This is a genomic window from Aeromonas sp. SG16 (genome assembly GCF_024436135.1).
GTDB classification, from domain to species: domain Bacteria; phylum Pseudomonadota; class Gammaproteobacteria; order Enterobacterales; family Aeromonadaceae; genus Aeromonas; species Aeromonas jandaei.
The window spans coordinates 1,038,012-1,153,354 of record NZ_JANFNW010000001.1; the positions used below are offsets into that span (position 1 = coordinate 1,038,012).

Here is a 115,343-nt window from a genome sequence, read left to right on the forward strand (position 1 = left end):
ATTTTGGTTGGCGGAAAACCATCATGGTCGGTTCCGATATTACCAACCTTGGCTGCATTCTTAGACACGTAAAATCCTTTTGCCCCAAATGGAAATCATCATATCGAATGATTCTTTGCTTTTGAAGCGTTATGTCCATATGGCTCCTCTATAAACTGATATATCAGTTGCTTGAAGCTATCTAAGCAGCCCACTCACCGCATTTCACAAAACAAAAAGCCAAGGATCACTCCTTGGCTTTTCAACTTCCTAGCGCCTTAGATCAGGAAGCTTTCAAGAGCGGTACCGTTCTCTACCGCATGGGCAATCGCCTTGGGCATACGGCCTTGGCCAGTCCAGGTTTTCTCTACACCATCTTCGGTGTATTTGTACTTGGCAGGACGAGGAGCCCGGACGCGCTTAGCTGAGGTCTCCTTGGCGCCTTTACCTTCACCAGCACCCAGCAGTTCGCTCGGGTCAATACCGGCTTGCTCCAGCATTGCTTGGAATTCGGCCAATTTAGCCTGGCGCTCTTCCTGCTCTTGCATGACTTTGAGCTCAGCTTCCTCGCGCTCCTTGAAAAGCATATCCAGCTTTTCCTTTGCTTCGGTCAATTGCTCAAAGCTCAGTTCACGCAAAGCAGCACGCAGACTACGTTGATTCAAAAAAACCTTGATAAAATCGCTCATGTTTTCTCTCTTAAGATGATCGTCTTGTAATTAAGTTGTACTTGCGATTGGTTGCGTCATTAGTCTTCATTGACGGCAATCATAATAGTTATCTTATGATAATCGCAACGGTAAAAAATGAAAGATGCTTATATATTTAAATATGGGATGCAGATGCGTCATATCTCGCCACTTCAGCTAACCATTCAAGCGGCCCCATCCAAACACCTGCTGTTACTGATTGTAGATAGTCTTATCTGCTGTGTAGAAAGAATGCCAGTCATGTATAGCATGCTGGCATTTATGATGTTAATTTCTCGTCTAGTAACAAGGTATCCGTCGTGGACCAACTATGGTGTTATGGCTATACGTTTTCTCCAATGTGATACTAGTAATGCAAGGAGACACAAAGGTCCTAGCAGAAAAATTAGAATCAAACTCGCCATCATCTTCATGAACTTGCGATCTAAGGTTGCTTCTAGGGAGCCGTCATACACTACCCGCTCACTCCCATACCAGTAATCAATGATCCGCTGAACCGCATATCTGCTGTATGGATAAAGCAGAGCCACTCCAAACATCACCATCACTTTGCCCAAGAAATGGAAGCTTGGCACAATGTGTATTGGTTTGGTTGAAAACAAAATTAGGACGGCTGGAAGGATTACAAAGATACAGCTCGATACAATAAGCTGTCGCTTAATAAACCAACGGGGTAGTAGTAGAAGTGTTTGGTTTTGTGTCATCTCATCTTCCTGTATCGCTCTACCTGCTGCAAAAAGTAGGTTTGCATTTCCCCCTTGTAATTCCCGGCCTCGCTCTCGGCAGGAGTCTTGATTTCAGGGTTCTTCTCCTTCCACACGGCATAGGCGGCAGCCTTTTCTACCTCTACTCTGAGTTGTTCATCTTTCGGCAAGACACACAGATTGAAAGACATTGATGGCTCCAAACGCAGAATGTGGCAACAGCTTACCTGATCCGGAGTCATTTGCTCCACGGTGATCTTCATCATGGGTGCAGCTATACTGTATTTATATACAGCACAATAGAGTCCTAACCATGTTTGCAGTACCTGAACTCGATTCGCCAACACTTGAGATCCCCTTATATCTGTCCCCTGCGGCCTGTGGTTTTCCATCCCCTGCTCAGGACTATATCGAACAGACGATCGACCTGAACCAACTATGCGTGGAGCATCCGGCAGCCACCTTCTATGTCCGAGCCAGCGGGCACAGCATGGTGCAGGCAGGAATCAATGATGGTGATCTGCTGATCGTCGATAGGGCACTCAAAGCACGTCATGGCGCCATTGTGCTGGCCTGTCTTGATGGCGAGTTCACAGTGAAGCGGCTGCAGGAGCGTCCGTATCCTGCGCTGATGCCTGCCAACCCGGACTTTGCTCCCATCTATCTGCAAGAGGGACAAGAACTCGAGATATTCGGGGTCGTTACCTTCGTCCTGCACAAAACCAAGCTGGGGTAAGCCATGCCCCACGTGATTGCCCTGGTCGATGTGAACAACTTCTACGCCTCCTGCGAGCGGCTATTTCGCCCCGACCTCAAGGGGGTGCCGATCGTCGTACTCTCCAACAACGACGGCTGTGTGGTATCCCGCAGCCCAGAAGCCAAAGCCATTGGCATAAAGATGGGAGTCCCCTACTTCCAGATCCGCCAGTTCTTTGAGGCGATGGGTGGAGTCTGGTTCTCCAGCAACTATGCCCTCTATGGCGACATGTCGAACCGAGTCATGACCGTGTTGGAGGGGATGGCGCCGACAGTTGAGGTCTACAGCATTGATGAGGCCTTCATTGAACTGAGCGAAAGCTGGGCTGGCGACCTGCTGGAATATGGTCGCCAAGTGCGGGCACGTGTGCAGCAATGGACCGGGCTCACCGTTGGTGTTGGCATTGGCCCCACTAAAACCCTGGCTAAGCTGGCCAACTACGCCGCCAAGAAATGGCCAGCCACCGGTGGAGTGGTCGATCTACGTGATGAGGCAAGGCGGGCCAGGTTGATGGCTATCACCCCGGTCGAGGAAGTTTGGGGCATAGGCCGGCGGCTGACAGCCAAGCTGGAGGCTCAAGGCATCAAGACGGTCGCAGACCTCGTTGCTGCCGACCCCAAGAGTCTACGGAGCCGGTATGGCGTAGTCGTCGAGCGGACAGTACAGGAGCTGCGGGGGATCCCCTGTGCAGACCTCGAGCAAGTAGCCCAAGCCAAACAGCAGATCATCTGCAGCAGGAGCTTCGGCGAACGCATCACAGCAATTGGCCCTATGCATCAGGCTCTCGCCGGTTACATGGAAAGAGCCGCGGAGAAGCTACGGGCTGAGGGCATGTGCTGCAGCCATGTCACCTTGTTCGTTCGCACCAGTCCCTTCAATGAGAATGAGCCCTACTACGGCAAGCACATCAGTACCAGGGTCGCCATCCCTACCAATGATACCCGAGCACTGCTGGCTCTTATCCCCCCTCTCCTCTCACAAGTCTGGAGAGATGGTTACCGGTACCAGAAAGCCGGCGTCATGCTGGCTGACTTCACTCCCTCAGGAACCCAGCAGGGTGACCTGTTTGCAATGGAGCAGCAAGAGCCTCGCAGCGGGGCACTGATGCAGGTTATCGACAAGATCAATCAGGAAGGCTTGGGGAAAGTCTTCTTCGGTGCTCGAGGCAAAGATAACCGAGAGTGGATGATGAAGCGGGAACACCTTAGCCCCCGCTATACAACAAGCGTCCGCGAACTTCTCGCAGTTAAAGCATAACTCATGACCTGGCTATGAAATCGCCAAATGCTACTTGCATAAACCAATCTTCTAAACATAAGATTCCACTGCGCACAATGTGCCGCACAATGTGCAAAACCATATGCATGACAGGGACGATTTTACAGAGGCATGGAAAAAATGAATCCAAATGAAGAATTCATGAGGCAGCAACGACTTTCACAACTCATCCACGGATACTTCGGGGGGGACAATGATTACGTTGTCGAGGCCATTGCTGAGATGACTGGACAGAAGGTCACCGTTCGCAGTATCCAGGCTTGGCTGATTTCACCAAAAAAAGTGAGCTATCGCCGAGTACCAGATTGGGCGTTAAATGGACTTGAAGAGTACGTTCAACAACCAGGAAAAGCGGAAAAGCTGAGGGAATATAGAGAACTGTTGAATACTCGAAGATTTCAGGGGGGTGACCCAGTCACTGAAACGAGAAGGAACACTGCCGTTGAGTGTGCGACTCGCGAGATTGAGCTAAGTGAATATCAACAACGACAATGGGTTGACACATTTGGGCAATCTCAAGGAAAAATGCTGTATGAGCGATTCAACAAGCTTGAGAATGACCTGTCGTCACTTTCAAGTGCTTTCGGCTTAGTACTGCGGGCGATCGATGAAAGCCAAGATATCGAGCAGCTGAAAACCAAGGTTAATGACTACATCAGAACAAGAAGCCTATCCCAGCATTACGTCAGGCTGGCGCGTGAAGATATCGAACGTGGTTCTGCTGAATTCAGCAACGCTGAAGGGATTCCTACGCCAAAAACAGCATAATGGTTCGGGGGTTCCAAGCCCCCGAAATCTATATCTGCCCGGTCATTCAGACCGAACTCATCTCCCTCACCTGCCGGTCCATGATCCGCACCAAGTCCGACGCCTGGTGAATCACCTCGTCTACCAGTCGCTCTATTGCTTCGCTCATTGCCATTCCAAAGCGCCGTGACACGAGCTCAGCATCCGGGACCACTCGCCCGGTACCGTGACACTTCGGACACTCATCACCCAGTCGCAGACGCCTGCCGGTTCCCTTGCACTGCGGGCAGCGTCCGGTTTGCAGGATCTCATCGGCACAACGATCCCGGGCCGCACTCAATATCCCGTTACGCTCTGCCAGCAGGCGTCGGTACTCATGGTCGTTACCAGCCCGGTGAGCCCGCTTCGCTCTTTCCATCACCACCGATGCTCTGCGCCGCTCCTTATCAAAGTAAGGGTGCGATGACACCAGCCGGTCTAACTGTTCAGGCAGTGGGCGCCGAAGCAATATGGCCAGGGCCATGCCTGCAGCCTCTTCACTCCCCAGCTCACTCTCGAAGAAGGTAAGCAGAGCAACGATAGACTGCGGGTCAACAAGGTGATCGGCCATCAGGTATTGCAGCCCCTGTTCGTTTGACTTGGCCGCCACCTGCAGAGCGCCGATGAAGTCATCACGACCCAGGGCATTGAAGCTGCCGCTGGTTGGCTCATGGAGCGCCCCCTTGGGGGAGAACAGTCGCAATGCCATTTCCAGTGAGTTACTCATGAGTTGGTCCTCGTGTGGTCTTGGTCCTGATTAAAAGCAAATGGCTTATGCTGCGCCCTTGATACTGATAAGCCCCCGCACAACCCAGCTGTGCAGCTGGCGGGTCAACGCCGAATAAATCACCTCCTCTCGCTCCCCTGGTTCCCAGTCATAGGGAAGTCGGCCATCGATGGCATCATGGCAGGCAGAACATGCCTCAACCGCCACCAGGTCATCCCCCTTCAGGGCCATGCCATGCGGGGCACTCGGAAGGTGAGCCAGAACGGTAGTGTCGGTGCCACCAATACAGACACCGGGCAGTTGAAGCTTACAGAGCTGGCCGCGGGCGCCATCACGGAGCGCCTGAGAACGGATCGGGCTCGTCTCAAATCTCATCAGGCAAATCCCATTAGTTGAGTCACGGCCTCCTCGGCCTCGGCTTCAGAGCTGAACTGCAAACTGAGGACATAACGCCAGCAAACACCGAAGACTGCGCGATAGAGATCTGCAAATTCCTCCTGCCCCATCTTGGCGAAGCTAATGCTCTTGGCTTCCTTCCGTATGCCCCCATCCGGGAGTATCACGATGCTGTAATAGCCAGCCTCGACGGTGAGCCATTTACGCATCACCTCGAATGACTTCTCGGCCTGGGGGCCATGGCGTTCGACCCGGATACTGGCAAGCTGGTCTATGAACTCTTCTTTGGCTTGGTCTAGGGTTTGGGAAGCACCGAAGCGTGAGAGGTAACGAACGAAGCGATCTAAAATCCCCTGCTCTGCTGGCGAGACTAAGCCGCCAGTTGGCTCCCAGTAGTCGAAGGTCAGATTGAGCAAGGCAAAGAAGCGGCGGTGAAAGGCGGGATTACGGCGTCCCCTACCCTGTGCCTGGATAGTGGTACCAATAGGCATCAGCCGAATAACTTCTGCATCTGCCGGGGTGGATGGAACCAAAACCCCGCCAGACATCCTCAGCAAGGTCAGATCCACATCACCTCCTGCGGCTTATAACCACGGGGGGCCTATTGAGAATGCAGGAATTTCCGCAGGAGCAAACTGCGGATAGATCTCGGGTGTGTTGCCTGGTCATTGTCTGGGTCCTGTTGGTCATAAAAGCCGGGTGGTCTAAGTCCAGCAGGACCATGTTAAGGCGAAATAACGAGCAATGTCACGCTCTAGAGGGATAACCATTTGAAGCCCAACAGAAAATGGTAGATTATAGAAGCGTCTATTGGTTTGAAAAATGATGGAGTGAACATGCTCGATAAATTAATGACCTACATTGAATCAGAAAATTATATATATGCTCTCATAGCGATCGTAATAAGTCTTGGCTACAACTCATTAAAGTTTCTTGATGCATACCACATACAAAGAAAACGTCGTGTAGCTGATCTAGAAAATACAATAAAGAGCAAATATATAAGCCATACATTCAAGAATAAATTAAAGGAAGAAATCGAGTGTGAATACTTCAGACTTTCTTATGGCGTCAGGGCTAGAAAGCCACTGATAGATAAAGCATTTGAATTACACAGTGAAATCAACGATAAAATATCATTTGATCATTTTGCTAGAGCATTGAGGTTGACCCCTACGATTATCAAGAAATGCAATACATTTCAACTTAAAACCACAAAACTAGAATATGCATTTGGTCTATATCATGCATTTTTTGGTCTTATGTTTGTAGTTTTGGGGGTCACTATGTTTTTCAATCAATTATATACTGGCCCAATGACATTAGGATGGAAACCTCTATTTTTATCAGGAATAATAACTATAAGTGGAGTATACCTGATATCTATGAGTGGCCCGATAATATCTCTCATGGTAATAAACAAAGAGTTAAAAAGGCGGCATTGTAAATGCTTGAATGTCTCTTGATAAGAGCTAGTTGAACATAGCAACACAATAGCAATGCATGCTACCTTGCTTCATGTGTATGACAAAACCACACATTGTTTGATTTTCAAACAAAAAAGAGATCCTGATAAAAATCACCTATGAAAACACTCTGCCGTGGAGTTAAGATCATAGTCTACATCGCTAGTATTTATGCTTTGAGCTAAGTGACCAGAAACCTATGAATGAAATAAAACTTACCCGGATCTGCTTCAATACTGAACAATGGAAGCGTCCTAGCGGCGCATTTTGCAAAGGCACAGGTGATAAATTATTCGAATCTAAACACGGTTACGGCCTTGAAGAATGGCTCAGCAATGAGCTATTTGATCTTGGTGACTATCGTTATGGTTTTATTGAAGGAGTAAGAAATGCAGGGGAGAAACATATAGGAAAGGTATACGACCTAATATTATTCACATATTACGATAGAAAATATCATGTTGTAGGCAAGATAAAATCAGCTGAGATATTAAAACCAAGTGATATTAAATCGGCTACTTTGATGATAAAGAACAATGATAAGAATGGAGAAATAAAAAAACATTTAAATGGAATATCTACCTCTCCATACATGAGTGAGTTTAACACGGTATTTAAAGTTAATATTAGATTCAAACCGGAGAATTTAATTTGGTTTGACGAAAAAAGTGAAATTAATCTCAACCCTGGCTCTTGGCGATACAAGCTATACAGTCCAAATCAAGCCACCATAGAAACAATAAATCACATACACAGCGACCCGAAAGAAGTAGTCGGCGACCTACTCGAAATACTAAATCGAGAGTCAGACATGAGTGATTCAGAACGAGAGACCTTAGTTCTTGCTAGAGTAGGACAAGGAAAATTCCGTGAAAATGTAATTGATTTTTGGGGTAATGGTGAGAAATGTGCTGTTACGCTGATGGACATAAAAGACCTCCTAGTTGCATCACACATTCAAGCATGGCGAAATTGTGAAAGCACTGATGAGCGATTGGATGGAGCAAATGGTATACTTCTCTGTGCACATATAGACAAGCTTTTCGATAGACATATAATTACCTTCTATAAAAGAGGTAATGACTTTGTTTTGGTTTTATCAAAACACTATCAGAGATACAAAACAGACTTTCCTAAGTTACAGATTAAAATCGGCGAATCTCTAGCCACCACTAACCTAACGCCAGATCAAATCAAAAGATTAGACAGATATATGGAGAAGCATAATGCTATTTTTGAAGATAAAGAGAATAATAGTATCATGTAATCTTTTTATGCACATAAAGTAATCAGTGGGCATTTTTGAGTTGGCATCGCAATATTTGTGATGATATTTGTTTCCTTACATGTACAGATCTAGTTATCACCTGACACCGGCCTCAGGTCGGTGTATCCCCCAACCTTCTCAGCCAAACCTTGAGTCCGTAATCCCGCTTTCTAGTAGAGCGACTGGTGAAGCTGTATCAGTTAGCCACATACCAGTATAACGACAAGGCATAAGCATACTCGAACATTGACTGGTAGACATTCTGTCAGCATCTGGGCTCCCTGCTAAAAGCCATAGAACCTAAATGCATGGTCACCTTGCGTAACCAATAAGGCACAACTCATTGCAGCCAAATCAAACCTTGGAACGTGTGCAACAACGCAGAACACCTGAATGGGAACAACGGCCTGCTGCTCTCCCCTCAAATCGATAAGCTATTCGATCGTGGCTGGATTACCTTCACTGACACCGGCGACCTGCTGTGTGTTAAGTCCTGCATCGAGCGGGCCCTTCAGCAGTGGGGCATTCAGCTACCAATAAACGTCGGCCCCTTCAAACCCAAACAGAGCGAGTATCTCGCTTATCACAGAAGCGAAATTTATAGATCTGACCCAAGCGCGCAGTAAAAATCTGGCTGGCATAAACTTCAATGCAGATGAAAAAAGGGAGGCTCAGCCTCCCTTTGCTTACTCTCCGCTTACTTCACTACCACCAAACTTATTTGGTTGCCGGCGCTACTTTAACTGCCGGTGCCTTGGCATGATGCTTGGTTTGATGATGCTGCTTCTTGACTACCTTGGTCTGGACCGCTTGCGGTGCCGCAGCCTTGGCTGGGGTAGCCGCCATGGTGAAACCAGAGGTCAGGGCGAAAACTGCAGCTACTGCCAGGGGGATGATTTTTTTCATGGTCTCAATCCTTATTGGGTGATGGAGCCGTTCTCCATGACTTCATCCTACGACTGGGTTCAGCAAACTTCCGTGTGTAGTTGGTGACGGTTTGTATCCGAATGTACGTCCCCAAAACAATTACTAATTAAGACCTCGAATCTCCAGTAGTCAAAATAGAAATTTGATCTAGATTCACATTAATGTTTTTTAAATCTGGAAATGAAAACTGACTCAGATCAAAGCTAGTTTTTATTCATAGCAAAAAACAAACCTCGACTCACAAAACCAGACATACCTACCAATATCATATTGACCCCGCTCCCTCACATTTTTAAATTCAGGGCACTGAAAACAATAATAACAGTGACCTCTGATGGGAGTTATATATGAGTAAGTTAGTAATTCCAGCTATTTTACTGGCCAGTTCAACTCTGGCTTACGCAGACTCAGACACAGACACAATGATAAACGGCTTGGATTTTGGCCCCCTCGCCCAGTTGGCAGGAACATGGAAAAGCACTGATACAGGTGGTGTAGATGTTGCGCCAGGGCAGGAAGGAAGCAAGGTAGGCAAAGGTGGCCCTGCTGTAGAGCCATTCTATGAAACGATTACCTTCGAACCTGCTGCAGATGCGAAGAATGCCAGTGAGCAGTACCTTGTAGCGATGTACTACAAGCAGGAGGTATTCAGAAAAAGGGATAATGGAAAATTCCACGATCAACGTGGCTACCTTATCTATGACAAGAAAAATCAAGTTGTCTATAACTCATACTGCATTCCTCGTGCAGTTTGTGTTGTGACCGAAGGCAAAGCTGGCAACAAGATTGACTTCAAAACAGGGAAGCGCGGCATTGCTGAAAGCACCTATATGACAGCCAATGACACGACGACAGACTTTACATTAACGCTCGATTTCTCAGAAAAAGACAAACTCAAGTACAACCAAACCACTAGCTTGCAGGTCTATGGCAAGCCATTTGCCCACTCTGATAGTGGTTCACTCACCAGAGTAAAATAGTATGACTGGCCAAGGTGATCAGCACCTTGGTCTTTTTACTCTACGAAATGACGATTACAGCAAGTCAGCCCTAAGCTCCACCTCATCACTCGCCCAATGGGTATTCAGTACATTTGCGTACCATAGTGTCAGAACGACATCCATCTGATTGTTGTGCTTCAGTGTGGCTGCAGCATCACAAGCACTAATGACCTCTTGCCATAAATCATCAGGGTTAATCGGTGTAGCTTTGTCTTTAGAAGAAAGGATATCAAGGGCAGTGGTGACATACATCTTAGTCTTTGCGGCTGCATCATAATAGATTGGCATGATACAGCTAATCGCACTCAAACTGCATAGGGTCAGAAATGTAACCTTAGGGTTGTTTTTGAACTTTTTAACGCCTAGGTCTTCTCCGAATGCTTCGAACATCGCCATATCCCAAGCACTGACATGGTCATAATTGTTCTGCACCATTAGGTGTACTGCTCGCAATGCAGCACCGCCATACTTCCCATATATGATCATAAAGCCCCCTGTTTTTCGCTATGATAAATTACATCCATAGAGACCGGGCTGTATAAATTCCTATTGCGATTATCTAATTACTCTATTGCTGATTTGCAAACCATTAACTGAAACGTGAATTGATTTAGATCAATTTAAAGAGCTACTAAATATAGATATTCCGGCTCTGCACCCGACTCAATATGTTCCCAAGCAAGCACTGAAGCCGCCAAGACAACGGCTCACTCAATCACCAAGGCATTCTCGCCACAAGCTCTTTGAGCCTGCCCACGACCTTCTCATCTTTATTGGCTGGGATAAGCCCGAGGATGAGTTGGCTTACATACCTTGGCCGGCTTCAGTAGCCCCATGGGCTCTCTGACAACCTTGGTCACCCGAACCATTGGCATCACCTGGGCCTTCGTATCTTTGCGATACACGTCTCGCGTTTAGCTTCTGCAGTGACAGGGGATGAGTGATTAGCTTTCGGATCATCCGGGCTGCCATGGGAAGGGAAATAACACCATACAGAACTGCTATCTATTATTTAGCTCAGAATTAAAACAGCAACGAAATATTGAAAACAACCCAAAATAGATAGTTAACACGGTAATAATCGAACAAATGTAGGCAACTGTATTAGGAAATCCTAACCCCCACCCAAAGAAAAATGCCAAGCCGTGGACATAAGAACCCATGTCAATTTTATCTAGAAGAGATGCATTATCTGGCTCCCCAGAAGTAGCTACCATTAATAGTAGAAACGAAATCAAAGCACAGAGTAAAGACAATATATTTCTTTTCATTTATTAGCACACCTCACATTACTTTCATGGTTAATTTATAACGGTATTCTGGTCGGATTCATATTGTATAAGCAAGGTGTTTTTCTTTCTCACCCTCACTGTACTTTCCCAACCTCATACTTACAATCTATAAGGCACACGCATTGACATCTCTAGATTATATTAATTTTTTACCAAACACTGGCGTTTTAGATGAAGTTTAATACACATACATTTAAGCCAAACCAGCAACAACTTTATTATACTCCTTCTTTTTGGGCGCAACGACAGTAGAATGGCAGCATGAGGATCATCACCTTTTAGCCAATGATGATGAGTGTACATATGGTTGTTCATTATACTCTCCTACTTTGGTATTTCCGCATAATGAACAAAAAAATGATGTAGAAAAATTGAAGAAGTGATAAAAGAAATTTCACCTTTTTCGAGAGAGCACGATGAACCAAAGGCATCGCTTACTACAACTTGAGAGTACATTAGGTCCCTATGGTGAGGGAGACATTACTCTTGCTGAGTTGGAAAAAATCTTCTGCTGTTCTCGGCGAAATATTCAATTGATACTCGCGGCACTGGTTGAGGAAGGCTGGATTCACTGGTCACCGGGCCGCGGAAGAGGTAACCGCTCCCATATTACGTTACGACATGCTTATCGTCAGCTCACATACCAAGAAGCTCTTGATGCCTGCCAGTCCGGCCAACTGGATCTGGCGATGACTTTACTTGGCGAAATTGGGGCTGAGCACAACTTTTCTGACTTGCTCAGTCAGATGGTCCAACAACGCAATTGTGTAGATGGCATCATCATTCCCGTATCGTGTCCAATTGTCGAGCTTGATCCAATGGTGGCTACCACAAGCAGTGATCTACACATCATTGAACACCTCTATGATGGACTGCTTGAGGTTTCTCCGTCAGATGGCTCCCTACGTCCTGGGTTGGCGCATCACTGGGAAGAACAAGAAGACGGATATTGTTGGTACTTCTGGATCCGAAGTGGTATTCGCTTTCACGATGGATCCCAACTAGATGCTAATGATGTCGTTCGCACGCTTAATCGACTAAGCCACCCATCAAGCCAGCAGTACACACTCTATATGCACATCAGCAGTGTTGTGGCTCTCTCTCCGTTAAAAGTAGAAATCCGTCTCACCACTCCTGATCCTTTTTTACTGCAACTCCTTGCTAACCCGCGTAGTAAGATCGTTGCCTGTGACGGCACCAGTGACCCGCTTGGCCGTTTCACCTTTTTTGGTACTGGTCCATTCAAGTTGCAACAACGCAGCACCCATCATCTGATTCTGAGACGACATGAATACTATTGGGGGGTGTTGCCGCAGTTGGAGCAAATTGAAATCTGGCATCTGCCACCATCAGAGCGTTCGCCCAGTCTCTGGCTTCACTCCAAGGTAGAGCAGCCACTCCTGCCTAATGAAGTCCATCAGCCCCATGAAACGGCAGGCTGTCTCTATCTCATCTTTCATCATCTGAGCCCTCTCTGGGATGATGACAAGCTTCGTTGCGCAATCTGGCATCATCTAGAACAAGACCGACGCCACGTGATGGACATGGTGCCGGCATATTCAATATTTCCTAGTGGCTACATACTGCCACCAATTAACCCCGATCCACCCCATAGACTGCAGCTTGATCACCCCCTGCGCATCTTAGCTTCGGACATTGATAGCCAACGATCCCAAAGGGATTGGCTAGCGCATAGCTTGGCTAAGCTCGGGATTGAGTGTAAGTGGCATCTTATTCCTGTATCAGGAATCGACAGAGCCGCTCAAGAAGACGTCGATCTAGTACTACTGGGTGAGGTCCTTGATAGCAGTGGAGAATGGGGGTTATTTGAACTGCTGCTTTCCAGCGTTGGCGTGACTATGGCTTTGGGCCATAAACAACACAAACAAATGGCACAGACCTTAAGAGCTCACCTCTCCCACTGTCGACCGGAAGAACGTCTTAGTCTCGTTCTACAGCAGGAAACACAACTCTGTCACCAATACAGGTACCTTCCTTTATTTCGTCAGGTCGAACATGTCACTTTTGACTCACGCTTGAAGGGGGTAGTTGTAAACCCTCAGGGCTATTGTTCCTTCAAACATCTCTGGCTTGATGCTCCAGAACTGGGAGTTAATATCTGTCCCCCCAACTGAATAGTCCTAATTTGGGGGCATGTGGAGAACCAGTTTCTTCAGTTTCTCTATAACTACATCATCTTTAGGATTAGGAAGCACCGCAACTTTTGGGCACTTCGGTGGCCCCATGGGCTCTCTGACAACCTTGGTCACCCGCACCATCAGCATCGACTGGGCCTTCGTGTCATTTGCGATACACGTCTCACGTTTAGCCTCTGCAGTGACCCGGGGATGGGTGATTAGCTTTCGGATCATCCGGGTGGCCATGGGAAGGGAAATGTTGAACTCGTCGCAAAGATGCAGGCTGGTGATAAACCGGTCCTGCTGGAGCGCCCAAGTAGCGATCTTTTCAAATAGCTCTGCTGTTGACATCCATGCCCTCTTAAGTAGGAAGCTATCTTGCTCCAGCTATCGTTATCCCTCTTGCCTACCCCGCCATTCACTGACCATCTCGTCCGTTATCTCTTCCTTGTAGCAGATCGGCGCATAGCCACCGGCCCTGCTCCAGGCGCTGCGTTTGCCACAACGGCTGCCGTTCCTGGCATAGTTGTATGGGCACGGACAGTTCCCAGGGTAGCTCTCGATGGACTCTTGGATAATCTGCTGCTTCACCTGCTCATCTACAAGCTTGGCGTCAGGCACTTGCTCCTTGGCGCTGGCGGCACATCCGATGCTCAACAGAGCCAGTAACAGTAATCGTTTCACAACCGATCCTATCTAGTTCTCTTATGAATACCACTGGTTCTACCATATCGTTAATTAATAATTAACCCACTATTGATTAATTAATGATTTGCATCAAAAACATGCCTGATATCACAGAGTTAGCGGATAAATCGCTCAACTTTAAGAGATTCGATTGGTAAGCTATTCGACTGATGCCCATGTCTCACTCAGGGCCTTAGGATGGTGATCTTCAATGCCGTCAGACAACTGGTCAAAAGCAGCAATCTGGGGGCTGTAACTTAGGGGCGGTAGCGAATCCAACGCGTAGAGATCCCTCCCCCACAACAACAGCATCAGAACGACTCGGTGCTAACAACTGACAAGGATAGACGAGCTGATGATAGATGTTTGCCTGATACCCTTCATTGGTGCTCTGCCTATCTATTAAATTCAGAGTTTTAAACTATGCATTTCCACACCACGTGCGGTGAACTCTCACTCAAGCTCCTTCATGCCACCCCATCACAAAACTCATCACACCCAGACCTGCAAGTTGAAATATCAGCAACCGTGGGTGCCTATTCGGTACAAGGGTTAAAAGCATGGCTTGAGTGGCCTGAGATTGAGGCTTTTATATTGGATCTCACAGTCTTGGTTAGGGAGCTCAAAGGCGAGGCGAAACTCATTGCTATGTCACGGGAGGACTTCCAGCTTGAGCTCTCAAACCTAGATGAACTGGGCCACTTTGGGCTCAATTTCACCGTAGGATCACAGTATCTAGCAGGTAATGGTCATTTCAAATGTGGCCTGCAAGCAGGCTTTGAAGTTGAACTAAGTGACCTTGAATTATCGCTTCAGTGGTTTGATGCCGTGATCGGCCCCGAGGGGTAGTGCTTGACTCAGGTATTGCAAGCCATGAATCAGGCCCTCCCCGACCACAACAGCATCAGATGGACTCGATGCAAACAACCGACAAGGAGAACCCAATGGGTGAATGGTCAGATTATTTTGAGGATTTTCCTGAACAGAACCCGGCAAACTGGATAAACGGAGGATTAAATCCTCTTTTGGCTCAGAAATCAACACCGTGATCATGAAGGCGTGGTTCGGCGCTAAGAAAAATAATTCGCACTTATCAAATAGCACTCTCAGCACGATGTTCTGATAAACGGAAGGTTCACTTTCCATACAGAAAGTACATGCATGAATTGAGATTCACCTCTATCAGCTTAATATATAATAATTGAATGCAATATATAAACAGATGGGATACCAATATGAATGCTCCAGCAAAAATAGCGGAAGAGCAAAACAAAAAAACACCCCTTCAAACACCTTTAATTCAAAATATAAAGTCAAAAAAGGCTAGAAATTTAATTAGAGGTATAAGTGATGGTGAGAATTATATAATTGCAAAAAATGCTTTAAGTAAAATAAAACTGTGCAGCAGTAAATCTGATTTCAAAAAATCGGTTTTATTTATCAAAACAAACCCTTTATTTTTAGGAAATCCCATTGGACAGTTATTAAATGAAACATGTCCGAAGGGAATTCCAGATAAAATAGAGTTTAGCTTAGAGGAAATATCCCAGCAAATAAACTCCTGCTCCAATGAATTGATTAGCATTTTAGAAAAGTCGATAGAACTCATTCATTTATTAAAAGAGAACAAGTTAAACAGTTCGCTTGATAAATGCTTTGATATAGTTGAATGCCGAGGTGTATCGATATTTCTAATTCGAATGATATCATTTATAACAGTAAGATACCAAACCCTTGAACTCGAAAACAAAGAAACATTAGATAAAATTGAGTCGCTCAAAACTAAAATATCACTATCAAATTCACCAATAATTGAAGAGTCAATTAATCAATTAAGCAACCTTAGAACATCACATCTCGCAATACACAAAAAAATCAATGAGATGGAAAGTACCCACTCATACATTGAAATAGTAAAATCATTTGTCAGACCTATACCAGATAACAACCAAGACTTTATTAACAAACTTAATGGTTACTTTTCATTTTCTGTTTTGGATGCTTTTTTATACTTAAAAACAATCAACGAACTGCATCTTGATTTTATCGAAAACAAATGCGATACATCAGCGGATCTGAATAGACTATTCGACACTATCAAAAATGTCGATTTTATACCAGAAAAGATGTACAAGAAGATTAATGAGGATTCCGGCTATCATTATCTTAGGGAAAGTTTCCTATTCATTGAGCAAACAAAAGCATTCAAATTTTTAGCGATACATGGTCATTACTATTCTGACATAAAAAGTAAAAAGAAAAGCTCTTTATATTCAAAAAGATTGCTTAATGAATATTTCAAGGGGATAAATTCATTATCCGACATTCGATGTTCAGAAATGAAGACTGTAGCATTAAATAGAGACGTCTATGATAGCACTCTCTGTGGAATGCTAGAAAACTCAAATGCATTAGTACATATTATTAATAAGTGTGAAGGCGATATAAGTGGCAATGATGAGGTGTTATTTGTTAAGTTGATGTCATACACACGAGATATAGGTGAAATTTGTGAGCCAGAATATCTTGAGCGAATCGCATCATCAGCTACAGAGCTATCACTTAAATTAGTAATACGTTGCCTCATATCAATTAACAATAAGAAACAATATGCAGAATACGAGCTACGAAACACCATTCAGGAATGCTGCATAAATGAATTTAACAGAGATCTTAACTCGCTATTTAAATATCTTTTTGAGCTTTCCCCAGCAGTTGCTGAACACTTTCTTTTAATTTGTAATGAAACGTTTTTAATAACTCTATTTCATCTTGTTGAAAAGCCTGTAGATGCACTAAAAATGAGAGCAGATATGCTTCATTGGTTCGGTGAGGCTACAAACAATGAGCGATACCTAGACCGAGCAAAAACTTTAAGAATTGACATCCAAATTAATAAAGAAAGAGATACGATCGATGACTCAAGAATATATGTAGACCCATTTAAATACAGCCAATGGTTTGAAGATAACATGGTTAGCAAACTAACTATGGCTATCGATAATCTCATGATAAGCAACAACAGAGGGTTGACTTTAGATTGGGATAAAAAAAATCGAGGTGTTGGTGCGACTGAGACAATTATTGATCATTTACTCGAGTGCTATAATGAATTTTGCAATAATAGCATGTTTGGTATTGCATCTTATTTGGGGCGTAGAATACGACACGGAACATTCCGTGGCACAGCAATAACTGAGCTCTCAGATTTATCCAAGAAAGATGAGTACAAGGCTCTATTTGATGACAAGGAGTTCAAGGGTAAGTTCGATTCATGGCTTAAAAATTATGAAGCAATGATCGGTCGATTAGAAAAGACTTACCTCCAAATTAAACAAAGGAAAAAACCATATGGCATTATAACTACAGATATTGACTCGCCTTATAAAAAGACACACGCAGACCAATTAGTATATGATATTCTCAGTGTTTACTCTTCAAAAATTGGTGTTGCTAGATTGCCATCCCTTATCATTGATTATTGTTGGCGACTTGTCGAAATAGACTTAAGGGCTACGAGAAAATTATTAAGTGAGATGAAATCGATCCATGGCGTATTTTCTTACCTACCTAGAGTTGCTAGTGACAGCCGCAAAAGAAGATACTCAAAATTCAGTCGTGAAATAAATCTTGTTGTCAGTAAGAAATTCACATTAATGTCATCTTGGTTTAACAAGCCATCTTATGCGTCGCCTTCAACGGACATTTATTTGTTGTTTAGAGCTGTAATTTCAGAGGTAAAAGGAAACGTTAGTCATTTCGACCCCAAATACTCTATTGAAGACCTAAGCTTTCCTATAGTTGGGGGAACATACTATGTAATTTACGATGCGCTTTATGTCTTAATACATAATGCGGCCATACATGGTAAACTTGATGGCGAAATAATATTCGACGTGAGAAAGCCAGATGAAAGAAATGCTCTTTTAATTACACTGACCACTGAGTTATCTTTAAGAGAAACATATACCGAAACGAAAAATAAAATTGAAGCGGCACTTGCAGATCAAGATGATGACGCACATATTGTAGAGGGAAATAGTGGAATTAAGAAACTGAAAAAAATGGAGAGAGATGGTAGCATAAGCAATATACAATACCATATAGATCCTAACAAGTCCGCTTTGATATTCGAATTTAATTTTGAGTTGACCAGTCGAGGTAAATATGAAAATCCTGATTGTTGAGGATGATGAGCACAAGTCTTCTCAAATAGTTGACTTGATAAATATGGAATCAACTGAATTTGAGTCAACCATTGTTGACAACGTTTCCTCTGCAGTCTCATTCCTAAAGAATATTATTCCAGACAAAATAATTCTTGATATGTCTCTTCCTAGCCACAAGGCTTTACCTGGACAAGGAGCACCAGCACCGTTACCAACAGGAGGCATTGAAGTATTATTTGAACTAAAAAAGAGAAAGCTTGAACAAATGCCTATATTAATACTAACACAATATCATGAAATTGAAATTGAAGGCGAGCCATATCCTGTTGAAAATTCAGCTCGGGCATTTGAGGAAGAGTATGGCTTCAGAACAATAGATGCATGCTATTATGACAATGTTGATCAAATGATTTGGAAAAAACGAACAATTGAATTTTTGAGGTCATAAATGAAAATCCTTTTAATAGAAGATGACATTAACAAAAGAACTGCAATTGAAGAAGTTATTTTGTCTAAGCTCGCTCCCAAAGTACCGGCACCTGAAATCACTTATGCAATGGATCTGGCTGTAGCTAGAAGGACACTGTGCTCAGATACTTTTGATTTAATTATTTTCGACATGCTTCTTCCAGAGTCTAGCGCTTCAGTACAAGCCATAGATTGCTCTGAAGATTTGATAAATGAATTTTCAGCTAGTCGAAATTATAAAACTGAGGCAATTGCTCTTACGCAATTTGAAGTCAGTGAACTACGTAATATTCGTTCATTCAATTCCGCGGGGATTACCGTTGTCACTTATGATTTGTCAAATAAATGGGTCTCTGCGCTTTCAAATAAATTAGAACGAGTAGTGCAAAATGTTAAATATGACTTCTTAATATTCTGTGCTTTACCAAAGGAAAGGAGTGCCTTTAATAACACAAATTTAAAATTAGGTGAAGTCAGAAAAATTTCAGGCATGGACTGTTTAGAGGTCAGCATTGATAGATTTCATGGCCTGATAATAAAGCCGCAAAGAATGGGATTGGTTAATATGGCAATCATTGCGACAAAAGCCATTGAACTTTTTCAACCTAAAATAGTAGCAATGAGTGGTATATGCGCAGGAGTGAAAGGAAGCTCGAATTATCTTGATGTTATTGTCGGGAGCACTTGTTGGGAATATCAAACAGGAAAGTGGAAGGATGGTGAGTTTAAGCAAGAGCCATACCAAGTAACACTACAGCATGATTTTAGCATTGATTTATGCCAGTCTACAGAAGACGTAAAGCTCATGGACTATATTCGGAGCGGCCTCTATTATAAAGAATTAAAGGACTTTAAAGTTACTGTAGCGCCAATATCTTCCGGCTCAGCTGTTATCGCTGACGAAAATATCATGAGGGAAATAGGTAATCAGCAAAGAAAAATGGCAGCACTAGAAATGGAAATGTATTCTCTATATGAAGCTGCGATTCAATCACTATGCAAACCATTATATTTTGGGGCAAAATCAGTTGTAGATCTAGGTGATACCATTAAGAATGATGACTACCACGAACCAGCTTGTATATTATCTGCTAGATACGTGGAATCAATGCTTTATAAGAAACTGAATGAGTTATCTCTATAGTAATATCCCTTCTTATATATCTGTCTATTTTATCCAACTCGGCCAGGTGGTACCACCTGGCTATTTCTTTTAACGAAATAAAAGCACAATGTCTTATTACTACGCTTCCACTATAACTCGTTGTAATATCAACCATCAGGTCTCTGCTACTGCTCAAAACTGTATATCGCAAATGCCTCCCCTGAGTTGATAGTACTTAAGCCTTCTCCCCCCCTCAACAGCTCAACTTCCTCCACCACTTGCTCGGTAGGCGTATCGACAACCAACCAGTGCCCTGCCCCGCGCAGGCAATCCGTGTGCCCCAATGCCGAAACCTCATCTGCCACCTCCAGCACTACACGCTCGGCACACCAGCCCATAACGGCCGGGTAGACCACCACCCTGCAGAATTTCGCGGCCTTGACTGCGGCGATCACATCTTGGTTGAACATCCTCAAAGCCCCCCTGTGATGATGTAACCACGCTCTCGACGGTCGGCGAGGATCCTCTCCATCTCAACCTTCACCGCCTCACAAGTAACTTCGCCGTCACGTTTTAGCACGATCACAGTCGCCTCCATCTCGCACGCTCCTATGGAGAACAGGAGCTGGCGTGGCTCAGGAGGCAATCTGCGCAGTATCTCTGCCCTCACTTCTGCTGGGCGCGGTGCAAACTGGCGCTCGATGTCGGCAGCCATATCAAGCACCACCTCCCTGATCTGGGCGGGAGTGAACCCACGCAACACACCTCCCCAGGCAAGTACTACGCCGCGGGCATTCGCATCCAGGTAGTTCGCACTTGCCGGCCAGCTGCCAGCCATCATCGGCAACAGCTCCTCTGCCATAAACGCCGCCATACGGTCGCTCACTAATGGCCGTTCCAGCATCCCTGGCAGTGTTGTCACGTTAGAGGGGCGTGTTGTCGTCATAGAACCCCCTCCCCGACTCTCTGAGTGTCTGTGCTGCGTTCTGGGCCGCCTGCAGGTTAGCCAATGGCTTTCGCTGTGCTGCCGTCCTAAACGAGCTGGCAGCGCGACGCACCCAGTTTCGCCATGTTTTCTCCCAATCCAGCTTGGTTGCTTTGGCCCCTGGCAGTGACTGCCAGTAATCGGCAAACGTAGCGGCCTCGAGGAGGATCCGCTCTCGTGGCCATCCAGTTTCTTGGCTGGCCCACCTGCCCCACTCTGCAGGTAGGAACCAGTCATTCGGCAAACGAGTTCCTCGTCGTGGAGCTGAGCTTTCGGCAGCGCGCTCCCCTTGGGGGGATATAGGGGGGATCTTTGGATCAATGACTGGATCTAAAGAGTGACTGATTCTATGTGCAGCTCCTGCACTATGAGTCTGTGCAACTCCTGCACATGCTATGTGCATCTCTTGCACATCTGGATGTGCAGGAGATTCACCATCAAGTGTCAGCATGTAGACATTTGACCTCTTCCCATTGGGGCCTCTTCTGGCCTCCTTAATCAAAAGGCCCGCCGCGCAGAGCGCATCGATATGACTGATCACTGAGCGACGCGAAATCTCACATTGGTCAGCGATATGTTGATGCGAAGGCCAGCACTCGCCGGTGTCACTGGCGTTGTCTGCCAATTTGATAAGCACCAGTTTACGTAGCGGATTACCCACTTTGATGTTCATCGCTTTAACCATCAGCAGCATGCTCATAGCTCAGTCCTCCGATGTGTCTTGCTTTCCCGAAAGAGGACGAACTGCACTATGCAGCCGAAAATGGACGCAAATTTAGGTAATAGTGAGCCCCCAAGGGCTTTGATTGACTTGGTCATGGTCGGGTCCTGATTTTAAAAATGCCCAGTGGTCAGCTGGGCAACAGTTGAGAGTTATGCGCTACCTTGCTTCTCCGCACGTTCAACTTGGTAGGCCATTAGCTGGCGCGACAGGCGTAAAGCAGTCCTGTCTGTACCAGCTGCCTGCGCAATGGTGATCGACGAGTCATCCTCCAGAAATAACGCCAATTCGTGCATGACGGATTTCAGGATGATGTTGTCACGCTCATCCACATGCTTCGGGGCCGGGCGTGTCAGTCTTGCTACGGTAGACATGGTCTTATCTCCCTAAAACAACATTGATTAGTCCAATCAGCTTCTGTACCGGCGTCTTGCGCCGCTCTTCTTCGTATACGGCCTCATCTTCAGAGGTAAACGTGAGCAGGCCGCGCTCAGGTAACCCCTCCCCCTTCAAGATCTCCTCAACTGTGACCGGCGGGTACCCCTGCTCGATAAGAGCCAGGTTCGCCCTTTTCACGGCCCTAGCCAGGATCTGCGGCTCATATTTAGATATGGTGTTGAGCAGGATCAGCAATGAAGTGCGGGCAAATGCGGTCTCTGTCATGCCGAACTCGGCACTAACTTCTCTCCACATATGGCGCTGGGCAGGTGTAGCACGTGTCCTTAAAGGCGATAGCGTGTCGAGCTTTTGGTGATCAGGAAGTGCTTCTCTTCCCATGCGGTAAGCCCTCTCGTTGTAATGCGGCAGATCAATAATCAGGCGGCTCGCTGGCCTGAAACTTCCAAAGTCTTACTTAAGGGGTAATCCTCCAGCCCAAGACGCAGCTCGCCATTACTGGCTATAACAAAACTAACCGCATGCTGAGCTGGGATGACCTCCCCCCATTTCACTGCGAGACTGCGCGAGATACCTATAGCCTTCATAGCTCGAGCCATACTGCCAAAATACTTAATCACAGCTTCTTTCTTCATGGGCCAGCTCCTTGTCTATAAACAAACCAACGTTCACCATCGTAAACGCCATAAGTTAAGTATTCAACAACCAATGAGAACACCTCACGTCATAAAATTTGTTCACCATTGAAAACTCACAGTAGGCGGCATGAAACCTTCATTTAATGAACGAGTCCGGGCTAGGATGGAAGATCAAGGCCTTAGCGTGTCAGAGATTGCTCGACGTGCAGGTATATCTAAATCTTTAGTGTCGAATCTACTGAGTAATCCTCTGAAAGACGTTCGGGTTTCTACGTTATTCGGTCTAGCAAAGGCTCTTTCAGTAGATCCGATCGAGTTATATACCGGGCGCCCTTCCATCGAGGTAGTTAACGACTTGGTGAACAGTGTTTACCGAGTGCCCGTGTTCTCTATCGATGAAGTGTTGCTGCACCCGACGGACTCTCTCCCATTGGTAAGTGCCGACAAAACGCTGCTCACAGAAATGCCAGGGGCACTGATAGGCGTAGAAGCGCCAAACAATCAGCTATCCAAGCAAGGGATAGTGCAGGGAGATGTGTGCTTAATTGACTTAGGAATCAATGCTGTTGAGGCAGATGCCATATTGCTGGTTCAAATCTCTCGGGCTAACCAAGCTAAACTTCTTCGCGCCATACCAGCAATAGAAGGATGGGTCTTTGGTGTGGATGACGAACGCCTTCCCGTTATTGCGTCAAAAGATGTAATTGTTCTAGGGAGAATGGTGGAACGTAGAGGTTGAGCTAGCTGACACGTCCCTCCCTTAGCAACCGTTCTTTTGCAAACCCGCCTAGGCGGGTTTTTTATTTTGATGAAGTTCACGATCATGGATTGACTAAACGTTCTCGATCGATAACAATTATTTTCGTCAACTATCGAGAACAGTCTGGTGATGAACTTTAGGTTTAACCACTACCGAAGATCTGCTCATACATGCGTAGTTGAAAGGAACTTTAAGTATCGGCAATCAGGACCCGCCCCTAACCAGGGCAGAAGTGAAGCGCCTGACCAGCGCGTAAGAACGACAAAGCCCGCGCAGGGCGGGCTTTGAAGGACTGAGGGGACCAACCCTCAATCGGAATGCCGGGGGACCAACCCCAGCAATCAGGACCCCGACCAGCCAAAGCTTGCGGGAATTAGCGAGGACCACCTCGCCAATGGGAGTAAATGTACCATGACCAAGCGCATTTTTTCCAGGGCCGCCAAACGAGCAGACCAGCTCATAACCCTCATTGCAGACCGCCTGAATGGCAATGCAACACGCCGCCGAGCCATCAAGCAACGCCTCCATTTGGCAATGCTTGCCTCAGAGCAACACCGCCTCGTTGCTGTTCGTGCAACCCAGCTGCGAACAGCCCATGTACCCAAACCCAACCTACTCCTCCACTGGCGAACTGATTACCGCCGTAACGCTGTATAGCCAGGGGTTGGCGCTTCCCTCATAGCGCCATAGCCAAAGCCTTTTTTCCAAGCACCGCAAGGATGCTTTGGCTTCGCTCACGCCAGATTCGGCCAAGCGGGCTCTTTAACAACCAGGTATGGGCTGTCACCACTCGAAATTTGCTGGCCCGGCAGATCCCCATACAACCGTTGGAACCGGAATGTGGGGCTGGAAGGTGACGAGTTGCCTCCTGAAATCAGGAGGCATCCCAGAATATTCCATAGAGTATTCTGGGATGCCAAACTCAAAAATGCGCCTGCTCAAGGCAGGCGCATCAGGTTTAAAGGTCAGTCTACGTACTCGCAGTTACAGCTGCTGTAGTCCAGATTCTTACCCGTGTATACGTGGCATGATTTCTCATGCGTATTGTTTTTATAGAGCCGCACCGTCAGGTGGGTCTTTTTATCTGTCGGGGTCTCATGAGGTCCAGCGACAACCATCGCACCAGACTTGTCTCCGGCCATGTTGCTGTAGGCCGCAACGGTCTTGCACTGCATGACCACGTTCGCTGCGGCTTTCTTGCTCATTGGCTTGGTGGCTGGCGCGCTCCAATTTGGAGAAAAATCCAAATATGAGGCCAACGCACTTTGAGAACACACCATCAACATGACAGTGATGACTGCAGAGATAATTGATTTCATCCTTGCAGACCTCATTTTGCCATTGCCGCAGCTTTCAATGCCTGCGAAGTGACGTAGGCAGAGATATCGCGGACGTTGGCACCAAAGACAACGGGATTTCCCGCCGGGAGCGAGGTTTTCACCGTCATCTGACCTTTATCGTTAAAGGTCACATCAGTGTCATGGCCACCGCTGGCGCTGGCTGAGAAGAACGGCCATATGCCCCCTTTGGCTTGTGTTTTGATCGAGGTCTGCTCCTCGGAGCTGTAGGTGGCATCGGAGGTCATGACGATATCGATACCGTCAACGATGACCAATCCTTCGATGATCCGCTGGAGGTTACCGTCCGGGCCAAACGTGCTCGCCCAGGTCATCGGGTTGCCCGCAGACCAGGCCGTATCTCCTCCCTTGTAGGCGTAGTTCAGGAAGGCAGAGCTGTACCAGTCACCCGGTTTGAAGGTTTCCAAAGTGACAACATGTTGGAATGTTGCATCAATGGTCACTTCAGAACTGGTAAATTTGCTGGTTGTGCTGCTGTAGCTACCACCGCCCCCGAGGGAGAAGATATCAAAGAAGCCACTGACCCCACCTTTGGCCCAGGTAGTGGACACGTCGGATGACGAAGTCTTGCTGTCCATATGCACTGACTTCGTCGGACCGTGTGCCATCAGCCCACCGGTGATGTCATCGATCTTGATGTTGTACAGGGTGTCTTTCTTGGGATCGAACGGATGGTCAGCATCGCTATTGGCGTAATACTTCGACGATGCAGCGTTCACCACATTGTGGACGTCCTTGTTCATGATTGAGATGGCAGACGTTGCCACGTTGTCCGGCAAGTTCTGACCAGCCCAGAGCGCAAACACTCCCGGCCAACCGCCAGCATCTTTCAGAGCAGATGCTGTGACAGTTTTTTTGTAGTCCATCCAGTCGCTCAGGTTGTCACCCATCACCCGCTTGAAGTCATCGCTGATCGGTGAAATGACCGCACTGAACAAACCACCGTAGTCCTGGTAGAAGCTGTTGAGCGAGCCCAACGACAATACCGATGTCAGAGCCTTGGGCGGGATCGAGTCGATCAACTGCCAGAATGCACTGGTGGTATAGGGCAACTGCGCACCCGCCTGCAGAAGCATGAACGAAGACTTGTCCAGACCCAAGCCATCAACAGCAGCCAGGTACCACATGTCTTGCAAAGTCGCTACAGCCTTGTCTACTTCAGCCATTTTCAAACTCCTTTTGGATTGTTTGCTGCGGTGAAATACCGCCCGAGAAAACTAGCTGGAGTAAATAGGCCCCTCTAGTGATAGATCTATCAGTAGAGGGGTTTTAGCTTTGACACTACCCAGTTCAATCAGGTGAGAAACAACAAGATAGACCCACTCAGCATCTCTCACCTTGGGTGATCCTGGTCTCAAAATTCCGTTTTCATGTCCCTTGGCAACCGAGGGGCGATTTTCCCAGCCCATTCAGACCTATCTGTAAGCATCTGTATTGAATCAACTTTTATTTAGTGGGTCACAGATCTGACCTCCTACCATCTGGCGAGCAAAAAGCGCCATCTCCTCCAACCGTGTTTGTAAACCAACCAAGGACATCACCATGAAAAATCACTCCGACCAATCCAACACAACCATCACCCAGCTCAACGACGAATGCCGAAAGCGCTTACGTACCCTGCGTGAAAACATGGGGCTGAGCCGCCCCAAGTTCGCGGACTTACTGGGGATCCCCCCAACCACACTGAAGAACTACGAACTGAACTACCGGGAGATCGGTGGTGGGGCCTTGTTACTGATTGCCCAGCATCCTGGGTTGTCGGTTCACTTCCATTGGCTGACCACTGGTCAAGGCAACCCTCCCCCCGAGACCAAGTCAGAAGCGAAAAGAGCTGAGGCGCCAAACCTTATCCAGTGAATTGAGCGCCTATAGGCATTGCGCTGATGACCACAGCGCATATCAACACCCCGACCAAAGCAGAGGACCTACAACGTGCAAGCTGAAATAACTGATGTCGAAAATTTCGTACCAATCGCCCCGGCTATATACCGAAAGTTACCGAGCGAGGTTTATCACGGCAGTAAGGGCGAATCGAAAAGCAGTTTGGACTTGGCGCTGATCTCCGGCCAGCACTACCGCTACTACAAGATCGACGGCAATCCCCAGAAAGAGACCATCCCGTTTCGTGAAGGGAAGATCCTGCACAAGATCGTACTTGAGTTTGCTGATTTTGAAAGCGAGTACGCCATCGAGCCGCAGTGGCCAGAGGACGCCTACGCTGGCGCCGAGCAGATGAAAGCCACCATAGAAGCCTACAACGCATCCCTTGAGAAGCGCCCGGACCAACAAGAGCTGGTCGATGCTATCGAAGCATACAACCGGCAGCTAAGCCCCCCTGTTGAGCTGGGAACGAGCCTTGCGGATGCAGAAGTGGCTTACTGCCAACTGTCCGATGAGTTCCAAACTCTCGGGGAAGATGACAAGCGAACCGCGACGGCCCTGAGAGCATGTGTCAGGGCCTATAACGACAGCTTGCCTAAGCCACTCAAGACCAAAGGTAGTTACCAGGCTGTGCTGGAAAGCTACGCCCAGATTGGCCCTAAAGAGCTGGAGCGGGCCAAGCATATTAGCACCCTGCCAGACCCTCTCCCCTTGAGCGGTACCAAGGCAGAAATGGCAGAGCGGATCCGCAGTTTTAACCCGGCAGCCAAATTCCTGGATGAGATGAAGGAGCAGTTCCGCGAGGCGGCCGGTGAACGGACGATCGTCACCCACAACGAGTACATCCATGCCCTGCGCTACCGTGAAGCGGTGTTTAACCACCCTGAAGCCGCGGTATTGCTCGACGAAGGTGAGGCTGAGACCAGTATCTACTGGCACCATCCAGAAACGGGTGAACTGCTGAAGTGCCGGCCCGACTGGAAGCGGCCAGACCATGTGCTGGTTGACCTGAAATTCGTCCGCAGCGCCAGCGCTGCTGGATTTGCTCGCGACGCTTCAGCCCACAACTACCACATACAGGATGGCCACTACACCGACGGGTATGAAGCTGTCACCGGTCATCCGGCAACCCTCATCTTCATCGCGGTTGAGAAAGATGGACCACTGGGCCAGGACGTCTACAAACCCATCATGGTCGGCGTCTACTACTACGGCCAAGAAGACCGGCGCCGTGGCCTCGAGCTGCGAGACATGGCCCTGCGCAACATCATCACCTGGCGAGAACGCGACTACTACCCGGGCCACGATGGTATGGGGGAAATCGCGGTACCGCCGTATCAAGCCGCTGCAGAGCGCCATCGCATCGACCTCGAAGAGCCTTTCGTCCCAACTCTGGTTGAAGCCCAGGAACCGGCTGAAGAGCTTCCCGCAAACCTCTTTTAAGGAACCTCGATATGCAAACCACTGTATCGACTCAGACCACCGCCCCGGTGCTGGCCAACGAACGGGGCCAGGCCAACATACTGAACCTCATGATGAATGCCGACTTCATGGCGAGTGTCGACAAGCTGGCGGCACTGATGGCAAGCGGCAAAGCGACCATTCCCCAACACCTGCAGGGCAACCATGCGGACTGCTTTGCCATCTGCCTGCAAGCGCTGCAGTGGGGTATGAACCCCTTCCCTGTAGCCCAAAAGACCCACCTTGTGGGTGGTACCCTGGGATATGAAGCGCAGCTCGTCAACGCCGTTGTCGTCAACTCAGGGGTGATCAAGGGACGCTTTGACTATGAGTTTTTTGGACCGTGGGAGCAGGTTCTCGGTAAGTTCAAAGAGGTCCCGAGCAAAGACCCAGCGAAAAAAGGCGTAACGTACCGCTCACCAGACTGGACCTTTGCCGACGAGAAAGGCTGTGGCGTGATAATCAGTGCAACCCTCACCAGCGGTGAAGTCCGCACGCTCAAGTTATTCCTGCAGCAGGCAAGAACCCGCAACTCAACGCTCTGGGCAGATGACCCGAAGCAGCAGTTGGCTTATCTGGGAGTGAAACGCTGGGCTCGCCTCCATACCCCGGACGTCATCATGGGCGTCTACTCGGTAGACGAGCTGGAGGAGCGTGAAATCAACCCGGACTTCACCCCTCGAGGCCCTGATGATGGCAATAAGTCGGCGACCGATAAGCTTGCAGAAAGAGCCGCAGCCATGCGCGCCAAGCAGCAGGATCAAGCCAAAGCCGGCAGCGTTATCGAAGGAGAAGTAGAACAGATAGTCCCCACTGAAGAACTCGTGGACCCTCTTCCAGAAACAGCAGTAGTTGACCCGGAGATCGCCGATCAACTGGCGGAAGCCCTGTTCAAACTCGATATCTCCGAATCGGCTAAAGAACTGCGGGCGGCCTTGGACGAAATCTCCCTGCTTGGGGAAAAGCTCACTGAAGAGCAGAAATCCCAAGCCAATGAGATTTACCGCAAAAACCTCGCCCGCCTAGGACTCGATAAGAAACGAGCTGCCTAACCCCGATACGAAAGTCGGGTTCAGCCTGGCTCTACAGTAGAGTCGCTAAGGGCTACAGCCTGATACCCCCAAACCATCCACTGCTGGCCTCACAGAAACGGTGGATAAGTCAGAGGTTATACATGAAGACATTCGAAAGCCCCTACTGCGGTGCAGTAGTCATGGGGCTGGGCGTAGTCATGCCTCACCCCAGGCTCCCCGGTAAGTTCGTCCTACCCGGTGGAACCATCTGCGATCTGCAGCAGGCCGAAGCTGCGGCCAAGAAGCTCCACGAGCTGCAGGTAAAACCAACGCCTCTCAAGCCACGACTATGAGGAGCCAGGCAATGCATACAGACCCCAACAAACTGCTGGCTCTTGAGCGAGCACTCAACCAGATAGACCAACTGAAGGCCCGCCAGCCAGCGGGCTCATCGGTCACTCGCGTCGATCCTCGTCCTTCATTTCGCTGTAAAAGCATCGAGAAGGAGAACAGCCGGTATGTATACCGAACCCAGTGCCCCTATGTCGGGATCCAGATCAGCATGAGGGATGTGAAATAACCATGAACCGTGACGAAGAGAAGTCGGCCCAATAGCGGCTCTTCCATCACCCCAACCGGCGCTCCATCCTCCTGACAGGAGGGCCACGCCATGCATCAACTACAACTGATCGACCAAGACAGCCGGCTGCTGGACGACCTGGTAAACACCGTTATCTCCCCTACTCTTTCCCGCTCAGCAAAGCTCGCCGAGATCGGCCGCATCCTGGCTCACTTCGATCTGCCTATCGAAGCCCCCTCGATTAGCGGCCAACTCTGGAGCGCTACTGCGCTTGGCAAAGAACTGGGGGTGAGCGCCCAAGCCATCGGCAGGCTGGCCAACCAACACAATCTGAAGGTCCCTGAACTTGGAGAGTACCGCCTTGACCAAGCGGTTCACTCACGCAAGCAAGTGCAGACCTTCTACTACAACAAACTCGGGCGTCACCGGCTTGAGTCTCTTTTAATCGCGAGGACCACATGCAAAGAAATTACATCTATCCGTGCGCAAGATGGGTAAGGCCGCGTCTTTTTGAAGCACTGACAGGTATGACTGAAAAGGCAGCAGAGGGACGCCGCCTTAAGGGGGAATGGCCCGAAGGAATAATTTGGAAATATGGTCCTGATGGTCAGGTTCGCTACAGCATCGAGGAGTACGACAAGTGGGTAGAGTCAGCACAGTAGAAAACCACGCCTCGCTGATAGCGGGGCTGACCGGGATCGAGTTGCATGGCAACAAGATTCGGCTCTGCTTCAGCTACAAGGGGCGCCGGTGCAGAGAGACCTTGGATGTCCCCATCACGAAGGTAAATGTCAAATTCGCAGCGAACAAACTCGCTGCGATCAAACATGAAATCGCCCTTGGTAACTTTGACTATGCAAAACACTTCCCCAACTCCAAGGCGTTGGCCCGCCTGGGGGGGCGTACAACCACCAAAATGACACTGGCTGAGGCCGCTGTCGCCTTTGCTGAGAGCGCTGGGCCAACGATAGGCATATCGACAAAGCGCTCATATGGCAGCGCATTCAAAAGGATGACCGAGTTTCTCGGTCGCGATATGCCAATAGCTGACTTGCTGCCAATGCATATTGAGAGACTGCGCAACCAACTGCTCATCGATTGCCGGCCAAGAACAGTAAGAACCTATCTTGGCCATATCGGGAACCTGCTGAAATGGGCTGCGCGAAATGAGCTTGTTGAACGGGCATTCGACGTGCGAGTGTCCGCTGCCAGGCTGAACACCGAAAAGAGCGCAGACCCTTTCGAGCATTGGGAGTTCCAAAGGCTAATCGAGGTCACCACGAATCGGCAATTTAAGAACATATTGCTGGTCCTCGCCTACACCGGGCTCCGTCCCGGTGAGCTGAGGGCATTAAGCTGGGGTGACATCGATTTTGAGAAAAAGATCCTGCACGTGCGCCGAAACCTTACTCAGCAAAAGATGCAATTCAAGCTACCGAAGACAAACCGGACAAGAACAGTTCACCTTTTGCCTCCTGCGCTGAACGCGCTGCAGGATCAATTCAAGATAACTGGGGCACTTTTGGACGCAGAGATTGACATGCACCTACCAGGTGGCATGATCGTGCGCCAAACATTGCGCCCAGTCTTCCGACCAACCAAAGTTGTGCCGGACAGGCCACCTTTTTACTCTGGTGTTTTCCTGGTGGCCCCATGGCAGGCAGCAATCAAGAAGTCTGGGGTTCGTTATCGCCGGGCCTACCAACTTAGGCATACTTTTGCCAGTTGGAACATCACCGCTCACGGAAACCTTGCGTTCATAGCTGAACAGATGGGTCACAACTCTGCAAGAATGTTGCAAGAGGTCTATGGAAAATGGATCGAATCGGCCAGCCGAAGTGAGGTCGATTCTATCTGGAGTTCGATGCAAAAAAATGGGCATTTGCCCCAATAGCGCCCCCGAATTTTCAACCAGTGCAGTAATGCGCTGATAATTAAGGAATTTTTTAACACACTATGCTTAGCAGCAACAACATCACCATGCAGTTCGGCGCCAAGCCGCTGTTTGAGAACATCAACGTCAAGTTTGGCGGCGGCAACCGCTATGGCCTTATCGGCGCCAACGGCTGTGGCAAGTCCACCTTCATGAAGATCCTCGGTGGTGATCTGGAGCCCACTGGCGGTAATGTGAGCCTGGACGTCAACGAGCGCATCGGTAAGCTGCGTCAGGATCAGTTCGCCTACGAAGAGATGCGCGTACTGGACGTGGTCATGATGGGCCACACCGAGCTGTGGGCAGCCATCGCCGAGCGCGATGCCATCTACGCCAACCTCGAAGCCACCGACGAAGACTATATGAAGGCCGCCGAGCTGGAAGGTCTGGTTGCCGAGTATGACGGCTACACCGCCGAAGCACGCGCAGGCGAGCTGCTGCTGGGTGTCGGCATTCCGCTCGAGCAGCACAACGGGCCGATGAGCGAAGTGGCGCCGGGCTGGAAACTGCGGGTGCTGCTGGCACAGGCGCTGTTCTCCAACCCTGATATCCTGCTGCTGGACGAACCGACTAACAACCTGGATATCAACACCATTCGCTGGCTGGAGCAGGTGCTCAACGATCGTGAAAGCACCATGATCATCATCTCTCACGACCGTCACTTCCTGAACTCCGTCTGTACCCACATGGCGGATCTGGACTACGGCGAGCTGCGCGTTTACCCGGGCAACTACGACGACTACATGCTGGCCGCCACCCAGGCGCGCGAGCGCCTGCTGGCCGACAACGCCAAGAAGAAGGCCCAGATCGCCGATCTGCAATCCTTCGTCTCCCGTTTCAGCGCCAACGCCTCCAAGTCCCGCCAGGCGACCTCCCGTCTCAAGCAGATCGACAAGATCAAGATTGAGGACGTCAAGGTCTCCAGCCGCCAGAACCCCTTTATCCGCTTCGAGCAGGACAAAAAGCTCTATCGCAACATCCTGGAGATCGAAGGCGTATCAAAAGGCTATGGCGAGGCACCGCTGTTCAAGGGCCTCAACATGATGATGGAAGTGGGCGAGAAGGTCGCCATTCTGGGTACCAACGGTATCGGTAAATCCACTCTGATCAAGACCCTTGTCGGCGCACTGGCTCCGGATACCGGCACCATCAAGTGGTCCGAGAACGCCCAGATCGGTTACTACGCCCAGGATCACGCCGAAGACTTCGACACCGACCTCAACGTGTTCGACTGGATGGCCCAGTGGAAACAGGAGAACGAAGACGAGCAGGCTGTACGCTCCATACTGGGCCGTCTGCTCTTCTCTCAGGACGACATCAAGAAGCCGGTCAAGGTGCTCTCCGGTGGTGAACAGGGCCGCATGCTGTTCGGCAAGCTGATGATGCAGCGCCCCAATATCCTGATCATGGATGAGCCGACCAACCACCTGGACATGGAATCCATCGAATCCTTGAACATGGCACTGGAGCTTTATCAGGGCACCCTGATCTTCGTCTCCCACGACCGCGAATTTGTCTCCTCTCTGGCGACCCGCATCCTGGAGCTGACCGAAGATGGCATCCGCGACTTCGGTGGTACCTACGAGGATTACTTGCGCACTCAGGGCGTGGTGTAACCTCAGTCCTGCACAAACTCGCAATGAGAAACCGGCACTTATGTGCCGGTTTTTTTGTGTCCCATGTTTATGGCGACTGATATGGCTTACGGCTGTGCAGCGATCACTGTGAGCTGTGAGCTGTGAGCTGTGCTTGATTATCCCCCTCGCCCACAGATAAAAAACGGCTCCATCAAGGAGCCGTTTTCACTGGATTGAACTGACGATTACTCGACAGTCGCTTCCACGCTGGTGAAGTACTCGATCTTGGCTGCTTTGCGCAACTCGTCGATCAGAGACTTGTAATCCACCTGTGCTTTGCCCTGACCCAGCTGACCTTGCAGCATGGCAACCATCTTGGAAGGCTCGGCAGGTACGTTCACCTTGTCCAGCGCAACCACGACGCGGTCACCGTTGCTCTCGGCAACCAGTGCCACGCTCGGCTTGCCATCCTTGGGATGGGGCAGCGTGAAGGCTTCGGTAACCAGATTCTGATCCATCTCGCGATCGAAACGGGACACCCCTTTGTGGGTTTGTACCTTCAGACCCAGCGCAGCCAGATCGCCATCGATGCTCTTGCCAGCCTTGAGCTTGTCCAGCAGGCCCTGGGCCTTGCCACGAGCAACTTCACCGGCCTTGTCATGCTTGATGGCGGCAATCACCTGCTCTTTCACCTCGGCCAGCGGCTTGACCGCTTTGGACTTGTGACCGGTGATGTGCAGCACCAGCGCCTTGCCGTCAGCCAGCTCGATCACGTCGGAGTTGGTGTTGTCATCACGCAGCTGCTCGGAGAACGCCACGGAGAGTACCTTGGGATCGTTAAGCGGAGCAGGAGCAGAACCCTGGCTGAAGTAGTCGGAGGACTGTACCTTCAGACCCATGGCCTCGGCGGTCATGTCCAGCGAGTCCGGGTTTTCGAAGCTGTTGTCAGCCATCTTCTGCTGCTCGGCAAAGAAACGCTCTTTGGCCTTGTCGCTCTGCAGACGGTTGATGGTCTCTTCCTTCACATCGGCAAACGGCTTGGTCTGAGCTGGCTCAACACCCAACAGCTTGATGATGTGGAAACCGAACGGGCTCTTGACGACGGCGGAGAGATCGCCGGCCTTGTTCAGGGCAAAGGCAGCCTTCTCGAAGGACGGATCCATCACCCCTTTCTCGAACCAGTCCAGTTCGCCGCCTTTTTTGGCGGAGAAGGTGTCGGAGGAGTCGGCCTTGGCCAGCGCGGCAAAATCATCGCCCGCCTTGGCTTTGGCCAACACGGCTTCTGCTTTCTGCTCGGCCGCTTTCTCATCCTTGCCGAACGGGATCAGGATATGGGCAACATGACGACGCTCGGGACGCTGGAACAGGTCCTGATGCTGGTCGTAGTAATCTTGGGCATCCTGTTCGGTGACCTTGATATCCTTGGCGAGGCTGGTCGCATCCAGCAGCAGGTAGTCTACTTTCACCTGCTCGTCATTCATGAAGTGAGCGCCATTGGCCTTGTAGTACTGCTCCAGCTCGTTGTCGGAAACCTGTACGTCAGCCACGTAGTTGGCAGCCGCCAGACGCACCAGACGCAGATCGCGAGTCTGGTTGTAGAGCTTGTCGAGCTGCTCGGCTTCACCCTTGAGGGAGAACTCGGTACCCAGCAGGGCACTCATCAGCTGTTGGCGCACCATGTCCTGACGCAGGGAGTCGCGGAACATTTCGGGAGTCATGCCGGCACGACGGATCAGCTGCAGGTAACGATCATTGTTGAACTTGCCGTTCTCGGCAAACTCGGGCATGGCAACGATGGCCTGTTTGATCTGCTCATCGCTGACACGCAGACCCAGCTCGCGAGCCTTGCTGTCCAGCAACGCCTGATCGATCAGGCGATCCAGCACACCGCGGCGGAACTGCTTCATGTAATCGGGGTTCGCGGCCAGCTGGCTGAATGCCTCTCCCATCTGGGATTCCATGCGGGCACGCTCGTTGCGGTAGGCGTTCTCCAGCGCGGCTGCACTGATATCTGTGCCGTTGACAGTGGCGGGGGCGGTACGGGCCGGACCATTCAGGTAACTACCTACACCAGCCAAAGCAAAGGAGAGGATGATCAGGCCCAAGATAACCTTGGCTACCTTGCCTTGCGCCCCTTCGCGTAGTTTATCCAACATCATGTTTGTACTTATGCTCCCGAACTCGATGGGCGTAAATAATGAAAAGGCGCACCGATTGCGATGCGCCTTGGTCAATCAGTATGAGAGAGGACTCTCTAACCTGTCTGGTCTGCGACCAAGGACGGTAGCCGACATATCATCGGCGCCCGACTTAGTTGACCGCGTCTTTCAGGGCCTTACCGGCTTTGAAGGCAGGAACTTTACCAGCAGCGATTTCGATGGTCGCGCCAGTTTGCGGGTTACGGCCAGAACGGGCAGCACGCTCGCGTACAGCGAAAGTACCGAAACCAACCAGAGCAACCTGGTCACCCTCTTTCAGAGCTTCACCTACAGCGTCAATGAAGGCATCCAACGCACGGCCGGCAGCAGCCTTGGAGATATCAGCACCGTCTGCAATCTTGTCAATCAGTTGAGATTTATTCACTCTTATATTCCCCTTTTATCGAACACCGCTGCGGCGCTGATTTCCCTGGCCACAACAAGTGGAGGTTTTATAGCAAGCCTCCTGACCAGTTGCAAGTGACAATCTGGCGCAAACCCGCGCCACACAACGCATTGCGACTTATCACGAGAACCCGATCGGTGGTCAAGGCTACTTCCGTTATGGGATGCATGCAAGCCTTAACCACCCCCCGAATGCGCCAAATTTGCGGCGCATCAAAATTTACACGACAGAAACGCGCTCAAACCCTTGCGGATTGTCCTGCAACGCCAGTTCCAGCACCTCGTCTATCCAGCGAACGGGATAGATTTCAAGGTCTTGTTTGACGTTTGCCGGGATCTCCTCGAGGTCACGTTCGTTCTCTTTCGGGATCAGCACACGCTTGATACCACCACGGTGAGCGGCCAGCAGTTTCTCTTTGAGACCACCGATGGGCAGCACTTCACCACGCAAGGTGATTTCACCTGTCATGGCCACATCAGCACGAACCGGATTACCGGTCAAGCTGGAGACCAGCGCAGTACACATGGCGATACCGGCGCTCGGGCCATCTTTCGGGGTCGCCCCTTCCGGTACGTGCACGTGAATGTCACGCTTCTCGTAGAAGTCAGCATTGATGCGCAGCTTCTCGGCACGGGCACGTACGACAGTCATGGCTGCCTGGATAGACTCCTGCATCACATCACCCAAAGAACCGGTGTAAGTGAGCTTGCCCTTGCCCGGCATGTTGGTGGTCTCGATGGTGAGCAGGTCGCCCCCCACCTCGGTCCACGCCAGACCACACACCTGACCAATCTGGTTCTGGTCAGTGGCCTTACCGTAATCGAAGCGCTGCACCCCGAGGAACTCCTTGAGGTTCTCCTGATTGACCTGAACATGCTTGATGCTCTTGTCCAGCAGAATGCGCTTGACCGCTTTGCGACAGATCTTGGAGATTTCGCGCTCCAGACTCCGCACCCCTGCTTCACGGGTGTAGTAACGGATCACCCCGACCAGCGCCGAGTCCTCGATGGTGATCTCGGAGGCTTTCAGGCCGTTGCGCTGGATCTGCTTGGCAACCAGATGCTGCTTGGCAATGTTGAGCTTCTCATCTTCGGTGTAACCGGAGAGGCGGATCACTTCCATCCGGTCCAGCAACGGGCCCGGGATGTTCATGGAGTTGGAGGTGGCCACGAACATCACGTCCGACAGGTCATAATCCACTTCCAGGTAGTGATCGTTGAAGCTGTTGTTCTGCTCGGGATCGAGCACCTCCAGCAAGGCAGAGGCAGGATCGCCACGCATGTCCGAGCTCATCTTGTCGATTTCGTCGAGCAGGAACAGCGGGTTCTTCACGCCAACTTTCGCCATCTTCTGGATGAGCTTGCCGGGCATGGAACCGATGTAGGTACGACGGTGACCGCGGATCTCCGCTTCGTCACGCACCCCACCGAGGGCCATCCGCACATATTTGCGGCCGGTCGCCTTGGCGATGGACTGGCCCAGCGAGGTCTTGCCCACACCGGGAGGGCCAACCAGACAGAGGATGGGCCCCTTGAGCTTGTTCACCCGCGCCTGCACCGCCAGATATTCGAGGATGCGATCCTTGACCTTCTCAAGACCATAGTGGTCGGCATCCAGCACCTCTTGCGCCTTGCCCAGGTCTTTCTTGACCTTGGAGCGCGCCTTCCACGGCACCTGTACCATCCAGTCCACATAGCTGCGAACCACGGTAGCCTCGGCAGACATGGGAGACATCATCTTCAGCTTGGCAAGCTCGGCCTGGGCCTTTTCACGGGCATCTTCCGGCATGCCGGCCTCTTCAATCTTGCGATTGAGGGCTTCGAACTCATCCGGGCTATCTTCCAGCTCACCCAGCTCTTTCTGGATGGCCTTCATCTGCTCGTTGAGGTAGTACTCGCGCTGGCTCTTCTCCATCTGCTTCTTGACGCGAGTACGGATGCGCTTCTCGACCTGCAGCAGGTCAATTTCCGACTCCATCATCGCCATCAGGAATTCGATGCGCTCGGAGACAGAGACAATCTCCAGCACCTTCTGCTTGTCTTCCAGCTTGAGCGGCATGTGAGCGGCCATAGTATCGGCCAGACGCGCAGCATCGTCGATCGCCGAAATCGAGGTCAGAACCTCGGGCGGGATCTTTTTGTTGAGCTTGATGTAACCTTCAAACTGGCCGATGGCGGAGCGAACCAGAACTTCCTGATCCTTGTCGTCAATGGCCTTGGAGGAGATGTACTGGGCCTCGCAGACAAAGAAGTCCTTGTCGTCGATCATCCGCTCCAGGCGAGCACGCTGCCCACCCTCTACCAGCACCTTGACGGTGCCATCCGGCAGTTTGAGCATCTGCAGAATATTGGCCACTGTCCCGACGGTGAAGATCTCCTCCACGGTCGGCTCATCGGTTGACGCATCCTTCTGGGCCACCAGCAGAACTTTCTTGTCCTGCTCCATGGCCGCTTCCAGACAGCGAATGGATTTTTCCCGCCCCACAAAGAGTGGAATGACCATGTGGGGATAAACCACCACGTCACGAAGAGGCAGGACGGGAATCTCGATGCGTTCTGAACGCTCTAGGTTCATATATGTCCTCTCGGCTTGTTATACCGTTGGCAAAGCGCTTGGCTGAGTATATGGGGGCGCTCCAACGAGATTCAATCGTCTAAACCGCAAAAAGCATGAAAGGGGCAAAAAGCCCCTTCCATTTGATTAAAAATCAGACTGTTACTCTGATGCGGCAGCTTGAGTCTCGGGATTTTCGTAGATCATCAAGGGTGCGGAGTCCCCTTTGATCACGGTCTCGTCGATCACCACCTTGCTGACCCCTTCCAAAGAAGGCAGGTCATACATGGTATCGAGCAGCACAGCTTCCACGATGGAACGCAGACCACGAGCACCGGTTTTACGCTCCATCGCCTTGCGGGCGATAGCGTGCAGCGCATCTTCACGGAACTCCAGCTCAACCCCTTCCAGATCGAACAGCGCGGCATACTGCTTGGTCAGCGCGTTTTTCGGCTCTTGCAGGATCTGGATGAGGGCAGCCTCGTCCAGTTCGGTCAGGGTAGCCACCACCGGCAGACGGCCGATGAACTCGGGGATCAGACCGTACTTGATCAGATCTTCCGGCTCCACCTTGGCGAAGGTTTCGCTCAAGGAGGCCTTGGCATCCTTGGACTTCACCTCGGCGCCAAAACCGATACCGGTTCCCTTGACGGAACGCTGCTCTATCACCTTGTCCAGACCGGCAAAGGCACCGCCACAGATGAAGAGGATCTTGGAGGTATCAACCTGCAAGAACTCCTGCTGCGGATGCTTGCGACCACCTTGCGGCGGCACGGAAGCGATGGTCCCCTCGATCAGCTTGAGCAGGGCCTGCTGCACCCCTTCCCCGGAGACATCGCGGGTAATGGAGGGGTTGTCCGACTTGCGGGAGATCTTGTCGATCTCGTCGATGTAGACGATGCCACGCTGGGCCTTCTCCACGTCGTAGTCGCACTTTTGCAGCAGCTTCTGGATGATGTTCTCCACGTCCTCGCCCACATAACCGGCTTCGGTCAGGGTGGTCGCATCGGCCATGGTGAACGGCACATCCAGCAGGCGAGCCAAGGTCTCGGCCAGCAGGGTCTTGCCGCTACCGGTCGGGCCAATCAGCAGGATGTTGGACTTGCCCAGCTCCACACCACTGTTTTCGCCGCTGTTGCGCAGGCGCTTGTAGTGGTTGTAGACGGCAACGGCCAACACCTTCTTGGCGTACTCCTGCCCGATCACATAGTCATCGAGATGAGCGCGGATCTGATGAGGGGTCGGCAGCTCATTACCATCGCGCTTGGGAGAGATCTCGCGGATCTCCTCGCGGATGATGTCGTTGCACAGCTCGACACACTCATCACATATGTAGACGGAAGGGCCAGCGATCAGCTTACGCACTTCATGCTGGCTTTTGCCGCAAAAAGAGCAGTAGAGCAGCTTATCACCCTCACCCTTGCGTTTTTCTGTCATTCAGCAACCTCGTTTTATCAATAGAGGATGGGTCGGCCCGTTGAGTTTACAACAGACCGGGACACCCTGCTCAGCCGCGCTGAGTCAAGACACCGTCGACCAGACCGTAAGCGACTGCCTGCTCGGCAGACATGAAGTTATCGCGGTCGGTGTCGCGCTCGATGGTAGCCATATCCTGACCGGTATGGAAAGCCAAACGCTCGTTCAGGGTATTTTTGATCTTCAGGATCTCCTGGGCGTGGATCTGGATATCAGATGCCTGGCCCTGGAAACCGCCCAGCGGCTGGTGGATCATCACGCGGGCATTGGGCAGGCAGAAACGCTTGCCCTTGGCACCACCAGCCAGCAGGAAGGCGCCCATGGAGCAGGCCTGCCCCATGCAGACGGTGCTCACGTCCGGCTTGATGAACTGCATGGTGTCATAGATGGACATGCCGGCAGTCACGGAGCCGCCCGGAGAGTTGATGTAGATGTAGATGTCCTTGTCCGGATTCTCGGACTCGAGGAACAGCAACTGGGCAACCACCAGATTGGCCATGTGATCTTCAACCTGACCGGTCAGGAAGATCACCCGCTCTTTCAGCAGACGGGAGTAAATATCGTAGGAACGCTCACCCTTGGCAGTCTGTTCGACCACGATGGGGACCAGCGCATTGCTGGGAGAATCGGTCACATCGTTATAGTTCTTGTACATAAGGCATTGTCCCTAAAATAAAATGGCCCGAGTGGAGATCACACGAGCCATTATACTTAACAGTCTTGACCTTAAGTCAAATGTTCTTAGGCAGCGGCGCCAGACTTGTTGATCACTTCGTCAAAGGCAACTTCTTTTTCGGTCACTTGCGCTTTGGAGAGGATCAGGTCGATAGCTTGATCTTCGATGGCCAGGTTACGAACGCCGTTCAGCATCTGTTCGTTCTTCTGGTAGTACTCGATCACTTCTTTCGGATCTTCGTACGCAGTGGCCATGGATTCGATGATGCTGGTCACGCGAGCATCGTCAGCCTTGATTTCGTTGGTGCGGATCACGTCGCCCAGCAGCAGACCTACGCGTACACGACGCTCGGCCTGAGCCTGGAACAGCTCAGCCGGCAGCTCCGGAGCGTTGCCGCCCTGGAAACCACCGAAGCGCTGCAGAGCCTGCTGGCGCAGAGCGTCAATCTCTTGCGCAACGGCAGCTTTCGGCAGATCGATTTGGTTGGCTTCAACCAGACCGTTCAGAACCTGCTCTTTCACGCTGTTTTTCAGGGCTTGAGCCAGTTCGCGCTCCATGTTCTTGCGCACTTCGGCTTTCAGCTCTTCAACGGAACCGCTCTCGATGCCGAAACGCTTGACGAACTCTTCGGTCAGCTCGGGCAGGATCTGCTCTTCAACCTTGTTCAGCTTGGAAGCGAACTTGGCCGCTTTGCCTTTCAGGTTTTCAGCGTGGTAGTCAGCCGGGAAGGTTACTTCGATGGTGAACTCGTCGCCAGCTTTCTTGCCCAGGATGGCATCTTCGAAGCCAGGGATCATGCGGCCGGCACCCAGTACCAGGTTGAAGCCTTCAGCCTTGCCACCTTCGAACTCTTCACCGTCGATGGAACCGACAAAGTCCATGGTCACACGCATGCCATTGGCAGCAGCTACGTCAGCTTCAGCCCAGGTAGCGTGCTGCTTGCGCAGGGTGTCGATCATGTTGGCCAGATCTTCGTCCTTCACGGTAGCAACCGGCTTCTCAACCTTGATGCTCTCCAGACCGGCAACTTCGAACTCCGGGTACACTTCGAAAGTGGCGGTGAATTCGAAATCTTCGCCTTCTTTGATCTCTTTCGGATCCATGGTCGGCGCGCCAGCCGGGCTCAGTTTGTTTTCGATGATGGCTTTGATGAAGTTGTTCTGCATCATTTCATCGGCAACACGGGCGTGAGCCATGGCACCAAACATCTTCTTGATGATGGCAACCGGAGCCTTGCCAGGACGGAAACCGTCGATGCGACGGGTTTTGGCCAGGCCGTTCAATTCTTTGCGCACAGCGGCGTCTACGGTAGCAGCCGGTACAGTGATGGTAAGACGGCGTTCCAGACCCTGGGTTGTCTCTACAGAAACTTGCATTCTTCTACCTCGTTCAACTCAGCACTGTGTGCTGACCCTTTATTGCCTCCGGGCAAAGCCGGAGTCTTCCTGTTTATAAAGACAACAATATGTCTTTGTGATGAGAAAATATGACGCGGCATTATAGCGGCGCACTCTGGTCGAGTCGAGCCACACAACCCCCACATTGGGCGCCGCAGAGGCACAATTCGTGCAAAAGTGCTCTTTATATGGGGAGTTGCAGCCCGAACTTCAACTGGCATTGCGCGATATTTTTGCGCTTGCTCACCTTTTTCTGCGCAAATTTGCCTGAAACGCCGATCTATTGGTCAATATCCGGCAACTGAATACCCGCTGCCCATAGGTGGTATCACGACCCAGGTTGACCGGCCCGATGCATCAGGGCCAATCAATCGTTGCGTCCCCTGCCCTGCCTCGTTATGGTGGCAACCAACTTGATAAGTCTGGAGTATCCCACATGGCCTTTTTCCGCTTCTTGTTCAATCTGCTCTGGTTTGTACTGGGAGGTGTCTTTATGGGCCTGGCCTGGTGGCTGGCCGGTCTGCTCTGCTTTATCTCGCTGGTCGGCATCCCCTGGGGGCGCGCCTGCTTCGTCATCGGCACCTTCACCTTCTTCCCTTTCGGCAAGCAGGCGGTCAGTCGCAAGGCGATGACGGGTCAAGGTGATATCGGCACCGGCACCCTCGGGCTGATTGGCAATATCATCTGGTTCGTGCTGATCGGGATCTGGCTGGCTATCGGCCACATTGCCTCTGCTCTGGCCTGTTTCATCACCATCGTCGGCATCCCGTTTGGCATCCAGCATCTCAAGCTGGCCATCATCAGTCTGGCCCCCATCGGCCAGATGATCGTAACCAATCAGGAAGCCGAATCAGGCCGCTATATCCGCTGAGCGGGTTAAAAATCGGATGGCAGGCGGTGCCTGTATTGCAAAAAAAGGGCAGACTAGGGTCTGCCCTTTTTCATTGCATCCATTCGAGGCATCCCATGCTCCCCAGCCACTTTTTTGCCAATCTCGCCCGCATGAAGCTCATCTACCGCTGGCCACTGATGCGCAACATCCAACCGGAAAACATCGCCGAGCACAGCCTGCAGGTCGCCATGGTGGCCCACGCCCTCGGCATCATCAAAAACCGGCTCTTTGGCGGCACTGTGGATGCCGACCGCGCAGCAGTGATGGCGCTCTACCACGACAGCAGCGAGGTGCTGACCGGCGATCTGCCCACTCCGGTCAAATACTTCAATCCCGAGATCGCCCGCGAATACAAGAAGATTGAGCTGGCCGCCGAGCAGCGCCTGCTTGGCATGCTGCCAGCGGAACTGGTGGAGGACTTTCGCCCGCTGCTCGATTCGGCAGCCCAGGATGGCGAACTGGCCAGACTGGTCAAGGATGCCGACACCCTCTGCGCCTATACCAAGTGTCTGGAGGAGATCAACGCCGGCAACCGGGAGTTTGAACCTGCTCGCAAACGCCTCGAGGCGATGCTGGCGGCCCGGATGAGCGAGGAGATGCGCTACTTTATCGACACCTTCGTTGCGAGCTTCTCCCTGCCGCTCGATGAGCTGAACGCCCACTAAGTCCGCTCACTACATCGACACACAGACAGAAAAACAGAAGAGCCCGCCGGTTTAACACCGGCGGGCTCTTCGTCTTTATCAGCGGATCAGATGCAGCGCATCAGTGACCCAGCTCTCGAGACGGTACCAGACCGCTCGCCCGCCAGGCGGGATAGAGGGTAGCAACCAGACTCATCAGGATGGCCGCCCCCGTCACGATAAGCAGATCCTGCATATGCAATTCGGTCGGCAAGAAGTCGATGAAGTAGATATCCGGATTGAGGAAGCGGTGGCCAATAAGCTTCTCGATGACACCCAGGATCTGGGTTAGCTTGCTGGAGAGCAGGCCCCCCAGCAGCGCCCCGAGCAAGGCACCGGCCACGCCGTTGACCATCCCCTGAATGACGAAGGTAAGCCGGATCTGGCCCGGGCTCGCCCCCATGGTCTTGAGGATGGCGATCTCGCTGCGCTTCTCGTTCACCGCCATCACCAGGGTGGAGACGATATTGAAGCAGGCCACTGCCACCACCATCAGCATCACCACATACATGACGGTACGCACCATCTGGATGTCCTGATAGAGATAGCCCTGACTGTTCATCCAACTGCGGATATAGACGTGATGGGGGAAGCGCTGGGCCGCCGCGACCGTGATGGACTGCGCCTTGAGCACATCGCTCACTCGCAGGCTGAAACCTTCCACATCGCTGCCCATGCCGGTGATCGCTTGCGCATCGGTCAGGTGCATGAAACCGAGCAGGCCATCGAGCTGGCCGCCGATCTCCAGCAACCCGACCACGGTCAGGGTTTCCCGGCGGGGATTCTTGATCCCCGTCTGATCGCCCCCTTGCGGCAACAGCAGGGCAAGGGTGTCGCCAACCTTCACCCCCAGCTTGTCGGCGATGGTCTTGCCGAGGATCACCCCCCGCTCGCCGGCCTGCAGCTCACGCAGGCCACGGCCCGTCATGTATTTGCCGGCATCGGAGAGATTGGCTTCCAGATCGGGCAACACAGCGCGCAGTTGCACCCCCTTGAGGGCTGAGCCGTGCTCCAGCAAGCCGTTGAGACGAATGACGGGGGCGGCAGCTTCCACCCCGGGCTGCGCCAGCAGGTAGTCGCGCAGACGCGGCCAATCCGGCAGCGGCCGCTCGACCGCATCCAGCTCCCCTTGCGGCACCACGGAGAGCACCCGGTCTTTCAGTTCACGCTCGAAACCGTTCATGGCGGAGAGGCCCAAAATCAGCGCCATCACCCCGAGGGCGATACCGATCAGCGAAGAGGCGGAGATAAAGGCGATAAACCCGTTGCGACGACGGGAGCGGCTATAGCGCAGGCCCAGAAAAAGGGGCAGCGGTTTGAACATCAGGCAACCTCCGCCATCACGCCGCTCACCAGCGTGACCCGGCGATGGAGCTTGGCCGCCAGACTCAGATCGTGGGTGACCACCACAAACGCAGTGCCCAGCTCACGGTTGAGCTCACAGAGCAGCTCGTAGACGGCGGTAGCGCTGGCGTGATCCAGGTTACCAGTCGGCTCGTCCGCCAGCACCAGACTCGGTTCGTTGACCAGCGCACGGGCAATCGCCACCCGCTGGCGCTCACCACCGGAGAGCTCGGACGGTCTGTGGTTGAGACGGTGGGAGAGCCCTACCCGCCCCAGCATCCGGGTCGCCTTCTCGGTAGCGACAGCTACCGATTCACCGGCGATCAGCAGCGGCATGGCCGCATTTTCCAGCGCACTGAACTCGGAGAGCAGGTGGTGGAACTGATAGACGAAACCCAGCTCCTGATTGCGAAAACGGGCCTGGGTACGGCTATCCCAGTGGTGAATATCCTCCCCCTTGAACAGCACGGCACCGCTGGAGGGGTTATCGAGTGCCCCCATCAGGTGCAGCAGGGTGGTCTTGCCGGAGCCAGAGCTCCCCACTACCGCCAGCATCTCGCCCGGTGCGACGCTCAAATCGATCCCCTTGAGTACCTGGGTCTCCAGCTCGCCCTCTTTGTAGACATGGTTGAGGGCCTGGCAACGCAGCAGAGGCTCACGGGATACGGCTTCATTCATAAAGGGGGCTCCACTTGCTCCAGTAATCGCATCAGAGGTAACAACAGAAGATGAATTATTCATAACGCAGCGCCTCCGCCGGCTTTACCCGCGCCGCGCGGGCTGCTGGATAAAGGGTGGCGCTGAAGCTGAGCAGCACGGCGCCCAGCAAAATGGTGACGACCTGAGCTGGCTCGACGATGACCGGCAAGCCGCTGCCACCCGCAGCCATATAGAGGTTGAGCCCCACCGCATTGAGCAGCGGGTTGAGACCCAGGGTCAGGCCAAGCCCCGCCAGCCCACCAAACAGGGAGCCAATCACCCCGCTGGAAGCGCCGAGCACCATGAAGATTTTGACGATCCCCGACTCGCTCATGCCCATGGTGCGCAGGATGGCCACTTCGCCCTCCTTGTCCGTCACCACCATCACCAGCGCGGAGAGAATGTTGAAGGTCGCAACGGCGATGATCAGTACCAGCATCAGCCCCATCATCCGTTTCTCCATGGCGACCGCCTGGAACAGCTCGCCCCGCTCACGGCGCCAATCCTGCCACAGCAGCCCATCAGGCAGCGGCGTCTTGATCACCTGATCAGCGGCAAACGGATCATCGAGCCAGAGGCGAATGCCACCGACGGTTTCTGTCGGCAGCCGCAGCAGACGCTGGGCATCCCCGAGCGCAATGAACGCAATCTGGTTATCCACATCGGCACCCACTCCGAAGATACCGGAGACGGTAAAGAGGCGCTGGGCCGGCACCCGGCCAAAGGGGGTAAAGCGGGAGCCTTCGGTCAGGATCAGACGAACCTGGTCACCGATGGTGACATTGAGGCGGCGCGCTACCCCCTGCCCCAGCACGATGCGGTAGTGACCGGCCTGCAAGGTATCGAGGCGCCCCCCCAGCATCTGGGAGTGCAGGATGTCATCCTTGGGCCAGAGGGCGGGATCGATCCCCTGCACGCTGACGCCGGTGAGCTGACCGGGGCTTTGCAGCATCCCTTCGCTGTCGAGCATGGGGGCCGTGGCCACCACGTGAGGCAGCTTGGCCAGGTCCGGCAGCCCTTGCGGCGCGGCATCAATGCGGCCAGCCTCGTTGGTGACCACCACATGGGGGATCACACCGAGGATGCGCCCCTTGAGCTGGCCTTCGAAACCGTTCATCACCGAAATGACCACCATCAGGGCCGCAACCCCGATAGCAATGCCGAAGGTGGAGAACAGGGAGATAAATGAGACGAAGCGGTTGCTGCGCTTCGAGCCTGCATAACGCAGGCCGATGGCCAGCGAAAGGGGCTGAAAAAGTCCGGTCTTCAAGGATATCTACGTTGCCAACAAAATAAGATACCGGATAATAAAGGGAAACCGTCCATGACAACAAGGGATAGCCTCCATGCAGGAACAGTTCTTCAGCGTTACTCATGCCATGCCGGTCAATGTGATCCCCATGCCGGCAGACTTCCATCTCCCTTCGCTCACGGAGCTGGACGCTGAGCTGCCGGAGCCTTTTCGCATCTCCTCGGCCATCACCTCCATCGACATGGTGACCAGCCGGCTGCTGCGCAATCAGAACGAATCGATGCACGATCTGGTCGAGATCGTCAATCAGCAGTCGCGCAAGATCGACATGATCATGGGCTATGTGCTCTCCATGCAGGATCACCCCGAGCAGCGCTTCCACACCCTGCGCTTTGGCGCGGGCGAGCTCACCTACCTGCACCCTTATCATGGCCACGGGGATGCGCCGCATCCGCACCAGATAGTGCGCCTCAAGATCTTCCTGCGCGAAGAGGCCGCCGCCATCTACTGCTATGGCCAGGTCAGGGAGGTCACCCCGGGCGAGCATGGCACCCATGTGGTGCTCGACTATGTACGGATCCGTGAAGATGACCGTGAACTGCTGGTACGTGCCAGCCTCCATGTGCAATCCAAACAGCTCAAACTGCGTGCCCAAGAGCGCCAACAACGTTAAAAGAATCGAACGATGCCAATGACACTCCCCGCCTTGCCCGCCAAAGCGGGCCAAAAGATCACGCTCGGCCAACTGGTCGGCAGCAGCCTCTCGCTCATAGCCGCTCGCCTCATTACACAAAACAAGGGGCCCGTCCTGCTGCTCACCGCAGACACCCCGAGTGCCCTGCGCCTCGAGCAGGAACTGCAATACCTGCTGGCCGACAAGGGCTGCCCGGTGCTGCTGTTCCCGGATTGGGAGACGCTGCCCTACGACACCTTCTCCCCCCATCAGGACATCATCTCCCAGCGGCTCGAGACCCTCTACAAGCTGCCGCAGATGAGCAGTGGCGTACTGATCGTCCCCGTCTCGACCCTGATGCTGCGTTGTGCGCCGCGCGCCTATCTCGACAAATACAGCCTGATGGTGAAAAGCGGCCAGCGCCTCAACCTGCAACAGCTGCGCGGGCGCCTCGCCGAAGCGGGTTACGTGGCGGTGGATCAGGTGCTGGAGCACGGCGAGTTTGCCGCCCGCGGCTCCCTGCTCGATCTCTTCCCCATGGGCAGCAGCAGCCCCTATCGCATCGACTTCTTCGACGATGAAGTGGACTCCATCCGCCCGTTCGATCCGGAAACCCAGCGCTCCAGCGAACCGGTCAAGAGCGTCAGCCTGCTGCCAGCCCGGGAGTTTCCGACCGATGAGGGGGCCATCGAGCTGTTTCGCGGCCACTATCGCGAGCAGTTCGAGATCTCCCGCGCCGAGGGCTCCGTCTATCAGGAGGTGAGCAAGGGGCGCTGGCCTGCCGGCATCGAGTATTATCTGCCGCTCTTCTTCGACCAGACAGCCTGCCTGTTTGACTACCTGCCGGCAGAGACCCTGCTACTCACCGTTGGGGATATCTACCCCGCCGCCCAGCGCTTCTGGAACGACATCGAGCAGCGCTACGAGGACAGGCGCTGGGACAACACTCGTCCCCTGCTCCCCCCGGTCCAGCTCTACCTGCCGGTGGAGCAGCTCTTTGCCGCCCTTGGTAACTACGGCGCCGTCAGGTTGCAGGAGGGGCCGACTGCCGGCGATGCGGGGCAACACGATATGCCGGCCAGCACGCTGCCGGACCTGCAACTCGACCACAGCAAGGAGCAGCCGCTGCTGGCGCTCAACCAGTTCCTGCAAGGCTTTGCCGGGCGCACCCTGTTTGCGGTGGAGTCCGAGGGTCGGCGTGAAGTGCTGGGCGAGCTGCTGGCGCGCATCGCGCTGCAACCCAAGGAGTTTCCCTCCCTCGACTCCTTTGTGGCGAGCCAGGATCGCCACGGCCTGCTGGTTGCCCCTCTTGAGCGCGGTTTCCTGTGGCAAGAGGCCGGAGCTGATGCCAGTAATCAGCCACTGGCTCTGATCACAGAAACCGAGCTGTTGGGCGGCAAGGTTCGCAGCAAGCGGGCACGGGAGAAGAGCAAAAACTTAAGCTCCGATGCGGTGATCAGAAACCTCGGCGAGCTGACCCAGGGCCAGCCGGTGGTGCACCTCGATCACGGGGTCGGCCGCTATCTGGGGCTTGAAACCATCGACGCCGGAGGCCTGCCCACCGAGTTTTTGACGCTGGAATATGCCGGCGGCGACAAGCTGTTTGTGCCGGTTACCAGTTTGCACCTTATCAGTCGCTACACCGGCTCTGACAACCCGCCCAGCCACAAACTCGGCGGCGAGGCCTGGAGCAAGGCGCGGCGCAAGGCGGCGGAAAAAGTGCGCGACGTGGCGGCCGAGCTGCTCGATGTCTACGCCCACCGCGCCGCTCGCGCCGGCTTTGCCTTCAAACACGACCGCGAAGCCTATCGCCAGTTTGCCGCCGGCTTCCCGTTCGAGGAGACCGAGGATCAGCTCAACGCCATCAATGCGGTGCTGGGGGACATGTGCCAGGCCAAGAGCATGGATCGGCTGGTGTGCGGCGACGTAGGCTTTGGCAAGACCGAGGTGGCGATGCGGGCGGCGTTTGTGGCCGTTCATGGCGGCAAACAGGTCGCCGTGCTGGTACCCACCACCCTGCTCGCCCAGCAGCACTACGACAACTTCCGCGACCGCTTCGCCAACTGGCCGGTGCGGGTCGAAGTACTGAGCCGCTTCCGCTCTGCCAAGGAGCAAAACAGCGTCATGCAGGAGCTGGCCGAGGGCAAGGTGGATATCATTATCGGCACCCACAAGCTGCTCGGCTCCGAACTCACCTTCAAGGATCTGGGGCTGCTCATCGTCGATGAGGAGCACAGATTCGGGGTACGCCAGAAGGAGAAGATCAAGGCGCTGCGGGCCGACGTGGATATCCTCACCCTCACCGCCACCCCCATTCCGCGCACCCTCAACATGGCGATGTCGGGCATGCGGGATCTCTCCATCATCGCCACCCCGCCCGCCAAGCGGCTCGCCATCAAGACCTTTGTCCGCCAGCACGAACCGGCGGTGGTGCGCGAGGCGGTGTTGCGGGAATTGAAGCGTGGCGGGCAGGTCTACTACCTGCACAACGACGTGGAGAGTATCGAGAAGTGCGCGGCAGACCTTGCCGAACTGGTACCGGAGGCGCGCATCGGCATCGCCCACGGCCAGATGCGCGAGCGCGAGCTTGAGCGAGTGATGTCGGACTTCTACCACCAGCGCTTCAACCTGCTGGTCTGCACCACCATCATCGAGACCGGCATCGATGTACCGAGCGCCAACACCATCATCATGGATCGGGCGGATCACCTCGGTCTGGCCCAGCTGCACCAGCTGCGGGGCCGGGTTGGCCGCTCCCACCATCAGGCTTATGCCTACCTGCTCACTCCCCATCCCAAGCTGATGACCAAGGATGCGGCCAAGCGGCTGGAGGCGATCGCCTCCCTCGAAGACCTTGGCGCCGGCTTTGCGCTGGCCACCCACGATCTGGAGATCCGTGGCGCAGGTGAGCTGCTCGGCGACGATCAGAGCGGCCAGATCGAATCGGTGGGTTTCACCCTCTACATGGAGATGCTGGAGCAGGCAGTCGAGGCGCTGAAATCGGGCAAGGAGCCGTCTCTCGAGCAACTGATGAGCCAGCACACCGAGGTGGAGCTGCGCCTGCCAGCGCTCTTGCCAGACGACTACATCCCGGACGTCAACATGCGCCTCTCCATGTACAAGCGGATCGCAAGCGCTGCGGACGAACAGGAGCTGCGCGAACTCAAAGTGGAGCTGATCGATCGCTTCGGCCTGTTGCCGGAGGCGACCAAAACCCTGCTGGAGTTGGCGGCCTTCCGTCAGCGCGCTACCGCCCTTGGCATTCGCCGGGTGGAGATGAGCGAGCGCGGTGGCTATCTCGACTTCACCCAGGAGACCAAGGTCAACCCGACCTATCTGGTCAAGCTGCTCTCCGAGCAGCCGCGCATCTACAAGATGGACGGGCCGACCCGGCTGCGCTTCCAGGTGCCGACTCAGGACAGGGCCATGCGCCTCAAGCTGGTGGATGGCTTGCTGGCGGATCTGGCCAGTCATAGCCAGTAACGGCTGCGAACGCCAAAACGGAACGGGAGCCACAAGGGCTCCCGTTTTTTATTCACTCACGATAACTCAGAGAATTACCCCTGACTGGCCGGGTCCTCGTGGGAGGAGAATTCGCGCATAAAGGCCTCTGCCCGCTCCACCATCTTGGTTGAACCGACGAAGTAGGGGGTGCGCTGGTGCAGCGCGGTGGGCTGGATATCCATGATGCGGTTGAAGCCGTCAGAGGCTTTGCCGCCTGCCTGCTCCACCAGAAACGCCATCGGGTTGCACTCATAGAGCAGGCGCAGCTTGCCGTTCGGCGAGTTGGTGCCGGACGGATAGATGTAAATGCCACCCTTGAGCAGGTTGCGATGGAAATCGGAGACCAGGGAGCCGATATAGCGGGAGGTGTAGGGTCTGTGGGTCGCTTCATCCCGCTCCTGGCAATATTTGAGGTACTTCTTCACCCCGTCCGGGAACTTGATGTAGTTGCCCTCGTTAATTGAGTAGATCTTGCCCTCCTCCGGAATGCGGATGTTTTCGTGGGAGAGGCAGAAGCAGCCGATGGAGGGGTCATAGGTAAAGCCGTTGACACCAAAGCCTGTGGTGTAGACCAGCATGGTGGAGGAGCCGTAAACCACGTAACCGGCCGCAACCTGACGATTGCCCGGCTGCAGGAAATCCTCGAGGGTGACGGGGGAGCCCTGCGGACTGACCCGGCGATAGATGGAGAAGATGGTCCCGACCGAGACGTTGACGTCGATATTGGAAGAGCCGTCGAGGGGATCTATCAGCACCACGTATTTGGAATTTTTGGAAAGCGGCGAGTCAAAAGCGACGAAGTCCTCCTCCTCCTCGGAGGCCATGCCGCACACCTCGCCGCGCGCCTCCAGCGCCGCCTTGAAGCGCTCGTTGGCGTAGACGTCCAGCTTCTGCTGCACCTCGCCCTGCACGTTTTCAGCCCCCATGGAGCCAATAATATCGGCCAGCCCGGCCTTGTTGATCTCCCGGTTCACCACCTTGGCGGCAAGGCGGATTGAGCTCAACAGCGAGGTCAGTTCGCCGGTCGCGGTAGGGTAATCAGCCTGCTTTTTGACGATGAACTCGCCCATGGTGATCATGTTTCGCATTTTTGGTCCTTTAAGATCGTTTCCGTTGGCGTTGAAAACGTTTGCAAGCATCGACAAAAAAAGAGCCGATCCTCGGCCGTGTTGTTTTGTAACTTAATGTAACGTCTGTTTTTTGTTTTTGCAGCGAATTAAGCGGGCTAATAAAACGGCAATTTGAACCCGATTTGTACTCGTTTCGGTCATAAAAAGGGGGCCATACGGTAACTTTCAGCCTCTTATTTTGCGCCAAAAAACGGCGCCAAACAGCGACCTTACTGACATTTCCCCCTCTTTGGCCTGTCGTTTCGCCCACCAGATACGTGGTGGCCTCTCCCCTATTGAGTTCCAAACGCCAATCACGCACACTCGTTTTCCGTTGGAAGCAAAAACATAAGGATTATCAATGAACAAGACTATCATTGCCGGCACGGTAGCCGGATTGCTCTCCCTGCCCGTCTGGGCTGCCGAAGTGCCGGCCGGCACCAAGCTGCTCCCCCCGGAGCAACAAACCTTTGTCACCAATATCGGCACCGAACCCACCACCATAGATCCGCAACTGGTGGAAGAGAGTGCCGGCAGCGCCGTCGTCAACGATCTGTTCGAAGGTCTCTATGTGCTCGATGCCAGCGGCAAGACCCAGCCTGCTGGCGCGCTCAGCTACGAGCTCGACAGCACCGGCACCGTCTACACCTTCAAGCTGAGGCCGGAGGCCAAGTGGTCGAACGGCGAGCCGGTTACCGCCGCCGACTATGTCTACGGCTGGCAGCGGGCGGCCAATCCCAAGACCGCCTCCAACTACGCCTGGTTTATCGAATTGATGGGTATCGCCAATGCCAGCGAAGTGATTCAGGGCAAGAAGAGCCCCGATGCATTGGGAGTCAAGGCGCTGGATGAACATACCCTGCAAGTGACCCTGAAAAACCCGGTTCCCTTCTTCCTGAAGACGCTGGCGCACTACACCACCTTCCCGGCACCCAAAGCCACCATCGAGAAATATGGCAAGGAGTGGGTCAAGCCCAGCAATATCGTCTCCAACGGCGCCTTTGTGCTCAAGGAGTGGACCCCCAACGAGCGGCTGACCGCCGAGCGCAACCCGCACTACTGGGACAACCGGCACACCGTGCTGAACAAGGTGATCTATCTGGAGGTGGTGTCGGAGACTTCCGCCTACAACCGCTACCGCACCGGCGAGTTGCACTACACCACCTATCCGCTGGAGCAGTACCAGCACATCAAGAGCCAGAGCCCGGAGGAGCTGGTCAGCGCTCCCATGCTGGCCACCTACTACTACGTCTTCAACATACAGCGCAAACCGTTCGACAACCCGAAGGTGCGCAAGGCGCTGTCGCTCGCCATCGATCGGGAGACCATCACCGACAAGATCCTGGGTCAGGGACAACTGCCCGCCTTCAGCCTGACGCCACCGAGCGTGGATGGCTTTGATCTGAAAAAACCGGCCAGTCAGCTGCAGAGCAAAGAGGAGCGGATCAAGCAGGCCAAGGCGCTGCTCGCCGAAGCGGGTTATGGCCCCGGCAAGCCGCTTGATGTGGACATTCTCTACAACACCAACGAGAGCCACAGGAAGATCGCGCTGGCCATCTCCTCCATGTGGAAACACAACCTCGGGGTCACCGCCACCCTCAACAACATGGAGTGGAAAACCATGGTCTCCACCCTCAACGAGGGGGATTTCGGGGTGAGCCGCTACTCGTGGAATGGTGACTACAACGATGCCTCTACCTTCCTCGACATCCTGACCTCCAGCAGCAGCGCCAACAGCGGTCGCTGGTTCAACAAGGAGTACGACGCCCTGCTGGCCAAGGCTCACGATGCGCAGAATGCTGACGAACGCAACGGGCTCTATCAGCAGGCAGAAGCGCTGATCGATGCCGAGGCCCCTATTGCCCCCGTCTACTTCTACGTCAAGTCGCGCCTGCTCAAGCCTTTCGTCAAGGGTTACCCCTATCAGAACCCGCAAGACATCGTCTACAGCCGCGATCTCTATCTGGTTGCCCCGTAGCGCTGACCGGTAGTCTCTGACCATAAAGAGCCGCCATCAAAAAAGTGCCTGCATTACTGCAGGCGCTTTCATTTTCGCTCTGGCGATAAACACCATCACTCATCCTGACAGACGGCCATCTCCTGCCGGGCACGACGCCTGAATACCACCGGCTGCACCAGCAGCTGGGCCAGCAGCACCCCGAGCAGGGTCAGGCCACCGCCGATGAGATGGTAAGCGGTCAGCCGCTCCCCGAGCAGTGAGATGGCAAGCCCTGCCGTCATCACCGGCAACAGGTTCATAAAGATGGCAGTGCGGTTGGCACCGATCAGGGTGATCCCCTGCATCCAGAGCCAGGGGCAGAGCGCCGATGCGGGGATCCCCGCATAGAAGATAAGCCAGAGCGCGCGCGCCTCGGGCAGTTGACCATCCACAAGCAGATAGAAGGGGGTCAGCAGCACCACGCTGCAGAGCACCTGACTGTAGAGCAGCGACCAGTTGTCGAGCCCCAGATCCCACTTCTTGAGCAGTACGCTGTAGAGCGCATAGGTGCCGGCCGAGAGCAGCATGTAGACCGAGCCAATCTGGATGCCGTGGGTAAAGAGCCGGGTCGGATCCCCCTGCCCCAGCAAAATGGCCAGCCCCATGATGGAGAGCAGTGCCCCCAGAATGGCACCCCAGGTGGGACGCTCGCGCAGCAACCAGATGCTGAACAACACGGTGAGCAGCGGCGTCAACCCCATCATAAGCCCCATCTCGGTGGCGCCCATGGTTTGCGCCGCGTAGTAGCCGAAGGTCTGGTTTAGCACCATGCCAAGCAGCGCCAGCGCGGCGATCTGCCAGATACCGGCACGCAGGCGGGCCCGCTCGCGCCATACCCGGCGCGCCAGAAAAGGGGTCAGAACCAGCGCAGCCACCACCCAGCGGGACCAGGCGAACGCGGCGGGCGACAAGACACCCACCGCCAGTTTGCTGACGACGCCATTGCCAGCCCAGATGGCAATGCAGGAGAGAGGGAACAGAAAGGCAAGGGGCATCAACGGCTCCGGCATCCCGAACGAGAATTGAGCGAGGCAGTATAGGGGGCAACGGGTGAGAAACAAAGCAGCCATCAAGGCAGGCACGAGAGAGAAAACCGGATCGACAAAAACAAATATGCCCGCATAACGCGGGCATATCCGTGCAGAAACACGCTCAGAAGATTATCACGCCGCATCCATGTGCAGTCTGGAGATCAGCTCATTGACCTCGGTGACTGTCTGACGGTGGGGAATGTCCGCCTGGCTCGGCATGAGCAACAAACCGGACTGAAAATCAAACCGCCCCCGACCATGGATATAGATCCGACCTTTAAAGAAGGTTTTGACGTGTTTTGCCACCATCAGTGGCAGGTACTTCTTGAACACTCTCATCGTTTGCAACCTCTTGCAGTTGTATCCGTATGACAGCAGCTTCTGCGAATTAATTCCGTAAAATAATCATAAAAATCCGGAAAACTCGCCCATCTCTTCCCAAAAAATTCAATCTATAACTTTTTATTAACTTTTAGCCTATTGTATGCGGCCCTTCGAGCCAGAGCAAGGATCCTTTGCCATTGTGCCACTCGATGCAGGCTATGCCAGAGGTGGCGAACATGGGGGCTCCGGCGGCCGGGCAGAGGCTCTGCACCAGATATCCCACCAGCGGCAGATGGCTCACCAGCATGATCTGCTGATGCCGTTCTGCCAGCGCGGTCAGGTAGCTGGAGACAAAAGCGGGATCACCATAAGGGGTGATGTCACCGCTCTCCTCTACCACGACGGCGTCGGGTAATTCCTTGCATATGGTCTGCCAGGTTTGGCGGGCGCGCAGATAGTTGCTGTGGATCACCCGATCGATACGACCGGTCAGCTGAGGCGCCAACCAGCGGGCCATCAGAAGGGACTCTTCAATGCCCTGCTCGGTCAATGGACGCTGTTCATCAGTTTTCGCATTCATGCCAGCCTGGCCATGACGCATGATATAGATCTTCATTACAACCTCGCCCAACGGGCCTGTTTTGATAGCCGGGGGATCTTACCCCGCCACGGGTGTTGAAACAATTGCGCTACCTCTCAGAAAAGGGTTTGCCTCACCGGGTAGCGGGGTCGATAATCATGTTTAAATTCAAATAAATCCAACGTGAGTCGCCCACCAATGAGCCCATATGCCAGTCCCAATGACCATCGGCAATACCACTATCTGGAGCTGGCAAACCGGCTCAGGGTCTTGTTGATTTGCGATCCCGATACCGATAAATCCGCCGCATCTCTGGCGGTCAATACCGGCCATTTTGACGATCCGGCCGACCGGCAGGGGATGGCTCACTTTCTCGAACACATGCTCTTTCTCGGTACCGCTACCTACCCCAAGCCAGGTGAGTACCAGCAATTTATGAGCCGTCACGGCGGCAGCAACAACGCCTGGACCGGCACCGAGTTCACCAACTTCTTTTTCGAGATCGACAACGGCTTCTTCGAGGCGGGTCTCGACCGGTTCGCCCAGTTCTTCATCTGCCCCACGTTCGATCCGGAGTGGGTCGACAAGGAGCGCAACGCGGTCGACTCCGAATATCGCCTCAAACTGCAGGATGATGTGCGCCGCAGCTATCAGGTACACAAGGAGACGGTCAACCCCGCTCACCCCTTTGCCAAGTTTTCGGTGGGCAACCTCGATACCCTGGCCGATCTGCCGGGGCGGGATCTGCGCTCCGACCTCATCAACTTCTACGAGAGCCACTACAGCGCGGATCGCATGGCGCTGGTGATGATGTCGCCCGCCGACATCGACACCCAGCTGCAGTGGTGCTGTCGCTATTTCGCTCCCATTTTGAATCGCAATTTGGGAACGCCGACTCTCGATATGCCACTCTACCGGCTCGACGACCTCGGCATCCGCATCCAGATCAAACCGGTGAAAGAGACCCGCAAACTGGCGCTCACCTTCCCGCTGCCCAATGTGGACGCCTTTTATGACAAAAAGCCCCTCACCTTCCTGAGCCACCTTATCGGCTACGAAGGAGATGGCAGCCTGCTCTCATTGCTTAAAGCGAAAGGCTGGGTCAACCAGCTCTCGGCAGGCGGCGGCATCAGCGGCGCCAACTTCAAGGATTTTGGCGTCAACTTCGGCCTCACCCCGCTCGGCCTTGAACATGTGGACGAGATCGTGGCCTTCCTGTTTGGCTACCTCAAGCTTATCGACCGAGCAGGGCTGCAGGCTTGGCGCTACGACGAGAAGCGCACCGTGCTTGAGTCGGCATTCCGATTTCAGGAGCGCGGCCGCCCGCTCGATACCGTCTCGGGGCTGGTGCTCAACCTCTTTAGCTACCAGCCGGAGGATCTGCTCTACGGCGACTACATGATGCGGGAGTATGACGAGGCGCTGATCCGTCGCTTCCTCGCCAAGCTCACCCCGCACAACCTGCGCATGACCATCACAGCGCCGGAGGTGACTACCGACCGGCTGGCCCGCTGGTATCAGACCCCCTACAGCGTGGCGACCATCACCGAGGCGGAGAAGATCCGCTGGCAGCAGAGCGAACCGGACAAGGCACTGGCGCTGCCCAAGCCCAACCCCTTTATCAGCAGCCGGCTCGATCCGCGCACGCCGGAGATCGCCGCCGAGATGCCAGCCTGTCTTATCGATCGCCCCGGCTTTCGCCTCTGGCACCTCCATGAGCACCTGTTCAGCGTGCCCAAGGGCAATCTCTATATCTCCATCGACAGCGAGCACGCGGTCAAAAGCCCGCGCCACATCGCCATGGCGCGCCTCGCGGTGGAGCTTTTGGCCGACCATCTCAATGCCCTCACCTATCCGGCGGAGCTGGCGGGGCTTGGTTACCAGATCTATGCCCATCAGGGGGGCTTTACCATCAACCTGAGCGGCTTTGCCGACAAGCAGCCGCTGCTGCTCGACATGATCCTTGGCAACCGCACCCTGGGTTATCCCGACCCGGGCCGCTTTAACGAGATCAAGGAGGCGCTCATCCGCAACTGGGACAACCAGTCCAAGGCGCGCCCCATCTCCCAGCTGTTCAACCAGCTCACCAGTTTGCTGCAACCCAACAACCCGCCGTTCGAGCAGCTGCTGCGCCACCTGCGCACCGTCGAGCTCTCCGAGATGCCTGACTTCGTGGCGAGCCTCTTTGCCGAGGTGCATATCGAGACGCTGGTGCACGGCGACTGGACGGCGGCCGAGGCGCTGGAGCTGGCGGCGCTGATGGAGCGCCACCTGAGCGATATCAATGGCACCAGTAGCAAACCGAGTGGCGAGACCCGCCGCCCGCTCATCTCGATTCAGGACAGGGGCACCCTTATTCGCGAGCAGGGCTGCGAGCACGAAGATTCGGCGCTCCTGGTCTACTACCAGTCCCGCACCACCCGGGCACGGGATCTCGCCTGCTTTACCCTGGCCAACCACATCATGTCCTCCACCTTCTTCCACGAGCTGCGCACCCGCCAGCAGCTCGGTTATGTGGTGGGGGCAGGCAACCTGCCGCTCAATCGCCACCCGGGTCTGATTTTCTATATCCAGTCGCCGGTAGCGGGGCCCCAGCATCTGCTCGATGCGGTGGAGGAGTTTATCGACCTCTTCCCGCTGGCCATGCTCGAATTTACCGAGCAGCAGTGGCAGGAGAGCAAGGCCGGGCTGCAGGCCCAGCTCAGCGAGCGCGACGCCAATCTGCGCAGCCGCGGCCAGCGGCTGTGGGTCAGTATCGGCAACAAGGATCTGGGGTTCGATCAGCGGGAACGGGTCTGCGAGGAGGTGGGCAAGCTGACGCGCGCCGATCTGGTGCGTTTTATCACCCAGCTGCGTTCACGCACCTCCGATCGGCTGATCCTCTGCAGCTACGGGCAGGGCCACGAGCACGAGGAGCGGATCACCGGCCAGTTTATCGACGACCCGCGGGCCTTCCGGCTCAATGCCGCCACCTTCGAGGCCTGATCAGGCCTCGCATCTCCCCGTTTTTCCTGCCCACGGCAAATCGCAGCCAATAAAAAGCCGACCCACGAGGGTCGGCTGGAAAAACCATAACAATTGCGACAAAGCCGCCAAAAGTGAACATGAGCGTGAAAATCAGACACTGAGTTGATGACAGGCAAGCAGGAAACCCCTTGAACTCGCCGTACAATGCCAACAGTGATTGAGAAACAGCCACATCTTAGGCACTCCCCCCGAAAACCACGTTGATCTACGTCAAAGGAGGTAGCGAAGAGTCCACCTGACGACTCATTTGCCCTGCCGGATCACTCTTTGCCGCCCGCCAGCCGCCTCTCAGGCGCGGCGGATCAGGCGATAGGCCACTTCGTCGAAATAGGAGAGCTGACCGGAGAGCACCCGCGGGTGATCCACCTCGGCAGCACGCCCCAACACCTCGACCCGAAAGTCCCGTTCAAACAACGCCCGCACCTCCATCTCCCCCACCGAGAAGGGCGGCTGGCTCTGCTGCTCCGGCTGATATTCAAGGGTCACCAGCAAGATCTGGCCCCCCTCCTCCACCAACCGGCTCATCAGCGCGGCATACTGGCGGCGCATGGCGGTTGGCAGGGCGATCAGCGCCGCCCGGTCATAGACCAGCCGATAGCGGCGACCCAGCTCCGGCGCGGCAAAGAAATCCCCCTCGAAGATGCGCAGGCTATCGACCTGATGGCACTGATAGGGGCCCACCTCGCTCACCGTCGCCTTCAGGTGGTTTTCACTGAAAAAGCTGTCGATAGCGACGGAGGAGAGCTCGAAGCCATCGACCGGATGGCCCTGCCCGCTCAGCCAGAGCATGTCGCGGGACTTGCCGCACAGGGGCACCAGCACCGGCTCGTCCGGCTGCTGCGCCGACCACCAGGATTGCAGCCAGCGGTTGAAATCTGCCTGATGAAAGCCAATCCGGTTCTCTTCCCAACGCTGATGCCAAAACGCAGCTTCCATCATGATTCCCCATTGCTTACGAAAAATTGCTTACTAAAAGATGCCTCAATATCACAACTTAACCGGCACCACGCAACCCTCTGCCCACCCTTTTTATCGGGCGGCCCCTCACCGCATCTCCCGTGATGGCCTGCGGGGTACTCTGGCCTCTCCGGCAGGCAAAAAGGGGCTTAAACCCATGCCAAAACGGCATGGTTTGGTGATAATTGATGAGCAAAAGAGGAGGATTTAACGGGCCGAAGAGGCCCGCAAGGTCACAACAGCGTGCTGCGCGCCGCCGCGAGCTGACGGCCGATCTCGGCAAAATCGGGCCGCTCGCAGTGCAGTTCAGAGAGGCAGGCCGCGGCAAGCTGGTGCAGATCGGCAAGCTGCGCTTCATCAACATCGCCATCGCAGCGCGCCAGCAGCTCCTCCAGCAGACAGCCAAAGGCGCGCACCTCCAGTCGCTCCAGCCCCTGCGCCAGCTCGCGATCATGCAGGTCATAGAGGGAAGCGGCGCCAAAATCGCCGAGCAGGGCGTGGGCAGAGGGCCCGCGGGTAAAGAGGATATTGTGACCGTAGAGATCCCCGTGCATGATGCCGGCCTGGTGCAGATGGCCCGCCACCGAGGCAATCCCCTGGGCCAACGTCAGCGCCTCGGCCAGGGTAAAGCACAGCCCTTCGTCATAAACATCGCGGGTGCAGGAGGCCAGACTCGGCGGCCCCGCCAGATTGGCAAAGGCCGGGTCGATCAGCGCCATCACCAGCGCCGGCATACCGGATGGGTGATCGGCCACCCGCCCCAGCACGGGGATCAGGTTGGGGTGAGCACCTGCCGCCAGCGACGCCGCCATCTCGCACTGGGGCAAGCCATCGCTGGTCACCGCCCCCTTGAAGATCTTGACCGCTACCTCATTCGTGCCAATGCCCTCGCTCGACTCATCGGTCATCCGCTCCGCCATCAGCGGCTCACTGCGCATAGCCGCGCGATGGATAACGCCAGAAGCCCCCTGCCCCAGCTGCTCGCCGAGCGCCAGGCGCTGCCATGACAGGGTGGCAACCTGCTCATCGCTGATGGCGCGCGCCTCCGCCCCCTCGCTAAAGGGGTTGCCGGAGTAGGCAAGCCAGGCAAGGCGCGGCAGCGAGAGCAGCCACTCGGGGAAGCGCTCAATACGGTTGGCGGCGATGCGCAGCAGCTCAAGACGGTGGCAATTGGCAAGGCTGGCCGGCAGCTCGCGCAGGCGGTTGCCCGCCAGCATCAGCTTTTGCAGGGCGTCGCACTGGCCCAGCTCATCGGGCAGCCGCTCAATTGCGTTATCGGTCAGGATCAGCCAGCGCAAACCGGCGGGCAGCGCTTTGGCCGAGACGGTGGCAATCTGGTTGGCCTTAAAGCCCACCATGGTGAGCGCCGGACAGCGCCCCAACACCTCGGGCAGCTCGGTAAAGCGGTTCTCGGAGCAGAAGATAATGCGCAGTTTGCCAAACCCAGCCAGCTCGTCAGGGAGCGCGCTCAGCTGGTTGCCGGTCAGATCCAGCACCTCCAGCGTCTCTTTCAGGCTCAAAATCTCGTGGGGGAAAACCGCGAGGTTTTCACAAAGCTTCAGATGGCGGGCACCGCACAGTTCACCCGCGCGCAGCTGTTCCAGAGTATGCATAACCGTTTCTCAATCCTGATGATCTGCCTGATGGCACAGCGACCATCAGCGCGCGCCGAACCCGGGTCCGGCGATTTTAAAGGGGGGCATTATAAAGAATTCGGGGCGCAGATCGCCCCTTTTGTTGCTTTGGCAAGGCTCGGCGCTCAGCCGCCCCCGAGCGAATTGACGAAGAGATGTAGGGTGCAATAAGCGCAGCGCATTGCACCATTAACAACGTGGATTTTGTGCAAGGAATTAATCACGAAAGAAAAGGTGCAATTCACGTTGTTCATTGCACCCTATGAGGTGTATTTATTCAACATCCCCCCAGAAAAAAACAGGTCTATTATTGATATCACGCAAGCTTTCTTATCAAAAAAGCAGATTATCACACATCTAAAACTGGAACACTCACCAAATTTACCCATGATAATAAAGTCAAAATGGTGAGTATCCCAAAACCCCTACACTAATATTTTAAAACACCCAAAGGATTCTAATGAATAGGGTGCTATGGCCTTTTATTACCAACCCATGTTGACAGAAAAAGCAATAGCGGTATGGATGCTGAAAAAATGATATAAACGCAGATCACCAATGTAGTTCCTGAGGGTAAGAACCAAACTAGCAAGCTTACTATGGCGCTAAAAAAAAGACTTTCGATAGCATAATACAAAGCCGTTGCTAGCCCGGCTGAATGAGAAAATGAAGATAATGCACCATTAGCGGTTACAGCGCAGGTTAAGGCAATGTGTACTCCAATTAAGTACATCGGCAGCATAAATCCGAACAGATTCAACCCATTGAACCATTCAATACCATACAATAGCCCACCGCTTAACATCATGCCTGTCAGTCCTCGAATCACAGTCCCTTGTGTGCCCCAACGCTTGACTAAACACTTAACAAAGCGAGTGGTAATAATCATGATGATTGCAACCGAGCCAAACCACAGGCTAAAAGCCATTTTATCAAGGCCTAACTTGTCTATTAGAATGCTTGGCGAAGCCGAAAAATAGACAAAGAAAGCCCCCATGGCCGTACCGTAAGCTAATGTATAACTCCAGAATTCCTTAGAACCAAGAATGGTAAAACATCTCGACCATTCAAAGGGATGAGTTTGCTCTGGGCGAGTTTCTGGCCATTTCAGTAAGGAATGTATTCCTATCATGGCAGCAAAAATACCTAATGTGTAGAAGATCCCTCTCCAGTGCCAGAGCCCATCGATAAGAGAACCAATAAATGGCGCAATCGCAGGCACCACCGCAAGAACTGAGCCCATAATAGCGTAAATGACGACACCTTCTTCTCTATCTGCAAACACATCCCGTACAGTCGCAAATGCACTTACCAGAATGGCAGAGGCACTTAACGCCTGTATGAGCCGAAGCAGCAGAAACAGACTAAAACAATTGCTCAGCGCCATCGAAAAACTGGAGCAGGAATAGACCAAAGCCCCGACAATAATCACCCATCTACGTCCAAGCGCATCGGATAACGGCCCAAATAACAATTGTCCCAAACCCAACATAACCATATATAGGGTCAAGGTGATCTGTATTTGATCTTGGCTAACACTAAACTCCTGACGAATATCGTTAATAACAGGTAGGTAAAGATCCATGCCAAGGGAAGCGAGTAAATCAAAAGGAATTATTAATAAAAGAGAATACACAAATGTGTAGTCCCATTTTCGAACCTTATTTGTTTCAATAAATTTCATTATTTTTACATCCAATTATTGCTATGAAGGTTTACAGCGATAATTGGATAAAAGGCACTGCCCTCTTCATCTTTAACCTCCACTTAGCCCTATCATGCGGCTTGTCAGTAAAATAATTTAAATAAGTCTGCTACATACATCTTGCATAAGAAGACGCGACGTATTTTGACACACAAAGCACCTCAATTACCATATCTTTTCACCTTGTTGACAAAATTCGTAACCCTGAATCCCTCAGGACTAGCCTATGCACTTAAGCAATTTAAACCATGTTATAAAAATCCATGATCTTAGTATGGCTGTTTTATTTATATCAGAGTCAATAAGCTGGGCCTTCATATAATCGGGAATAAGTTCACCATATTGAGAAGAGGAGATAACACAAGAAAAGAGGGTAATGACCGTTTCCTAAGCAAGATCAAGAAATTACTCCATCTTGGAAGGATACCTCAGTATCTTGCATCACGATGCTATAGACGCGCCAGGTATCCTGCTTCATTTCCGGCGAGGCGCCCGGATAAGCTGTTATGGTATTGCTCCTCTACATGGCACCGAATCGAGAACCATGACTCATAAGAAGCCCAGTCTCGGCGCTAATTTTCTCGTAATCCATTGGAAAAATGAGAAGACGCCCTAAGGCGTCTTTCTTATCACTGAGATGTGGGTCAAACCGGTTAGAGGCGACTCCACCTTCCCACATAGCCCCACACCCGATCAGATCGGGGTGATGGAGGTGATATGGGCCGAGCCATCCAGAGACTGGAAGATCTGCACCACGGCTTCGCCATGGATCGGCTGGGCGAGCGGCACAGTGCTCTTGCACTTGAAGCGGTAGTTGGTACCAGCCACCACCTGGGTGGAGACTTCAAAGGGGGTGTACTGTACCCCGACAAATCCTTTCATCGCCTGGTTGAACACTGCCTGATCCTCGGCGGTCAGCTTGTGATATGCGGTCCATCCACCTACCAACACTGCTTGTTCTGACATATCAAACTCTCCGTGCTCTATGATCCCGACTCGTTTGGCCGATCGGGCTGCGCCCCGTTGATTCAAGTGGTTTCCGGTCTCCACCGGGAGCCGCTGCCGGTTGGCACGCTGACTCCCCTTTGCCGCATCGCGCCCCTGTTGCTGCCCGCCTTGCCTGATAAGGCTTGCTGGCGCTGTATCATCAGGGGCCGGTCGCAATGGGCATGAAAGAGCCTAGTGCCGATGCCAGAAATCGCCTCCTGTTAGATGTGACAGGGGCACGCCCGGGCAAAGCTGCTAGCGGGCAGTAAATTGCGGCGCAAACGATTGGAAAAAGAAAAGACGCCGCAAGGGCGTCTTTTTGCATTTTTATGCTCGATGGGTTGAAGGGCGCGCGCCGCTTATTCCCATTCGATGGTTGCGGGCGGCTTGCCGGAGACGTCGTACACCACGCGGGAGATACCGTTGATCTCGTTGATGATGCGATTCGATACGTGACCGAGGAAGTCGTACGGCAGGTGAGCCCAGTGGGCGGTCATAAAGTCGATGGTTTCGACAGCGCGCAGGGCAATGACCCAGTCATATTTGCGACCATCGCCCATCACGCCAACGGAGCGCACCGGCAGGAACACGGCAAACGCCTGGCTGACCTGGTTGTAGAGGTCGGCTTTGCGCAGCTCTTCGATAAAGACCGCATCGGCGCGGCGCAAGATATCGCAGTACTCTTTCTTCACTTCGCCAAGGACGCGCACGCCCAGACCCGGGCCCGGGAACGGGTGACGGTAGAGCATGTCGTAGGGCAGACCCAGCTCGAGGCCGACGCGGCGCACTTCATCTTTGAACAGCTCGCGCAGCGGCTCGACCAGACCCATCTTCATCTCTTCCGGCAGGCCGCCGACGTTGTGGTGAGACTTGATGACGTGGGCCTTGCCGGTCTTGCTGGCAGCAGATTCGATCACATCCGGATAGATGGTGCCTTGCGCCAGCCACTTGGCGTTTTTCAGCTTTTTCGCTTCATCGTCAAACACTTCAACGAAGACGCGGCCGATGATCTTGCGCTTGGCTTCCGGCTCGTCAACACCGGCCAGCGCAGAGAGGAAGCGCTCTTCGGCATCGACCTTGACGATGTTCAGACCAAAGTGATCGCCAAACATCTCCATCACCTGGGTGCCTTCGTTCAGGCGCAGCAGGCCGTTGTCCACGAAGACGCAGGTGAGGCGATCGCCGATGGCGCGGTGCACCAGCATGGCGACCACGGAAGAGTCGACACCGCCGGAGAGGCCGAGGATCACTTCATCGTCACCCACCTGCTCGCGGATGCGGGCAACGGCGTCGTCGATGATGGTGGCCGGGGTCCAGAGGCATTCGCAGCCGCAGATGTCTTTGACGAAGTGCTCCAGCATGCGGGCACCCTGACGGGTGTGGGTCACTTCCGGGTGGAACTGCACGCCGTAGAAGCGCTTGGCTTCGTTGGCCATGGCCGCGTGCGGGCAGGTCGGGGTCTGGGCGATGGTGGTGAAGTCGGCCGGAATGGTGGTGACCTTGTCACCGTGGCTCATCCAGACATCCAGCAGGGCATTGCCGTTGTCGGCGATGGCATCTTCGATGTTGCGCAGCAGCGCGCTGCTCTTGCCAGCTTCGCCCAGCACTTCGACCTTGGCGTAACCGAATTCACGCTCGGTAGAGGATTGCACCTTGCCACCCAGCTGCTCGGCCATGGTCTGCATGCCGTAGCAGATACCGAACACAGGGACACCGGCGTTGAACACATACTCGGGGGCGCGCGGGCTGCCCGCTTCGGTGACGGACTCGGGGCCGCCGGAGAGGATGATGCCGCTCGGATTGAATTCGCGGATCTGCTCTTCGGTTACATCCCAGGCCCACAGTTCGCAGTAAACGCCGATTTCGCGCACGCGGCGGGCGATCAGCTGGGTGTACTGGGAACCGAAGTCGAGGATAAGGATACGGTGCTGGTGAATGTCTTTAGTCATTTTATTCCTGCATCAGGCTGATGTTGTCACAAAGGGCACGGGATAAAAAAAGGGTGGAAAAACGGGGCGCAGGGCCCCGTTTTATCAGCCCATCCGATAGTTGGGGGCTTCTTTGGTAATGGTCACATCGTGGACGTGGGACTCTTTCATCCCGGCGCCGGAGATGCGCACGAATTCAGCCTTGGTGCGCATGTCGTCGATGGTGGCGCTGCCGGTCAGGCCCATGGAGGAGCGCAGGCCGCCCATCTGCTGATGGATGATCTCTTTGAGGCGACCTTTATAAGGCACGCGACCTTCGATACCTTCCGGTACCAGCTTGTCAGCCGCGTTGTCGGTCTGGAAGTAGCGATCGCTGGAGCCTTTGGACATGGCGCCCAGAGAGCCCATGCCACGGTAGGATTTGAAGGAGCGACCCTGATAGAGCTCGATCTCGCCCGGCGCTTCTTCAGTACCGGCGAACATGGAGCCCACCATGACGCAGCTGGCGCCTGCGGCGATGGCCTTGGCGATGTCGCCGGAGAAGCGGATGCCGCCGTCGGCGATAACCGGAACGCCGGTGCCTTCCAGCGCATCAACAGCGTCGGAGATGGCAGTGATCTGGGGCACGCCCACGCCGGTTACGATACGGGTAGTACAGATGGAGCCCGGGCCGATACCGACCTTGACGGCGTTGACACCGGCAGCAACCAGCGCCTTGGCGCCAGCGGCGGTCGCCACGTTGCCACCGATGATCTGCAGATCCGGATAGGCTTCGCGGGTGGCTTTGATGCGATCCAGCACGCCCTGGGAGTGTCCGTGGGAGGAGTCGATCAGCAGCACGTCAACACCGGCTTCCACCAGCGCAGCGACGCGCTCTTCGTTGCCGGCACCGGCACCAACCGCAGCACCGACCCGCAGACGACCCTTGTCATCTTTACAGGCGTGGGGCTTGCGCTCGGCTTTCTGGAAATCTTTAACGGTGATCATGCCCTTGAGTTTGAAGTCGGCGTTCACCACCAGCACTTTTTCGATACGGTGCTTTTGCATCAGGGCAACCACCTCTTCACGAGGGGCCCCTTCACGCACGGTGACCAGACGATCTTTCTGGGTCATGATCTGTTCAACGGTCTGGGAGAGGTCAATCACGAAGCGCACGTCACGGCCGGTGATGATACCGACCAGCTGATTGCCGTCAGTCACCACGGGGTAACCGGCGAAGCCATTCTTGTGGCTCAGCTCCTTGATTTGGGCGATGGTCATGTCAGGACGCACGGTGACGGGGTCAGTGACCACGCCGCTCTCGTACTTCTTGACCTTGCGCACTTCGGCAGCCTGCTGCTCGATGGACATGTTCTTGTGGATAAAGCCGATACCGCCTTCCTGGGCCAGTGCGATAGCCAGACGGGCTTCGGTCACTGTGTCCATGGCAGCGGAAATCATCGGGATGTTCAAGCTGATGGCGGAGGTCAGCTTGGTACGCAGATCGGCAGTATTGGGAAGAACTTCGGAGTGGGCGGGAACCAACAGTACATCGTCGAAGGTTAACGCTTCTTTGGCAATCCTGAGCATGGCAATATCTCACCGTTGAGGAAGTGGGGGTGTAAAATATTGCCGACGAAGTTTACTCACGGATTGGTCACTGGTAAAGAAGTTTTTTGAATTTTTTATGGCGTAGCCCTCATTTAGGAGGCCAAAACGCCAAAAAACCAAGATTATCAGTACGAAAACCGCCATTTCAGGGCAAAAGAGTTGGCAAAATGGTGTTTTATGCACCCTGCCCGTTTGCCAGATGCCCCTCTCAGCGCGGTCAGAATGGCTCCCCTTCTCCCTGTCAAAACCACCCGAACAGCGCCGCCAAACCGCTTATTTTTCCACCACTTTTTCCGATAGAAACAGCCGCAATCCAGCGCGAAAATCATCGATTCGGAGAGGCAGTCAGGTCCCCGTTATTGCCACACTATTGCCACACTTCGGAGGCATAAAACTGCACTGTTGCACCTACGAAACGTTCTCTGCCTTGGTGGTTTCACTGGTGCAAAAATTACCCGTTTTCGTGCTGGCAAGTGCTTTCCCGATAATCCTGTTCCTTTGCATCCGACTCTTGCGTATCATGACTAACACACTGAATTGAAATGGAATTTCATGATGGGTCGACAACTTCACCAAGGACGGGCGGCGATTACGCTGGCAGCGCTCGGGGTCGTCTACGGCGATCTGGGCACCAGCCCGCTCTATGCCCTCAAGGAGTGCTTTGCCGGCCACATCGGCTTGCAGCCGGGCCCGCAGGAGGTTCTCTCCCTCATCTCCCTCTTCTTCTGGACCATCATGGTGGTGGTCTCGTTCAAATATGTGCTGCTGGTACTGAGTGCCGACGACAAGGGCGAAGGGGGTGTGCTGACCCTCGCCTCGCTGGCATCGCGCCGCCTCTCGCCCCGCGCTCGCACCATTGCCATGCTGCTTGGCCTGGTCGGGGTAGGACTTTTTGCCGGGGATGCGGTGATCACTCCCGCCATCTCGGTGCTCTCTGCCGTCGAGGGGCTGGAGGTGATCGCCCCGGATCTCGCCCCCTTTGTGCTCCCCGTGACGCTGATCGTGCTGGTGATCCTCTTTGGCGCCCAGCATTACGGCACAGCGGGGATAGGCCAGCTGTTCGGCCCCATCATGCTGCTCTGGTTTGGCGTGCTGGCCTTGCTGGGAGCCATCGAGATCATCCAGAACCCGATCATTCTGCAGGCCATCAATCCGCTTTATGCCATTGATTTTATTGTCGAACGACCCGGTGTTGCTTTCATTACCCTGGGCGCCGTAGTGCTCTGCGTGACGGGCACGGAGGCGCTCTACGCCGACATGGGTCACTTTGGCCGCGGTGCCATCCGACTGGCGTGGGGCTCGCTGGTGATGCCGGCCCTGCTGCTCAACTACTTCGGTCAGGGCGCGCTGCTGCTGCGTAATCCCGCCGCCGTCGAGAACCCCTTCTACCTGCTCGCCCCCTCCTGGCTCACCCTGCCACTGCTGGTGCTGGCCACCATGGCGACCGTCATCGCCTCGCAGGCGGTTATCTCCGGCACCTACTCGGTGGTGCGTCAGGCGATCCTGCTCGGCTATCTGCCCCGTCAGGAGATCCGCCACACCTCCGAGCGGGAGATTGGCCAGATCTACCTGCCGCTGGTGAACTGGTTGCTGCTGGCGGGAATTGTCATCGTGATCCTCTGGTTCCAGACCTCCAGCAATCTGGCCGCCGCCTACGGTATCGCCGTCACAGGTACTATGGTGCTCACTACCCTGCTGCTGATGGTGGTGGCCGCCACGCGCTGGAAGTGGCCACGCTGGCTGATTGCGCTGGTGTGCGCGCCGCTGCTGCTGGTAGACGCCACCTTCTTTGCCGCCAACAGCACCAAGCTGCTGGCGGGTGGCTGGCTCCCCATTCTGTTTGCCCTGCTCGCCATTCTGGTGATGACTACCTGGAAGCGGGGGCGCGAGCTGGTGCTCGATAAACTGGAGAACAAGTCGTTTGCCCTGACCCGCTTTGTCGACAACATGCTTGAGCACCCGCCGCTGCGGGTGCCGGGCACAGCCGTGTTCTTGTCGCGCTCGGAGCAGGTGGAGCCCCACGCCATGCTGCACAATCTCAAACACAACAAGATCCTCCACGAACGGATCATTTTCCTCACCGTTCGCATCAAGGATGAACCCTGGCTCGCCTTTAGCGAACGGGTCCAACTCAAACAGCTCGGGGAGGGTTTTTGGCAAGTGGTGGCCCATTTTGGCTACAAGGAGACCCCCGACATGGAGGAGATCTTTCAAGCCTGTGCCCAGCACGACCTTAAAGTCGCCATGAGCCAGACCTCCTTCTTCCTCTCCCACGAAAATCTGGTCAGCACCGATATTCCGGGCATGGCCCGCTGGCGCGAGGGGCTGTTTGTCTGGATGAATCGCAACGCCCTCAAGGCGACCGATTTCTTCCATATTCCGGCCAACCGGGTGGTGGAGCTGGGGGTATTGCTAGAGCTTTGACACGGCACCACCGGCATCATCAGGAACAGAATCAAAAGCCCTCTTGTAACAGGCAGCAGGCTGACAAGGGGGCTTTTAACACCGACGAAGCGCCGCATTGAGTGTCAATCAGCCAACCTATTACTTGGCCAAACCGATTAAAACGCGATTGATAATAGTTATTGTTTGCTAGCTGTCGAGTGAGGCAAGCTAGCGGCCTTTGCGCCGGGTCAGGCGTCTCATAACTTGCCATTTGAGTATCAATATGACGTTCAGGAAGGGAATCAGGTCATGGCGTCCAGCTATCTAGGATCGGAGCCAATCTCGCTGCCAATGGATGGTGCTATCGGGCCTGCCAAGCTTATCTGTCTGGCCATGGCCATTGTGCTGCACTCTGCCATTTTCTGGTTTGCCTATGATCGCGCTCCCGCACCTGTTGCCCAGCCCCTGCAGATCACTCTGTCCGCTCGCTGGGCTGGTGAAAGCACGACTGCCAAACAACCGGCCAGAAAGGCAGCGCCAACCGCGAAACCTGCGGCAAAGCAGGTTCGGCCTGCCTCCCCCAAAAAGCCGTTAAACAAGAAGGTCAGCAAACCGATCGTCAAACCGGTTGCCCATGCAGCCGCGAAACCGGCTGGAACAGCGGTAAGCCAGCAATCGCAAACGCCTTCCGCGATGCCCGTGAGCCCGCTCACCGACAACAGTTCGAATACAGGCAGCAGCCACTCCACAGCTCCGACAGGCAGCGGCAGCCAACACGCCACCACTGGCAGCAGCGCCCCCATTGCGCGAGATCCCTCCCTGCACAATCCCGAGCCCCCCTACCCCTACGAGTCGCGCAGTCGGGGGGAAGAGGGTCGGGTCATCCTCAAGGTACGGGTCAACGCCGATGGCACGGCAAGCTCGGTGGAGATCGATCAGAGCAGCGGGTATTACCGACTCGACAGGGAGGCGCGCCGCACCGTCAGCCGCTGGCGCTTTATTCCCGGCAAACAGAACAACGTGGCCATCGCGGCCTGGGCAAGAGTCACCATCATTTTTCAGATAAGGGGTTAACCATGGATCCGGAGATTGCCAACAACGGGATGGGGCTTGCCCATCTGCTCACGCAAAACAGCGGCGTTGGCCTGTTGCCATTTGTACTGCTGGTACTGATGTCGCTCGGCACCTGTTACTTTGCTCTGCTCAAGCTCTGGTTTGCCTGGCGCGAGCGGCGCCTTGGCAAACAGTTTGTCGAGCAGTTCTGGCAACACGAGAACGTGCAACAGATGGAGCAGCGACTGGCCAAAGAGATCCCGCAAGACGCCTATAGCCGCTTGACCAATGCGGCGCTGATAGCCATCGGCCAGCTGGAGCGAGCCGGTGCCCGCCCCCGCTCACTGGGTCTGGGATCTCCTGACGAGTATCTGCTGCGCGCCCTGCGTCAGGGGCTCGCTCAGGAGAAGATACGGCTGGAGCAGGGGCTCGCCTTTCTCGCCTCGGTGGGATCTGCCGCCCCCTTTATCGGGCTGTTTGGCACCGTCTGGGGCATCTATCACGCCCTGCTTGCCATCGGCGCCGCCGGTCAGAGCAGTCTCGACAAGGTAGCCGGCCCGGTTGGCGAGGCACTGATCATGACCGGCTTTGGTCTGGCTGTCGCCCTGCCCGCCGTGCTGGTCTACAACTTCTTCGTGCGACGCAACCGCCTGAAGATGGCTGAGCTGGATGCCTTTGCCCACGACCTGTTTGCCCTGCTGCTGACCGGTTTTGAACCGGCTGCCAGCAATGTCACCCGCCTTGCCCAGCGCTCAGCCAAAACGGGAGGCCAATAATGGCATTCGGTTCCCTGCCCGGCGATGAGGATGAGCAGCCCCTCAGTGAAATCAACATGATCCCGATGATCGATGTAATGCTGGTGCTGCTTATCGTCTTTATGATCACCGCCCCCCTGCTCACCAATGCGGTCAAACTCGATCTGCCCAAGGCGAGCAGCCAGCTCAATCAGCCCAAACCGGAGGCGATCACTCTCTCCATCGACAGCGCGGGCAAAACCTACTGGAACGAGCAGGAGGTGGATGAAACGGCGCTGTTGGCCCACATGGAGAGCGCCAGCAAAGCTCCCGGCGAGTTGCCCGAGATCCAGCTGCGCATCGACCAACGGGTCGAATATGGCACCATCGCCAACGTCATGGCAGCGGCGTCTCGCCACGGCCTGCACAAGATCGCGTTTGTCAGCCAGCCACAAAACGAATGAAAGCCCTGCAAGGGCGATATCGGGTGCTCGGGCCGATAGAGGCTCGGCACCTGCCCCTTGCTGGGGTAAGATAGCGTCCATCGTTTTATCCCGGCCCCACCGGGGCAGACCACAGGTACGCCATTGAACCGATTTACCCCATCCAGTGCGGCGAACGGCCGCGAGCAGCAGGTCTTTACCGTCACCCGCCTCAACAGCGCCGTGCGCATGATCCTGGAGCAGGATCTGGGGCTGGTGTGGCTGACCGGCGAACTCTCCAATCTGGCGATGCCAAGCTCCGGCCACTGGTACTTCTCCCTCAAGGACATGTCGGCGCAGGTGCGCTGCGCCATGTTCAAGGGTAACAACCGGCGGGTGGCCTTCCGCCCGCAGGATGGCATGCAGGTGCTGGTGCAGGCGCGGGTCTCCCTCTATGAGCCGCGCGGCGACTACCAGCTGATCATCGAGTCGATGCAGCCTGCAGGTGACGGCGTATTGGCCTTGCGTTTTGAAGAGCTCAAGCGCCGCCTCGGCGCCGAGGGGCTGTTTGAGGAAGGCCGCAAGCGGCCGCTGCCCCGTGAACCGCGGGCGGTGGGCCTTATCACCTCCGCCACCGGTGCCGCCCTGCACGATATGCTGACGGTGCTTAAACGGCGCGCGCCGGATCTGCCGGTCTTTATCTACCCGACTCAGGTACAGGGGAGCGCCGCCATCAGCCAGATCGTCGCGGCGATCGCCAAAGCGAACCAGCGCGCCGAGGTGGATGTGCTGATCGTCGGGCGCGGCGGCGGCTCGCTCGAAGACCTCTGGTGCTTCAACGAAGAGGCGGTGGCGCGTGCCATTGCCCACTCAGCCATACCTGTGGTGAGCGCGGTGGGCCACGAGGTGGATGTCACCATCAGCGACTTTGCCGCCGACTTGCGCGCCCCTACCCCATCGGCCGCCGCCGAGCTGGTGGCGCCGGATCAGAGCGCCCGTGCCCAGCGTCTCGTTCACCTCAAGCAGCGACTGCTGCAGGCGATGAGCCGCCAGCAGACCGCCGCCCGCCACGATTTCATCCTGCTGCAAAAGCGGCTCGACCATCAGGATCCGAAGCGGCGGCTGGAGCAACAATCCCAGCGCCTCGACGAGCTCTCCACCCGTTTGCAGCAGCTATTGCGCCAGCGGCTGCATCAGGGAGAGCGGCGCCTCACCAACCTTGAACTGCGCCTGCAGGGCAAGAGCCCGGAGCGCTTGCTGGCCGCTGGCAAGCGCCGCCACCAGCTGGCCGAGGAGCGGCTTCATGCCCTGATTGCAAAACGGCAAGACCTTGCGAGCCACCGCCTCGCCATGCTTACCGCCCGCCTCGACGGGGTGAGCCCGCTCGCCACTCTGGGGCGCGGCTACTCCATCACCCGCACTGCGCGTGGCGAAGTCATCAGCCGCGCCGATCAGGTCAACCATGGCGACCAGCTCGTCACCACCCTGGCGCAAGGGAGCCTGCAGGTGCGGGTCGAGGGGATCGTCAAGGACTCTGCGCAGTAGATCGGCTGAGTCAAACGACCAGCCAACGAACTATCCAGCCCAGCTGCTGGCCCGTTAATCGGCCAAACAAAAAGGCCACCACCGCAAACACGGTGGTGGCCTTTTTTATCTCGGGTGCTGCCGCCCGCTCACCCCTTGGCGCGGCGGGCGACTAGGGTGAACTTGTAATCATCGCTCTTGAAGAAGTTGCGACTGAACTCGAACACGGTGCCATCTTGCAAGAAGCCACGGGAGACCTTCTCGATAATGGGCTTGGCCGGGTCGATACCGAGCGCCTCCACCACCTGCGCCGAGGGGAGCACCGGAATGATCTCCTGCTCGCTGCGGTCGATCACCAGCTGCTTCACCTCTTCGATGTAGTGGTACTTGGAGCCCTGCATCACCGCATAGCTGAGATCGGGGAAGAGAGCGAGCGGCATCCAGGTCTCCTCCAGCGTTACCGCGATCTGGCGAATAAAGCGCACCCGCTTGACGTAGTAGACCAGCGCCCCCTCCACCAGATTGAGCCGCTCGGCCAACTCACTGCTCGCCTTGATCACCTCGAAAGCGAGAATGTCGCTGTGGGTCTCGGCCGCCGGATCGGTCACCTTCTCATAGAGACTGGTGAGCTGATAGATGTCGTAGTTCACCTTCTCCTGCCGCACGTAGCTGCCGCTGCCCTGAATGCTCTCGATGACGTTGAGTTCGGTCAGCTGCTTGAGGGCCTGGCGCACCGTCACCCGGCTCACCCCGAACTGCTCGCGCAGCTCGGCTTCGGTGGGCAGGGCATCGCCGGGGGCCAGCTCCCCTTGCGCAATCCACTGCTGGATGGTGTCGGCTATCTGGCGATACATGGGTTTTTTCGACACGAAAGGCCACCTCGTCGGCTCTGCGCCATGATAAATGGAAGAGGTGCCATTCTACCCCAGTTGCCCGACAGACAAAACGGCTCTGCCTCATTTGACCTAACAAATCGCCTTGATCAAACAATACAAAAACAATACAAATAACAAATTGTATGATACCACTCACAAAAATCAGTCGGCCGGTTTGTTAGCATCGCTGTCACTTTCACCATGACGGCTTGCTGGCAAGCCAACCTGACAGAGGATCATCATGAATCTGACCAGTCTTACCGGCCCCCATCTCATCACGCTGCAAACCCGGTTTGCCGATCGAGATGCGGCCATCCATGCCCTGGCTGATCGGCTCGATCAGGCCGGCAAGCTGCACGACAAGGCCGCCTTTCTGGCCGCGGTCATGGCCCGCGAGGCGCAGGGCCCCACCGCCCTTGGCGAAGGGCTGGCAGTGCCCCACGGCAAGTGCGATGCGGTGCGTGAAGCGGCCTTTGCCGTCGCTACCCTGAGCGAGGAGCTGGGTTGGGAGGGGATCGACGGCCCCGAGCCGGTCAACCTGATCTTCATGCTGGCGATCCCGACCGTTCAGGCGGGCTCCACCCACATGCAGCTGCTCACCACCCTCACCACTGCCCTGGTGGATGACGATACCCGCGAGGCGGTGCTGGCAGCTCAAAGTGCCGAGCAACTGATGGCACTGCTCGATGGTGAGGGGGATAGTGGCAAGCAACCAGCAAAAGAAGACAACTTGGATACAAATAAACCCACTGTGGTCTGTGTCACCGCCTGTCCGGCGGGGATCGCCCACACCTATATGGCTGCCGAGTATCTGGAAAAAGCGGGGCGCAAGCTGGGCATTCGGGTACTGGTCGAAAAACAGGGAGCCAACGGCATCGAGGATCGCTTGCCGCAAGAAGCGCTCGATGCTGCGGTAGCCTGCATCTTCGCCGCCGAGGTGGCCATCAAGGAGCAGGAGCGTTTTTCCGGTATCCCCCGGATCGAGACGCCGGTAGCCGAGCCCATTCGCCATGCCGAGCGGATCCTGAATGAGGCGCTGGAAGCGGCCAAGGGCGGTCGCACCGCCCCGACGCCCAACCCCAACCAGAGCGACGCGCCAACTGGCAAAAAGGTGAGCCTCAAGACCGAGCTCAAGCAGGCGCTGCTGAGCGGCATCTCCTTTGCCGTGCCGCTGATCGTGGCGGGCGGTACCGTGCTCGCCGTCTCTGTGCTGCTGGCCCAGATCTTCGGCCTGCAACATCTGTTTGATACCGAGAACTCCTGGCTCTGGATGTATCGCAAGCTGGGCGGCGGCATGCTGGGCACCCTGATGGTGCCGGTGCTGGCGGCCTATACCGCCTATTCGCTGGCGGACAAACCGGCGCTGGGCCCGGGCTTTGCGGCGGGGCTGGCCGCCAACATGATTGGCTCCGGTTTTCTCGGCGGGGTGGTCGGCGGCCTTATCGCCGGTTACCTGATGCGCTGGGTCAAGCAGCATGTGCGCCTTAGCCCCAACTTCAACGGCTTTCTCACCTTTTACCTCTATCCGGTGATCGGCACCCTGGTGGCGGGCAGCCTGATGCTGTTTGTCATCGGCCAGCCGGTGGCCTGGCTCAACAACAGCCTCACCGAGTGGCTCAACGGCCTCTCCGGCACCAATGCGCTGGTACTGGGCGCCCTGCTCGGCTTTATGTGCTCGTTTGACTTGGGTGGCCCGGTCAACAAGGCGGCCTACGCCTTCTGCCTCGGCGCCATGGCCAACGGGGTCTACGGCCCCTACGCCATCTTCGGCGCGGTCAAGATGGTCTCGGCCTTTACCGTCACTGCCTCCACCCTGCTGGCGCCACGCCTGTTCCAGACCTTCGAGATCGAGACCGGCAAGTCCACCTGGCTGCTGGGGCTGGCGGGGATCACCGAGGGCGCCATTCCGATGGCCATCGAAGATCCGATCCGGGTGATCGGCTCCTTCCTCGCAGGCTCGGTGGTCACTGGCGCCATGGTGGGTGCCATGGGGATTGGTCTCTCCACCCCGGGGGCCGGCATCTTCTCCCTCTTTCTGCTCCACGATGGCGGCCACGGTGCCCTGATGGCTGCCGCCGTCTGGCTCGGTGCGGCGCTGGTGGGCACCCTTATCTCCACTGTGGTGCTGATCGGCTGGCGCCGTCACGCCATGCAGCGCGGCACCTATCAGGTGGTCGCCGCAGAGTAAGGCTCATCTTCACCACCGTTTTTTCAACAGACTATTTTTCCGCACGGCAGGCAAGGGCCGCCGTGCGTCAGCAAAGGATCATTGTCATGACAGTTTCACGAGTTCACATCACGCCACACATGCACTGGGATCGGGAGTGGTACTTCACCACCGAGGTGTCCCGCATCCTGCTGGTCAACAACATGGCGGAGATCCTGGCGCGGCTTGAATCCGACCCCGACTACAAGTTCTATGTGCTGGACGGCCAGACCGCGGTGCTGGAGGATTACTTCGCCATCCAGCCCGAGAACAAGGCCCGGGTGAAGGCGCTGGTGGAGGCGGGCAAACTCATCATCGGCCCCTGGTACACCCAGACCGACACCATGCAGGTAAGCGGCGAGTCCATCCTGCGCAACCTGCTCTACGGGATGCGCGACTGCCTCAGCCTTGGTGAGCCGATGAAGATCGGTTACCTGCCCGACTCGTTCGGCATGTCCTCCCAGCTGCCCCACATTTTCAACGGCTTCGGGATCGAGCGGGCCATGTTCTGGCGCGGCTGCTCCGAGCGCCACGGTACCGACAAGACCGAGTTCCTCTGGCAGAGCAACGATGGCAGCGAGGTGACCGCCCAGGTACTGCCGCTTGGCTACGCCATCGGCAAGTACCTGCCGGAAGATGAGGCAGGTCTGCGCAAGCGGCTCGAATCCTACTTCGAGGTGCTGGAGAAAGCCTCGGTGACTAAGGATATCCTGCTACCCAACGGCCACGATCAGATGCCGCTGCAACAGAACATCTTCGCCATCATCGACAAGCTGCGGGAGATCTACCCCCAGCGTGAATTCCACATGAGCCGCTTCGAGCAGGTCTTCGAGCGCATCGAGGCGTGCCGCGACCAGCTGGCCACCCTCAAGGGGGAGTTCAACGACGGCAAATACATGCGGGTACACCGCACCATCTCCTCCACCCGGATGGACATCAAGCTGGCCCATGCCGCCATCGAGAACAAGATCGTCAACATCCTCGAACCGCTGGCAAGCATCGCCTGGGCGCTCGGCTTTGAGTACCACCACGGGCTATTGGAGAAGATGTGGAAGGAGATCATGAAGAACCACGCCCATGACAGCATCGGCTGCTGCTGCAGCGACAAGGTGCATCAGGAGGTGATGACCCGCTTCATTCTGGCCGACGACATGGCCGAAAACCTGATCCGCTTCTACATGCGCAAGATTGTCGATAACATGCCGGTGGCGCTATGTGAAGACGGCATGCAGGTGGCCGACAAGCTCTGCCTGTTCAACCTGATGCCCTTCCCCCGTCAGGAGGTGATCAACACCAGCATCCGCATTCGCGCCCAATCCTTTGCCCTGCGCGATGAAGCGGGCCAGCCGATCCCCTACTTCATCCGCGCCAAGCGCGAGATTGATCCGGGGCTGGTGGACAGACAAATCGTTCACTACGGCAACTACGATCCCTTTATGGAGTACGACATCCAGCTCTGCCATCCGCTGCCGGCCATGGGCTACTGCACTCTCCATATCGAAGGCAACCAGCCCGGAGTGGAGCAACCGGTGACGGCCAGCGGCAAGCTGCTGGAGAACAATTTTTACCGCATCGCCCTCAATGACAACGGCACTTTGCAGATCCTGGACAAGCTGCGCGGCACCACCTTTGATCAGGTGCTCACGCTGGAAGAGGGCTCCGATGATGGCGACGAGTATGACTACTCGCCATCGCGGGATGAGTGGCTGCGCTACTCCACCGAGTTTGCGGTGACCCGCGAGGTCACCCATGAAGCGTGGCAGAGCATCGCGACCCTCAAACTGCGCATGGCCTTGCCGGCCAACCTCGCCGAGCGGGCCAGCCGCCAGTGCAACGGTCACCTCGATGTCACCTGCCGTATCACGCTGGCGCATCAGAGCCCACGCATCGACATCGAGCTGGAGCTCGACAATCAGGCAGATGATCACAGAGTGCGGGTGCTGATCCCCACCCCCTTCCCGAGCGACACCGTAGTCTCCGACAACCAGTTTGGCTGCATCACCCGCCCCACCCGCGACAGCGCCATGGCGAACTGGGAGGCAGAAGGGTGGAAAGAGGCCCCCATTCCGGTCTGGCAGCTGATGAACTTCGTCGCCCTGCAAGATGGCAAGCAGGGTCTGGCGGTGCTGAGCGACGGTCTGCGTGAGTTTGAAGTGATCGGCGAGCAGTGCGACACTCTGGCACTCACCCTGCTGCGCGGGGTCGGCGTGCTCGGTAAAGAGGAGCTGCTGCTGCGCCCGGGTCGCCCCTCCGGCATCAAGCTGCCGACCCCGGACTCCCAGGTGCGCGGCAAGCTCAGCTGCCGTTTCAGCCTGCTGGCGTTTGCCGGTGATCACATCAGCGCCAACGTGATGCAGGCAGCGCGCAGCTATCTCACCCCGGTGCGCTGCTACAACAAGATCCCGTTCGATGCCATGAAGCTCAACAAGGCAAGCTTCACCACCCCGCTGCACTTCAGTCTGCTCTCCATGGATCCCTCCGGTCCGGTGCTGAACGCCCTGAAAAAGGCCGAGGATGAAGAGGCGCTGGTGATCCGGGTCTACAACCCGAGCGAGCAGGCGGTGCTGGAGGGTGGCAAGGTGGCCAGCCAGCACACCCTGAGCGACTGGCAAGCGGTGCGGATGGACGAGCAGCCCCTGCCCCTTGAGCTGGCTGCTGGCGAGTTTGGCGAACTGGCGCCCTGCCACTCCCGCAGCGTGCGCTTTCGGGTGGATCGCGGCTAACGGCAGGTATACCCACAGGTAGCAACAGGCGGGAAAGAGTCATCCCCTCCCCGCCTGCTTATCCCTCAGGCAGGCCTATCCCGCTTGATAAAGACATAAAAAAATCCCCGCCAATTGGCGGGGATTTTTATTGGAACGGTATCAACGTCCGTCAGCAAGAGCGATCCGCTTAGCTGGCCTTGCGCAGGATCTGCTCAAGGTAGCGGGCGAAGTCGTGACCGTGATGCTCCAGCAGTTTCGGGAACATGGAGATGGAGGTCATGCCCGGGAAGGTGTTGATCTCGTTGAGCAGGATCTCGCCCTCCTCAGTCAGGAAGAAGTCGATACGGGAGAGGTGAGTCAGTTTCAGCTGACGGAACGCCTTGAGGGCGTACTCGTGAATGGCGTCAGCCTGAGCCTGGGTCAGCCCTTCGGCACGCAGTGCAGTCTCGGTATGGCTGGCGCTGCTGTACTTCTCTTCATAGGTGTAGAACTTGTCCTGCGGCACGCAGATCTCGCCCGGATAAGTCGCCACCAGCTCGTCACCATACTGGTAAACAGCCACTTCCAGCTCGCGCGGCTTGACTGCTTTCTCGATCAGAACCTGCTCGGAGTAACCGAAGGCATCGGCAATGCCCTTCACCAGATCCGCTTCGTTGCTGGCGGAGTAGCAGCCAACGGAAGAACCCTGGGAGGCTGCCTTGATAAAGACCTTGCCCCACTTGGCCAGTGCCGCTTTCGCCTCAGCCAGAGCCGCATCGCCCTGCTCGGTCAGGAACAGGTAAGGGGTGTTGGGGATACCGATGGCGGAGAGCCACAGCTTGGTGGTGATCTTGTTGAAGCAGATCTTGCTCGCTTCGGCGTCGCAGCCCAGATAGGGCAGGCCAGCCAGCTCGAGGAAGGATTGCAGATCGCCGGTCTCGCCCGGGTAACCGTGGATGCAGGGCACCACGTAGTCTACCGGACGGGCCACGCTGTCAAACGAGAGCAGCTTGTCCAGCCCCAGTTTGCACTCGCGACCATCGGCGCTGAGCCAGCGGTCGGCAAACATCTCGACGCGGGTCACTTCGACGCCGGGCAGGAGAGCGAGTTGTTTTTCGAGGAAATTGGCGCTGCGCAGAGAGACTTCGTGCTCGGAGCCACCGCCGCCGCACAGCAGCAAGACATGCATGTTCTTCATTAGATGTGATCCCTTGGGAGAAGCGGCTTCGTCATGACCATTCAAAAACCACCGCATTCAAAACCGGACGAAGCCAGATACGAACATAAGTGCGCGCCAGTGTAGCAAGGGAGACAAACCCTTGTCAGCTGATGGCTGCCCTGCCAGCCACATCTTGCGGTGAAAAAGGGCGCCCTGTGTCAAAAACCGCGCAGCCCCATGGGTCAGCGAGGGGGATCGACCCGTCCCATGCCGCTGCCATTGATGCGAAACCAGCCGGCAATGCTGTAACGCTCCTGATTGGCGGGCAGCACTTCGTGGGGAAACTCTTCGGAGAGGAAGATCACCAGCCGCCCCCCTTTGGGGCTCACATCCATCAAGAACTGCTCGTCGTTGTCATAAAAGCGCAGGACGCCGCCCGCTTCGGGTTGCCAGTCGTTATTGAGGTAGAACACCGTCGTCAGGCGCCGGTTGGAGCGACCGGCAAAGGCATCGCGATGGGTCGCGTAGAAGTCGCCGCTACGATAACGGGCAAAATGTGCTTCATAGTCGAACAATCCCAGCATCAACATCCGGTTGGCGGCCAGACGCAGCGCCTCCATGCGGGCGAGATAATCGGCGACCGGCGCCCCGAGCGACGGCTCCAGCCAATAGATCTGGTCGCGGCGGATCTCGCTGTTGCCTTGATGGAGCCCTTCACGGCCGATCCCGGCCGGTTGCCACTCCTCTGGCAGACACCCTTTGAGGGCATCCACCTCTGCGGCAGTTAAAAAATCGTCCACTATCACCCAACCTCGGGTGTAGATGGCATCCATGACGGCTTGATAGTCCAAGATTGACTCGCAACATGTGGAAAAGAGAGCGCTTTTTAGCGGCTTCCCGCTAAAGGCACAAACCGGTTTGCTTCTCTTGAGAAGTCCCACCATCAATACCCGATTTGGCAGGCCGCGCCCCCTTTTTCCGGGTCGATTGTGATCCTGCCCTCACCCGGTGCGTAATGGAGGAGAAAAGTGTGAGCCGCCCCCCATTGCATCGGTGTCCGTTAACGTAACGCCTTGCCGTTAAAAGAGCCAAGCGATACCGTAGCGACCATGGGAATACCCCCTTTTCCTCCTGCAAGCACACTGTGCAACTTATGTACAATCAACGACATGCAATCAACAAAAGGATGATGTGATGCCTCTGCCCGACCTGACACTGCAACAACTGGATGGCACCCCCTACCCGCTCGCCCAACTGGCCGGCAAGGTGATCCTGGTGGTCAATGTGGCCAGCCGCTGCGGTTTTACCCCCCAATACGAGGGGCTGGAAGCACTCTATCGCGAGCTGGGGCCCGAGGGGCTGGAGATCCTGGGTTTCCCCTGCAACCAGTTCGGTCAACAGGAGCCGGGGGATGCCGAGGAGATCGCCCGTTTCTGCTCCTTGGACTACCAGGTTACCTTCCCCATCATGGCCAAGTGCGATGTCAACGGCGAGCAGGCCCACCCGCTCTATCAGTGGCTCAAGAAGGAGAAACCGGGGCTGCTGGGGTTGGAAAACGTCAAGTGGAACTTCACCAAATTCCTGATCGACCGTGACGGCAACGTGGTGGAGCGGTTTGCTCCCACCACCAAGCCGGAGAGTCTGGTCGCCCCCATCCGCGACCTGCTCTGATTGCTGTTTGCGGCACATAAAGAGCGGCCGGTGCGACAGCTACTGCGCACCGGCCGCTCTTTTGCTATATTACGCCCCCGTTATCATTTCCATATCGTGGCTGGCGCCCGCGCCGGTCATCCGCTGAGCCAAAGGCTCACCAGAGGAGTTTCTCTCGAACATGTCATTCAACGAACTGGGTCTCTCCCCGCACATCCTGCGGGCCGTCAAGGAGCTGGGTTACGAACAGCCAACCCCCATCCAGCAGCAAGCCATTCCGGCTATTCTGGCTGGTCAGGATGTCCTCGGCGGAGCCCAGACAGGCACAGGCAAGACAGCCGGTTTCACCCTGCCCATGCTGCAACTGCTGCTGGCCAACCATGGCCGCGGTCGCCGTCAGGTGCGCGCCCTGGTACTGACTCCGACCCGCGAACTGGCCGCCCAGGTGGGTGAGAGCATCATCAAATATGCCCACCACCTGCCGTTTCGTACCCTGATCGCCTACGGTGGCGTCAGCATCAAGCCCAACCTGGATGCCATCAAGCTCGGTATCGACATTCTGGTGGCCACCCCGGGCCGTCTGCTGGATCTGCTGACCCAGGGCGCATTAACCCTGAGCGAGCTGGAAGTGCTGGTGTTGGATGAAGCGGATCGCATGCTCGACATGGGCTTCATCGTCGATATTCGCCGCATCATGAAGGCACTGCCCGCCAAACGGCAGAGCCTCCTCTTCTCTGCCACCTTCTCCAGTGAAATCAAGGCACTGGCGGACGATCTGCTGAACGACCCCACCCTGATTGAGGTCGATCCCAGCAACACGGCTGCCGAACAGGTGACCCAGCGCATCATTCAGGTCGATCGGGAGCGGCGCCGCGAGCTGCTCTCTCACATGATTGGCCGTGGCAACTGGCAGCGGGTGCTGGTGTTTGTCCGCACCAAGCAGATCGCCGATCGCCTTGCGCATCAGATGCAGAAAGATGGTCTCGACACAGTCGCCATTCACGGTGACAAGAGTCAGGGGGCCCGCAACCGGGCGCTGGCCGATTTTCGGGAAGGCAAGGTGCGGGTGCTGGTGGCAACCGATATCGCCGCCCGTGGCCTGGACATCGATCAGCTGCCCCACGTGATCAACTTCGAGCTGCCGCAAATGGCGGAGGATTACATCCACCGTATCGGCCGTACCGGCCGTGCCGGTCGCGGTGGCGAGGCCATCTCGCTGGTCAGCCATGATGAGTTGGGTCAGCTCAAGGCGATCGAGGCCCTGATCGGTCAATCCCTCTCCGTGGAGATCCTCGAAGGGTATGAGCCGAGCGGCAAGCCAAGCCGCCAGACCCTGCCCGGCAGCAAGCCGGTGCAGAACCCGCCGCGCGCCCGTGGCGCAGCCAATGCCAAGGGTGGCAAGGGCAAACCGGCAGCAGGCAAGGGCAAAGCCAAAGGCGATACCGCCAAGAAGCCTGCCCCGGCCCGCAAACGGGAAGTGGTAGGCGAGGATGTCGGATTTACCCCGATGCGCCGTCTGCCAAGGGCCCAGCGCGACAGCTATCAGGATAGCGACGACGAGTAATTCGTCCCGTGCTTACACCAGACTGGTTGGCCAAACAGCTGATTGACCAGACAAAGGGAGCCTCGTCGGCTCCCTTTGTGCTTTTGGCGATCGGGTAAAGCCCTACACCAGTGAGTGGCGTACTCCGGGGTGTTTACCATCTGGGTGCTTGCCATGCTGCAACGCAGGCTCGCTGCCATCAGCCGGATTGTGCTGCAAAAACTCGAACAACCCGGCCTGCATATTGACGTTCCAGAAGCGCCCCGCCAGCGTCAGAACCAGTTGATCGCCTGCAAGATCGGCCAGCCCGTGTTGCCGCCAGGCGTCGAACAGCGGCATCAGATGGCTGCGCAGTGAGGCTGGCAGGCGCGTCAGTGCCAACACGCCACTGTCGAGGGCGCCACGCAGCAGAGCATCCATCCGCGCATTCGGATTGCGCCCCATCACCATGCCGGGCGCCCGAACTCCCTTCTCCTGCGCTTCGTGCCACTGGGCCAAATCCCGCCCGTACATCACGCCATGGCCATGGATAGAGCCCCCGGCTCCTGCACCAAAGGGGAGGATCTCGGCGCCGCGCTTGGCCATCTGGTTATAGCGACTCTGCTCGGCTGGAGTGCGTCGCCAGTGACTGCAGGAGAGTCGCTCCCAACCATGCTGTTCCAGTTGTTGACCGCCGTAAGCGTACATGGCGGCCCGCTGCTGGCCATCGGCAGCCCAACCCAGCTTGCCCTGCTGCCCGGCCCTATCCAGATTGGTGCCCGGCATGGCGATAAGCTGGTAGAGATCAACCCCGTGCACGCCGCTCGCCATCACATCCGTGATGTCCTGCTGCCACACGGCATCATCCTGACCAGGCAGACCGAAAATAAGATCCGCCACGATCACTGCCGCATCATCGCGAGTCAGCTCACCAAGGCGGGTCAGCAGGGTCTCCCTGTCATCGATCCGCGCCGCCTGCTGGCGCACACAGGTATCAAAACTCTGCACCCCGAACGAAAAGCGGTTGAAACCGCCGCCCAGCGCAGCCTGCCACTTGGCATCGTCAAAACCGTTGAGGCGCCCCTCAAGGGTCACCTCGGCATCGGCCGTCAGGGGAAAGCGCCGGATCATCCTGGCCAGCATTTCCAGCTCATCAGCACTCATATCGGTGGGGGTTCCGCCCCCGACATAGACGGCCGAGAAGGGGCGGCTTTGTACCAGCGGCGTCTCTGCGGCCCTGGCAAGCGATGCGCACAACCCGTCGACATAGCGGCTGATCCGCGCCGGATTGGCGCCATTTTCGAAGAAATTGCAGAAGCTGCAGCGCTTGCGACAAAACGGAATATGGAGATAGAGGGCGCGCTCTTCGGCATCGCTCTCTTGCTGCCACCATTGTTGCCATTGGTGCTCATCGAGTGACAAGGGGCGGATCCCTCCCCGACTGGCATGTGCCGAGGTTTTGGCACTGAAGGCAAACTTGAGAGGATCCGGCGAAGCCACGCCGGTCATGGAAGGAGTTAGATGGATCATGGTGATGACTCGCAAATAACAGCAATGATAATTATTATCACTCGCGTGTTTTTGAGCAGGATCAACTCTTGGTGCCACTCAATCTGAAATTGCCCTGTTGGCAACCTCTATTACCGATCTGCTTAACAGATTATTTACTCAAGAGTGACTAAAGTGTGCCGATAGGAAACTGTCTCCCCGCCTCTCCTTGTCTACGCTCAAGATGAAACGGGAACCAATAAAAACAGATAAAGGGCATGGGATCGGCCACTATGCATAACCTCTCACTGAACTGGAAAATCTTTCTCCCCCTTGCGCTGGTCATCAGCTCCACCTTTGCCCTCTGCTTCGAGCTCTCTGCCTGGTTGCAACGGGATCTCGCCATCCGCATGGCGGAAGAGAAGGTAGAGAGCGCCGCCAACACCTACATGGATCAGCTCAACGTATTGATGATGACCGGTGGCATGGCCAACCGGCAGATAGTGCAAACCAAGCTCAAGAGCGAGGCCGGGATTGTTGAAGCCCGTCTTATCCGTGCCCCCGCCGTCAGCAATCTGTTTGGCCCAGGCCATCCCGACCAGAAAGCCCAGGATGCCCTCGATGAACGCGCCATTACGAAGGGGGATATCATCCTACAACAGCAGGGCAACCAGCTCACCCTGATCAAACCGTTCAAGGCCTACAAGGAGTATCGCGGCACCCAGTGCACCAGCTGCCATCAGGTGGATGAGGGAACCGTCATGGGAGCGGTCAGGATCAGCTATGACCTGACCCATACCTTCGACGATATCCGCCACAACAACTTTATTCTGAGCGGATCTCTGGCGGCTGTTTTCGGTCTGGGCTTCGGCCTGCTCTGGTGGGTGCTGCAGCGCTACGTCAAACGGCCGCTGCGCCAGTTGCAACTCACCATGATCCAGATGGCGAAAGAGCGTAACCTCGCCCTCCCTCTCGTCAACAACAGTCAGGACGAGCTGGGTCAGATGACTCGCGCCGTCAACGACATGGTGCAGGGCTTCCGCCACAGCTTGCAGGAGGTGGAAGGAGCGACGCACCAGCTCTATCAGGAGTCGAGCCAGATCCGCCAGGTCGCCACCCAGACCGAAAACTCGGCCCGTCAGCAGGAGGGGATGACCACCCAGGTGGCGGCCGCAGTGAGCGAGCTCGCTGCCAGCTCCCACGAAGTACGTGAGCATGCCCGCCACAGTGCCGAGCTCTCCGCGCTCACCAATCAGGATGCCGCCAATACCAGCCGTCTCGCCCAGCACTCCATCACCGACATGGGCGAGATGTCGACCGAAATCGACAGGGTGGATCAGGTGATCCAGCAGCTCGACAGCCGCTGTCTTGCCGTGGATGGGGTATTGGAAGTGATCAAGGGGATCGCCGATCAGACCAACCTGCTGGCCCTCAACGCCGCCATTGAGGCCGCGCGAGCCGGCGAGCAGGGACGCGGTTTTGCCGTGGTGGCCGACGAGGTGCGCGCCCTCTCCAACCGCAGCCGCACTGCCAGCGAGGAGATCTCCCAGATGATCGCAGCCTTGCAAAAAGAGGCCCAGAGCGCCGTTACGGTGATCGGGGATGCAAAAACCAAGGCGGACGAGAGCATCAGCAAAACCGAGGCGACCCTGGCCGCCATGCAGAACATCATTGAACGCATCGCCCGGATCAATAATCTCAATGCCCAGATGGCCCAGTCAGCCGAAGAGCAGGACAGGGTCTGCAACGAGGTGGACCACTCGGTGAACCAGATCCGCAACACCTCCAACGATACTCTGGGTCAGGCTCATTCTGCCAACCTCGCCAGTATTCAGCTGGTCGAGCAGTGCCAGAAACTGGAAGCCCTGCTCAAGACCTATCGCTGGTAACCCAGCTCCGACAACAAAAAGCGCGCCTGTGGCGCGCTTTTACTTTGTATCAATTCCTAGCTGTATCAGCTCACGGACATATCCGTCTCAGCGGGCGTTGCGGGTGGCGACCGCATCGGCCAGATTGCGCAGCAGGGTTTCGGTATCTTCCCAACCAATGCAGGCATCCGTGATGCTCTGACCGAAAGTAAGCTCGCAGCCCTCGACCAGATCCTGACGCCCTTCCACCAGATGGCTCTCCACCATCACGCCAAATACAGCCTTGCTGCCGGCGCGCAGCTGATCAGCCACATCGTCCGCCACGACCATCTGGTTCTTGAACTGTTTGCTGCTGTTGGCGTGACTAAAGTCGATCATCACCTTTTGCGGCAGACCGGCCTTCTCCAGCCCCTTCACCACCTCGCTGACATGGGCTGCGCTGTAGTTAGGTTCACGGCCACCACGCAGGATGATGTGACAATCCGGGTTCCCTTTGGTTGCAACGATGGCGGAGTGGCCATACTTGGTGACCGACAGGAAGTGATGGGGGGCACTGGCAGCACCGATGGCATCGATGGCCACCTTGATAGTGCCGTCGGTACCGTTCTTGAAGCCCACCGGGCAAGAGAGACCGGAAGCCAGCTCACGATGCACCTGGGATTCGGTGGTACGGGCGCCGATCGCCCCCCAGCTCATCAGATCCGCCACATATTGCGGCGTGATCATATCGAGGAATTCGGACGCGGTCGGCAGCCCCATGTCGTTGAGATCGAGCAGCAGCTTGCGACCCAGGCGCAGACCGTCATTGATCTTGCAGCTGTTATCGAGGTACGGATCGTTGATGAGCCCCTTCCAGCCCACGGTAGTACGCGGCTTTTCGAAGTAGACCCGCATCACGATCTCCAGCTGACCTTTCAGCTCGTCGCGCAACGCTTTGAGGCGCTTGCCATATTCGATGGCGGCAACCGGATCATGAATGGAACAGGGGCCAATGACCACCAGCAGACGGTCATCTTCACCATTCAGGATACGGTGGATGGCCTGACGGGAATCAAACACGGTCGATGAGGCGGTCTCGGTCGCCGGAAACTTCTCAAGCACCGCAACCGGAGGGAGTAACTCTTTGATTTCACTGATACGAACGTCGTCGGTTTGATGCTGCATGACAAGGCTTCCTGCTAGATAACTGAGATTAAGAAATCTCAACATAGCCCGCAGTCGAGTTGGTGTAAATAGAAAATTACATCACTAAAGAAAGTTTTTTTAACCTGCATCTTGCAAGTTAATGAAATACTGCTAACTGCTAACTGCGAACGTGCCGGAGATAAAAAGGCCCGCACAAGGCGGGCCCCATCATGTTGGAGGGATTAATCGCGCTGGCTGATGCTGGCCAGTTTTTCGAAGTAGTCCGGGAAGGTCTTCGAGGTGCACTTGGGATCGTTGATAGTCACCGGCGTATCGGACAGTGCCACCAGCGAGAAGCACATGGCAATCCGGTGATCGTTATAGGTATCGATCTCGGCGTGCTTGAGCTGCGTTGGCGGGATCACGGTAATGAAGTCACGCCCCTCCTCCACTTCTACGCCCAGCTTGCGCAGCTCGGTCGCCATGGCATGCAGGCGATCGGTCTCTTTCACCCGCCAGTTATAGATATTGCGAATGGAGGTCGGCCCCTCGGCAAACAGCGCCGCAACCGCGATGGTCATGGCAGCATCGGGAATATGGTTCATATCCATATCGATGCCGTGCAGCGGCGCCTGCTCCGCTTCGATAAAGTCATCACCCCAGGTGATGCGCGCCCCCATCTTCTCCAGTACGTCGGCGAAATGGATATCGCCCTGAATGCTGTGCTTGCCGATGCCGGTGACCCGCACCTTGCCCTTGATGGCGCCAGCCGCAAGGAAGTAGGAGGCGCTGGAAGCATCCCCTTCAACCAGAAAATCCCCCGGGCTGATGTAGGTCTGGTTGCCCTTGATGTAAAACAGCTTGTAGTTGTCGTGCTCGATGACCACCCCGAACTGCTTCATGATGTGCAGGGTGATATCGATGTAGGGCTTGGAGACCAGCTCCCCCTTGATATGGATGCGGGTGTCGCCAGCCGCCATGGGCGCAGCCATCAGGAAGGCGGTCAGGAACTGGCTGGAAACGGAACCATCGACATGGACGTCGCCGCCCCACAGCCCCTTGGCATCCACCACCAGCGGCGGAAAACCATCTTTTTTCAGGTACTGGATATGAGCGCCCGCCTCACGCAGGGCATCAACCAGATGGCCGATGGGACGCTCTTCCATGCGCGGCTCACCGCCCAGGGTGTACTCACCGGAGCCCAGACACAGCGCGGCACAGAGCGGGCGCATGGCAGTGCCAGCATTGCCAAGGAACAGATTGATCGGCTCTTTGACGGCAAAACTGCGGCCAAGGCCTTGCACGGTGCATTCGGTCTTGTCGGCAGAGAGTTTGTACTTGACCCCGAGCTGGGTCAGTGCCGCCAGCATGTGACGAATGTCATCGCTGTCGAGCAGGTTGGTCAAACGGGTAGTACCACGGGCCAGTGCCGCCAGCAGCAGCGCCCGGTTAGAGACACTCTTTGAACCGGGCAGATTGACCTCACCGGCCACACGAGAAATGGGTTCCAAACGCAACGAATTCATAGACTTCCTGTGCAATCTCAAATAAATGACCTGACCGGACGTTAACAGTACGCGCCCCGCTCGGCAAGGGCAGCGACAGGGGAAAAACGGGGCTGCACGCTAAGATTCAGTCGTTGTTGAAAAAAAGACGCCGGGCAAGCCCGGCGTCAGGATTAACTGCGGACCGGATCAGCCGTGACGCTTGGCAAACTCATCCATAAAGCTGACCAGCGCCTTCACACCCTCCAGTGGCATGGCGTTGTAGATGCTGGCCCGCATGCCACCGACGATGCGGTGACCTTTGAGCGCCAGCAGGCCAGCAGCTTCCGATTCGGCCAGGAACTGCTTGTCCAGCTCGGCATTTTTCAGCTGGAACGGGATGTTCATCCGCGAACGGCAGCTGACATCCACCTGATTGCTATAGAAGCTCGATTGATCGAGATAGTCGTAAAGGAAGTCGGCTTTCTCCTTGTTGCGCGCTTCCATCGCCGCAAGGCCACCCTGTTCCTTGAGCCACTCGAACACCAGACCGGCCAGATACCAGGCGTAGGTGGGCGGTGTATTGAACATGGAGTCGTTCTTGGCGGTGAGCTTGTAGTCGAAAATCGACGGCACATCGGCTCTGGCCTGATCCAGCAGATCATCGCGCACGATGGCGATGGCGAGCCCGGACGGGCCGATATTTTTCTGGGCACCGGCATAGATGATGCCAAAGCGGCTCACATCGATGGGACGGGAGAGGATGGTCGAGGAGAGATCCGCCACCAGCGGTACATCACCGGTTGCGGGGATCTCGAACATCTCGATCCCTTCAATGGTCTCATTCGGGCAGTAGTGCACATAGGCGGCATCAGAGCGAAACGCAGGTGTCGGCAACAGGTGTGTAATCCCCTGCTCGTTTTTGGCAACCCCTTGCCAGGTCTGGATGTCGCCGTACTTTTGCGCCTCATCCACCGCCCCTTGCGACCAGACACCGGTCAGCAGAAAATCGGCCTTCTTGTTGGCGCCGCCCAGCAGGTTCATGGGCACGGCGGAGAACTGACCCCGTCCACCCCCATGCATGAACAGCACCTTGTAGTTGTCCGGCACCGCCAGCAACTCGCGCAGATCGGCCTCGGCCTTCTCGGCGACCGCCATGTAGTGCTTGCCGCGGTGGGAAAGCTCCATGACCGAGGCTCCCAGCCCCTGAAAATTACAAAATTCGCGCTGGGCGCGCTCCATGACTTCAACCGGCAACATGGCGGGGCCGGCGCAGAAGTTGTAAACCTGTTTGCTCATGACGCTTTCCGTGAGTGGATGAGTGTGATCGATGACTTGTCAGGTTTTACACAAGAGCAGCCAGCGGATCAAAGGCTTTTTGGGAGCTGGCTCAACCTTTTACCGTCACTCTTGCTCCCCTTTTCAGTAGAAAAAGCCCTGAACGGGTCAGGGCTTGCAGAGAACATGCGCAGAAATGGTCAAGAGACCGCATAAACGGGTTGCCCCTGCCCTTTCCGACAAATTTACACCTTGGCGGTAAGCTCGGGCAGCAGGGTGAAGAGATCGCCCACCAGACCGTAGTCGGCAACCTGAAAGATGGGCGCTTCGCTGTCCTTGTTGATGGCCACAATCACCTTCGACTCCTTCATCCCCGCCAGATGCTGAATGGCACCAGAAATGCCAACCGCGATATAGAGCTCGGGAGCGACCACCTTGCCAGTCTGGCCAACCTGCAGATCGTTGGCGACGAAACCCGCATCGACGGCAGCGCGCGATGCGCCGACCGCCCCCCCCAGCTTGTCGGCCAGCGCCTCAATCAGGGCAAACTGCGCCTTGGAGCCAAGGGCTCGGCCACCTGAAACCACCACGCGCGCAGCAGTCAGCTCGGGTCGGGGTGATCGCACGGCAAGGCGCTCCATCAGGCGGGTCCGACGGGTCAATTCGGGCACTACCAGACTCTCGACGGGAGCATTGCCTTCCTGCGGAGCCTTGGCAAAAGCCGTCGCCCGCACCGTCATCACCTTGATCGGGGCGCTGCTCGCCACCCGTGCGATGGCATTGCCCGCATAGATGGGGCGCAGAAAGGTATCGCAGCTCTCGATAGCCGTCACCTCGGAGATCATCTCGACCCCGAGCCGGGCAGCGATCTGGGGCAGCAGCGCCTTGCCCATGGTGCTCACCGCCATCAGGCAGTGGCTGTAACCTTCGCACCAGCGAGCCAGCAGCTTGTCGAGTCCCTCCAGCAGACCTTCCGCCAGTGCGGGAGAGTCGGCCAGCAGTACCTTGCTCACCCCGCTCAGCGCAGCCGCCTGCTGGCCCACCTCGCTTATCCCCTGCCCCGCCAGCAGCAGATGCACTTCACCCCCCAGTTGGCTGGCAGCCGTAACCAGGCGGGCGACGTTGTCGGCCAGATGGCCCTGATGATGTTCGGCAATGATCAATACGCTCATAGTACCTTCGCCTCGTGCTTGAGTTTGTCCACCAGCTCATCCACCGAACTCACCTTGATCCCGGCTTTGCGAGCTGGTGGCGCCATCACCCCGAGCAGACGAGTCTGGTTGGCAGGTACAACGGCGAGATCGGCAAAGGGGGCACTCTCCAGCGGCTTGCGCTTGGCTTTCATGATGTTGGGCAGCGATGCAAAGCGCGGTTCGTTCAATCGCAAATCGGCGCTCACTACAGCAGGCAGCGGCATGGCGAGGGTTTCAAGCCCGCCATCGATTTCGCTGGTCACCCGCAATTCGTCTCCTTCCAACCTGATGGCAGAAACGCAGGTAGCAAGCGGCCAGTCGGTCAGGGCGGCCAGCATCTGGGCCACCTGACCGTTGTCCGAGTCAATGGACTGCTTGCCGAGCAGCACCAGATCCGGCTGCTCCAGCTCACACACTTTTTGCAAAGCCCGTGCAACCGTCAGCGGCGCAAGCGTCTCGTCTGTCACATAGTGGCGCGCCCGATCCGCCCCCAGTGCCAGCACATGGCGCAGCTGCTCGGCGGCCGCGTCCGGGCCAAAGGTCACCACCACCAGCTCGCTGGCGATACCGGCCTCACGCAGCCGGACACCCTCTTCCACCGCGATTTCACAAAAGGGATTGATCCCCATCTTCACATTGGCCAGCTCCACATCGGAGCCATCCGCCCTGACCCGGATCTTGACGTTGTAATCCACTACCCGTTTGATTGCGACCAGCAGCTTCATGGGGTCATGCCTCGTCTCTTTGGATTGAATTCATTCACCAGTCCCTACACTTTTGCACCGTGTTTCGCTTAATTTTTTGCTTACAATCACTTTACGTTTACGTAAACTACCATCACTACCCTAGGTCAACTTCGGTGCAGAGGCAAGATGGAACGGGAAGCAATGGAATTTGATGTCGTCATCGTAGGTGGCGGCCCGGCGGGGCTCAGCGCCGCCATCGCGTTGAAACAGCAAGATGCCAACCTCTCGGTCTGCCTGCTGGAAAAGGGCGCTGAAATTGGCGCTCATCTGCTCTCCGGTGCGCTGCTGGATCCCGTCGCCCTCAAGGAGCTGCTGCCACAAAGCTGGCAGCAGGCACCGCTCGGGGTAGCGGTCAGCGACGATCAGGTTCATTTGCTGCAAAACGAGAACCGCTCCCTGCAACTGCCAAGCTGGGCCGTGCCACCACGGATGCACAATGAGGGCTGCCACATCGTCAGCCTCGGCAATCTTTGCCGCTGGCTTGGCCAGCAGGCGGAGCAGCTGGGAGTCGAAATATACCCGAGGTTTACCGCCAGCGACCTTATCATGGAGGCGGGAAGGGTCAAGGGGGTGATCACCGGCGATTTGGGACTTGATCGCGCGGGCAATCCAAAACCGGATCATGTTCCCGGCATGGCGCTCTATGGCCGCTATACCCTCTTTGCCGAGGGAGCCCGCGGCCATCTGGGTAAACAGCTGATAGCTACATTCAATCTGGAAAACACCGCCCAGCCCCAACACTATGCCATCGGTTTCAAGGAGCTGTGGCAGCTTCCCGCTGGCCGGGGCAAGGCGGGACAGGTACTCCATGGCAGTGGCTGGCCTCTTGGCAAGGAAGGAGAGAACCACAGTCACGGCGGCTTCTATCTCTATCAGATGGAGGGAGATCAGGTCTCGGTCGGGCTGATAGTCGATCTCAACTACCAGAATCCCTGGCTCAGCCCGTTTGACGAATTCCAGCGCCTCAAGCACCACCCGCTTATCGCCAACCTGCTGCAAGGGGGTGAGCGCATCAGCTATGGTGCCCGCGCCATCACCAAGGGAGGCTGGCACTCCCTGCCCCGCATGCACTTCCCCGGCGGCCTATTGATCGGTTGCGATGCAGGCACTCTCGACTTTTCCCGTATCAAGGGGATCCACACCGCCATGAAATCGGGGATGCTGGCGGCAAAAACCGTCGCGATGGCACTGCGAGGTGGCGATGAGGGAGGACGGGATCTGGTTCACTATGCCGACGAACTGCACCAGAGCTGGCTGGCACAAGAGCTGGGCGCGGCCCGCAACTTCGGCGCAGCCCTGCATCGCTGGGGCCCCTGGCTTGGTGGCACCTTTAACTGGCTGGAGCAGCGGCTGTTTGGCGCAAACTCGCCCTTCAAACTTATCGATAAGGAGCCAGATTACCGCCAGCTGCGCATGGCCAGCCGCTGCGAGCCCATCCATTACCCCAAACCCGATGGCAAGCTCAGCTTCGACAAACTCTCCTCCGTCTATCTCGCCAACACCAGTCACGACGAGGATCAGCCCTGCCATCTCAAGCTGCAGGATGAGCTGATCCCGGTAAAGGTCAACCTGCCAACCTGGGGAGAGCCCGCCCAGCGCTACTGCCCGGCAGGGGTGTTTGAGGTGCTGGAAACGGAGGGGGCGGCCAAACTGCAGATCAACGCCGCCAACTGCATTCACTGCAAGACCTGTGACATTAAAGATCCCAGCCAAAACATCGTCTGGACACCGCCACAAGGGGGCTCCGGGCCCAACTATCCCAATATGTGAGCTGCAGCTCACCTGTTTCTAAGACGAGCCTGCAACAAAGGGCTCGGATAAAGGGGGCAGGAAGGCAAGGAGAGATGCGCAAGGAGCAGCGCTCAAAACGGGACGAGCTGCTCCGACCTCGCCACCTTGCAGCTGTTTTTTTGAACAAACAGGCTGAATCCCCAATGAATAGCCCCTGACAAGCGCGGCCCGCCCCTGTATAGTTCGCCGCATTCAGGTTTTCCATCGGCCCGATCTGCTTATCCACGGGATCGCCTTCTGCAGCGATCTAAGGCCGCATGACCTGTGCAACCATCCCTGATTACCCATGACTTTTTAAGGGGGGACAGATGATCACCGCCTACATTCTCAATAACAAGGTGCTGGATATAGTCACGCTCGGGCCTGACGACATAGTACCTGACAACACGGTCTGGCTGGATGCCTACAAGCCGGACACGGCAGAACGAGAATGGTTGACGGGCCTGTTCCTGGAAGAGGTTCCCGACAAGGAAGAGCTCGACGACATCGAAGCATCAGCCCGTTTCTACTGGGATACCGATGGTCTGCACATTCACTCCCTGTTTCCCCAGCGGATCGGTCGTGACACCAAGGGTGTCCACGTCTCCTTTACCCTGCGCAACAACCTGCTGATCAGTATTCGGGAAGATGACATCGGGCTGGTACGCCTGCTGCGCCACTATATGCGCCAGGATCGGCTGGAGGTGGAGGATGCCCTCGACATCCTGCTGGAGGTGCAAAACCTCAAGGTAGAGTACCTATCCGACCTTATCGAAGATGGTTACAAGACCTTGGAAAACACCGCCGATCAGATCTTCGAGCCGGATCAGATCAACCCCATGCTCAAGGAGTTGATGGCTCAGGAAGAGGCCAACGGTCAGATCCGTCTCTCCCTGCACGATACCCGTCGCGCCTTGCGCTTCCTCAAGCGCAGCCTGCGCCAGCGCATGAGCCTTGAGCAGAACAAGTGGATCGACGAGATGCTGCACGACGTGGAGTCACTGTTGCCCCACACCCAGTTCCTGTTCGACAAGATCAACTTCCAGCTGGAGGCCTCCATGGGGGTCACCAATCTGGAGCAGAACAAGGTGATCAAGATCTTCTCGGTAGCCGCCGTAATCTTCCTGCCGCCGACCTTGATCGCCAGTATCTACGGCATGAACTTCGGCCGCATGCCGGAGCTCGCCTGGGAGTATGGTTATCCCCTCTCGCTGGTGCTGATGGTGATGTCATCGCTCGGCACCGGCCTCTTCTTCAAGCGCAAAGGCTGGCTATAACGCCGGCAGCACGGCACAAAAAGATTCTCGCATTGGGGGGGGCATGGCCCCCCGATTAATTCCCGCCCCCTCCCTCGCCTTGCAAAGGGCTCGCCTTCGCCCCATATCCTCTGCATCACTTGCACTCTATGAATGGATATCGGGCAACCATGACCCTCTACCCCGAACACCGCTATGACGATCACGGCCAGCTTCGCCCTCCTCTCTGGTTCTGGCCCATCGCCCTGCTACTGACCCGCTCGGTCTGGCTCTTTCTGATGGCTGGCGTCACCCGCCAGAGCGGCAGCGAGATCCTTGAGCTCTTCTACCCCGACAAGCTCACTCTCTATATCAGCCTGCTGACCGATGTGCCCGCCATGCTGGCACTGCTCGCCTGTGGCGGCACCTATCAGCAGACCCGCGGCATTCGCGCCAGACTCAGGCGCCATAGCCCCTTGCTGCTGCTCTGCTCTGCCACCAGCGGCCTGCTGATGCAGCTGCACAGCCTCAACTTGCAGAAGTGGTCGTTCAGCTGGCCCACCGCGCTGGTGCTGGTCGCCAGCCTCTGGGCGCTCTGGTATCTGCTGCGCAGTCGCCAGTTGCGCGAATATGCAGCCGATGAGCCCCACTAACGGGGCTCCGGACACGGTTTGCGAGGTATTCAGTCCTATTGAGGAGTAACCCGGATCTGCAGGGTCTGGCGATCGCTCTGGCTGCCACGCCCGCCCTGCAACTGCGTACCAAGAGTGCTGCCCTGCTGCGCCGAGCTGGTGGATAGCTCCCCCACCGTCAGCCACTGGCCCGGGGCTCCACTGACCTCGGTGGCACTCTGCCCACGATTGATAGTTCCCTGCTCCAACCTCGCCTGCTCGCTGCTCAGCGCAATCTGCACCCGATCGCCAATCAAGGTGGCCGTGGCATAGAGGCCGTTCACCAGCGGCATCATCCCCACTACCGCGCCCCCGTTCCACTGATAGAAGGTGACCGGCTGATAGGAGCCCATTTGCAACAGCACGGGTCGGCCCGAAAGCCCGCGCACCTGCCAGCTGTCGTTCTGGCTGAGCTGGTACTGCTCGGCATTGCCATCGAGCAACCACTGCCGTTTGGCCTCGTCACGACTGATTGAGCCCCCCAGTTGTTGACCGCTGGCGGCACCATCGACCCGCCACTCGATAAGCAGGCTTTGCGGTGGCTGGTTGATTTGCGCCAGAGTCGCCTCGGCTTCCTGCAATTGGTCCGGCGTCCCGCTCAGCACCAGCTGATTGCCCATGGCGCTTACTCCGAGCCGGGGATAGATCTCCTTGAGGGTCTGCACCGCGGCCTGCGCCTCGAATACCGGGATCACCTTCACATCGGCCCACGAAGGTGAGCTCCATATCCCCGCCATACAACAGAGCCACAGCAGCCACCTGCATCCATATCTCGTCACACTGCTCATCACATCTCCTCCTGGACCCGAACCGGCTGTTCGATGATGAACCCCGTCACAGGCAAAAGCCAACCTCCGAGATGCCCCTCGCAACAACCGTGTCATCAGACTCCCGCCCGGGGCGGGTTATCGCGTAAGATACGCCTCATTATGTTGACCAACCGGAACCTCTCATGCTGAAACAGCTGTTGTTACTCCCCCTCGCCCTGCTGCTGGCGGCCTGCTCGCTGACCCAGTACAACGTCAGCGAAGCCGAAATCAACCAGTACCTCAAAAAGCAGGTCTCTTTTGAAAAACAGCTGGGGATCCCCGGCATCATGTCGAGCAAGATCCGTCTTGACGAGATGCAGAGCCGTATCGGCCGCAAGCAACCGGATCGCATCGAACTCGATGCAGCTGGCGACCTGCAGGTAAGCAGCCCCCTTGGCAGCCAGCAGATGAAGGTCCGTTTTGCCCTGAGCGCCCGCCCGGAATATGTCGCCGATCAGGGGGCTATCTATCTGCGTGATCTCGAACTGGTCTCGGTGCAGACCGATCCGGCCAACATTGGTGCCGCATTGACCCCTATCCTGCCTACCTTCAATCAGTCGCTCTCCCTCTTCCTGTCGCAGACGCCGGTCTATCGCCTCGACAGCAGCCGCAAAAACGAAGCGAGGATCAAGGACAAGGTCGAAGATCTCAAGGTGGAACCGGGTCGTCTGGTGATCCCCTTCAAGGTGCTCTGATCAGGCAATTTCTCCCCCCTCACCTTGGTTGTGCAAACCGCCCGGCCTCTTGTCCTGTTCCCCAGACAAGCTGCCGGGCGGTTTTTTGCTTCTCAACCCGGCGCGAACAGAGCATAATGCACACCATTCTCATTTAGATTCGTCATGAGAAGCGTCAATAATAAAACCAATGGTGAAAAGGGACATGAGAAAAACCGTTCTGGTACAGGCCGTTGCCTGTGCTCTGGTGAGTGGCATCGCACACGCAGCCGTCAAGGTTGAAGACAAGACTTTCAACACCGCCGCCAACATGCTGGCCTATACCGAATTTGAACTCTCCGGCGAGCCGCTGGCCGAAGCGCTGGGGCTGGATCTGGACGTGCTGGATGCCAATCGCGCCGATGAGCCGACCCCGTTCGACTTCGCCGCCGGCATCGAATCCTATGAATACTCCGAAGAGGCGATGTACGCCCTCAACTATCAGTCCGGCATGGGCCCCCATCTGGTGAACGGGCCGCAGAACCTGGCCCGTGGCGGCACCATGGCCGATCTCGGCAAACGGGTCATGGCCATGGCGGAGGCAGTTGGCTTCCCGGCTGACGAGATCCCGCAAGGCATGTACCCTCTCTCCCTGCCCTACGCCTCCGCCAACCCGGAGTTTGCCGAGGCTGTGAATACTACTCCGGTCAATGGTGACCAGAGCACCATCAAGACCGCCAAAGGTGTCGAGAAAACTGTCAAGACCCAGGTTCCGGCCTACTTCCGCGACTACACCACCCTGCGCTGGAGCGGCAGTGACAACCTGCTGGTGCCCGCAGCGGTCGGCGGCATTCTGCTCAAAGAGGTGATGTGGTCCCAGGACTTCCTCGGCGGCATGCACGTGGCCGAGAGCGATGAAGAGGTAGAGGCAGCCTCCACCACCATGGATCAGGATGGCAAGCACAAGCTCGGCGTCTCCGCCGCCGACGGCTTCAACGGCATGATGCTGACCGAGCAATCCATCGACAAGCTGACCATCATGCAGAACCAGCTCGGCTTCGATGGCAAGCAACTGGGAGCCAAGATCACCCCGCAGTATGATCCGGCCAAGGGCGTTATCTACTTCCCCCATCAGGTGAAAGTGACCGAGACTCGCAACAACGATGCGGGCGCCATCGGCAAGCTCGACGTAGTGGATGGCTCAGCCCAGCTGCGCGATGCCTGGATGATGCTGTGGCCACTCTCCGAGTTCTACGCTTTCAGCGACCAGCGCACGGCCAACACCAACCAGAATCCGGCCTTCCACGCCGTGTTTGACGGTGAGCCGTTTGCTGCAACCCCCAAGGCCAACCAGACCAATGATCTGGGCAAGGCGGTGGCGGGCAGCGATGCCTTCTCGCTGGCGCTCAACCTCTCCAGCTTCACCTTCAAAAACCTGACTGCCCTGCACTTTGATGGCAAGGCCGGCACTCTGGTAGATAGCTGGCAGGCAGGCAAACAGAGCAAGCACGTCACCACCTTTGACGCAGCTTACGCACTGGTCGCCCTGCAGATCTTCCAGCGCGCTCAGGATGCGCTGCCGGTCGGTTACGCCGCCGGTGACAATGGCGAGCTGAACCTCAAGACCAGGCAGGGTCAGCAGGCGCTTGAGCTTATCCGCAAGCAGGCCGATTTCATCCTTGCCAATCTCAAGGGGAACAACGGGCTGGTACACGATGGTCTGACACTGGGTGGCAAGGTAAACAAGGCGCAATCCGTTGATGCCCAGTTTGCTGCTATCCGCGGCCTGACCGCGGCGTTCCTCGCGACTTCCGATGCCAAGTACCGCACCGCCGCGCGCGAGCTGTTTATCGCCGCTGACAAGGCCTATTTCAGTGCCAAAGCGGGCACCTGGCTGGCTGGCAAACAGGGCGAGTACACCCCCTGGACCCAGGCTGCCATCTCCGGCGCGCTGCGTTCTGCCATGCTGAGCCTGCGCAACGAAGGGGCCGAGAAGGCGCCCGAACTGGAGCTGGCCAAGTTGACCGGTCAGTACGTCAGCTGGTTCCGCGGCACCGTCAACGGCGGCATGCAGATGGCCGAGTGGGTCGGCGACTCCGGCGAGAACGTCATCGAAGGCGCCGGTGGTGACACCGATGAAGATGGCGTACCGCAAGTGACCGCCGCCGGTGGCAAGCACGGCACCGCCATGGTGATGGCCGCCAAAGCGGTGGTCAGCGAGTAATTCGCACCATTCACCCGGATGAAAAAGGGAGCCTTGATGGCTCCCTTTGCGTTACAGCGTCTGACTCTTCATTTCAGGGCACTTCAATTAATTCGCTTGGGTTAACCCAGCTTGTCCAGCATCTCCTTGGTCACCAACACAATGCCCTGCTCGGAGCGATAGAAGCGGCGTGCATCCTCATCCGCATTCTCGCCCACCACCAGCCCGTCTGGCACCTTGCAGCCCTTGTCCACCACCACCCGGCGCAGACGGCAGCCGGTACCGATCTCGACCCCCGGGAAAATGACCGCCTGATCGAGAGTACAGAAGGAGTGCACCCGCACGTTGGTAAAGAGCACCGAGTTGAGCACGAACGAACCGCTGACGATGGTTCCACCGGCAAACATGGAGTTGATGGTCATGCCGTGCTGGCCATTTCTGTCCTGCACGAACTTGGCGGGCGGTGTCAGGGTCTGGCTGGTCCAGATAGGCCAGTTTTGATCGTAAATATCGAGCTCGGGCAAGACGGAGGCGAGGTCCATGTTCGCTTCCCAGAATGAATCCAGGGTACCAACATCACGCCAGTAGGGCTTTTGTCCCTCGCGCGCCCCGACACAGGACATGTTGAAGGGGTGAGCAAAGGCCAGCCCCTCCTCCACGATGCGGGGGATCACATCCATCCCGAAATCGTGTTTGGAGTCCTGGTTTAGAATGTCTTCCTCCAGCAGCTGGTAGAGATACTCCGCCTCGAAAATGTAGATCCCCATGGAGGCAAGAGAGCGATCATCACACCCCGGCATGGCGGGCGGGTTGGCGGGTTTCTCCACGAAGGCGCGGATCTTGCGCTGCTCGTCGATATCCATGATGCCAAAGGCTGACGCCTCGGCGCGCGGCACCTCGATGCAGGCTACCGTGACCTTGGCACCGAGACGCACGTGATCGAGCAGCATGGCGGCGTAGTCCATCTTGTAGATGTGATCCCCCGCCAGCACCACTATGTATTTGGGGCCGTAGTCGCGAATGATGTCGACGTTCTGATAGATGGCATCGGCAGTACCGCGATACCAGTGCACCTCGTCCACCCGCTGCTGGGCAGGCAGCAAATCGATGAACTCATTCATCTGGTAGCGCAGGAAAGACCAGCCTGATTGCAGATGGCGCAGCAGGCTGTGGGATTTGTACTGGGTCACTACCCCCACGCGGCGGATCCCCGAGTTGATACAGTTGGAGAGTACAAAATCGATGATGCGGAACTTGCCGCCGAAATGGACGGCCGGTTTGGCGCGGTTGTCGGTCAACTGCTTCAGGCGACTGCCACGTCCTCCCGCCAACACCAGTGCCATACTCTGGTTCAACAACTGACGTGCTTTGGCACTATTTTCGGGCTCTAACAACATGATTTACCTCTGCCTTGTTTGATCTATTTTCAACCCATCTTCGCCTGTTTCAGTAGCACTGAAAGTGGTTTCACTCACATTTAACCGATCTCAATTGGCCCTTTTATCCGAGTTGCGAGTCATAACATGTTTTGCTTGGTAAGCTTGGTTAAAATTTCCTCATAAAGCAGCCACTTCAAGGATGACAAGATGGTTCACAAGCTCGGACGCCCTCTCGTTTTGATCGCCATCATAGTGGCCATACCTCTATTGCTTCTGCAAGGGGTTTGGCTGGCTATGCAGAGCACTCCGCTGACGCTCGTTCTGATTCTGGGCACCACGCTTATCGGCATGGCCCTACTGCTGATGCTGGCTCTGCGCACCCTTGGCGGCATTCAGCAACATCAGGAACAGCTCTGGATAAAAGCACTGCGCAGCCGGGATCCGCAGTTACTGGAAGCTCCCCGGTCGCAAGAAGCGCTGCAACAGTTGCTGGAGCAGTTTGAAAGCGCCGAGCAGCACGTCCATCGCCAACTCACCGAGCTGAGCAATCTGGCCACCACCGACGAGCTGACCCAGCTGCTCAACCGCCACGCCTTTCGCCGCGACATGACGGAGCTGCTGCAGCGGGATCAGGATACCCAGACCGCGACGCTGGTGCTGGTGCGCGCCACCGAGCTTGGCAAGATCAACGCCCAGCGGGGTTTTCAATCGGGGGATGCCTACATCAAGGACATGGCTGCGCTCATCAAGCGGGTGGTCAGCCGGTTTCCCGGCAATCAGGTCTATCGCATCTCGGGGGCAGACTTCGCGGTGCTGGTGCAACCGGCTGCCAATATTCCCCCTCACCTGTTGGGGCAGGATCTGAAAGTCGCCTTCGATCACTATCAGGAGCAACACGAGCTGGAGAGTACCGGTTACTCCGGGCTGACCAAGCTCAGCAGCGGCCAGAAAATCGAGGCTGTGTTAGCCCGAGCCGATCTGGCACTGGCCCGCGCCCAGACCGAAACCATCAATGGCTGGGCCATTCAGCAGGATGACAATGTCTCCGACATGCAGGGCCAGCAACACTGGCGCGACGTACTGACCGAGGTGCTGGCGCAGGAGCGGCTCGGCTTTACCTATCAGCCAATCCAGCCGCTGCATCGCAGCATGCTGGCCTACAATGAGATCTATACCCGCTTTGCTGGCAGCGATGGCACGGCGCTGCCCACCGATACCCTCTTTGCCATGGCACAGCGGCTGGATATGGTGATGCGACTGGAGCAGCTGGTCATCACCCACATCATGCGCCAGTACCGGGCATTTGGCTCCAACCAGAGTCGCTGGGGGATCAATCTCTCATCCAACCTGCTGCAAAACAGCGCCTTCCTGATCTGGCTTGACCGCCAGCTGCTCAAGGATCCCAATACCAGCGCCAATCTGGTGTTTGAACTCGACGAGGAGCATCTGGAGCGCAACCTGACCGGCGCCAAGCGGGTGTTTGAACTGCTCAGGCGCAATGGCAGCCGCTCGGCCATCGCCAACTTCGGCAAGGGGATCGGCTCATTCACCCTGTTTCGCGAACTGAAACCTGACTACATCAAGCTCGACCCCGCGCTCATCACCGGACTGGAGCAGGATCAGACCAACCAGCAATTTGTGCGGATGATTGTCGATGTATCGCACCGGATGGGGTGCCAGGTGATTGCCGAGGGGGTTGAGCAGCTGGGCCAGAAGCAGCTGCTGCAGGGAATGTATGTCGATGGACTGCAAGGCTACCTGATCGCCCGGCCGCAACCTTTGCGACCGGATATCAGCCAGCTTGGTCTCTTTACTGAGGATGTTTCAACTTCAACAGAGTCAGAATGATCTCGTTGAGCTGGCGGTAACGCTCCAGCTCTTTCTGATCGTAACGGGTAGCCAGGGTGGTGGGGTTGTGGCGGTTCTTGAGGTAACGATTGATCTGCAGGCGATTGAACCCCGCCACCTGATAAACCTGTGCCAGCAGGGTATTCAACTCCTCATTATCCAGACCGGCTCTTGCCAGATAGTGGCTGTCGGCCGGGCTTTCGGTCTGGAAACTCCACTTGTCGATACGGCCACTCTCTTGCAGATAGGCAAGCCACTGCTCGACATAGAGCGGTTTGCAGCCAGCCAGCAGATTGAAGAAGCCGACCGAATCGCAGCGACAGCCGCTCAGCAGCACGACCGCCAGTGCATCATCGTCACACTGGAAAATGACCGGCCCGGATTGTGCCCAGTCCAGCGCCTGAATGCGGATGCTGGCCCGTCCTCCCGTCGCACCTGCGACATCGAATAGAAACATGGCGCCCCCCATGGCAAAAGGTTGATGATGGACCATCCCCCGGCGAGGTGCAAAGGCAAATTGGCATTTAACTCATCAATGCAGCCATTCGACCATAAAAAAAGACCGGTATTCTCACGAATACCGGTCTCTAGCTTGCTGCCCTGTACGCTCAGTGCATCAGTGGAGGCGCTTTCAGGCGTCCAGTTCAACCAGCGCTTTGGCCAGCTCAATCGGTTCGAGCTCCTGACCTTCCAGATCGGCGTTCCAGTTCGGGCCGACCAGCACATCGTCTTCATCCAGATCGTTGATCCAGATATCGAGAAACTCTTCCAGATCGATCACTTCCGGCTCGTAGTCGGCCCACTCGTCCACGCAATGCAGACGGGCATCTTCTTCGGCAGACCAGAGCGGCATGACGTCGGCATCTTCAAACTCGGCAGAGCGGCAGACCACCCAGTCCTCACCATAGCGCAGGCCCCACACCTGACCCGACTCGCGGACTTGTTCGATAAAAAGTTGGAAATTGGCGTCAAGGTTCTCGGTAAGCATGCTCATGGGGCTCTCTCATTTTCTCAGGTGCGGCGGCATTGCCGGCCGGCAATGCGGTGGCCAAATGGTGTCGCAAAAGCGACATGGACTCAAGCATATTGGGGTTATTGATGGAAAAAAGGGGCCTGAAGGCCCCTTTTCACGTCAAAACGTCTGCCAATGGCGGTGTTTTGCAACAATTCGGGATCAACGCTCCCAGTAAACCTCTTCCAGACTGTCCTCTTTCTCCGGAAGACCGCGAGAGAGACGCGGGCTGCTCTGGGCCAGCACCTCATAACTCACCCGGTTGGCGTACTTGCACACCTGGGAGAGTGAAGAGTAGGTGAGGAACTCGGAGATGTGCTTGGCAGAGTTGGGCACATTCATCCGGTGATAGGAGTTGGCCACCATGTCGTGCAGCACGGCGGAAAGCGCGCCATCCCCTGCCCCGTTGGTGTTCTTGATCTTCTCCGGCCCGCCCATGTAGGGAGAGATATGGGAGTAGATCCGCACCGGCTTGCGGCACTTGGCGCGCGCCATGGGGCGGCTGAACTCGTACATGTTGAACTCGGGAATAACCCCGGGCAGCAGCGGTAAGGTGGTCTCGCGCTTGAAGTCATCTTCGGTGTAGGCAGCCATATAGAGCCCCACCGGACCGGCGGTACAGAGCACCATGTCAGCCCAGTCAAGCGCCTTGTCGGCTGCGGCCAGCGGATCGGAGAAACCGGTCAGGGCCTCGCCCTCCTCCTCGTTCATGGCGAGCACGGTGACGTTTTCGCTGATGAAGTCACGCCACCACTGGGGGTCTGACTCGATGACAAAACGGGTACCCAAAGTCAGCACCACCGGCACACCGGCCTCGCGGGCATAACGCACAGCGGCCATGGCGGCCTCTTTCATGGGAGTGCCATCTTCACCGCGCACCAGATAGGCGGTGATGACCAGCGCGGAGGACTCCTTGATGATCTCTTCAGGGATGTGCTCTACATCGAGATGATCCATCTTGCCGGCGTTGATGCCAAAGCTGCGCTCGCCCCCTTCGGTGATGAAGGTAAAGCAGCGACCGACCGGGCCATCTACCGGCTGCAAGTAGTCGAGGTTGACGCGAGAGGAGGTATTGCAGAGGTAACGATAGGCGTAGCTGCCGATGCGGATATCCTGGCTCATGACGCCAAGCAGGATGGAGTGGGAATCAGCCAGCACCGAGTAGTTGTGCATGGTGTTGCCGATGGTACCACCGGCAAATTCGCTCACTACCATGTTGTTGCTCTTGAGCTCGTCGTAGATCTGCTCGGCCACTTCATCGGAGATGAGCATGGAGTGGCCACGGCTCAGGCCATAACGCTCGAGAAACGCCAGATCGACATGGGCTTCGATGTCGACCAGCGTCTGGTCAATCCCGACCACATAGGCCTTGCCCCGCTCCGAAAGCACCGCACTCTGGGAGATGAGGGGATCACGACGATCCACAGGAAAGTAGTGTTTGGACTTGCGCTGACCGGGAAATTTCATGGCAATGTTCTTGTGCTCTGGGGGAAAGAGGGGCGGGATTTTAACACAATCTGTCGCACCGAAAAGTCGCTCTGTTTAAATAATGGAGACAGTATAGACAAGGGTTGCGAGGAAAAACGTTTGCCCTTTAACCACAAAAAAACCACCCGAAAGCGGGTGGTTTTTGACATGCGATCCAGAGGGAGTATTCACCCGTTGATCAAGCCGTGAAAAAGGGTCAACCCGGAGAACAGCCCGAGAGATAGCCAGAACAGCAAGGTGCCAACGAAGCGGGGCACATTGGGTGCTCGCGGGATCTGGATGCCAATGGCATGCAGTACGCGACCTGCCAGCAGCATGATGCCGCCGGCATGCAGCAAGAGTGCGCTGGCACCGGTCATTTCACTCAGAGCCATCAGCAACAGGGTCAGCGGTACGTACTCGGCAAAGTTGCCGTGGGCCCGGATCGCCGCCAACAACTCAGGGGCCTCCCCCTGCCCTATCATCACCCCGAACTGGGCGCGGCGTCTGACCACCCAGGCGGAGAGCCCCAGAAACAGCAGCCCCAGCAAGCCTGCGTAGATCAGCGTGATATGTACCATGACTCGACTCCTTGTTTAACTGACTGTCGGTCACTCATGCCAATTCACGGCAAATGAGCGAGACCATCATCCTGATATGGGCCTGATCGCTGTTGAGCGCCGGAATATAGCCAAACTCCTCGCCACCGGCAGTCAGGAAGATCTCCTTGTTCTGCACCTGGATCTCCTCCAGCGTTTCGAGGCAATCGGCGGCAAAGGCCGGGCAGATCACATCGAGTCGCTTGATGCCTCGGGCAGGCATGCCACCCACCGTCTCATCGGTATAGGGCTTGAGCCACTCCTCCTTGCCAAAGCGCGACTGGAAACTGGCGGTCCACTGCCCCGCCTCCAGCCCGAGCGCATCGGCCAACAGAGATGCGGTATGGCGGCACTGATGACCGTAGGGATCGCCCTCCTGCTCGTAGCGCTCGGGGATACCGTGAAACGACATCAACAGATGTTCACCCCGGCCATGCTGCTCCCAGTGACGACGCACGCTCATCGCCAGCGCCTGAATGTATTCGGGGTGGGCATGGTAATCGCGAATGAGCCGCACCACGGGCAGGTTGCGCTCATGCTTCATCGCCCGGCCCCAGGCATCGAACACGGATGCCGTGGTACTGACCGAATATTGCGGATAGAGCGGCAACAGGATCACCCGGTTGACCCCCTTGGCCCTGAGTGCCTGCCACCCCTCCTCCAGCGAAGGAGAACCATAGGTCATGGCAAGCTCGACCGGTACATCGACCCCTTCACGCTTGAGCTCCTGCTCCAGCGCAGCCCGCTGCTGTTTACTGATCACCATCAGTGGCGAGCCCTGCTCGGTCCACACCTGCTGATAGAGCTTGGCCACCTTGGGAGAGCGGGTTGGCAGAATGATGAAGTGGAGCAACGGGCACCAGAGGTAGCGTGGCAGATCGACGACCCGGGGATCGTGCAGAAACTGGCTGAGAAACGCTTTGACGGCGGCGGTGGTGGGGGCGGCTGGGGTACCCAGATTGACCAGCAAGATTCCGGTTTTCGTGGTCACATTGGCTTCCTGTCTATCTGTCATGATGCAAAAAAGGGCCCGCTGGGCCCTTTTTATCATTTGCCTGATGGCCCAGGGGACTGTGCCGGCAGTAACGCTTAGCCCAGAATGGTGGCAAGCTGCTTGCTGACCAGATCAACCGGCTGGGTGCCATCGATCTTGACGTAACGGGTATTGCCCGCTTCCGCCTCTTTGCCATAGAAGCCGATGAGCGGAGCAGTCTGCTGATGGTATACATCCAGACGCTTGCGCACTGTGGTCTCTTCGTCGTCGGCACGGATCACTAGATCTTCGCCGGTCACGTCATCTTTACCTTCCACTTTCGGCGGGTTGAACACCACGTGGTAGGTACGGCCAGAGCCGGAGTGAACGCGACGGCCGCTCATGCGCTTGACGATCTCTTCGTCCGGCACATCGAACTCCAGCACGAAATCAACCTTGACGCCGGCGTCCTTCATGGCTTGCGCCTGGGGAATAGTGCGCGGGAAACCGTCCAACAGGAAGCCTTTGGCACAATCCGGCTGAGCAATGCGCTCCTTGACCAGACCGATAATGATGTCGTCAGAGACCAGCTGACCTGCGTCCATCACGGCTTTGGCCTTCAGACCGAGCTCGGTGCCCGCTTTGATCGCCGCACGCAGCATGTCGCCGGTGGAGATCTGGGGAATACCGTGTTTTTCCATGATGAACTGAGCCTGGGTACCTTTGCCGGCGCCCGGAGCCCCCAACAGAACAATGCGCATACACGCTCCTATTGATTGGTTATTCAAATCTTGCGAAGGCAAAAAAGTACACGGTTTCGCCCGTTTCTACAAGCTCGCGCCGCCTGAATGGCCACTTTATCACCATAAAAAACAGGGACACGACGCCACACAAATTGGCAGGCGCACGGGAAAAGTGAGTGAAAATTCAACAGAAGTGCTGACAACAAGCTGACGGCAGGGATAAAAAAATCCCGGCTCAAGGCCGGGAATTGCGCTCAAAAGTAACTACTTGTCGCTCGTAGTAGGAACAGGGCAATAGTAGTTTTCCCCCTGTGCGTCAACAACTGTCAGATGTGACAGGGAGGCCGCTATGAAACCGGAACTGGGGGTCTGGCGAGGAGATAAGCTCGGCTTCCAGCTTGCCAAAGTAGGCGACCCGCTCGCTGATGTCCTCCCCCGCATACTGCTCGGCCAGCGCGAGGTAATCCTGATAGTGGCGCGCCTCGGAGCGCAGCAGGGAGACGTAGAAGCGCCCCAGCTCCTCATCCAGATGGGGGGCAAGCTTGGCAAAACGCTCGCAGGAGCGCGCCTCGATATAGGCACCGATGATCATCTTGTCGACGATGGTGGCGGGCTCATGGGTGCGCACATGCTGCATCAGTTGCCGGGCATAGCGAGAAGCGGTGACCGGGCCATATTCGATGCCGCGGGCCTGCATGATCTCCAGCACCTGCTCGAAGTGGTGCAACTCCTCCTGAATGAGCCGCACCATGGGAAACAGCAGCGGATTGCGCTCAAGCTCGGCAAAGACCGAGCGATCAGACTCGCCCATGGTACGCTTGCCCAGGATCTCGGCCTTCTCCGGAATGGCGTCCAGCTCGCGATAGAACTCCAGTTTGGGCAGCAGATGACGCTTTCCCTTGGGCAGGCAGTAGCGACGCACCAGACTGTGGGCGGTGAGTGCAGCCTTGGTTTCACAGTTGGCGTGATCGATAAGCAGGGTTGGCAAACGGGCCGGATCCCGCGCCATCTCCACCCACTCGTCAGGGGTTTCGCACTGCAAGAACTGGCGCACGGGGGCTAGCAGATCATCCATCTGAACTCTCGTTAAAGGCGTATGAGAAAAGTGGCCCTATGCTAGCGGATCAACCGGTTCATGCCCATATCTGGCAAAATAAGCGCTGTTTTTTCAAACAGATGCCATCTCTCCCCTTTCGCCATCTCCCAGCAAAAACAACAATGGGAGCCAAGGCTCCCATTGCGTTATGCAAACCAGTTAGAAGGAAAACGTTTAACTTCCTTCGTTAAAAATTTCCAGATTGCTGGTCCCTTCCTGCCACTCGCGCACTGCCTTGCTGTCGTCGCTGCGCAGGGCATTGAGGTGATCAAGGTAAGATTGATCCACATCGGAGGTGACATAGTGGCCGTTGAACACCGAGGTCTCGAAGTGGCGCAGCTCGGGGTTGATCTCCCGCACCGCCGCTTCCAGATCTTCCAGATCCTGGAAGATGAGGCCATCAGCGCCAATAAGCTTGCACACCTCTTCCACTTCGCGGCCGTGTGCGATCAACTCGTTGGCGGTAGGCATATCGATGCCATAGACGTTGGGAAAGCGAATTTCCGGCGCAGCCGAGGCGAAGTAAACCTTGGCAGCCCCTGCTTCACGGGCCATCTGGATAATCTGTTCCGAGGTGGTACCCCGAACGATGGAGTCATCCACCAGCAACACCTTCTTGCCCTTGAACTCGGAGCTGATGGCGTTGAGCTTGCGGCGTACCGACTTCTTGCGCTGGGTCTGGCCCGGCATGATGAAGGTGCGGCCGATATAGCGGTTTTTCACGAAGCCCTGACGGTACGGCAGATCCAGGGTGTGGGCGATCTCCAGCGCCACGTCGCAGGAGGTCTCGGGGATGGGAATGACCACGTCCACATCGAGATCTTCCCACTCGCGGGCAATCTTCTGACCCAGCTTGCGACCCATATTGAGACGGGCGGCGTAGACCGACACCTTGTCAATGCACGAATCGGGACGGGCAAAATAGACATATTCGAAGATGCACGAGCTCATCTGCGGGTTCTCCGCACACTGCTCGGAGAAGAGCTGGCCCTGCTCGGTGATGTAGATGGCCTCACCCGGCGCGATGTCACGCACCGTCTCGAAACCGATGGCATCGAGCGCCACGCTCTCGGAGGCGAGCATGTACTCCACCTGCCCCTGCTCATCCTGACGACGGCCGAGGACCAGCGGGCGAATGCCGTTGGGATCACGGAACCCGATGAGGCCGTGGCCAATCACCAGCGCCACCACGGCATAGGCACCGCGGATCTGCTGATGGGTCTTGCGCACCGCAGCGAAGATGTCCGCGGGCGCCAGCGCCATCTTGTCACAGCGGTCCAGCTCGTGAGCCAGCACGTTCAGCAGCACTTCGGAGTCCGAAGTGGTGTTGATGTGACGGCGCGCGACACGGAACTGCTGCTCCTTGAGCTCCTTGGCGTTGGTCAGGTTGCCGTTGTGGGCAAGCACGATCCCGTAAGGAGAGTTGACATAAAAAGGTTGGGCTTCTGCGGCACTGGAGCTGCCTGCGGTGGGATATCTGACATGACCGATGCCGATGTTCCCTTGCAGGCGCTGCATGTGGCGCACTTCAAACACGTCCTTGACCAGGCCATTGGCCTTGCGTTGCCGGAAGTTCCCACTGTCAATGGTCACAATCCCGGCGGCATCCTGTCCCCTGTGCTGCAACACCGTCAAGGCGTCGTAGAGGGCCTGATTGACGGGAGTGGTGCCTACTATACCGACAATACCACACATGTATTTGCTACCTCGAAGTCGCTATACCTGTTTAAGAAAACTCGAAGAGTTCAGCATGAACCCGAAAAACCACTGGATCACCGGCTTGAACTCCGGCACCAGCTTGGATGCCGCCCACCAGTCGCTCTGGGAGAGGCTGGTGAAGGTATCCATGAAAAAAAGCAGGGCACTGACGATCAGTACCCCGCGAATCGCACCGAAGCAGACCCCGAGCACCCGATCGGTACCGGAGAGCCCCGTCTTGTCCACCAGCAGACCCACCACGTAGTTCACCACGCTGCCCAGGATCAGGGTTGCCACGAACAAGGCCGCGATGGCCAGACCGTTGCGCACCAGCGCATCGGAGAAAGAGGTAAAATAGGCGGCGAGATCAGGATAGAAGTGGCTGGCAATAAAGAAGGCAACGAACCAGGTGACGAGAGACATGGCCTCTTTGACGAAGCCGCGCACCAGGCTGATGAGTGCAGAAAAACCGACGATGCCGATGATGGCGTAATCAATCCAGACCATAGAAAAAGATGTCCTGCGAAATTGCGGCGCAGTCTAACAAAAACGATTGCGCAATGCTTGATAAAATTGTGTTACATGTTCAAAGAGGCGCCGGAAACGCAGATTTATTCACGATAAAAACGGTTGAGCGGCGCCAGAATGCACAACGCCATGGCATGGCCATGGCGTTGTCGTCTGCAACGAGCGCTTACCCGATGTGGGTCAGGCCGCCCATGTAGGATTGCAGCGCAGCCGGGATGGCGATGCGGCCATCTGCCTGCTGGTAGTTCTCGATCACGGCGACCAGAGTACGGCCTACAGCCAGACCGGAGCCATTCAGGGTGTGAATGAGCTGCGGCTTGCCATCGACACGCACGCGAGCCTGCATGCGGCGCGCCTGGAAGTCGGTGCAGTTGGAGACAGATGAGATCTCGCGGTAGGTGTTCTGGGCCGGCAGCCACACTTCCAGATCGTAGGTCTTGGCAGCGCAGAAGCCCATGTCACCGGTAGAGAGCGCCATCACGCGATACGGCAGCTCCAGCAGTTGCAGCACCTTCTCGGCGTGACCCACCATCTCTTCCAGCGCTTCCCAGGATTTCTCCGGGTGAACCAGCTGTACCATTTCGACCTTGTCGAACTGGTGCATACGGATGAGGCCACGGGTATCACGACCGTAAGAGCCAGCTTCGGAACGGAAGCACGGGCTGTGAGCGGTCATCTTGATCGGCAGTTCCTGCTCTTCGAAGATCTCGTCGCGAGCCATGTTGGTGAGCGGCACTTCGGAAGTCGGGATCAGGGAGAACTTGCGCACCTTGCCCTCTTCTTCCCCTTCGCCGTCAATACCGGTATTGAACAGATCCTGGGAGAACTTCGGCAGCTGGCCGGTACCGTACAGGCTGTCCGGGTTGACCAGATAAGGCACATAGCACTCGGTGTAACCGTGCTGCAGGGTGTGCAGATCCAGCATGAACTGGGCCAGGGCGCGGTGCAGACGGGCAATCTGGCCCTTCATCACCACGAAACGGGAACCGGAAAGCTTGACGCCGTTCTTGAAATCAACGCCCTTGGCCGCTTCACCCAGATCGATGTGATCGCGTACCGGGAAGTCGAAATGGCGCGGGGTACCCCAGCGACGCACTTCCACGTTGTCGTTTTCGTCACGACCAACCGGGGTGGTTTCGCTCGGCAGGTTGGGGATGGCGTCGGCAATGGTTTTCAGCTCGGCCAGCAAAGCATCCAACTCAACCTTGCTGGTCTCCAGCTCGTCGTTGATCTTGGTTACTTCAGCCTTGAGCGGAGCAACATCTTCACCGCGACGGGCAGCCTCACCGATGGACTTGGAGCGGGCGTTGCGCTCGGCCTGCAGCTCCTGAGTACGGGACTGCAGATCCTTGCGCTTCTCTTCCAGAGCATTGACAGCCGCTACGTCAAGAGCGTAGCCACGTGTCGCCAGACGAGCGGCAGCTTCGTCGATGTCGCTGCGCAGATATTTGGGATCCAGCATGGGTTACCTACTTTTTGTAAAAGGGATCTGGGCCTGAGTCATCATGACGGGCTGGGAAACAGATCCGGAAGTTAACATCGGTTGGCGCCCCCGTCGTTTTGAGAGTCAGGCCTTCGAAATCAAGAAGATGGTATCAGGCCGAAACCAACGGGGTCAGAGGGGCAGTGTAGCAGACCGCCCCCCTGCCCGAACAGGGACTATTTGGGTCGTTTTTGCCAACTTGTGGGGTCAAACACCCCAATTATTCCGGTGTCTGACCAATTTTCATTCTGCTGGCCAAAGTGGGGGACTATCGGCCCCGTTTTTGCGGGCTCTGTCGATCGAGCTCATGCAGATAATCGAGCTTCTGGCCGATCTGCTTTTCAAGGCCACGATCGGTCGGCTGATAGTACTGCTTGCCGGCAAGCTCGGGCGGGAAATACTCCTCGCCTGCGGCATAAGCACCCGGTTCGTCGTGGGCGTAACGATACTCGGCGCCATAGCCCAGATCGCTCATCAGCCGGGTCGGCGCATTGCGCAGGTGCACCGGCACCTCGAAGTCAGGCAGGTTTTTGGCATCATTGAGCGCAGCCTTCCAGGCGGTGTAGACCGCATTGCTCTTGGGCGCACAGGCAAGGTAGACGATCGCCTGGGCGATGGCCCGCTCCCCTTCCGCCGGTCCGATGCGGTGGAAACAATCCCAGGCAGATAGCGCCACCTGCATGGCACGCGGATCGGCATTGCCCACATCTTCCGAGGCAATCGCCAGCAAGCGGCGGGCAATATAGAGCGGATCGCAGCCGGCACTCACCATACGGGCATACCAGTAGAGCGCCGCATCCGGCGCCGAGCCGCGAATGGATTTGTGTACCGCCGAGATGAGGTCGTAGAAGTGATCCCCCCCCTTGTCGAAGCGGGCCACATGTTCCCCCGCCACGGCGGCGAGCAGCGCGCTGTCGATAAGCTTGTGGCCGCTGCCATCCAGCTCGGCCATGTCAGCCAGCAGCTCCAGATAGTTGAGGGACTTGCGCCCGTCGCCATCTACCGCCTTGGCCAGTGCCTCTTTGACGCCGGGGGCAAAGGCAAGGGCCGGATCATTAAGACCGCGGGGGTCCTGCATCGCCTGATCGATCATGGCGAGGATATCCTCCTCCTCCAATCGCTTGAGCAGATAGACCCGGGCCCGGGAGAGCAGCGCGTTGTTGAGTTCGAACGAAGGGTTCTCGGTGGTAGCACCGATGAAGGTGATGGTGCCATCTTCGATGTGGGGCAGAAACACATCCTGCTGGCTCTTGTTGAAGCGGTGTACCTCATCCACGAAGAGGATGGTGCGCACTCCGCGCCAGCTGTTCTCTTTGGCCTTGTCGATGGCGGCGCGGATCTCCTTGATACCGGAGGTGACCGCCGAGAGTCGCTCCACTTCCGCCTGACAGTAGTGAGCCATCAGCTCAGCCAGAGTGGTCTTGCCGGTACCGGGTGGCCCCCACAGTATCATCGAGTGGCAGTGACCCGCCAGGATCGCTTTGCGCAGGGGCTTGTCAGGCCCCAGGATATGCTGTTGACCTATGTACTGGTCGAGATTTTGCGGCCGCATCCGGGCCGCCAGCGGACGAAAGTCCGACGAAAAATCCAGCGAGAGATTGCTCATCAGCGCTGATCATCCAGCTCGACCCCCTTCGGGATCTTGAAGACAAATTCGTTACCCTTGAGCACCGGCTTGCGGTTGAAGTTATTGAGGGTAAATTCGGTCCACTGCCCCTGTGCCTCTTTCACATCGAAGCGGCTGATGTTGTTGTCGCGATCGAAGGTGACGCGGAAGGAGGCGATAAGCTCGCTCGGATCACGGCTGGTGACTGTGTAGACATCACCCTGCTGGGTCACGTCGTAGTTCTTCCACAGCTTGTCGTCATTGCCGGTGATGAGCACGAAGGGGGTATTGAGCACCGCATCCTTCAATTTAAGGGCTGTCACCTGCTCGACGAAGGGGTCATATACCCAGACATCCTTGCCATCGGCCACGATCAGGCTCTCGTCAGGC

At 56.0% G+C, this 115,343-nt stretch carries 103 protein-coding genes (2 of these 103 cut by a window edge); 43 read left to right on the top strand and 60 right to left on the bottom strand.

Annotated features, from left to right (window positions below):
• From NOM67_RS04635 to NOM67_RS04645, 3 genes are all read right to left on the bottom strand, one after another.
• Positions 1-68 carry the beginning of a type VI secretion system PAAR protein gene (locus NOM67_RS04635; RefSeq protein WP_219265359.1) on the bottom strand. It extends 442 nt beyond the left edge of the window, so 68 of the gene's 510 nt are visible here — the first part of the coding sequence; the start codon lies at positions 66-68; its stop codon lies off the left edge, out of view.
• Between the two features lie 189 nt (positions 69-257).
• Complete coding sequence (locus NOM67_RS04640) at positions 258-668, bottom strand: H-NS family nucleoid-associated regulatory protein (RefSeq protein WP_219265358.1); 411 nt, start codon at positions 666-668, stop codon at positions 258-260.
• Between the two features lie 721 nt (positions 669-1,389).
• Positions 1,390-1,659, bottom strand: coding sequence for a DUF3283 family protein (locus NOM67_RS04645; protein WP_233716031.1), 270 nt, complete (start codon positions 1,657-1,659; stop codon positions 1,390-1,392).
• A gap of 47 nt (positions 1,660-1,706) precedes the next feature.
• On the opposite strand from NOM67_RS04645, the gene umuD reads away from it, so the two are divergent.
• From umuD to NOM67_RS04660, 3 genes are all read left to right on the top strand, one after another.
• The gene (gene umuD, locus NOM67_RS04650) at positions 1,707-2,129 is read left to right on the top strand and encodes a translesion error-prone DNA polymerase V autoproteolytic subunit (protein ID WP_255934249.1); all 423 of its coding nucleotides are present in this window, start codon (positions 1,707-1,709) and stop codon (positions 2,127-2,129) included.
• 3 nt (positions 2,130-2,132) lie between these two features.
• Complete coding sequence (umuC, locus tag NOM67_RS04655; protein WP_305121617.1) at positions 2,133-3,407, top strand: translesion error-prone DNA polymerase V subunit UmuC; 1,275 nt, start codon at positions 2,133-2,135, stop codon at positions 3,405-3,407.
• A gap of 132 nt (positions 3,408-3,539) precedes the next feature.
• Positions 3,540-4,196, top strand: coding sequence for a hypothetical protein (locus NOM67_RS04660; protein WP_255934252.1), 657 nt, complete (start codon positions 3,540-3,542; stop codon positions 4,194-4,196).
• 46 nt (positions 4,197-4,242) lie between these two features.
• Here the strand turns inward: NOM67_RS04660 and NOM67_RS04665 are convergent, their stop codons facing one another.
• From NOM67_RS04665 to NOM67_RS04675, 3 genes are read right to left on the bottom strand one after another with little or no spacing between them, the layout of a single operon-like run.
• The gene (locus tag NOM67_RS04665) at positions 4,243-4,941 is read right to left on the bottom strand and encodes a TIGR02642 family protein (RefSeq protein WP_255934254.1); all 699 of its coding nucleotides are present in this window, start codon (positions 4,939-4,941) and stop codon (positions 4,243-4,245) included.
• Positions 4,942-4,986: 45 nt separating this feature from the next.
• A complete protein-coding gene (locus NOM67_RS04670) occupies positions 4,987-5,316 on the bottom strand; it encodes a nuclease domain-containing protein (protein ID WP_255934255.1) in 330 nt (109 codons plus the stop codon).
• A complete protein-coding gene (locus NOM67_RS04675; RefSeq protein WP_255934257.1) occupies positions 5,316-5,906 on the bottom strand; it encodes a DUF1367 family protein in 591 nt (196 codons plus the stop codon). Before NOM67_RS04675 ends, NOM67_RS04670 begins: the two co-directional genes overlap by 1 nt.
• Before the next feature lie 267 nt (positions 5,907-6,173).
• Between NOM67_RS04675 and NOM67_RS04680 the strand changes: the two genes are divergently transcribed.
• The 3 genes from NOM67_RS04680 to NOM67_RS21730 all read left to right on the top strand — a co-directional run bounded on the left by NOM67_RS04680 (position 6,174) and on the right by NOM67_RS21730 (position 8,696).
• A complete protein-coding gene (locus tag NOM67_RS04680) occupies positions 6,174-6,803 on the top strand; it encodes a hypothetical protein (RefSeq protein WP_255934258.1) in 630 nt (209 codons plus the stop codon).
• Between the two features lie 199 nt (positions 6,804-7,002).
• Complete coding sequence (locus tag NOM67_RS04685; protein WP_255934259.1) at positions 7,003-8,070, top strand: HNH endonuclease; 1,068 nt, start codon at positions 7,003-7,005, stop codon at positions 8,068-8,070.
• Between the two features lie 353 nt (positions 8,071-8,423).
• The gene (locus NOM67_RS21730; protein ID WP_370689158.1) at positions 8,424-8,696 is read left to right on the top strand and encodes an HNH endonuclease; all 273 of its coding nucleotides are present in this window, start codon (positions 8,424-8,426) and stop codon (positions 8,694-8,696) included.
• Between the two features lie 91 nt (positions 8,697-8,787).
• Here the strand turns inward: NOM67_RS21730 and NOM67_RS04690 are convergent, their stop codons facing one another.
• Entirely contained in the window at positions 8,788-8,976 is a 189-nt protein-coding gene (locus NOM67_RS04690; protein WP_208736227.1) for a hypothetical protein, read from the bottom strand.
• Positions 8,977-9,344: 368 nt separating this feature from the next.
• Here NOM67_RS04690 and NOM67_RS04695 point away from each other — a divergent pair, with 368 nt between their 5' ends.
• Complete coding sequence (locus NOM67_RS04695) at positions 9,345-9,977, top strand: heme-binding beta-barrel domain-containing protein (protein WP_255934262.1); 633 nt, start codon at positions 9,345-9,347, stop codon at positions 9,975-9,977.
• A gap of 54 nt (positions 9,978-10,031) precedes the next feature.
• Here NOM67_RS04695 and NOM67_RS04700 read toward each other — a convergent pair whose 3' ends face one another.
• Positions 10,032-10,484, bottom strand: coding sequence for a hypothetical protein (locus NOM67_RS04700; protein WP_255934263.1), 453 nt, complete (start codon positions 10,482-10,484; stop codon positions 10,032-10,034).
• A gap of 1,222 nt (positions 10,485-11,706) precedes the next feature.
• Between NOM67_RS04700 and NOM67_RS04705 the strand changes: the two genes are divergently transcribed.
• Positions 11,707-13,425, top strand: a complete 1,719-nt coding sequence (locus NOM67_RS04705; protein WP_255934264.1) for an ABC transporter substrate-binding protein — start codon at positions 11,707-11,709, stop codon at positions 13,423-13,425.
• 6 nt (positions 13,426-13,431) lie between these two features.
• On the opposite strand, the gene NOM67_RS04710 is transcribed toward NOM67_RS04705, so the two are convergent.
• Positions 13,432-13,779 (bottom strand): hypothetical protein, encoded by a 348-nt coding sequence (locus NOM67_RS04710; protein ID WP_255934265.1) that lies wholly within the window; start codon positions 13,777-13,779, stop codon positions 13,432-13,434.
• A gap of 42 nt (positions 13,780-13,821) precedes the next feature.
• Positions 13,822-14,112 (bottom strand): hypothetical protein, encoded by a 291-nt coding sequence (locus tag NOM67_RS04715; RefSeq protein WP_255934267.1) that lies wholly within the window; start codon positions 14,110-14,112, stop codon positions 13,822-13,824.
• 426 nt (positions 14,113-14,538) lie between these two features.
• Between NOM67_RS04715 and NOM67_RS04720 the strand changes: the two genes are divergently transcribed.
• The 4 genes from NOM67_RS04720 to NOM67_RS04735 all read left to right on the top strand — a co-directional run bounded on the left by NOM67_RS04720 (position 14,539) and on the right by NOM67_RS04735 (position 19,896).
• The gene (locus NOM67_RS04720; protein ID WP_255934269.1) at positions 14,539-14,964 is read left to right on the top strand and encodes a hypothetical protein; all 426 of its coding nucleotides are present in this window, start codon (positions 14,539-14,541) and stop codon (positions 14,962-14,964) included.
• A 386-nt stretch (positions 14,965-15,350) separates the two neighbouring features.
• Positions 15,351-18,302, top strand: a complete 2,952-nt coding sequence (locus tag NOM67_RS04725; protein WP_255934271.1) for a hypothetical protein — start codon at positions 15,351-15,353, stop codon at positions 18,300-18,302.
• Positions 18,283-18,732 carry a response regulator gene (locus tag NOM67_RS04730; protein WP_255934273.1) on the top strand — a complete coding sequence of 150 codons (450 nt, stop codon included), beginning with the start codon at positions 18,283-18,285 and terminating at the stop codon, positions 18,730-18,732. The genes NOM67_RS04725 and NOM67_RS04730 overlap by 20 nt, the downstream gene beginning before the upstream one ends.
• On the top strand, positions 18,733-19,896 hold the full coding sequence (locus NOM67_RS04735) for a hypothetical protein (protein ID WP_255934275.1): 1,164 nt from the start codon (positions 18,733-18,735) through the stop codon (positions 19,894-19,896).
• A gap of 146 nt (positions 19,897-20,042) precedes the next feature.
• Here NOM67_RS04735 and NOM67_RS04740 read toward each other — a convergent pair whose 3' ends face one another.
• The 6 genes from NOM67_RS04740 to NOM67_RS04765 all read right to left on the bottom strand — a co-directional run bounded on the left by NOM67_RS04740 (position 20,043) and on the right by NOM67_RS04765 (position 22,594).
• The gene (locus tag NOM67_RS04740) at positions 20,043-20,327 is read right to left on the bottom strand and encodes a hypothetical protein (protein ID WP_255934277.1); all 285 of its coding nucleotides are present in this window, start codon (positions 20,325-20,327) and stop codon (positions 20,043-20,045) included.
• A gap of 2 nt (positions 20,328-20,329) precedes the next feature.
• Complete coding sequence (locus NOM67_RS04745; RefSeq protein ID WP_255934279.1) at positions 20,330-20,803, bottom strand: hypothetical protein; 474 nt, start codon at positions 20,801-20,803, stop codon at positions 20,330-20,332.
• Positions 20,781-21,542, bottom strand: coding sequence for a helix-turn-helix domain-containing protein (locus tag NOM67_RS04750; RefSeq protein ID WP_370689137.1), 762 nt, complete (start codon positions 21,540-21,542; stop codon positions 20,781-20,783). The genes NOM67_RS04745 and NOM67_RS04750 overlap by 23 nt, the downstream gene beginning before the upstream one ends.
• Before the next feature lie 173 nt (positions 21,543-21,715).
• Positions 21,716-21,937, bottom strand: coding sequence for a hypothetical protein (locus tag NOM67_RS04755; protein WP_069529464.1), 222 nt, complete (start codon positions 21,935-21,937; stop codon positions 21,716-21,718).
• A 4-nt stretch (positions 21,938-21,941) separates the two neighbouring features.
• Positions 21,942-22,340, bottom strand: a complete 399-nt coding sequence (locus NOM67_RS04760) for a hypothetical protein (protein WP_255934283.1) — start codon at positions 22,338-22,340, stop codon at positions 21,942-21,944.
• Between the two features lie 38 nt (positions 22,341-22,378).
• The gene (locus tag NOM67_RS04765) at positions 22,379-22,594 is read right to left on the bottom strand and encodes a Cro/CI family transcriptional regulator (protein ID WP_255934284.1); all 216 of its coding nucleotides are present in this window, start codon (positions 22,592-22,594) and stop codon (positions 22,379-22,381) included.
• A 166-nt stretch (positions 22,595-22,760) separates the two neighbouring features.
• Between NOM67_RS04765 and NOM67_RS04770 the strand changes: the two genes are divergently transcribed.
• Positions 22,761-23,336 carry a helix-turn-helix transcriptional regulator gene (locus tag NOM67_RS04770; RefSeq protein WP_208736216.1) on the top strand — a complete coding sequence of 192 codons (576 nt, stop codon included), beginning with the start codon at positions 22,761-22,763 and terminating at the stop codon, positions 23,334-23,336.
• Between the two features lie 986 nt (positions 23,337-24,322).
• On the opposite strand, the gene NOM67_RS04775 is transcribed toward NOM67_RS04770, so the two are convergent.
• Positions 24,323-24,676, bottom strand: a complete 354-nt coding sequence (locus NOM67_RS04775) for a hypothetical protein (RefSeq protein ID WP_139476953.1) — start codon at positions 24,674-24,676, stop codon at positions 24,323-24,325.
• 11 nt (positions 24,677-24,687) lie between these two features.
• Positions 24,688-25,881, bottom strand: a complete 1,194-nt coding sequence (locus NOM67_RS04780; RefSeq protein ID WP_255934285.1) for a hypothetical protein — start codon at positions 25,879-25,881, stop codon at positions 24,688-24,690.
• A 376-nt stretch (positions 25,882-26,257) separates the two neighbouring features.
• On the opposite strand from NOM67_RS04780, the gene NOM67_RS04785 reads away from it, so the two are divergent.
• From NOM67_RS04785 to NOM67_RS04820, 8 genes are all read left to right on the top strand, one after another.
• Positions 26,258-26,572, top strand: coding sequence for a helix-turn-helix domain-containing protein (locus NOM67_RS04785; protein WP_255934286.1), 315 nt, complete (start codon positions 26,258-26,260; stop codon positions 26,570-26,572).
• 75 nt (positions 26,573-26,647) lie between these two features.
• Positions 26,648-28,039: a PD-(D/E)XK nuclease-like domain-containing protein gene (locus NOM67_RS21735; protein ID WP_255934287.1), complete on the top strand. Its 1,392-nt coding sequence runs from the start codon at positions 26,648-26,650 to the stop codon at positions 28,037-28,039.
• An 11-nt stretch (positions 28,040-28,050) separates the two neighbouring features.
• Positions 28,051-29,109: a RecT family recombinase gene (locus tag NOM67_RS04795; protein WP_255934288.1), complete on the top strand. Its 1,059-nt coding sequence runs from the start codon at positions 28,051-28,053 to the stop codon at positions 29,107-29,109.
• 122 nt (positions 29,110-29,231) lie between these two features.
• On the top strand, positions 29,232-29,423 hold the full coding sequence (locus NOM67_RS04800; RefSeq protein WP_124241185.1) for a hypothetical protein: 192 nt from the start codon (positions 29,232-29,234) through the stop codon (positions 29,421-29,423).
• 11 nt (positions 29,424-29,434) lie between these two features.
• Positions 29,435-29,650: a hypothetical protein gene (locus NOM67_RS04805; RefSeq protein ID WP_255934289.1), complete on the top strand. Its 216-nt coding sequence runs from the start codon at positions 29,435-29,437 to the stop codon at positions 29,648-29,650.
• Between the two features lie 90 nt (positions 29,651-29,740).
• Positions 29,741-30,148: a hypothetical protein gene (locus NOM67_RS04810; RefSeq protein WP_124241186.1), complete on the top strand. Its 408-nt coding sequence runs from the start codon at positions 29,741-29,743 to the stop codon at positions 30,146-30,148.
• Positions 30,149-30,290: 142 nt separating this feature from the next.
• Positions 30,291-31,544, top strand: a complete 1,254-nt coding sequence (locus tag NOM67_RS04815; RefSeq protein WP_255934290.1) for a site-specific integrase — start codon at positions 30,291-30,293, stop codon at positions 31,542-31,544.
• Positions 31,545-31,606: 62 nt separating this feature from the next.
• Positions 31,607-33,199, top strand: coding sequence for an ABC-F family ATPase (locus NOM67_RS04820; RefSeq protein WP_208736207.1), 1,593 nt, complete (start codon positions 31,607-31,609; stop codon positions 33,197-33,199).
• Between the two features lie 206 nt (positions 33,200-33,405).
• Here the strand turns inward: NOM67_RS04820 and ppiD are convergent, their stop codons facing one another.
• The 6 genes from ppiD to tig all read right to left on the bottom strand — a co-directional run bounded on the left by ppiD (position 33,406) and on the right by tig (position 41,845).
• Positions 33,406-35,319 (bottom strand): peptidylprolyl isomerase, encoded by a 1,914-nt coding sequence (ppiD, locus tag NOM67_RS04825; RefSeq protein ID WP_255934293.1) that lies wholly within the window; start codon positions 35,317-35,319, stop codon positions 33,406-33,408.
• 151 nt (positions 35,320-35,470) lie between these two features.
• Positions 35,471-35,743 (bottom strand): nucleoid-associated protein HU-beta, encoded by a 273-nt coding sequence (gene hupB / locus NOM67_RS04830; protein WP_005315375.1) that lies wholly within the window; start codon positions 35,741-35,743, stop codon positions 35,471-35,473.
• A gap of 240 nt (positions 35,744-35,983) precedes the next feature.
• A complete protein-coding gene (lon, locus tag NOM67_RS04835; RefSeq protein WP_041207531.1) occupies positions 35,984-38,338 on the bottom strand; it encodes an endopeptidase La in 2,355 nt (784 codons plus the stop codon).
• Positions 38,339-38,479: 141 nt separating this feature from the next.
• On the bottom strand, positions 38,480-39,754 hold the full coding sequence (gene clpX / locus NOM67_RS04840; protein WP_033113123.1) for an ATP-dependent protease ATP-binding subunit ClpX: 1,275 nt from the start codon (positions 39,752-39,754) through the stop codon (positions 38,480-38,482).
• Between the two features lie 70 nt (positions 39,755-39,824).
• Positions 39,825-40,448: an ATP-dependent Clp endopeptidase proteolytic subunit ClpP gene (gene clpP, locus NOM67_RS04845; RefSeq protein WP_033113124.1), complete on the bottom strand. Its 624-nt coding sequence runs from the start codon at positions 40,446-40,448 to the stop codon at positions 39,825-39,827.
• 86 nt (positions 40,449-40,534) lie between these two features.
• Entirely contained in the window at positions 40,535-41,845 is a 1,311-nt protein-coding gene (gene tig, locus NOM67_RS04850) for a trigger factor (RefSeq protein ID WP_041207530.1), read from the bottom strand.
• 457 nt (positions 41,846-42,302) lie between these two features.
• Between tig and NOM67_RS04855 the strand changes: the two genes are divergently transcribed.
• Positions 42,303-42,737: a YccF domain-containing protein gene (locus tag NOM67_RS04855; protein ID WP_042032366.1), complete on the top strand. Its 435-nt coding sequence runs from the start codon at positions 42,303-42,305 to the stop codon at positions 42,735-42,737.
• A gap of 95 nt (positions 42,738-42,832) precedes the next feature.
• Positions 42,833-43,423 carry a 5'-deoxynucleotidase gene (yfbR, locus tag NOM67_RS04860; RefSeq protein ID WP_255934300.1) on the top strand — a complete coding sequence of 197 codons (591 nt, stop codon included), beginning with the start codon at positions 42,833-42,835 and terminating at the stop codon, positions 43,421-43,423.
• Positions 43,424-43,523: 100 nt separating this feature from the next.
• On the opposite strand, the gene lolE is transcribed toward yfbR, so the two are convergent.
• From lolE to NOM67_RS04875, 3 genes are read right to left on the bottom strand one after another with little or no spacing between them, the layout of a single operon-like run.
• The gene (lolE, locus tag NOM67_RS04865) at positions 43,524-44,765 is read right to left on the bottom strand and encodes a lipoprotein-releasing ABC transporter permease subunit LolE (protein WP_255934302.1); all 1,242 of its coding nucleotides are present in this window, start codon (positions 44,763-44,765) and stop codon (positions 43,524-43,526) included.
• Entirely contained in the window at positions 44,765-45,463 is a 699-nt protein-coding gene (lolD, locus tag NOM67_RS04870) for a lipoprotein-releasing ABC transporter ATP-binding protein LolD (protein ID WP_033113129.1), read from the bottom strand. Before lolD ends, lolE begins: the two co-directional genes overlap by 1 nt.
• Positions 45,464-45,518: 55 nt before the next feature.
• Entirely contained in the window at positions 45,519-46,754 is a 1,236-nt protein-coding gene (locus NOM67_RS04875) for a lipoprotein-releasing ABC transporter permease subunit (protein ID WP_255934305.1), read from the bottom strand.
• A 76-nt stretch (positions 46,755-46,830) separates the two neighbouring features.
• Between NOM67_RS04875 and NOM67_RS04880 the strand changes: the two genes are divergently transcribed.
• Entirely contained in the window at positions 46,831-47,409 is a 579-nt protein-coding gene (locus tag NOM67_RS04880) for a PilZ domain-containing protein (RefSeq protein WP_033113131.1), read from the top strand.
• Between the two features lie 18 nt (positions 47,410-47,427).
• The gene (gene mfd / locus NOM67_RS04885; protein WP_198037956.1) at positions 47,428-50,892 is read left to right on the top strand and encodes a transcription-repair coupling factor; all 3,465 of its coding nucleotides are present in this window, start codon (positions 47,428-47,430) and stop codon (positions 50,890-50,892) included.
• Positions 50,893-50,966: 74 nt separating this feature from the next.
• On the opposite strand, the gene fbp is transcribed toward mfd, so the two are convergent.
• Positions 50,967-52,001, bottom strand: coding sequence for a class 1 fructose-bisphosphatase (fbp, locus tag NOM67_RS04890; protein WP_041207524.1), 1,035 nt, complete (start codon positions 51,999-52,001; stop codon positions 50,967-50,969).
• A 382-nt stretch (positions 52,002-52,383) separates the two neighbouring features.
• Here fbp and NOM67_RS04895 point away from each other — a divergent pair, with 382 nt between their 5' ends.
• Positions 52,384-54,000 (top strand): peptide ABC transporter substrate-binding protein, encoded by a 1,617-nt coding sequence (locus tag NOM67_RS04895; protein WP_156852635.1) that lies wholly within the window; start codon positions 52,384-52,386, stop codon positions 53,998-54,000.
• A gap of 95 nt (positions 54,001-54,095) precedes the next feature.
• Here NOM67_RS04895 and NOM67_RS04900 read toward each other — a convergent pair whose 3' ends face one another.
• The 3 genes from NOM67_RS04900 to sixA all read right to left on the bottom strand — a co-directional run bounded on the left by NOM67_RS04900 (position 54,096) and on the right by sixA (position 55,992).
• Positions 54,096-55,016, bottom strand: coding sequence for a DMT family transporter (locus NOM67_RS04900; RefSeq protein ID WP_201929665.1), 921 nt, complete (start codon positions 55,014-55,016; stop codon positions 54,096-54,098).
• Between the two features lie 168 nt (positions 55,017-55,184).
• Entirely contained in the window at positions 55,185-55,391 is a 207-nt protein-coding gene (locus tag NOM67_RS04905) for a DUF1107 domain-containing protein (RefSeq protein ID WP_026457339.1), read from the bottom strand.
• A gap of 133 nt (positions 55,392-55,524) precedes the next feature.
• Positions 55,525-55,992, bottom strand: a complete 468-nt coding sequence (gene sixA / locus NOM67_RS04910; protein WP_041207521.1) for a phosphohistidine phosphatase SixA — start codon at positions 55,990-55,992, stop codon at positions 55,525-55,527.
• Between the two features lie 162 nt (positions 55,993-56,154).
• Here sixA and NOM67_RS04915 point away from each other — a divergent pair, with 162 nt between their 5' ends.
• Positions 56,155-58,941, top strand: coding sequence for an insulinase family protein (locus NOM67_RS04915; RefSeq protein WP_255934315.1), 2,787 nt, complete (start codon positions 56,155-56,157; stop codon positions 58,939-58,941).
• 330 nt (positions 58,942-59,271) lie between these two features.
• Here NOM67_RS04915 and NOM67_RS04920 read toward each other — a convergent pair whose 3' ends face one another.
• From NOM67_RS04920 to guaB, 6 genes are all read right to left on the bottom strand, one after another.
• On the bottom strand, positions 59,272-59,919 hold the full coding sequence (locus tag NOM67_RS04920; RefSeq protein WP_255934317.1) for a thiopurine S-methyltransferase: 648 nt from the start codon (positions 59,917-59,919) through the stop codon (positions 59,272-59,274).
• 254 nt (positions 59,920-60,173) lie between these two features.
• Positions 60,174-61,553: a leucine-rich repeat-containing protein kinase family protein gene (locus NOM67_RS04925; RefSeq protein WP_255934319.1), complete on the bottom strand. Its 1,380-nt coding sequence runs from the start codon at positions 61,551-61,553 to the stop codon at positions 60,174-60,176.
• Between the two features lie 493 nt (positions 61,554-62,046).
• The gene (gene cml / locus NOM67_RS04930; protein ID WP_255934321.1) at positions 62,047-63,258 is read right to left on the bottom strand and encodes a CmlA/FloR family chloramphenicol efflux MFS transporter; all 1,212 of its coding nucleotides are present in this window, start codon (positions 63,256-63,258) and stop codon (positions 62,047-62,049) included.
• Between the two features lie 714 nt (positions 63,259-63,972).
• Positions 63,973-64,245 (bottom strand): hypothetical protein, encoded by a 273-nt coding sequence (locus tag NOM67_RS04935; protein ID WP_033115211.1) that lies wholly within the window; start codon positions 64,243-64,245, stop codon positions 63,973-63,975.
• A gap of 380 nt (positions 64,246-64,625) precedes the next feature.
• Entirely contained in the window at positions 64,626-66,215 is a 1,590-nt protein-coding gene (gene guaA, locus NOM67_RS04940) for a glutamine-hydrolyzing GMP synthase (RefSeq protein WP_076495702.1), read from the bottom strand.
• An 84-nt stretch (positions 66,216-66,299) separates the two neighbouring features.
• Positions 66,300-67,763 (bottom strand): IMP dehydrogenase, encoded by a 1,464-nt coding sequence (guaB, locus tag NOM67_RS04945; protein WP_041207517.1) that lies wholly within the window; start codon positions 67,761-67,763, stop codon positions 66,300-66,302.
• A gap of 558 nt (positions 67,764-68,321) precedes the next feature.
• On the opposite strand from guaB, the gene NOM67_RS04950 reads away from it, so the two are divergent.
• The 5 genes from NOM67_RS04950 (at position 68,322) to xseA (ending at position 73,923) form a co-directional block, all read left to right on the top strand.
• Entirely contained in the window at positions 68,322-70,208 is a 1,887-nt protein-coding gene (locus NOM67_RS04950; protein WP_255934328.1) for a potassium transporter Kup, read from the top strand.
• Between the two features lie 270 nt (positions 70,209-70,478).
• Positions 70,479-71,243: an energy transducer TonB gene (locus NOM67_RS04955; protein WP_341463280.1), complete on the top strand. Its 765-nt coding sequence runs from the start codon at positions 70,479-70,481 to the stop codon at positions 71,241-71,243.
• Positions 71,244-71,245: 2 nt separating this feature from the next.
• Positions 71,246-71,998 (top strand): MotA/TolQ/ExbB proton channel family protein, encoded by a 753-nt coding sequence (locus NOM67_RS04960; RefSeq protein WP_041207514.1) that lies wholly within the window; start codon positions 71,246-71,248, stop codon positions 71,996-71,998.
• Complete coding sequence (locus NOM67_RS04965; protein WP_255934331.1) at positions 71,998-72,420, top strand: biopolymer transporter ExbD; 423 nt, start codon at positions 71,998-72,000, stop codon at positions 72,418-72,420. Before NOM67_RS04960 ends, NOM67_RS04965 begins: the two co-directional genes overlap by 1 nt.
• Before the next feature lie 123 nt (positions 72,421-72,543).
• Positions 72,544-73,923, top strand: coding sequence for an exodeoxyribonuclease VII large subunit (xseA, locus tag NOM67_RS04970; RefSeq protein WP_255934333.1), 1,380 nt, complete (start codon positions 72,544-72,546; stop codon positions 73,921-73,923).
• 128 nt (positions 73,924-74,051) lie between these two features.
• On the opposite strand, the gene NOM67_RS04975 is transcribed toward xseA, so the two are convergent.
• Entirely contained in the window at positions 74,052-74,771 is a 720-nt protein-coding gene (locus tag NOM67_RS04975; RefSeq protein ID WP_043851054.1) for a GntR family transcriptional regulator, read from the bottom strand.
• 247 nt (positions 74,772-75,018) lie between these two features.
• On the opposite strand from NOM67_RS04975, the gene mngA reads away from it, so the two are divergent.
• Positions 75,019-76,965: a PTS 2-O-a-mannosyl-D-glycerate transporter subunit IIABC gene (gene mngA, locus NOM67_RS04980; protein WP_255934342.1), complete on the top strand. Its 1,947-nt coding sequence runs from the start codon at positions 75,019-75,021 to the stop codon at positions 76,963-76,965.
• Between the two features lie 86 nt (positions 76,966-77,051).
• Complete coding sequence (gene mngB / locus NOM67_RS04985) at positions 77,052-79,706, top strand: mannosylglycerate hydrolase (protein WP_255934344.1); 2,655 nt, start codon at positions 77,052-77,054, stop codon at positions 79,704-79,706.
• 169 nt (positions 79,707-79,875) lie between these two features.
• Here mngB and NOM67_RS04990 read toward each other — a convergent pair whose 3' ends face one another.
• Both NOM67_RS04990 and NOM67_RS04995 read right to left on the bottom strand, forming a co-directional pair.
• Entirely contained in the window at positions 79,876-80,865 is a 990-nt protein-coding gene (locus NOM67_RS04990; protein ID WP_043851057.1) for a D-alanine--D-alanine ligase, read from the bottom strand.
• A gap of 203 nt (positions 80,866-81,068) precedes the next feature.
• Positions 81,069-81,677, bottom strand: coding sequence for a 2OG-Fe(II) oxygenase (locus NOM67_RS04995; protein WP_209298693.1), 609 nt, complete (start codon positions 81,675-81,677; stop codon positions 81,069-81,071).
• A 343-nt stretch (positions 81,678-82,020) separates the two neighbouring features.
• On the opposite strand from NOM67_RS04995, the gene NOM67_RS05000 reads away from it, so the two are divergent.
• Together NOM67_RS05000 and NOM67_RS05005 are read left to right on the top strand one after the other, a co-directional pair.
• Entirely contained in the window at positions 82,021-82,497 is a 477-nt protein-coding gene (locus NOM67_RS05000; protein WP_255934348.1) for a glutathione peroxidase, read from the top strand.
• Positions 82,498-82,657: 160 nt separating this feature from the next.
• Positions 82,658-84,040 carry a DEAD/DEAH box helicase gene (locus NOM67_RS05005; protein WP_185227017.1) on the top strand — a complete coding sequence of 461 codons (1,383 nt, stop codon included), beginning with the start codon at positions 82,658-82,660 and terminating at the stop codon, positions 84,038-84,040.
• A 102-nt stretch (positions 84,041-84,142) separates the two neighbouring features.
• Here NOM67_RS05005 and hutW read toward each other — a convergent pair whose 3' ends face one another.
• Positions 84,143-85,528: a heme anaerobic degradation radical SAM methyltransferase ChuW/HutW gene (gene hutW / locus NOM67_RS05010; RefSeq protein ID WP_156852623.1), complete on the bottom strand. Its 1,386-nt coding sequence runs from the start codon at positions 85,526-85,528 to the stop codon at positions 84,143-84,145.
• 251 nt (positions 85,529-85,779) lie between these two features.
• Between hutW and NOM67_RS05015 the strand changes: the two genes are divergently transcribed.
• Complete coding sequence (locus NOM67_RS05015) at positions 85,780-87,375, top strand: methyl-accepting chemotaxis protein (RefSeq protein WP_198037943.1); 1,596 nt, start codon at positions 85,780-85,782, stop codon at positions 87,373-87,375.
• Between the two features lie 87 nt (positions 87,376-87,462).
• Here the strand turns inward: NOM67_RS05015 and aroG are convergent, their stop codons facing one another.
• From aroG to NOM67_RS05040, 5 genes are all read right to left on the bottom strand, one after another.
• Positions 87,463-88,518 carry a 3-deoxy-7-phosphoheptulonate synthase AroG gene (gene aroG / locus NOM67_RS05020; RefSeq protein WP_041207504.1) on the bottom strand — a complete coding sequence of 352 codons (1,056 nt, stop codon included), beginning with the start codon at positions 88,516-88,518 and terminating at the stop codon, positions 87,463-87,465.
• A 203-nt stretch (positions 88,519-88,721) separates the two neighbouring features.
• A complete protein-coding gene (gene aroA / locus NOM67_RS05025) occupies positions 88,722-90,005 on the bottom strand; it encodes a 3-phosphoshikimate 1-carboxyvinyltransferase (protein WP_043851062.1) in 1,284 nt (427 codons plus the stop codon).
• Positions 90,006-90,173: 168 nt separating this feature from the next.
• Positions 90,174-91,262, bottom strand: a complete 1,089-nt coding sequence (serC, locus tag NOM67_RS05030) for a 3-phosphoserine/phosphohydroxythreonine transaminase (protein WP_255934354.1) — start codon at positions 91,260-91,262, stop codon at positions 90,174-90,176.
• A gap of 224 nt (positions 91,263-91,486) precedes the next feature.
• A complete protein-coding gene (locus tag NOM67_RS05035) occupies positions 91,487-92,413 on the bottom strand; it encodes an electron transfer flavoprotein subunit alpha/FixB family protein (protein WP_156852621.1) in 927 nt (308 codons plus the stop codon).
• Entirely contained in the window at positions 92,410-93,159 is a 750-nt protein-coding gene (locus tag NOM67_RS05040) for an electron transfer flavoprotein subunit beta/FixA family protein (RefSeq protein ID WP_156852620.1), read from the bottom strand. Before NOM67_RS05040 ends, NOM67_RS05035 begins: the two co-directional genes overlap by 4 nt.
• Positions 93,160-93,306: 147 nt before the next feature.
• Here NOM67_RS05040 and NOM67_RS05045 point away from each other — a divergent pair, with 147 nt between their 5' ends.
• The 3 genes from NOM67_RS05045 to NOM67_RS05055 all read left to right on the top strand — a co-directional run bounded on the left by NOM67_RS05045 (position 93,307) and on the right by NOM67_RS05055 (position 96,838).
• The gene (locus tag NOM67_RS05045; RefSeq protein ID WP_255934357.1) at positions 93,307-94,950 is read left to right on the top strand and encodes an electron transfer flavoprotein-ubiquinone oxidoreductase; all 1,644 of its coding nucleotides are present in this window, start codon (positions 93,307-93,309) and stop codon (positions 94,948-94,950) included.
• 329 nt (positions 94,951-95,279) lie between these two features.
• Positions 95,280-96,227, top strand: a complete 948-nt coding sequence (corA, locus tag NOM67_RS05050; protein WP_026456618.1) for a magnesium/cobalt transporter CorA — start codon at positions 95,280-95,282, stop codon at positions 96,225-96,227.
• A gap of 149 nt (positions 96,228-96,376) precedes the next feature.
• Positions 96,377-96,838 carry a DUF2919 domain-containing protein gene (locus NOM67_RS05055; RefSeq protein WP_043851066.1) on the top strand — a complete coding sequence of 154 codons (462 nt, stop codon included), beginning with the start codon at positions 96,377-96,379 and terminating at the stop codon, positions 96,836-96,838.
• A 35-nt stretch (positions 96,839-96,873) separates the two neighbouring features.
• Here NOM67_RS05055 and NOM67_RS05060 read toward each other — a convergent pair whose 3' ends face one another.
• Positions 96,874-97,644: a hypothetical protein gene (locus tag NOM67_RS05060; protein WP_156852618.1), complete on the bottom strand. Its 771-nt coding sequence runs from the start codon at positions 97,642-97,644 to the stop codon at positions 96,874-96,876.
• Positions 97,645-97,808: 164 nt separating this feature from the next.
• Here NOM67_RS05060 and NOM67_RS05065 point away from each other — a divergent pair, with 164 nt between their 5' ends.
• Both NOM67_RS05065 and NOM67_RS05070 read left to right on the top strand, forming a co-directional pair.
• Positions 97,809-98,360 (top strand): lipoprotein, encoded by a 552-nt coding sequence (locus tag NOM67_RS05065; RefSeq protein ID WP_042032329.1) that lies wholly within the window; start codon positions 97,809-97,811, stop codon positions 98,358-98,360.
• A 184-nt stretch (positions 98,361-98,544) separates the two neighbouring features.
• The gene (locus tag NOM67_RS05070) at positions 98,545-100,542 is read left to right on the top strand and encodes a hypothetical protein (protein ID WP_156852617.1); all 1,998 of its coding nucleotides are present in this window, start codon (positions 98,545-98,547) and stop codon (positions 100,540-100,542) included.
• Positions 100,543-100,643: 101 nt separating this feature from the next.
• Here NOM67_RS05070 and glgC read toward each other — a convergent pair whose 3' ends face one another.
• Positions 100,644-101,918: a glucose-1-phosphate adenylyltransferase gene (gene glgC / locus NOM67_RS05075; RefSeq protein WP_041207494.1), complete on the bottom strand. Its 1,275-nt coding sequence runs from the start codon at positions 101,916-101,918 to the stop codon at positions 100,644-100,646.
• A gap of 189 nt (positions 101,919-102,107) precedes the next feature.
• On the opposite strand from glgC, the gene NOM67_RS05080 reads away from it, so the two are divergent.
• The gene (locus tag NOM67_RS05080) at positions 102,108-103,748 is read left to right on the top strand and encodes an EAL domain-containing protein (protein ID WP_201908389.1); all 1,641 of its coding nucleotides are present in this window, start codon (positions 102,108-102,110) and stop codon (positions 103,746-103,748) included.
• Here NOM67_RS05080 and NOM67_RS05085 read toward each other — a convergent pair.
• The 12 genes from NOM67_RS05085 to lolA form a co-directional block, all read right to left on the bottom strand.
• Positions 103,711-104,205: a hypothetical protein gene (locus NOM67_RS05085; protein WP_255934370.1), complete on the bottom strand. Its 495-nt coding sequence runs from the start codon at positions 104,203-104,205 to the stop codon at positions 103,711-103,713. The genes NOM67_RS05080 and NOM67_RS05085 overlap by 38 nt on opposite strands.
• A 174-nt stretch (positions 104,206-104,379) precedes the next feature.
• Complete coding sequence (locus NOM67_RS05090; protein WP_033115181.1) at positions 104,380-104,742, bottom strand: DUF2750 domain-containing protein; 363 nt, start codon at positions 104,740-104,742, stop codon at positions 104,380-104,382.
• Positions 104,743-104,922: 180 nt separating this feature from the next.
• Positions 104,923-106,227 (bottom strand): inosine/guanosine kinase, encoded by a 1,305-nt coding sequence (locus NOM67_RS05095; protein ID WP_041207491.1) that lies wholly within the window; start codon positions 106,225-106,227, stop codon positions 104,923-104,925.
• Between the two features lie 188 nt (positions 106,228-106,415).
• Positions 106,416-106,808 carry an MAPEG family protein gene (locus NOM67_RS05100; RefSeq protein ID WP_255934374.1) on the bottom strand — a complete coding sequence of 131 codons (393 nt, stop codon included), beginning with the start codon at positions 106,806-106,808 and terminating at the stop codon, positions 106,416-106,418.
• 34 nt (positions 106,809-106,842) lie between these two features.
• A complete protein-coding gene (gene hemH / locus NOM67_RS05105) occupies positions 106,843-107,817 on the bottom strand; it encodes a ferrochelatase (protein ID WP_255934385.1) in 975 nt (324 codons plus the stop codon).
• 98 nt (positions 107,818-107,915) lie between these two features.
• Positions 107,916-108,560 (bottom strand): adenylate kinase, encoded by a 645-nt coding sequence (gene adk / locus NOM67_RS05110; protein ID WP_043851073.1) that lies wholly within the window; start codon positions 108,558-108,560, stop codon positions 107,916-107,918.
• A gap of 298 nt (positions 108,561-108,858) precedes the next feature.
• On the bottom strand, positions 108,859-109,617 hold the full coding sequence (locus NOM67_RS05115) for a tRNA-(ms[2]io[6]A)-hydroxylase (protein ID WP_041207487.1): 759 nt from the start codon (positions 109,615-109,617) through the stop codon (positions 108,859-108,861).
• Positions 109,618-109,812: 195 nt separating this feature from the next.
• Complete coding sequence (gene purF / locus NOM67_RS05120; RefSeq protein ID WP_033115175.1) at positions 109,813-111,333, bottom strand: amidophosphoribosyltransferase; 1,521 nt, start codon at positions 111,331-111,333, stop codon at positions 109,813-109,815.
• 21 nt (positions 111,334-111,354) lie between these two features.
• Complete coding sequence (locus tag NOM67_RS05125; RefSeq protein ID WP_033115174.1) at positions 111,355-111,843, bottom strand: CvpA family protein; 489 nt, start codon at positions 111,841-111,843, stop codon at positions 111,355-111,357.
• Between the two features lie 187 nt (positions 111,844-112,030).
• Positions 112,031-113,326 carry a serine--tRNA ligase gene (gene serS / locus NOM67_RS05130; protein WP_017785405.1) on the bottom strand — a complete coding sequence of 432 codons (1,296 nt, stop codon included), beginning with the start codon at positions 113,324-113,326 and terminating at the stop codon, positions 112,031-112,033.
• Between the two features lie 289 nt (positions 113,327-113,615).
• Positions 113,616-114,953, bottom strand: coding sequence for a replication-associated recombination protein A (locus NOM67_RS05135; protein ID WP_033115172.1), 1,338 nt, complete (start codon positions 114,951-114,953; stop codon positions 113,616-113,618).
• A protein-coding gene (lolA, locus tag NOM67_RS05140) for an outer membrane lipoprotein chaperone LolA (protein ID WP_033115213.1) crosses the window boundary here: on the bottom strand, positions 114,953-115,343 show its 3' portion. 218 nt of this gene lie beyond the right edge of the window; only the last 391 of its 609 coding nucleotides appear in the window; its start codon lies off the right edge, out of view; the stop codon is at positions 114,953-114,955. Before lolA ends, NOM67_RS05135 begins: the two co-directional genes overlap by 1 nt.

Excerpts from the sequence above, each read along its gene's own strand:
- NOM67_RS04745 (WP_255934279.1), bottom strand. The coding sequence starts at position 20,803 with ATGACGACAACACGCCCCTCTAACGTGACAACACTGCCAGGGATGCTG.
- mfd (WP_198037956.1), top strand. The coding sequence starts at position 47,428 with ATGACACTCCCCGCCTTGCCCGCCAAAGCGGGCCAAAAGATCACGCTC.
- NOM67_RS05135 (WP_033115172.1), bottom strand. The coding sequence starts at position 114,953 with ATGAGCAATCTCTCGCTGGATTTTTCGTCGGACTTTCGTCCGCTGGCG.
- serS (WP_017785405.1), bottom strand. The coding sequence starts at position 113,326 with ATGCTGGATCCCAAATATCTGCGCAGCGACATCGACGAAGCTGCCGCT.
- NOM67_RS05100 (WP_255934374.1), bottom strand. The coding sequence starts at position 106,808 with ATGGTACATATCACGCTGATCTACGCAGGCTTGCTGGGGCTGCTGTTT.
- mngB (WP_255934344.1), top strand. The coding sequence starts at position 77,052 with ATGACAGTTTCACGAGTTCACATCACGCCACACATGCACTGGGATCGG.
- NOM67_RS05005 (WP_185227017.1), top strand. The coding sequence starts at position 82,658 with ATGTCATTCAACGAACTGGGTCTCTCCCCGCACATCCTGCGGGCCGTC.
- NOM67_RS05045 (WP_255934357.1), top strand. The coding sequence starts at position 93,307 with ATGGAACGGGAAGCAATGGAATTTGATGTCGTCATCGTAGGTGGCGGC.
- NOM67_RS04695 (WP_255934262.1), top strand. The coding sequence starts at position 9,345 with ATGAGTAAGTTAGTAATTCCAGCTATTTTACTGGCCAGTTCAACTCTG.
- NOM67_RS05000 (WP_255934348.1), top strand. The coding sequence starts at position 82,021 with ATGCCTCTGCCCGACCTGACACTGCAACAACTGGATGGCACCCCCTAC.
- lolD (WP_033113129.1), bottom strand. The coding sequence starts at position 45,463 with ATGAATGAAGCCGTATCCCGTGAGCCTCTGCTGCGTTGCCAGGCCCTC.
- NOM67_RS04740 (WP_255934277.1), bottom strand. The coding sequence starts at position 20,327 with ATGTTCAACCAAGATGTGATCGCCGCAGTCAAGGCCGCGAAATTCTGC.
- hutW (WP_156852623.1), bottom strand. The coding sequence starts at position 85,528 with ATGATCCATCTAACTCCTTCCATGACCGGCGTGGCTTCGCCGGATCCT.
- ppiD (WP_255934293.1), bottom strand. The coding sequence starts at position 35,319 with ATGATGTTGGATAAACTACGCGAAGGGGCGCAAGGCAAGGTAGCCAAG.
- umuC (WP_305121617.1), top strand. The coding sequence starts at position 2,133 with ATGCCCCACGTGATTGCCCTGGTCGATGTGAACAACTTCTACGCCTCC.
- NOM67_RS04785 (WP_255934286.1), top strand. The coding sequence starts at position 26,258 with ATGAAAAATCACTCCGACCAATCCAACACAACCATCACCCAGCTCAAC.
- NOM67_RS04805 (WP_255934289.1), top strand. The coding sequence starts at position 29,435 with ATGCATACAGACCCCAACAAACTGCTGGCTCTTGAGCGAGCACTCAAC.
- NOM67_RS04900 (WP_201929665.1), bottom strand. The coding sequence starts at position 55,016 with ATGCCCCTTGCCTTTCTGTTCCCTCTCTCCTGCATTGCCATCTGGGCT.
- NOM67_RS04775 (WP_139476953.1), bottom strand. The coding sequence starts at position 24,676 with ATGAAATCAATTATCTCTGCAGTCATCACTGTCATGTTGATGGTGTGT.
- NOM67_RS04990 (WP_043851057.1), bottom strand. The coding sequence starts at position 80,865 with ATGAAGAACATGCATGTCTTGCTGCTGTGCGGCGGCGGTGGCTCCGAG.
- NOM67_RS04670 (WP_255934255.1), bottom strand. The coding sequence starts at position 5,316 with ATGAGATTTGAGACGAGCCCGATCCGTTCTCAGGCGCTCCGTGATGGC.
- NOM67_RS05090 (WP_033115181.1), bottom strand. The coding sequence starts at position 104,742 with ATGAGCATGCTTACCGAGAACCTTGACGCCAATTTCCAACTTTTTATC.
- NOM67_RS04735 (WP_255934275.1), top strand. The coding sequence starts at position 18,733 with ATGAAAATCCTTTTAATAGAAGATGACATTAACAAAAGAACTGCAATT.
- NOM67_RS05040 (WP_156852620.1), bottom strand. The coding sequence starts at position 93,159 with ATGAAGCTGCTGGTCGCAATCAAACGGGTAGTGGATTACAACGTCAAG.
- NOM67_RS04955 (WP_341463280.1), top strand. The coding sequence starts at position 70,479 with ATGGCGTCCAGCTATCTAGGATCGGAGCCAATCTCGCTGCCAATGGAT.
- NOM67_RS04640 (WP_219265358.1), bottom strand. The coding sequence starts at position 668 with ATGAGCGATTTTATCAAGGTTTTTTTGAATCAACGTAGTCTGCGTGCT.
- NOM67_RS05080 (WP_201908389.1), top strand. The coding sequence starts at position 102,108 with ATGGTTCACAAGCTCGGACGCCCTCTCGTTTTGATCGCCATCATAGTG.
- NOM67_RS04710 (WP_255934265.1), bottom strand. The coding sequence starts at position 13,779 with ATGTCAACAGCAGAGCTATTTGAAAAGATCGCTACTTGGGCGCTCCAG.
- tig (WP_041207530.1), bottom strand. The coding sequence starts at position 41,845 with ATGCAAGTTTCTGTAGAGACAACCCAGGGTCTGGAACGCCGTCTTACC.
- aroG (WP_041207504.1), bottom strand. The coding sequence starts at position 88,518 with ATGCAGCATCAAACCGACGACGTTCGTATCAGTGAAATCAAAGAGTTA.
- serC (WP_255934354.1), bottom strand. The coding sequence starts at position 91,262 with ATGAGCAAACAGGTTTACAACTTCTGCGCCGGCCCCGCCATGTTGCCG.
- NOM67_RS04645 (WP_233716031.1), bottom strand. The coding sequence starts at position 1,659 with ATGATGAAGATCACCGTGGAGCAAATGACTCCGGATCAGGTAAGCTGT.
- NOM67_RS04705 (WP_255934264.1), top strand. The coding sequence starts at position 11,707 with ATGAACCAAAGGCATCGCTTACTACAACTTGAGAGTACATTAGGTCCC.
- NOM67_RS04820 (WP_208736207.1), top strand. The coding sequence starts at position 31,607 with ATGCTTAGCAGCAACAACATCACCATGCAGTTCGGCGCCAAGCCGCTG.
- purF (WP_033115175.1), bottom strand. The coding sequence starts at position 111,333 with ATGTGTGGTATTGTCGGTATAGTAGGCACCACTCCCGTCAATCAGGCC.
- NOM67_RS04660 (WP_255934252.1), top strand. The coding sequence starts at position 3,540 with ATGGAAAAAATGAATCCAAATGAAGAATTCATGAGGCAGCAACGACTT.
- aroA (WP_043851062.1), bottom strand. The coding sequence starts at position 90,005 with ATGAATTCGTTGCGTTTGGAACCCATTTCTCGTGTGGCCGGTGAGGTC.
- NOM67_RS04665 (WP_255934254.1), bottom strand. The coding sequence starts at position 4,941 with ATGAGTAACTCACTGGAAATGGCATTGCGACTGTTCTCCCCCAAGGGG.
- NOM67_RS05095 (WP_041207491.1), bottom strand. The coding sequence starts at position 106,227 with ATGAAATTTCCCGGTCAGCGCAAGTCCAAACACTACTTTCCTGTGGAT.
- NOM67_RS05085 (WP_255934370.1), bottom strand. The coding sequence starts at position 104,205 with ATGTTTCTATTCGATGTCGCAGGTGCGACGGGAGGACGGGCCAGCATC.
- NOM67_RS04880 (WP_033113131.1), top strand. The coding sequence starts at position 46,831 with ATGCAGGAACAGTTCTTCAGCGTTACTCATGCCATGCCGGTCAATGTG.
- NOM67_RS04935 (WP_033115211.1), bottom strand. The coding sequence starts at position 64,245 with ATGTCAGAACAAGCAGTGTTGGTAGGTGGATGGACCGCATATCACAAG.
- NOM67_RS05070 (WP_156852617.1), top strand. The coding sequence starts at position 98,545 with ATGAGAAAAACCGTTCTGGTACAGGCCGTTGCCTGTGCTCTGGTGAGT.
- NOM67_RS04750 (WP_370689137.1), bottom strand. The coding sequence starts at position 21,542 with ATGAGCATGCTGCTGATGGTTAAAGCGATGAACATCAAAGTGGGTAAT.
- lolE (WP_255934302.1), bottom strand. The coding sequence starts at position 44,765 with ATGTTCAAACCGCTGCCCCTTTTTCTGGGCCTGCGCTATAGCCGCTCC.
- clpP (WP_033113124.1), bottom strand. The coding sequence starts at position 40,448 with ATGTACAAGAACTATAACGATGTGACCGATTCTCCCAGCAATGCGCTG.
- yfbR (WP_255934300.1), top strand. The coding sequence starts at position 42,833 with ATGCTCCCCAGCCACTTTTTTGCCAATCTCGCCCGCATGAAGCTCATC.
- NOM67_RS04920 (WP_255934317.1), bottom strand. The coding sequence starts at position 59,919 with ATGGAAGCTGCGTTTTGGCATCAGCGTTGGGAAGAGAACCGGATTGGC.
- NOM67_RS04965 (WP_255934331.1), top strand. The coding sequence starts at position 71,998 with ATGGCATTCGGTTCCCTGCCCGGCGATGAGGATGAGCAGCCCCTCAGT.
- NOM67_RS04725 (WP_255934271.1), top strand. The coding sequence starts at position 15,351 with ATGAATGCTCCAGCAAAAATAGCGGAAGAGCAAAACAAAAAAACACCC.
- NOM67_RS04760 (WP_255934283.1), bottom strand. The coding sequence starts at position 22,340 with ATGGGAAGAGAAGCACTTCCTGATCACCAAAAGCTCGACACGCTATCG.
- NOM67_RS04800 (WP_124241185.1), top strand. The coding sequence starts at position 29,232 with ATGAAGACATTCGAAAGCCCCTACTGCGGTGCAGTAGTCATGGGGCTG.
- NOM67_RS04730 (WP_255934273.1), top strand. The coding sequence starts at position 18,283 with ATGAAAATCCTGATTGTTGAGGATGATGAGCACAAGTCTTCTCAAATA.
- guaB (WP_041207517.1), bottom strand. The coding sequence starts at position 67,763 with ATGCTCAGGATTGCCAAAGAAGCGTTAACCTTCGACGATGTACTGTTG.
- adk (WP_043851073.1), bottom strand. The coding sequence starts at position 108,560 with ATGCGCATTGTTCTGTTGGGGGCTCCGGGCGCCGGCAAAGGTACCCAG.
- fbp (WP_041207524.1), bottom strand. The coding sequence starts at position 52,001 with ATGCGAAACATGATCACCATGGGCGAGTTCATCGTCAAAAAGCAGGCT.
- umuD (WP_255934249.1), top strand. The coding sequence starts at position 1,707 with ATGTTTGCAGTACCTGAACTCGATTCGCCAACACTTGAGATCCCCTTA.
- sixA (WP_041207521.1), bottom strand. The coding sequence starts at position 55,992 with ATGAAGATCTATATCATGCGTCATGGCCAGGCTGGCATGAATGCGAAA.
- NOM67_RS04915 (WP_255934315.1), top strand. The coding sequence starts at position 56,155 with ATGAGCCCATATGCCAGTCCCAATGACCATCGGCAATACCACTATCTG.
- mngA (WP_255934342.1), top strand. The coding sequence starts at position 75,019 with ATGAATCTGACCAGTCTTACCGGCCCCCATCTCATCACGCTGCAAACC.
- NOM67_RS04795 (WP_255934288.1), top strand. The coding sequence starts at position 28,051 with ATGCAAACCACTGTATCGACTCAGACCACCGCCCCGGTGCTGGCCAAC.
- glgC (WP_041207494.1), bottom strand. The coding sequence starts at position 101,918 with ATGTTGTTAGAGCCCGAAAATAGTGCCAAAGCACGTCAGTTGTTGAAC.
- NOM67_RS04770 (WP_208736216.1), top strand. The coding sequence starts at position 22,761 with ATGGAAGATCAAGGCCTTAGCGTGTCAGAGATTGCTCGACGTGCAGGT.
- NOM67_RS04680 (WP_255934258.1), top strand. The coding sequence starts at position 6,174 with ATGCTCGATAAATTAATGACCTACATTGAATCAGAAAATTATATATAT.
- NOM67_RS05115 (WP_041207487.1), bottom strand. The coding sequence starts at position 109,617 with ATGGATGATCTGCTAGCCCCCGTGCGCCAGTTCTTGCAGTGCGAAACC.
- NOM67_RS04855 (WP_042032366.1), top strand. The coding sequence starts at position 42,303 with ATGGCCTTTTTCCGCTTCTTGTTCAATCTGCTCTGGTTTGTACTGGGA.
- NOM67_RS04925 (WP_255934319.1), bottom strand. The coding sequence starts at position 61,553 with ATGCATACTCTGGAACAGCTGCGCGCGGGTGAACTGTGCGGTGCCCGC.
- clpX (WP_033113123.1), bottom strand. The coding sequence starts at position 39,754 with ATGACAGAAAAACGCAAGGGTGAGGGTGATAAGCTGCTCTACTGCTCT.
- NOM67_RS04720 (WP_255934269.1), top strand. The coding sequence starts at position 14,539 with ATGCATTTCCACACCACGTGCGGTGAACTCTCACTCAAGCTCCTTCAT.
- NOM67_RS04810 (WP_124241186.1), top strand. The coding sequence starts at position 29,741 with ATGCATCAACTACAACTGATCGACCAAGACAGCCGGCTGCTGGACGAC.
- NOM67_RS04780 (WP_255934285.1), bottom strand. The coding sequence starts at position 25,881 with ATGGCTGAAGTAGACAAGGCTGTAGCGACTTTGCAAGACATGTGGTAC.
- NOM67_RS05125 (WP_033115174.1), bottom strand. The coding sequence starts at position 111,843 with ATGGTCTGGATTGATTACGCCATCATCGGCATCGTCGGTTTTTCTGCA.
- NOM67_RS05015 (WP_198037943.1), top strand. The coding sequence starts at position 85,780 with ATGCATAACCTCTCACTGAACTGGAAAATCTTTCTCCCCCTTGCGCTG.
- NOM67_RS05060 (WP_156852618.1), bottom strand. The coding sequence starts at position 97,644 with ATGAGCAGTGTGACGAGATATGGATGCAGGTGGCTGCTGTGGCTCTGT.
- NOM67_RS04895 (WP_156852635.1), top strand. The coding sequence starts at position 52,384 with ATGAACAAGACTATCATTGCCGGCACGGTAGCCGGATTGCTCTCCCTG.
- guaA (WP_076495702.1), bottom strand. The coding sequence starts at position 66,215 with ATGACTAAAGACATTCACCAGCACCGTATCCTTATCCTCGACTTCGGT.
- corA (WP_026456618.1), top strand. The coding sequence starts at position 95,280 with ATGATCACCGCCTACATTCTCAATAACAAGGTGCTGGATATAGTCACG.
- lon (WP_041207531.1), bottom strand. The coding sequence starts at position 38,338 with ATGAACCTAGAGCGTTCAGAACGCATCGAGATTCCCGTCCTGCCTCTT.
- NOM67_RS04685 (WP_255934259.1), top strand. The coding sequence starts at position 7,003 with ATGAATGAAATAAAACTTACCCGGATCTGCTTCAATACTGAACAATGG.
- NOM67_RS05035 (WP_156852621.1), bottom strand. The coding sequence starts at position 92,413 with ATGAGCGTATTGATCATTGCCGAACATCATCAGGGCCATCTGGCCGAC.
- cml (WP_255934321.1), bottom strand. The coding sequence starts at position 63,258 with ATGAAATTTATTGAAACAAATAAGGTTCGAAAATGGGACTACACATTT.
- NOM67_RS04690 (WP_208736227.1), bottom strand. The coding sequence starts at position 8,976 with ATGAAAAAAATCATCCCCCTGGCAGTAGCTGCAGTTTTCGCCCTGACC.
- NOM67_RS04700 (WP_255934263.1), bottom strand. The coding sequence starts at position 10,484 with ATGATCATATATGGGAAGTATGGCGGTGCTGCATTGCGAGCAGTACAC.
- NOM67_RS04960 (WP_041207514.1), top strand. The coding sequence starts at position 71,246 with ATGGATCCGGAGATTGCCAACAACGGGATGGGGCTTGCCCATCTGCTC.
- NOM67_RS04905 (WP_026457339.1), bottom strand. The coding sequence starts at position 55,391 with ATGAGAGTGTTCAAGAAGTACCTGCCACTGATGGTGGCAAAACACGTC.
- NOM67_RS05055 (WP_043851066.1), top strand. The coding sequence starts at position 96,377 with ATGACCCTCTACCCCGAACACCGCTATGACGATCACGGCCAGCTTCGC.
- NOM67_RS05065 (WP_042032329.1), top strand. The coding sequence starts at position 97,809 with ATGCTGAAACAGCTGTTGTTACTCCCCCTCGCCCTGCTGCTGGCGGCC.
- NOM67_RS04755 (WP_069529464.1), bottom strand. The coding sequence starts at position 21,937 with ATGTCTACCGTAGCAAGACTGACACGCCCGGCCCCGAAGCATGTGGAT.
- NOM67_RS04765 (WP_255934284.1), bottom strand. The coding sequence starts at position 22,594 with ATGAAGAAAGAAGCTGTGATTAAGTATTTTGGCAGTATGGCTCGAGCT.